Source organism: Janthinobacterium sp. BJB426 (genome assembly GCF_002735705.1).
GTDB lineage: Bacteria > Pseudomonadota > Gammaproteobacteria > Burkholderiales > Burkholderiaceae_D > Janthinobacterium.
This window is the reverse complement of the sequence record NZ_PDZL01000007.1, coordinates 1-112,153: the sequence shown is the minus strand read 5'-3', so window position 1 is coordinate 112,153 and position 112,153 is coordinate 1. Positions and strand designations below refer to the sequence as shown.

At 61.2% G+C, this 112,153-nt stretch carries 113 protein-coding genes, 1 tRNA gene and 1 pseudogene (1 of these 115 cut by a window edge); 18 read left to right on the top strand and 97 right to left on the bottom strand.

Going from position 1 to position 112,153, the window contains the following annotated elements; all coding sequences use genetic code 11:
- The 8 genes from CSQ93_RS13680 to CSQ93_RS13645 form a co-directional block, all read right to left on the bottom strand.
- Positions 1 to 46, bottom strand: partial view of a Tim44 domain-containing protein gene (locus CSQ93_RS13680; protein ID WP_099378500.1) — the start only. It extends 899 nt beyond the left edge of the window; only the first 46 of its 945 coding nucleotides appear in the window; its start codon is at positions 44 to 46; the stop codon falls past the left edge of the window.
- 31 nt (positions 47 to 77) lie between these two features.
- Positions 78 to 812, bottom strand: coding sequence for a bifunctional demethylmenaquinone methyltransferase/2-methoxy-6-polyprenyl-1,4-benzoquinol methylase UbiE (gene ubiE / locus CSQ93_RS13675; protein ID WP_034753359.1), 735 nt, complete (start codon positions 810 to 812; stop codon positions 78 to 80).
- 29 nt (positions 813 to 841) lie between these two features.
- On the bottom strand, positions 842 to 2,083 hold the full coding sequence (locus tag CSQ93_RS13670) for an RNA polymerase sigma factor (protein ID WP_099378499.1): 1,242 nt from the start codon (positions 2,081 to 2,083) through the stop codon (positions 842 to 844).
- A gap of 2 nt (positions 2,084 to 2,085) precedes the next feature.
- Positions 2,086 to 2,430 carry a YciI family protein gene (locus CSQ93_RS13665; RefSeq protein WP_099378498.1) on the bottom strand — a complete coding sequence of 115 codons (345 nt, stop codon included), beginning with the start codon at positions 2,428 to 2,430 and terminating at the stop codon, positions 2,086 to 2,088.
- Positions 2,431 to 2,645: 215 nt separating this feature from the next.
- Positions 2,646 to 3,095, bottom strand: a complete 450-nt coding sequence (locus CSQ93_RS13660; RefSeq protein ID WP_099378497.1) for a gamma-butyrobetaine hydroxylase-like domain-containing protein — start codon at positions 3,093 to 3,095, stop codon at positions 2,646 to 2,648.
- Positions 3,096 to 3,104: 9 nt separating this feature from the next.
- The gene (locus CSQ93_RS13655) at positions 3,105 to 3,548 is read right to left on the bottom strand and encodes an HIT family protein (protein WP_099378496.1); all 444 of its coding nucleotides are present in this window, start codon (positions 3,546 to 3,548) and stop codon (positions 3,105 to 3,107) included.
- Positions 3,545 to 7,585: a DUF3683 domain-containing protein gene (locus CSQ93_RS13650; protein WP_099378495.1), complete on the bottom strand. Its 4,041-nt coding sequence runs from the start codon at positions 7,583 to 7,585 to the stop codon at positions 3,545 to 3,547. The genes CSQ93_RS13655 and CSQ93_RS13650 overlap by 4 nt, the downstream gene beginning before the upstream one ends.
- A gap of 258 nt (positions 7,586 to 7,843) precedes the next feature.
- Positions 7,844 to 8,335: a YqaA family protein gene (locus tag CSQ93_RS13645; RefSeq protein ID WP_099378494.1), complete on the bottom strand. Its 492-nt coding sequence runs from the start codon at positions 8,333 to 8,335 to the stop codon at positions 7,844 to 7,846.
- A gap of 201 nt (positions 8,336 to 8,536) precedes the next feature.
- Here CSQ93_RS13645 and ilvA point away from each other — a divergent pair, with 201 nt between their 5' ends.
- The 5 genes from ilvA to rapZ all read left to right on the top strand — a co-directional run bounded on the left by ilvA (position 8,537) and on the right by rapZ (position 13,910).
- Positions 8,537 to 10,072 carry a threonine ammonia-lyase, biosynthetic gene (ilvA, locus tag CSQ93_RS13640; protein ID WP_034753344.1) on the top strand — a complete coding sequence of 512 codons (1,536 nt, stop codon included), beginning with the start codon at positions 8,537 to 8,539 and terminating at the stop codon, positions 10,070 to 10,072.
- A 78-nt stretch (positions 10,073 to 10,150) separates the two neighbouring features.
- Complete coding sequence (queF, locus tag CSQ93_RS13635; RefSeq protein ID WP_099378493.1) at positions 10,151 to 10,993, top strand: NADPH-dependent 7-cyano-7-deazaguanine reductase QueF; 843 nt, start codon at positions 10,151 to 10,153, stop codon at positions 10,991 to 10,993.
- Positions 10,994 to 11,336: 343 nt separating this feature from the next.
- Positions 11,337 to 11,819: a PTS sugar transporter subunit IIA gene (locus CSQ93_RS13630; RefSeq protein ID WP_034753339.1), complete on the top strand. Its 483-nt coding sequence runs from the start codon at positions 11,337 to 11,339 to the stop codon at positions 11,817 to 11,819.
- Positions 11,820 to 11,855: 36 nt separating this feature from the next.
- Positions 11,856 to 12,791 carry an HPr(Ser) kinase/phosphatase gene (gene hprK, locus CSQ93_RS13625; protein ID WP_034753337.1) on the top strand — a complete coding sequence of 312 codons (936 nt, stop codon included), beginning with the start codon at positions 11,856 to 11,858 and terminating at the stop codon, positions 12,789 to 12,791.
- Positions 12,792 to 13,046: 255 nt separating this feature from the next.
- Complete coding sequence (gene rapZ, locus CSQ93_RS13620) at positions 13,047 to 13,910, top strand: RNase adapter RapZ (protein ID WP_099378492.1); 864 nt, start codon at positions 13,047 to 13,049, stop codon at positions 13,908 to 13,910.
- On the opposite strand, the gene CSQ93_RS13615 is transcribed toward rapZ, so the two are convergent.
- From CSQ93_RS13615 to CSQ93_RS13580, 8 genes are all read right to left on the bottom strand, one after another.
- Positions 13,911 to 14,996, bottom strand: a complete 1,086-nt coding sequence (locus tag CSQ93_RS13615; RefSeq protein ID WP_099378491.1) for a 3-hydroxyisobutyryl-CoA hydrolase — start codon at positions 14,994 to 14,996, stop codon at positions 13,911 to 13,913. It lies immediately after the preceding gene.
- Between the two features lie 135 nt (positions 14,997 to 15,131).
- Entirely contained in the window at positions 15,132 to 15,494 is a 363-nt protein-coding gene (gene hpf, locus CSQ93_RS13610; RefSeq protein WP_034778388.1) for a ribosome hibernation-promoting factor, HPF/YfiA family, read from the bottom strand.
- A 69-nt stretch (positions 15,495 to 15,563) separates the two neighbouring features.
- Entirely contained in the window at positions 15,564 to 17,042 is a 1,479-nt protein-coding gene (locus tag CSQ93_RS13605) for an RNA polymerase factor sigma-54 (RefSeq protein WP_099378490.1), read from the bottom strand.
- 4 nt (positions 17,043 to 17,046) lie between these two features.
- Positions 17,047 to 17,802 carry an LPS export ABC transporter ATP-binding protein gene (gene lptB, locus CSQ93_RS13600; RefSeq protein ID WP_099378489.1) on the bottom strand — a complete coding sequence of 252 codons (756 nt, stop codon included), beginning with the start codon at positions 17,800 to 17,802 and terminating at the stop codon, positions 17,047 to 17,049.
- A complete protein-coding gene (gene lptA, locus CSQ93_RS13595) occupies positions 17,802 to 18,383 on the bottom strand; it encodes a lipopolysaccharide transport periplasmic protein LptA (RefSeq protein ID WP_099378488.1) in 582 nt (193 codons plus the stop codon). Before lptA ends, lptB begins: the two co-directional genes overlap by 1 nt.
- Positions 18,384 to 18,408: 25 nt before the next feature.
- Complete coding sequence (gene lptC, locus CSQ93_RS13590; RefSeq protein WP_233516169.1) at positions 18,409 to 19,020, bottom strand: LPS export ABC transporter periplasmic protein LptC; 612 nt, start codon at positions 19,018 to 19,020, stop codon at positions 18,409 to 18,411.
- A 39-nt stretch (positions 19,021 to 19,059) separates the two neighbouring features.
- Positions 19,060 to 19,593: a KdsC family phosphatase gene (locus tag CSQ93_RS13585; protein ID WP_034778379.1), complete on the bottom strand. Its 534-nt coding sequence runs from the start codon at positions 19,591 to 19,593 to the stop codon at positions 19,060 to 19,062.
- Positions 19,593 to 20,627: a KpsF/GutQ family sugar-phosphate isomerase gene (locus tag CSQ93_RS13580; RefSeq protein WP_442778323.1), complete on the bottom strand. Its 1,035-nt coding sequence runs from the start codon at positions 20,625 to 20,627 to the stop codon at positions 19,593 to 19,595. The genes CSQ93_RS13585 and CSQ93_RS13580 overlap by 1 nt, the downstream gene beginning before the upstream one ends.
- Positions 20,628 to 20,711: 84 nt before the next feature.
- Between CSQ93_RS13580 and CSQ93_RS13575 the strand changes: the two genes are divergently transcribed.
- A complete protein-coding gene (locus tag CSQ93_RS13575; protein WP_099378485.1) occupies positions 20,712 to 22,691 on the top strand; it encodes a monovalent cation:proton antiporter family protein in 1,980 nt (659 codons plus the stop codon).
- On the opposite strand, the gene CSQ93_RS13570 is transcribed toward CSQ93_RS13575, so the two are convergent.
- The 3 genes from CSQ93_RS13570 to CSQ93_RS13560 all read right to left on the bottom strand — a co-directional run bounded on the left by CSQ93_RS13570 (position 22,692) and on the right by CSQ93_RS13560 (position 25,958).
- The gene (locus CSQ93_RS13570) at positions 22,692 to 23,849 is read right to left on the bottom strand and encodes a GGDEF domain-containing protein (RefSeq protein ID WP_099378484.1); all 1,158 of its coding nucleotides are present in this window, start codon (positions 23,847 to 23,849) and stop codon (positions 22,692 to 22,694) included.
- Between the two features lie 34 nt (positions 23,850 to 23,883).
- Positions 23,884 to 24,735 (bottom strand): MOSC domain-containing protein, encoded by an 852-nt coding sequence (locus CSQ93_RS13565; protein WP_099378483.1) that lies wholly within the window; start codon positions 24,733 to 24,735, stop codon positions 23,884 to 23,886.
- A 128-nt stretch (positions 24,736 to 24,863) separates the two neighbouring features.
- A complete protein-coding gene (locus CSQ93_RS13560) occupies positions 24,864 to 25,958 on the bottom strand; it encodes a type II asparaginase (RefSeq protein ID WP_099378482.1) in 1,095 nt (364 codons plus the stop codon).
- Between the two features lie 133 nt (positions 25,959 to 26,091).
- Here CSQ93_RS13560 and CSQ93_RS13555 point away from each other — a divergent pair, with 133 nt between their 5' ends.
- Positions 26,092 to 26,484, top strand: a complete 393-nt coding sequence (locus CSQ93_RS13555) for a hypothetical protein (RefSeq protein ID WP_158301220.1) — start codon at positions 26,092 to 26,094, stop codon at positions 26,482 to 26,484.
- On the top strand, positions 26,481 to 27,317 hold the full coding sequence (locus CSQ93_RS13550) for a MipA/OmpV family protein (protein ID WP_099378480.1): 837 nt from the start codon (positions 26,481 to 26,483) through the stop codon (positions 27,315 to 27,317). Before CSQ93_RS13555 ends, CSQ93_RS13550 begins: the two co-directional genes overlap by 4 nt.
- A 12-nt stretch (positions 27,318 to 27,329) precedes the next feature.
- On the opposite strand, the gene CSQ93_RS13545 is transcribed toward CSQ93_RS13550, so the two are convergent.
- The 20 genes from CSQ93_RS13545 to CSQ93_RS13450 all read right to left on the bottom strand — a co-directional run bounded on the left by CSQ93_RS13545 (position 27,330) and on the right by CSQ93_RS13450 (position 49,261).
- Positions 27,330 to 29,783, bottom strand: coding sequence for a TonB-dependent receptor (locus CSQ93_RS13545; protein WP_099378479.1), 2,454 nt, complete (start codon positions 29,781 to 29,783; stop codon positions 27,330 to 27,332).
- A 104-nt stretch (positions 29,784 to 29,887) separates the two neighbouring features.
- Positions 29,888 to 30,856, bottom strand: coding sequence for a siderophore ABC transporter substrate-binding protein (locus CSQ93_RS13540; protein WP_099378478.1), 969 nt, complete (start codon positions 30,854 to 30,856; stop codon positions 29,888 to 29,890).
- Position 30,857: 1 nt separating this feature from the next.
- A complete protein-coding gene (locus CSQ93_RS13535; RefSeq protein WP_099378477.1) occupies positions 30,858 to 31,628 on the bottom strand; it encodes an iron ABC transporter ATP-binding protein in 771 nt (256 codons plus the stop codon).
- Positions 31,625 to 32,575 (bottom strand): iron chelate uptake ABC transporter family permease subunit, encoded by a 951-nt coding sequence (locus CSQ93_RS13530; RefSeq protein ID WP_099378476.1) that lies wholly within the window; start codon positions 32,573 to 32,575, stop codon positions 31,625 to 31,627. The genes CSQ93_RS13535 and CSQ93_RS13530 overlap by 4 nt, the downstream gene beginning before the upstream one ends.
- A complete protein-coding gene (locus tag CSQ93_RS13525; RefSeq protein WP_099378475.1) occupies positions 32,572 to 33,528 on the bottom strand; it encodes an ABC transporter permease in 957 nt (318 codons plus the stop codon). Before CSQ93_RS13525 ends, CSQ93_RS13530 begins: the two co-directional genes overlap by 4 nt.
- On the bottom strand, positions 33,525 to 35,282 hold the full coding sequence (locus tag CSQ93_RS13520; RefSeq protein ID WP_099378474.1) for an ABC transporter ATP-binding protein: 1,758 nt from the start codon (positions 35,280 to 35,282) through the stop codon (positions 33,525 to 33,527). Before CSQ93_RS13520 ends, CSQ93_RS13525 begins: the two co-directional genes overlap by 4 nt.
- Positions 35,276 to 37,042, bottom strand: coding sequence for an ABC transporter ATP-binding protein (locus tag CSQ93_RS13515; protein WP_099378473.1), 1,767 nt, complete (start codon positions 37,040 to 37,042; stop codon positions 35,276 to 35,278). Before CSQ93_RS13515 ends, CSQ93_RS13520 begins: the two co-directional genes overlap by 7 nt.
- A gap of 115 nt (positions 37,043 to 37,157) precedes the next feature.
- Complete coding sequence (locus tag CSQ93_RS13510; protein ID WP_099378472.1) at positions 37,158 to 38,126, bottom strand: FecR domain-containing protein; 969 nt, start codon at positions 38,124 to 38,126, stop codon at positions 37,158 to 37,160.
- Between the two features lie 3 nt (positions 38,127 to 38,129).
- Positions 38,130 to 38,648, bottom strand: coding sequence for a sigma-70 family RNA polymerase sigma factor (locus tag CSQ93_RS13505; protein ID WP_099378628.1), 519 nt, complete (start codon positions 38,646 to 38,648; stop codon positions 38,130 to 38,132).
- A 121-nt stretch (positions 38,649 to 38,769) separates the two neighbouring features.
- The gene (locus CSQ93_RS13500) at positions 38,770 to 40,182 is read right to left on the bottom strand and encodes a lipopolysaccharide biosynthesis protein (protein ID WP_099378471.1); all 1,413 of its coding nucleotides are present in this window, start codon (positions 40,180 to 40,182) and stop codon (positions 38,770 to 38,772) included.
- Positions 40,183 to 40,203: 21 nt separating this feature from the next.
- Positions 40,204 to 40,752 (bottom strand): dTDP-4-dehydrorhamnose 3,5-epimerase family protein, encoded by a 549-nt coding sequence (locus CSQ93_RS13495; protein WP_099378470.1) that lies wholly within the window; start codon positions 40,750 to 40,752, stop codon positions 40,204 to 40,206.
- A gap of 56 nt (positions 40,753 to 40,808) precedes the next feature.
- On the bottom strand, positions 40,809 to 41,732 hold the full coding sequence (locus tag CSQ93_RS13490; protein WP_099378469.1) for a glycosyltransferase family 2 protein: 924 nt from the start codon (positions 41,730 to 41,732) through the stop codon (positions 40,809 to 40,811).
- 109 nt (positions 41,733 to 41,841) lie between these two features.
- Positions 41,842 to 42,933 (bottom strand): redox-regulated ATPase YchF, encoded by a 1,092-nt coding sequence (gene ychF / locus CSQ93_RS13485; protein ID WP_034778348.1) that lies wholly within the window; start codon positions 42,931 to 42,933, stop codon positions 41,842 to 41,844.
- 215 nt (positions 42,934 to 43,148) lie between these two features.
- Positions 43,149 to 43,733: an aminoacyl-tRNA hydrolase gene (pth, locus tag CSQ93_RS13480; RefSeq protein WP_099378468.1), complete on the bottom strand. Its 585-nt coding sequence runs from the start codon at positions 43,731 to 43,733 to the stop codon at positions 43,149 to 43,151.
- A gap of 115 nt (positions 43,734 to 43,848) precedes the next feature.
- Complete coding sequence (locus CSQ93_RS13475) at positions 43,849 to 44,457, bottom strand: 50S ribosomal protein L25/general stress protein Ctc (RefSeq protein ID WP_099378467.1); 609 nt, start codon at positions 44,455 to 44,457, stop codon at positions 43,849 to 43,851.
- Between the two features lie 167 nt (positions 44,458 to 44,624).
- On the bottom strand, positions 44,625 to 45,575 hold the full coding sequence (locus CSQ93_RS13470) for a ribose-phosphate pyrophosphokinase (RefSeq protein WP_034753270.1): 951 nt from the start codon (positions 45,573 to 45,575) through the stop codon (positions 44,625 to 44,627).
- Positions 45,576 to 45,725: 150 nt separating this feature from the next.
- Positions 45,726 to 45,802 (bottom strand) — tRNA-Gln (locus tag CSQ93_RS13465).
- Positions 45,803 to 45,880: 78 nt separating this feature from the next.
- Entirely contained in the window at positions 45,881 to 46,765 is an 885-nt protein-coding gene (gene ispE, locus CSQ93_RS13460) for a 4-(cytidine 5'-diphospho)-2-C-methyl-D-erythritol kinase (RefSeq protein ID WP_099378466.1), read from the bottom strand.
- Complete coding sequence (locus CSQ93_RS13455; RefSeq protein ID WP_099378465.1) at positions 46,762 to 47,412, bottom strand: outer membrane lipoprotein LolB; 651 nt, start codon at positions 47,410 to 47,412, stop codon at positions 46,762 to 46,764. Before CSQ93_RS13455 ends, ispE begins: the two co-directional genes overlap by 4 nt.
- A 61-nt stretch (positions 47,413 to 47,473) precedes the next feature.
- Positions 47,474 to 49,261: a tetratricopeptide repeat protein gene (locus CSQ93_RS13450; protein WP_099378464.1), complete on the bottom strand. Its 1,788-nt coding sequence runs from the start codon at positions 49,259 to 49,261 to the stop codon at positions 47,474 to 47,476.
- Between the two features lie 167 nt (positions 49,262 to 49,428).
- Between CSQ93_RS13450 and mutM the strand changes: the two genes are divergently transcribed.
- From mutM to CSQ93_RS13425, 5 genes are read left to right on the top strand one after another with little or no spacing between them, the layout of a single operon-like run.
- Positions 49,429 to 50,265 (top strand): bifunctional DNA-formamidopyrimidine glycosylase/DNA-(apurinic or apyrimidinic site) lyase, encoded by an 837-nt coding sequence (mutM, locus tag CSQ93_RS13445; protein WP_099378463.1) that lies wholly within the window; start codon positions 49,429 to 49,431, stop codon positions 50,263 to 50,265.
- A gap of 34 nt (positions 50,266 to 50,299) precedes the next feature.
- Positions 50,300 to 52,201 carry a dynamin family protein gene (locus CSQ93_RS13440; protein WP_099378462.1) on the top strand — a complete coding sequence of 634 codons (1,902 nt, stop codon included), beginning with the start codon at positions 50,300 to 50,302 and terminating at the stop codon, positions 52,199 to 52,201.
- Positions 52,202 to 52,224: 23 nt separating this feature from the next.
- Positions 52,225 to 53,388, top strand: coding sequence for an A/G-specific adenine glycosylase (gene mutY, locus CSQ93_RS13435; RefSeq protein ID WP_099378461.1), 1,164 nt, complete (start codon positions 52,225 to 52,227; stop codon positions 53,386 to 53,388).
- Positions 53,388 to 55,190, top strand: a complete 1,803-nt coding sequence (locus CSQ93_RS13430) for a sensor histidine kinase (protein WP_099378460.1) — start codon at positions 53,388 to 53,390, stop codon at positions 55,188 to 55,190. The genes mutY and CSQ93_RS13430 overlap by 1 nt, the downstream gene beginning before the upstream one ends.
- Positions 55,187 to 55,801, top strand: a complete 615-nt coding sequence (locus tag CSQ93_RS13425) for a response regulator transcription factor (protein ID WP_099378459.1) — start codon at positions 55,187 to 55,189, stop codon at positions 55,799 to 55,801. Before CSQ93_RS13430 ends, CSQ93_RS13425 begins: the two co-directional genes overlap by 4 nt.
- Here the strand turns inward: CSQ93_RS13425 and CSQ93_RS13420 are convergent.
- The 10 genes and pseudogenes from CSQ93_RS13420 to pilM all read right to left on the bottom strand — a co-directional run bounded on the left by CSQ93_RS13420 (position 55,798) and on the right by pilM (position 69,876).
- Positions 55,798 to 59,019 carry a molybdopterin dinucleotide binding domain-containing protein gene (locus CSQ93_RS13420; RefSeq protein WP_099378458.1) on the bottom strand — a complete coding sequence of 1,074 codons (3,222 nt, stop codon included), beginning with the start codon at positions 59,017 to 59,019 and terminating at the stop codon, positions 55,798 to 55,800. The two genes, CSQ93_RS13425 and CSQ93_RS13420, sit on opposite strands and share 4 nt — an antisense overlap.
- A gap of 10 nt (positions 59,020 to 59,029) precedes the next feature.
- Complete coding sequence (nrfD, locus tag CSQ93_RS13415) at positions 59,030 to 60,136, bottom strand: NrfD/PsrC family molybdoenzyme membrane anchor subunit (protein ID WP_099378457.1); 1,107 nt, start codon at positions 60,134 to 60,136, stop codon at positions 59,030 to 59,032.
- Positions 60,137 to 60,139: 3 nt separating this feature from the next.
- The gene (dsrO, locus tag CSQ93_RS13410; protein WP_099378456.1) at positions 60,140 to 60,850 is read right to left on the bottom strand and encodes a sulfate reduction electron transfer complex DsrMKJOP subunit DsrO; all 711 of its coding nucleotides are present in this window, start codon (positions 60,848 to 60,850) and stop codon (positions 60,140 to 60,142) included.
- 145 nt (positions 60,851 to 60,995) lie between these two features.
- Complete coding sequence (locus CSQ93_RS13405) at positions 60,996 to 62,132, bottom strand: deoxyguanosinetriphosphate triphosphohydrolase (RefSeq protein ID WP_099378455.1); 1,137 nt, start codon at positions 62,130 to 62,132, stop codon at positions 60,996 to 60,998.
- Positions 62,133 to 62,134: 2 nt separating this feature from the next.
- Positions 62,135 to 63,754, bottom strand: a complete 1,620-nt coding sequence (aroKB, locus tag CSQ93_RS13400) for a bifunctional shikimate kinase/3-dehydroquinate synthase AroKB (RefSeq protein ID WP_099378627.1) — start codon at positions 63,752 to 63,754, stop codon at positions 62,135 to 62,137.
- Between the two features lie 117 nt (positions 63,755 to 63,871).
- Positions 63,872 to 66,103 carry an Ig-like domain-containing protein gene (locus tag CSQ93_RS13395; RefSeq protein ID WP_158301218.1) on the bottom strand — a complete coding sequence of 744 codons (2,232 nt, stop codon included), beginning with the start codon at positions 66,101 to 66,103 and terminating at the stop codon, positions 63,872 to 63,874.
- 112 nt (positions 66,104 to 66,215) lie between these two features.
- Positions 66,216 to 67,541, bottom strand: a pseudogene (locus tag CSQ93_RS13390) (type IV pilus secretin PilQ); the annotation flags it as partial.
- 92 nt (positions 67,542 to 67,633) lie between these two features.
- Complete coding sequence (locus CSQ93_RS13385) at positions 67,634 to 68,671, bottom strand: pilus assembly protein PilP (RefSeq protein WP_099378452.1); 1,038 nt, start codon at positions 68,669 to 68,671, stop codon at positions 67,634 to 67,636.
- A gap of 15 nt (positions 68,672 to 68,686) precedes the next feature.
- Positions 68,687 to 69,229, bottom strand: a complete 543-nt coding sequence (locus tag CSQ93_RS13380) for a PilN domain-containing protein (protein ID WP_158301217.1) — start codon at positions 69,227 to 69,229, stop codon at positions 68,687 to 68,689.
- Positions 69,230 to 69,243: 14 nt separating this feature from the next.
- Positions 69,244 to 69,876, bottom strand: coding sequence for a pilus assembly protein PilM (gene pilM, locus CSQ93_RS13375; protein WP_158301216.1), 633 nt, complete (start codon positions 69,874 to 69,876; stop codon positions 69,244 to 69,246).
- 329 nt (positions 69,877 to 70,205) lie between these two features.
- Here pilM and CSQ93_RS13370 point away from each other — a divergent pair, with 329 nt between their 5' ends.
- A complete protein-coding gene (locus CSQ93_RS13370; protein ID WP_099378449.1) occupies positions 70,206 to 72,551 on the top strand; it encodes a penicillin-binding protein 1A in 2,346 nt (781 codons plus the stop codon).
- A 66-nt stretch (positions 72,552 to 72,617) separates the two neighbouring features.
- Here the strand turns inward: CSQ93_RS13370 and cyaY are convergent, their stop codons facing one another.
- A complete protein-coding gene (gene cyaY / locus CSQ93_RS13365; protein ID WP_099378448.1) occupies positions 72,618 to 72,947 on the bottom strand; it encodes an iron donor protein CyaY in 330 nt (109 codons plus the stop codon).
- Between the two features lie 40 nt (positions 72,948 to 72,987).
- Here cyaY and lptM point away from each other — a divergent pair, with 40 nt between their 5' ends.
- Positions 72,988 to 73,170, top strand: coding sequence for an LPS translocon maturation chaperone LptM (lptM, locus tag CSQ93_RS13360; protein ID WP_034778304.1), 183 nt, complete (start codon positions 72,988 to 72,990; stop codon positions 73,168 to 73,170).
- Here lptM and CSQ93_RS13355 read toward each other — a convergent pair.
- The 5 genes from CSQ93_RS13355 to CSQ93_RS13335 form a co-directional block, all read right to left on the bottom strand.
- The gene (locus CSQ93_RS13355) at positions 73,167 to 73,820 is read right to left on the bottom strand and encodes a sulfite oxidase heme-binding subunit YedZ (RefSeq protein ID WP_099378446.1); all 654 of its coding nucleotides are present in this window, start codon (positions 73,818 to 73,820) and stop codon (positions 73,167 to 73,169) included. The genes lptM and CSQ93_RS13355 overlap by 4 nt on opposite strands.
- Positions 73,821 to 73,829: 9 nt before the next feature.
- Positions 73,830 to 74,807, bottom strand: coding sequence for a protein-methionine-sulfoxide reductase catalytic subunit MsrP (gene msrP, locus CSQ93_RS13350; protein WP_099378445.1), 978 nt, complete (start codon positions 74,805 to 74,807; stop codon positions 73,830 to 73,832).
- An 84-nt stretch (positions 74,808 to 74,891) separates the two neighbouring features.
- On the bottom strand, positions 74,892 to 76,043 hold the full coding sequence (gene ccsB, locus CSQ93_RS13345; protein WP_034753239.1) for a c-type cytochrome biogenesis protein CcsB: 1,152 nt from the start codon (positions 76,041 to 76,043) through the stop codon (positions 74,892 to 74,894).
- Positions 76,044 to 76,092: 49 nt separating this feature from the next.
- Positions 76,093 to 78,189, bottom strand: a complete 2,097-nt coding sequence (locus tag CSQ93_RS13340) for a cytochrome c biogenesis protein ResB (protein WP_099378444.1) — start codon at positions 78,187 to 78,189, stop codon at positions 76,093 to 76,095.
- Between the two features lie 184 nt (positions 78,190 to 78,373).
- Complete coding sequence (locus CSQ93_RS13335; RefSeq protein ID WP_099378443.1) at positions 78,374 to 79,045, bottom strand: c-type cytochrome; 672 nt, start codon at positions 79,043 to 79,045, stop codon at positions 78,374 to 78,376.
- Between the two features lie 186 nt (positions 79,046 to 79,231).
- Here CSQ93_RS13335 and yihA point away from each other — a divergent pair, with 186 nt between their 5' ends.
- Positions 79,232 to 79,975, top strand: a complete 744-nt coding sequence (gene yihA / locus CSQ93_RS13330; protein WP_034778293.1) for a ribosome biogenesis GTP-binding protein YihA/YsxC — start codon at positions 79,232 to 79,234, stop codon at positions 79,973 to 79,975.
- A 78-nt stretch (positions 79,976 to 80,053) separates the two neighbouring features.
- Here the strand turns inward: yihA and CSQ93_RS13325 are convergent, their stop codons facing one another.
- The 5 genes from CSQ93_RS13325 to CSQ93_RS13305 all read right to left on the bottom strand — a co-directional run bounded on the left by CSQ93_RS13325 (position 80,054) and on the right by CSQ93_RS13305 (position 87,663).
- Positions 80,054 to 80,941 carry a hypothetical protein gene (locus CSQ93_RS13325; protein WP_233516168.1) on the bottom strand — a complete coding sequence of 296 codons (888 nt, stop codon included), beginning with the start codon at positions 80,939 to 80,941 and terminating at the stop codon, positions 80,054 to 80,056.
- A 271-nt stretch (positions 80,942 to 81,212) separates the two neighbouring features.
- The gene (locus tag CSQ93_RS13320) at positions 81,213 to 84,323 is read right to left on the bottom strand and encodes an efflux RND transporter permease subunit (RefSeq protein WP_099378441.1); all 3,111 of its coding nucleotides are present in this window, start codon (positions 84,321 to 84,323) and stop codon (positions 81,213 to 81,215) included.
- Positions 84,320 to 85,492, bottom strand: coding sequence for an efflux RND transporter periplasmic adaptor subunit (locus CSQ93_RS13315; protein WP_099378440.1), 1,173 nt, complete (start codon positions 85,490 to 85,492; stop codon positions 84,320 to 84,322). Before CSQ93_RS13315 ends, CSQ93_RS13320 begins: the two co-directional genes overlap by 4 nt.
- Positions 85,493 to 85,579: 87 nt before the next feature.
- Positions 85,580 to 86,938, bottom strand: a complete 1,359-nt coding sequence (locus CSQ93_RS13310; protein WP_099378439.1) for an ATP-binding protein — start codon at positions 86,936 to 86,938, stop codon at positions 85,580 to 85,582.
- Positions 86,935 to 87,663, bottom strand: coding sequence for a response regulator (locus CSQ93_RS13305; RefSeq protein WP_034753223.1), 729 nt, complete (start codon positions 87,661 to 87,663; stop codon positions 86,935 to 86,937). Before CSQ93_RS13305 ends, CSQ93_RS13310 begins: the two co-directional genes overlap by 4 nt.
- Before the next feature lie 186 nt (positions 87,664 to 87,849).
- Here CSQ93_RS13305 and CSQ93_RS13300 point away from each other — a divergent pair, with 186 nt between their 5' ends.
- Positions 87,850 to 88,386, top strand: coding sequence for a Spy/CpxP family protein refolding chaperone (locus tag CSQ93_RS13300; RefSeq protein WP_158301215.1), 537 nt, complete (start codon positions 87,850 to 87,852; stop codon positions 88,384 to 88,386).
- A gap of 71 nt (positions 88,387 to 88,457) precedes the next feature.
- On the opposite strand, the gene dsbD is transcribed toward CSQ93_RS13300, so the two are convergent.
- The 34 genes from dsbD to creB form a co-directional block, all read right to left on the bottom strand.
- Positions 88,458 to 90,410, bottom strand: coding sequence for a protein-disulfide reductase DsbD (gene dsbD, locus CSQ93_RS13295; RefSeq protein ID WP_099378437.1), 1,953 nt, complete (start codon positions 90,408 to 90,410; stop codon positions 88,458 to 88,460).
- A gap of 173 nt (positions 90,411 to 90,583) precedes the next feature.
- Entirely contained in the window at positions 90,584 to 90,976 is a 393-nt protein-coding gene (gene rplQ, locus CSQ93_RS13290; RefSeq protein ID WP_034753219.1) for a 50S ribosomal protein L17, read from the bottom strand.
- A 139-nt stretch (positions 90,977 to 91,115) separates the two neighbouring features.
- Positions 91,116 to 92,093 (bottom strand): DNA-directed RNA polymerase subunit alpha, encoded by a 978-nt coding sequence (locus CSQ93_RS13285; RefSeq protein ID WP_008444343.1) that lies wholly within the window; start codon positions 92,091 to 92,093, stop codon positions 91,116 to 91,118.
- A 108-nt stretch (positions 92,094 to 92,201) separates the two neighbouring features.
- Positions 92,202 to 92,825 carry a 30S ribosomal protein S4 gene (rpsD, locus tag CSQ93_RS13280; RefSeq protein WP_010394478.1) on the bottom strand — a complete coding sequence of 208 codons (624 nt, stop codon included), beginning with the start codon at positions 92,823 to 92,825 and terminating at the stop codon, positions 92,202 to 92,204.
- 258 nt (positions 92,826 to 93,083) lie between these two features.
- Positions 93,084 to 93,488, bottom strand: coding sequence for a 30S ribosomal protein S11 (rpsK, locus tag CSQ93_RS13275; RefSeq protein WP_010394475.1), 405 nt, complete (start codon positions 93,486 to 93,488; stop codon positions 93,084 to 93,086).
- Between the two features lie 17 nt (positions 93,489 to 93,505).
- A complete protein-coding gene (rpsM, locus tag CSQ93_RS13270; RefSeq protein ID WP_046681666.1) occupies positions 93,506 to 93,871 on the bottom strand; it encodes a 30S ribosomal protein S13 in 366 nt (121 codons plus the stop codon).
- Between the two features lie 14 nt (positions 93,872 to 93,885).
- Entirely contained in the window at positions 93,886 to 93,999 is a 114-nt protein-coding gene (gene rpmJ, locus CSQ93_RS13265; protein WP_010394471.1) for a 50S ribosomal protein L36, read from the bottom strand.
- 42 nt (positions 94,000 to 94,041) lie between these two features.
- Positions 94,042 to 94,260 (bottom strand): translation initiation factor IF-1, encoded by a 219-nt coding sequence (gene infA / locus CSQ93_RS13260; RefSeq protein ID WP_005663428.1) that lies wholly within the window; start codon positions 94,258 to 94,260, stop codon positions 94,042 to 94,044.
- A gap of 18 nt (positions 94,261 to 94,278) precedes the next feature.
- Complete coding sequence (gene secY, locus CSQ93_RS13255) at positions 94,279 to 95,613, bottom strand: preprotein translocase subunit SecY (protein WP_010394438.1); 1,335 nt, start codon at positions 95,611 to 95,613, stop codon at positions 94,279 to 94,281.
- A 32-nt stretch (positions 95,614 to 95,645) separates the two neighbouring features.
- A complete protein-coding gene (gene rplO / locus CSQ93_RS13250; RefSeq protein ID WP_034753211.1) occupies positions 95,646 to 96,077 on the bottom strand; it encodes a 50S ribosomal protein L15 in 432 nt (143 codons plus the stop codon).
- Between the two features lie 30 nt (positions 96,078 to 96,107).
- A complete protein-coding gene (gene rpmD, locus CSQ93_RS13245; RefSeq protein ID WP_010394435.1) occupies positions 96,108 to 96,287 on the bottom strand; it encodes a 50S ribosomal protein L30 in 180 nt (59 codons plus the stop codon).
- A gap of 10 nt (positions 96,288 to 96,297) precedes the next feature.
- Positions 96,298 to 96,816, bottom strand: coding sequence for a 30S ribosomal protein S5 (rpsE, locus tag CSQ93_RS13240; RefSeq protein ID WP_010394433.1), 519 nt, complete (start codon positions 96,814 to 96,816; stop codon positions 96,298 to 96,300).
- 9 nt (positions 96,817 to 96,825) lie between these two features.
- Positions 96,826 to 97,188: a 50S ribosomal protein L18 gene (rplR, locus tag CSQ93_RS13235; RefSeq protein ID WP_010394431.1), complete on the bottom strand. Its 363-nt coding sequence runs from the start codon at positions 97,186 to 97,188 to the stop codon at positions 96,826 to 96,828.
- A gap of 13 nt (positions 97,189 to 97,201) precedes the next feature.
- Positions 97,202 to 97,735 (bottom strand): 50S ribosomal protein L6, encoded by a 534-nt coding sequence (rplF, locus tag CSQ93_RS13230; protein WP_034778281.1) that lies wholly within the window; start codon positions 97,733 to 97,735, stop codon positions 97,202 to 97,204.
- A gap of 10 nt (positions 97,736 to 97,745) precedes the next feature.
- Positions 97,746 to 98,141 (bottom strand): 30S ribosomal protein S8, encoded by a 396-nt coding sequence (gene rpsH / locus CSQ93_RS13225; RefSeq protein ID WP_034753208.1) that lies wholly within the window; start codon positions 98,139 to 98,141, stop codon positions 97,746 to 97,748.
- A 14-nt stretch (positions 98,142 to 98,155) separates the two neighbouring features.
- The gene (gene rpsN / locus CSQ93_RS13220; RefSeq protein ID WP_010394423.1) at positions 98,156 to 98,461 is read right to left on the bottom strand and encodes a 30S ribosomal protein S14; all 306 of its coding nucleotides are present in this window, start codon (positions 98,459 to 98,461) and stop codon (positions 98,156 to 98,158) included.
- Positions 98,462 to 98,463: 2 nt separating this feature from the next.
- Positions 98,464 to 99,003, bottom strand: a complete 540-nt coding sequence (gene rplE, locus CSQ93_RS13215; RefSeq protein ID WP_010394421.1) for a 50S ribosomal protein L5 — start codon at positions 99,001 to 99,003, stop codon at positions 98,464 to 98,466.
- A 6-nt stretch (positions 99,004 to 99,009) separates the two neighbouring features.
- Positions 99,010 to 99,324 (bottom strand): 50S ribosomal protein L24, encoded by a 315-nt coding sequence (gene rplX, locus CSQ93_RS13210; RefSeq protein WP_034753204.1) that lies wholly within the window; start codon positions 99,322 to 99,324, stop codon positions 99,010 to 99,012.
- Between the two features lie 9 nt (positions 99,325 to 99,333).
- The gene (gene rplN / locus CSQ93_RS13205; RefSeq protein ID WP_008444317.1) at positions 99,334 to 99,702 is read right to left on the bottom strand and encodes a 50S ribosomal protein L14; all 369 of its coding nucleotides are present in this window, start codon (positions 99,700 to 99,702) and stop codon (positions 99,334 to 99,336) included.
- A gap of 253 nt (positions 99,703 to 99,955) precedes the next feature.
- Positions 99,956 to 100,228 (bottom strand): 30S ribosomal protein S17, encoded by a 273-nt coding sequence (gene rpsQ, locus CSQ93_RS13200; RefSeq protein WP_010394415.1) that lies wholly within the window; start codon positions 100,226 to 100,228, stop codon positions 99,956 to 99,958.
- Positions 100,225 to 100,416, bottom strand: coding sequence for a 50S ribosomal protein L29 (gene rpmC, locus CSQ93_RS13195; RefSeq protein ID WP_010394412.1), 192 nt, complete (start codon positions 100,414 to 100,416; stop codon positions 100,225 to 100,227). Before rpmC ends, rpsQ begins: the two co-directional genes overlap by 4 nt.
- 12 nt (positions 100,417 to 100,428) lie before the next feature.
- A complete protein-coding gene (gene rplP, locus CSQ93_RS13190) occupies positions 100,429 to 100,848 on the bottom strand; it encodes a 50S ribosomal protein L16 (protein WP_034753201.1) in 420 nt (139 codons plus the stop codon).
- 2 nt (positions 100,849 to 100,850) lie between these two features.
- A complete protein-coding gene (rpsC, locus tag CSQ93_RS13185) occupies positions 100,851 to 101,675 on the bottom strand; it encodes a 30S ribosomal protein S3 (protein ID WP_034753199.1) in 825 nt (274 codons plus the stop codon).
- Positions 101,676 to 101,684: 9 nt separating this feature from the next.
- A complete protein-coding gene (rplV, locus tag CSQ93_RS13180; RefSeq protein WP_170840583.1) occupies positions 101,685 to 102,017 on the bottom strand; it encodes a 50S ribosomal protein L22 in 333 nt (110 codons plus the stop codon).
- The gene (gene rpsS / locus CSQ93_RS13175) at positions 102,014 to 102,289 is read right to left on the bottom strand and encodes a 30S ribosomal protein S19 (RefSeq protein ID WP_008444295.1); all 276 of its coding nucleotides are present in this window, start codon (positions 102,287 to 102,289) and stop codon (positions 102,014 to 102,016) included. The genes rplV and rpsS overlap by 4 nt, the downstream gene beginning before the upstream one ends.
- Before the next feature lie 10 nt (positions 102,290 to 102,299).
- Positions 102,300 to 103,127 carry a 50S ribosomal protein L2 gene (gene rplB / locus CSQ93_RS13170; protein ID WP_034753198.1) on the bottom strand — a complete coding sequence of 276 codons (828 nt, stop codon included), beginning with the start codon at positions 103,125 to 103,127 and terminating at the stop codon, positions 102,300 to 102,302.
- A complete protein-coding gene (rplW, locus tag CSQ93_RS13165) occupies positions 103,127 to 103,444 on the bottom strand; it encodes a 50S ribosomal protein L23 (RefSeq protein ID WP_010394398.1) in 318 nt (105 codons plus the stop codon). Before rplW ends, rplB begins: the two co-directional genes overlap by 1 nt.
- Positions 103,441 to 104,061 (bottom strand): 50S ribosomal protein L4, encoded by a 621-nt coding sequence (gene rplD, locus CSQ93_RS13160; RefSeq protein WP_034753197.1) that lies wholly within the window; start codon positions 104,059 to 104,061, stop codon positions 103,441 to 103,443. Before rplD ends, rplW begins: the two co-directional genes overlap by 4 nt.
- Positions 104,062 to 104,064: 3 nt before the next feature.
- Positions 104,065 to 104,721, bottom strand: coding sequence for a 50S ribosomal protein L3 (gene rplC / locus CSQ93_RS13155; protein ID WP_010394393.1), 657 nt, complete (start codon positions 104,719 to 104,721; stop codon positions 104,065 to 104,067).
- Between the two features lie 379 nt (positions 104,722 to 105,100).
- Entirely contained in the window at positions 105,101 to 105,289 is a 189-nt protein-coding gene (locus CSQ93_RS13150) for a hypothetical protein (protein ID WP_099378436.1), read from the bottom strand.
- A gap of 66 nt (positions 105,290 to 105,355) precedes the next feature.
- Positions 105,356 to 105,544 carry a hypothetical protein gene (locus CSQ93_RS13145; RefSeq protein WP_099378435.1) on the bottom strand — a complete coding sequence of 63 codons (189 nt, stop codon included), beginning with the start codon at positions 105,542 to 105,544 and terminating at the stop codon, positions 105,356 to 105,358.
- Between the two features lie 244 nt (positions 105,545 to 105,788).
- A complete protein-coding gene (gene creD, locus CSQ93_RS13140) occupies positions 105,789 to 107,180 on the bottom strand; it encodes a cell envelope integrity protein CreD (RefSeq protein ID WP_099378434.1) in 1,392 nt (463 codons plus the stop codon).
- An 86-nt stretch (positions 107,181 to 107,266) separates the two neighbouring features.
- Entirely contained in the window at positions 107,267 to 108,688 is a 1,422-nt protein-coding gene (gene creC / locus CSQ93_RS13135) for a two-component system sensor histidine kinase CreC (protein WP_099378433.1), read from the bottom strand.
- Positions 108,685 to 109,410, bottom strand: coding sequence for a two-component system response regulator CreB (gene creB / locus CSQ93_RS13130; protein WP_099378626.1), 726 nt, complete (start codon positions 109,408 to 109,410; stop codon positions 108,685 to 108,687). Before creB ends, creC begins: the two co-directional genes overlap by 4 nt.
- A 175-nt stretch (positions 109,411 to 109,585) precedes the next feature.
- Between creB and CSQ93_RS13125 the strand changes: the two genes are divergently transcribed.
- Positions 109,586 to 110,131 (top strand): tetratricopeptide repeat protein, encoded by a 546-nt coding sequence (locus tag CSQ93_RS13125; RefSeq protein ID WP_099378432.1) that lies wholly within the window; start codon positions 109,586 to 109,588, stop codon positions 110,129 to 110,131.
- A gap of 22 nt (positions 110,132 to 110,153) precedes the next feature.
- On the opposite strand, the gene CSQ93_RS13120 is transcribed toward CSQ93_RS13125, so the two are convergent.
- The 3 genes from CSQ93_RS13120 to CSQ93_RS13110 form a co-directional block, all read right to left on the bottom strand.
- Complete coding sequence (locus CSQ93_RS13120; protein WP_099378431.1) at positions 110,154 to 110,999, bottom strand: DUF817 domain-containing protein; 846 nt, start codon at positions 110,997 to 110,999, stop codon at positions 110,154 to 110,156.
- A gap of 154 nt (positions 111,000 to 111,153) precedes the next feature.
- Positions 111,154 to 111,471, bottom strand: coding sequence for a 30S ribosomal protein S10 (gene rpsJ / locus CSQ93_RS13115; RefSeq protein WP_010394389.1), 318 nt, complete (start codon positions 111,469 to 111,471; stop codon positions 111,154 to 111,156).
- A gap of 179 nt (positions 111,472 to 111,650) precedes the next feature.
- The coding region (locus tag CSQ93_RS13110; protein ID WP_099378430.1) for an EF-Tu/IF-2/RF-3 family GTPase at positions 111,651 to 112,153 on the bottom strand (503 nt) is incomplete at its 5' end.

The window sequence follows — 112,153 nt, the reverse complement described above, 5'->3', positions numbered from 1 at the left end:
TGGTCGCGGCCAGCATCATGCCGACCATAAATTTCTTCAATTTCATTCCATCTCCTAAAATCACCAACGTTGATGCATTACATCTTGATACCGGTGTGCAAAGCGGCAATGCCTGCCGTCAAATTGTAGTACTGCACGCGTTCCAGGCCCGCCGTTTCCATCATGGTCTTCAAGGTTTCCTGGTCCGGATGCATGCGGATCGATTCTGCCAGGTAGCGATAGCTTTCCGCGTCGCCGGCGATTTTCTGTCCGAACCACGGCAAGACCGAGAACGAATACAGGTCGTACGGCTTTTGCAGGGGCGCTGCCACCTTGGAAAACTCCAGCACCAGCAACTTGCCGCCCGGTTTCAGCACGCGGCGCATTTCCGCCAGCGCCACATCCTTGTGCGTCATGTTGCGCAAGCCAAAGGCCACGCTGACACGGTCGAAATAATTATCGGGGAATGGCAGTTTTTCCGCGTCACACAACAAGGTGGGGGTGAGCAAGCCGCGATTCAAGAGGCGGTCGCGGCCCACGCGCAACATCGATTCATTGATATCGGTCAACCAGACTTCACCGGTAGGACCCGCCTGCTTGGCGAAGGCCTTCGACAGGTCGCCCGTGCCGCCGGCGATGTCGAGTACCTTGAAACCGGGGCGCACGCCCGCGTTGGCAATGGTGAACGTCTTCCACAGACGGTGCAGCCCGCCCGACATCAAGTCGTTCATCACGTCGTATTTGGCAGCGACGGAATGGAACACCTTGGCGACTTCGCGCACTTTGTCGTCTTCTGCAACTGTTTTGTATCCGAAATGGGTCGTATTGGTCATGGTAGGCAGTCTGTTTGAACTTGGGAGCATTATACAAGCGGCAGGCGCATTTCCCCGTGACGCCGGAGAAGGTATTGCCTTTCCACTGCATTCGCAGCCAGCATTGCCGCCCGGGCATACGCTGCCAGCGCCCCCGGCCGGTCCCCCTGGCGGCGCAGCAAGTCGGCCCGGGCCGCGTGCAGATAATGCGAATTGGCAAGGCTGGGCACGGCTTCCAGGCGTTCCAGCCACGCCAGGCCATGTGTGGCGCCATGCGCCATCGCGCAGGCGATCACGGCATTGAGCAAGATCAACGGCTCCGGCTTGTGCCGCAGCAAGGCGCCGTACAGGGCGCTGATCTGGCGCCAGTCCGTCTGGCTGGCCGTGGGAGCCTTGGCGTGCAAGGCGGCAATCGCCGCCTGCAATTGATATGGCCCCGGTGCGCGCGCCGGCAAGGCCAGTTCCAGCAGCGCCAGTCCCTCGGCAATCAGGGCGTCATCCCACAGGCGCCGGTCCTGCTCTTCCAGGGTCAGCAAAAAACCCTCGGGCGACAGGCGGGCCGGGCCGCGCGACGCCTGCAGCATCATCAGGGCCAATAAGCCCTGCACTTCCGGCTGGCCGGGCTGCAGGCTGTCAAGCAGCCGTCCCAGGCGCAGCGCCTCCGCGCACAAGTCCGCGCGCAGCAAAGCATCGCCGGCGCTGGCGCAATAGCCTTCGCTGAACACCAGGTAAATCACGTGCAGCACTTGCGCCAGCCGTTGCTGCAACTCTTGCTCCGGCGGCAACTCGAAAGGAATGCGCGCCTCGGCGATCTTGCGCTTGGCGCGCAACAGCCGCTGCGACAGGGCAGCTTCCGCCAGGCCGAAGGCGCGCGCGATCTCGCCCGTGGACAGGCCACACAGGGTGCGCAGGGCCAGCGCCACCTGCGCCTCGGGCGCCAGCGCGGGATGGCAACAAATAAACAGCAGGCGCAGGCGGTCGTCTTCGATGGCGTGCGCTTCTTCAATCACCGGCGCCGGCAGGCGCGACAACACGGCCTCGGCCTCGCCGACGCTCTTGCCTGCCCGGCGCACGTGATCGAGCCCCGCATTGCGCGCCACGGAACTGAGCCAGGCGGCGGGATTATCGGGGATGCCCGTGCGCGGCCACAGTTCCAGCGCCTTGCGGCACGCTTCCTGCAACACATCTTCCACCAGGCCCAGGTCGCCGAAACGCCGCATCAGGCCGGCCAGCACCCTGCCCCTTTCCTGGCGAAAGACGTACTCGACGGCCGACAGGGCGTCGCCGGCCATGTTTATGCTGTGACAGGCCGTACTTCGATGGTGCCCAGGGAAGCGGCCGGACAACGCCCGGCCCAGGCCAGCGCCTCGTCGAGGTTGGCGCAGGCTAGCAGGTAATATCCACCCAGCTGCTCCTTGGTTTCCGCGAACGGCCCATCCGTGACAACGGGCTTGCCGTTTTGCACCCGCACGCTGGTGGCGCTGCGCACGGGCGCCAGCTCGGCCCCGCCGCGCAGCACGCCAGCGGCCTCCAGGTCCTGCGTATAGCTGGCAAAGTCGGCCATCAGGCTGGCCATCTGCTCGTCTGGCATGGCGGCATAGCGTGCCTCGTCGGCGTAGATCAGGATCAGGTATTCCATAGTCTCTTCTCCAAAAGAAAAATGCCCGCAAGCGCGGGCATTCATACGACGAATGGATCTGCGGCAATCCGACAAGATTACCGCATTATTTTTTCTAAACGCCTAAAAAACCGTAGCGAGCGGAAGCAAGTTGTGGCCGAGAAGCGGAACTGTGCTTGAGCACAGTGAGCATCGGCGGCCGCAAATGGCGACGCGCAGTAGGTTTTTCAGGTGTTTTAATGTTTATGCCCGCAACTGGGTCCGTGGACGTGACCGGAAGATTGCTTGATCGTCATGTCGGCCTTGGCGTCGCGGCCACTGTCGCCCGGGTAGCCGGCTGCCGTCAGGCGGTCCAGGTAATCCTGCCACAGGGTCGCTTGCTGCGCGCCCAGCTTGTACAAATAGGCCCAGGTGTACAGGCCGGAATTGTGGCCATCGCTGAAGGTGGGCTGCACGGCGTAGTTGCCGACCGGCTCCAGGCCCGTGATGCCGACCAGGCGCTTGCCTAATTGCAAGGTTTCCTGGCCCTTGCCATGGCCCTGCACTTCGGCCGACGGCGAATACACGCGCAGGTATTCGAACGGCAGCGCAAATTCGCTGCCATCGTCGAACGCCACGTCGAGCACGCGCGACTGGTTGTGCACGGTCAAGCCGGTCGGTTGCGGTGTTGCTGTTTTTTCAGTCATGACGATACTTTATGCGGATAAACGTTGAATGATGGCGTCGCGCAGTGCCGGCAGCAGGGCGCGGCGCGCGGCCAGCACCTCGGGCGCCGTCTCGCGCTGCACGACAGCCCAGCTCGGGTTCGGGAAATGCGCGTCGTCGCGGTAGCGGGGAATCACGTGCCAGTGCACATGCGGCGTCATGTTGCCGAAACTGGCCACGTTGACCTTTTCCGGCTGCATCACTTCACGCACGGCCAGCTCGACTTGCCACACGACTTCCATGACGTAATTGCGCTCGCCGGGCGTCAAATCCGTCATTTCCTTCACGTGTTTGTTCCAGATCACGCGGCAAAAACCGGGATATGCAGGGTCATCAACGGCCACGACGGACAGGCGCTCGCTGCGCCACAGCAAGGTTTCACAACCCTGCTTGCTGGCGAAGCTGTCGAGCAACTGGCATAAATCACAGGTCACACGAGCACCCGTTCGATGCCGCCGTCATTGGCACGTTTCACGTAATCCGGCATCCAGTTCTCTCCCAGCAAGTGTTTGGCGATCTCGACGACGATGTAGTCGGCCGTCGTGCCCGAATCATCATTGTAGCGCGAGAGTCCTTGCAGGCACGACGGGCAGCTGGTGAGGATTTTCACGTCACCTGTAAAACCATCGCCGCGCAGCTTGTCGGCACCCTTAACCATCTCTTCTTCCTTGCGGAAACGCACTTGCGTAGAAATGTCGGGACGCGTGACGGCCAGCGAACCCGATTCGCCGCAGCAACGGTCATTCTTCTCGATCTTCACGTTATCGACCGTGCTGATCAGGGAATTGATGGTCTTGCCCGATTCCTGCAGCTTCATCGGATTGTGGCATGGCTCGTGGTACATATAGCGCGTGCCGTTCACGCCTTCCAGCTTGACGTTTTTCTCCAGCAAATACTCATGGATATCCATGATGCGGCAGCCTGGGAAAATCTTTTCAAACTGATACGTTGCCAGCTGGTCGTAGCAAGTACCGCACGAGACGAGCACAGTCTTGATGTCGAGGTAGTTAAGCGTGTTGGCCATGCGATGGAACAGGACGCGGTTATCCGTCATCATCTTCTCGGCCTTGTCGAACTCGCCCGCGCCCCGCTGCGGATAACCGCAGCACAAGTAGCCCGGCGGCAAGACCGTCTGCACGCCCACTTCCCACAGCATCGCCTGTGTGGCCAGGCCCACTTGCGAGAACAGGCGCTCCGAACCGCAACCGGGGAAGTAGAACACGGCTTCCGTATCGGCCGTCGTCGTCTTCGGGTTGCGGATGATCGGAATGACCTTGTCGTCTTCGATGTCGAGCAGCGCGCGCGCCGATTTCTTCGGCAAGTTGCCCGGCATCTTTTTGTTGATGAAGTGGATAACCTGCGCCTTGACGGGCGGCTTGCCCGTCGATGGCGGCGGCGCCTTGGTTTGCTTCTTGGCAAATTTCTTCAGCAAGTCGTGGCCCAGGCGCTGCGCCTTGTAACCCCAGCCGATCATGACCTTGCGCGTGGCGTTGATGGTCACGGGATCGGTGGCGTTGAGGAACATCATCGTGGCCTTGGTGCCCGGATTAAAGCTCTTCTTGTCCATCTTCCGCAGCAAGTTGCGCATGTTCATCGACACGTCGCCGAAATCGATGTTGACGGGGCAAGGCGTGACGCATTTATGGCACACGGTGCAATGGTCGGCCACGTCCTCGAACTCTTCCCAATGCTTAATGGAAATACCGCGGCGCGTCTGCTCTTCGTACAGGAAGGCTTCGATCAGGGACGAGGTCGCCAAAATCTTATCGCGTGGCGAATACAGCAAGTTGGCGCGCGGCACGTGCGTCGAGCACACGGGCTTGCACTTGCCGCAACGCAAGCAATCCTTGACGCTGTCGGCGATGGCGCCGATATCGCTTTGCTGCATGATCAAGGACTCGTGCCCCATCAGGCCGAACGATGGCGTGTAGGCATTGCGCAAGTCGGCACCCATGCCTGGCAGGTTCAGCAATTTGCCTTTATTAAAACGGCCTTCGGGATCGATGCGCTGCTTGTAGCTGCGGAATTCGCCGATCTCTTCTTCCGTCAGGAATTCCAGCTTGGTAATGCCGATACCATGTTCGCCGGAAATAACGCCGTTCAGCGAGCGGGCCAAAATCATGATGCGGCCCACGGCTTCGTGGGCGTCCTGCAGCATTTCGTAATTGTCCGAGTTGACGGGCAAGTTCGTGTGCACGTTGCCGTCGCCCGCATGCATGTGCAGCGCGACAAACACGCGGCTACGCAAGATGCGCGCGTGGATGGCCGTCGCCTCGTCAAGAATCAGCTTGAAGGCTGCACCGTTGAATATCTGGCGCAGCTGGGCCCGAATCTCTTGCTTCCAGGTAATGCGCACGGTGCGGTCCTGTACCACGTCGAACAGGGTGGCGTCCGGCTGGGTTTCCAGGCGCGCATCGAACACGGGCAGCAAGCGCTCCATGCCCAGTTCGGCCAGTTCGCCCTTCACGTCCGTCAGCGGACGATCGAGCTGGGCCAGCAGATAGGTCCAGCGTGCCGTGACTTGCGCCAGCAGCTGTTGTGCCTGCTCGGCGCGGTCGCCCAGCATTTCCGCATCGTCGACCCGGTCGTCGGACGCATCGTCGCTCTTGCCTACTGGCAAATTACCTTTGCCAAAGAATTCGCTCAGGGCCTCGGCCAGTTGCAGCTTGTTCTTGATCGACAGCTCGATATTGATGCGTTCGATGCCATCCGTGTATTCGCCCATGCGATTGAGCGGAATCACGACGTCTTCATTGATCTTGAACGCGTTGGTATGCTTGGCGATCGCGGCCGTGCGGGCGCGGTCGAGCCAGAATTTCTTGCGCGCTTCCGGGCTGACGGCAACAAAACCTTCGCCCACGCGGGTGTTGGCGATGCGCACCACTTCCGACGCCGCTTGCGCGACGGCATTTTCATCGTCGCCGACGATGTCGCCGAACAAGGCCATCTTCGGCAGCACGCCCCGCTTCGACTTGGTGGCGTAACCGACGGCGCGCAGGTAGCGCTCGTCCAGGTGTTCCAGGCCCGCCAGGCGGATGGTCGTGTATTGCTCGCCCTTGGCCGGCAAACCGTCCAGGTAATCCTTGATTTCCACGATCGACGGAATCGCGTCGCGCGCCTGGCCAAAGAATTCCAGGCAGACGGTACGGGCGAACTTCGGCATCTTGTGCAGAATCCAGCGCGCCGACGTGATCAGGCCGTCGCAACCCTCTTTCTGGATGCCCGGCAATCCGGAGAGGAATTTATCGGTGACGTCCTTGCCCAGGCCTTCCTTGCGGAACTTGCGGCCAGGAATTTCCAGGATTTCCGTCTTGAATGGCGCGTTCGGCTTGGTCGCGTCGCGCGTGCTCGGGTGACGCCATTCCAGCTGGAAACGTGCCAGCGCGATATCATGGATCTTGCCCAGGTTATGGTCGAGGCGCGTGACGTCGAGCCAGTCGCCGTTCGGATCAACCATGCGCCACGAGGCCAGGTTGTCCAGCGCCGTGCCCCACAGCACAGCCTTCTTGCCGCCCGCATTCATGGCGACGTTGCCGCCGATGCAAGAGGCGTGCGCCGAGGTCGGATCGACGGCAAACACGAAACCAGCCTTTTCCGCCGCTTCCGACACTTTATTCGTGATCACGCCCGCGCCCGAATTGATGGTCGCGTATTCGTGGCTCAATCCCGGCAAGACGGTCATTTCCACGGCGCCCAAAGTGATGAGTTTTTCCGTGTTGATGACGGCCGACATCGGCGTCAAGGGAATCGCGCCGCCCGTGTAACCGGTGCCGCCGCCGCGCGGGATGATGGTCAATCCCAGCTCGATACAGCCCTTGACCAGGCCAGCCATTTCCTCTTCCGTGTCGGGAGTGAGCACGACGAACGGGTATTCCACGCGCCAGTCGGTGGCGTCCGTCACGTGCGAGACGCGCGTCATGCCATCGAAGCGCACATTGTGTTTTTCCGTGTAGCGGCCCAGCACCTTGACCGTGCGCTTGCGCAAGTCATAGGTCTTGCGGAATTCGTCGCCGAAATCGGCCACGGCCTTGCTGGCCGCTTTCAGCAGCAGTTCCACGTTGGCGCTGCGCGCTTGCGCCACTTCCGGCGCTTCACCGGCAGCAAGCGCGTCGCCGCCGGCCACATCGATGGACAGGCGGCGCTTGTCGACTTCGGCCAGGCGGTGGTGCAAGGCATCGATCAAACCCTGGCGGCGCTTTGGATTGTCGAGCAAGTCATCCTGCAGGTAGGGATTGCGGCGCACGACCCAGATGTCGCCCAGCACCTCGTACAGCATGCGGGCCGAACGGCCCGTCTGGCGGGCGCCGCGCAGCTCGTCGAGCAGGCGCCACGAGTCCTCCCCCAACAGGCGTATGACGATCTCGCGATCGGAAAACGACGTGTAGTTATACGGGATTTCACGCAGGCGGCTTGCTGCGGGACCATTGGGCGTTTCTGCCAGTAAAGCTTGGATATGTGCGGGAGCGTTCATGGAGTGTGGTGACGATGTGGACTGGACCCTAAAGACCCATTTTATCTTATTGCGCCGCACCATGCGGGAACAGCCTTATGCCGCCCAAGGTTTAAGCACCTCACCCGCCACCATAGCAAATACGGAAAAGCCCTATTTTGCATGAATAAAAAACCAGTCTTGATGATTTTTCGACGCAAAAATGCCAAGAATCAGAGTCTGCTGCAAACTATCGAACTGCCCAAAAATAGGGCAAACGGGCGTTGCAGCCAGTCCCATTCAGACCAGCATCTGGCCGATCCGGTGCCATACGCCATCGGGTACGTAGAGCAGCAAGCCCGTCATGGTCAGGTAGCGCGCGCACTTGCCGACGGCCATGTAGGCCACGCTGGGCCAGAACGGCAGCTTGAGCCAGCCGGCCAAGGTGCACAGCGGGTCGCCCACGATGGGCAGCCAGGCCAGCAGCATGGTCTTGGCGCCATAGCGGGCCAGCCAGCGGAACCAGCGCGTGTCGCGCTCCTTGGCGAACGCCTGCTTGGCCCGGTAGCCCATCCAGTAGTCGACGATGCCGCCCAGAGTGTTGCCCAAGGTGGCGACGCCGATGGCGGCCCAGAACAGCGCGGGATTGGCCTTGATGACGGCAAACACGGCCGGTTCCGAGCCGAGCGGCAACAGGGTGGCGGAAATAAAGCTGATCAGAAAGACCGAGGTCAGCCCGACTTCCGGTGCTGCGATCAGTTGCAGCAGCCAGGCGATTGCGGATTCGATCATGGAACACTTCGCGATGCAGTAAGGCTCTCCATTATAATGAAGAGCAGCTTGCGCGCCGCACAATCCGCGCTGGCAGGCAAAGGCATACCCGCCCGTAGTTCCACAGAGCATTATTGTCGCCAGGCTATCCGCCGCGGCGCCGCCGCTATCGCCCGACACGCTCCAGACCCTTTCTGGCCCAGAATCACTTGCTTGCAGACTATGAACATCGACTACCTCAAGAAAATCCTGACCGCCCGCGTCTATGACGTCGCTACCGAAACGCCGCTGGAACTGGCCCCTGCCCTGTCGCAGCGCCTGAACAACCAGATTTACTTCAAGCGCGAAGACATGCAAAGCGTGTTCAGTTTCAAGATTCGTGGCGCCTACAACAAGATGTCCAAGCTGAGCGAAGCGGAACGCAAGCGCGGCGTGATTTGCGCCTCGGCCGGCAACCATGCCCAGGGCGTGGCTCTGTCGGCCGCGCGCATGGGTTGCCGCGCCGTCATCGTCATGCCGACCACCACGCCGCTGGTGAAAGTCGAGGCGGTCAAGGGACGCGGCGGCGTGAACGTGGAAGTGGTACTGCACGGCGAGTCCTACACGGATGCCTACAACCATGCGCTGACCCTGGAAAAGGAACAGAAGCTGACCTTCGTGCACCCGTTCGACGACCCGGACGTGATCGCCGGCCAGGGCACGATCGGCATGGAAATCCTGCGCCAGCACGCCGGCCCCATCCACGCCATCTTCGCTCCCATCGGCGGCGGCGGCTTGATCGCCGGCATTGCCGCCTATGTGAAACAGATTCGCCCCGACATCAAGATCATCGGCGTGCAAAGCGTCGATTCGAACGCCATGGCCCGCTCGCTGAAAGCGGGCGAGCGCGTGACCCTGAACGACGTGGGCCTGTTTGCAGACGGCACGGCCGTGCGCCTGGCCGGCGAGGAAACCTTCCGCCTGGTGCAGGCGTATGTCGATGAAATCATTACGGTCGACACGGACGCCATCTGCGCCGCCATCAAGGATGTGTTCACGGATACGCGCTCCATCCTGGAACCATCGGGCGCCCTGGCCATCGCCGGCGCCAAAGCCTATGTGGAACGGGCCAGCCTGACCAAGCATCCTGTCAACAATGAAACCCTGGTCACCATCGCCAGCGGCGCGAACATGAATTTCGACCGTTTGCGCTTCGTCGCCGAGCGGGCCGAACTGGGCGAGTTCCGCGAAGCCGTGTTTGCCGTCACCATGCGCGAACAGCGGGGCAGCTTCAAGCGCTTCTGCTCGCTCATCGGCGCGCGCAACGTGACGGAATTTAACTATCGCATCAGCGATGAAAAAGCCGCGCACGTGTTCGTCGGCATTCAAATTGCCGACCGGCATGAGTCGAGCGTCCTGGCCAAGACCTTCGAGGAACACGAATTCAAGACCCTGGACCTGACCCACGACGAACTGGCCAAGTCGCATATCCGCCACCTGGTGGGCGGCAAGAGCCGGCTGGCGCAGGACGAGCTGCTGTACCGCTTTGAATTCCCCGAGCGCCCGGGTGCGCTGATGCGCTTCCTCGACAGCATGGCGCCGAACTGGAATATTTCACTTTGTCATTACCGCAGCCAGGGCGGCGACGTGGGCCGCATCCTGATCGGCTTGCAAGTGCCGCCCGACGAGATGGGAGAATTCGCCCGCTTCCTCGATACCCTGGGCTACCGTTACTGGGATGAGAGCAGCAATCCCGTCTACAAACTGTTCTTGGGCTAAATAGCGAATTCACCCCGGTATTGCACTGGGGTGAAATAGGCTACCATGCGTGCTTGACTGAATTCACGCCACACGACCATGACCACCACCAACGACCTCGCCGAACTGTCTCCCCTGGGCAAAAGCTCCGCCTACCGCACCGATTACGCGCCGGAACTGCTGTTTCCGATTCCACGCCAGGGCAAGCGCGACGAGCTGAAATTGCACGGCACATTGCCGTTTTTCGGCCTCGATATCTGGAATGCGTATGAACTGTCGTGGCTGAACCAGCGCGGCAAGCCGCAGGTGGCCATTGCCAAGGTCAGCGCGCCGGCCGATTCGCCCAACATCATCGAATCGAAATCGTTCAAGCTGTATCTGAACTCGTTCAACCAGACCAAGCTGGACAGCGCAGATGCGCTGCTGGCCCTGCTCAAGCAGGATTTATCGAACGGCTTCGGCGCGCCCGTGCAAGTGGAACTGACCTTGCAGGACGATTTCGGCAAGCTGAAAATGGGCGAATTCGACGGCGTGCTGCTGGACCGCCTGGATCTGGAAATCACGCAATACACGCCCTCGCCGCAGCTCTTGAAGGCGGCGTTCGATGATGCGCCCGTGGAAGAAAAACTCGTTTCGCACCTGCTCAAATCGAATTGCCTGGTGACGGGCCAGCCCGACTGGGGCAGCGTGCAGATCGAATATGCGGGACCGCAGATCGACCAGGAAAGCCTGTTGCGCTACCTGATCGGTTTCCGCGAGCATAACGAATTCCACGAGCAATGCGTGGAGCGCATCTTTGTCGATATCTTGCGTCAGTGCAAGCCGCAAAAACTGTCCGTGTATGCGCGCTATACGCGCCGCGGCGGGCTCGATATCAATCCCTGGCGCAGCAATTTCAGTACGGGTACGATGCCGGGCAATCTGCGCAATGCGCGCCAGTAACATTGGGTAACACCGCGCAACACCACAAAACCATGCCAACAGGAATGTTGGCTGTGTTTTAAAACAACGTTGCAGTAGTGCCGCAGAGCATGTCAAAGACGCTGAAAAATCGGAAAATCGGCATTCGGCGGCGGAAAAACCGGCGCACCGCGTATTTTTAATCAGGAAATAGCCGATACACGCCGATGTTATTTTTTTGCTAAAATGATGGCTACGCGGGCTGTAGCGCCCACTGCGCCCGCAGCGGGCGTATACTGTTGAGAATTGGCGTTACAGGCCGCCGAAACAGGCCTATAATTCGGCTCGCAAGCCCTCTGCGCATTGCACCATTTCATTGAGTGTCATGACTAATCTTAGCAAAATATTATCCCTCGAAAACGTCCTGCTGGACCTGGAAGTCTCCAGTAAAAAGCGCGCCTTCGAGCAAGCCGGCCTGATCTTCGAAAACAATTACGGCATCGCCCGCTCTACCGTCTCGGACAATCTGTTTGCCCGCGAACGCCTGGGCTCGACTGGCCTGGGCCATGGCGTGGCCGTGCCGCATGGCAGAGTCAAGGGCAGCAAAACCTTGAAATCGCCCCTCGGCGCCTTCGTGCGCCTGGCCGAGCCGATTCCGTTCGAGTCGCCCGATGGCAAGCCCGTCAATCTGCTGTTTTTCCTGCTGATTCCCGATCATGTCACCCAGCAACATCTGGAAATCCTGTCGGAAATCGCGGAAATGTTTTCCGACGATGCCTTCCGCACGGCGCTGGCCACGGATCCGGAACCGAAATCCGTGCATTCGCGCATCGTCAATTGGCAACCCAGCCTGCAAGCGGCGGGTTAAACTTCAGGTATTCCTCCACTCCTGAAGAAGACTGCCATGTTGCAAACGCCGCTGACGATACAACGCCTGTACGACGATAATCGTGAAAGTCTGCAACTGGGCTGGTTCGCCGGCTTCCCCGGCGGCGAGCGCCTGATCTCGGGCGACGTCTCGTCGGCCGCCGACCAGGTGGGTCACTTGAACCTGATCCATCCGGGCCGCATCCAGGTCTTTGGCCACCAGGAAATCAATTACTACCAGCGCCTGAAGGTCAACACGCGCACCCACGTGATTGGCGAGCTGATCGCCGGCGGTCCGCCCGCGCTGATCATCGCGCAGGGGCTGGAAACGCCGCCCGACATCCTCGCCATCTGCGACGAGCAAAACATTCCCCTGTTCTCCACCCCGCTGCCGGCCGCGCAAGTGATCGACTTCCTGCGCGTCTACCTGTCGAAAAAACTGGCGCAACGCATCATCATGCATGGCGTGTTCATGGACGTGCTGGGCGTGGGCGTGCTGATCACGGGCGATTCCGGCCTGGGCAAAAGCGAGCTGGGGCTGGAGCTGATCTCGCGCAGCCACGGCCTGGTGGCCGACGACGCCGTCGAGTTCTCGCGCATCGCCCCGAACATGATCGAAGGCCGCTGCCCGCCGCTGCTGCAAAACCTGCTGGAAGTGCGGGGACTGGGTTTACTCGACATCAAGGCCATCTTTGGCGAAACGGCCGTGCGCCGCAAGATGCGCCTGAAACTGATCGTGCACCTCGTGCGCCGCAACGCGCTGGAAGAAGAAGTCGAGCGCCTGCCCTTCCTGTTCCCCACGGAAGACGTGCTGGGCTTGCCCGTGCGCAAGGTCGTCATCCCCGTCGCCGCCGGCCGCAACATCGCCGTGCTGCTGGAAGCGGCCGTGCGCAATACGATTCTGCAGCTGCGCGGCATCGATACCTTGCAGGAGTTCATGGAGCGGCAACGACTCGCCATGAGTGGCGATTAATGTTGCCAAGGAGTTCGCCCTTGCAAGGGCGAACCGTTACGCAGGCACGCAGCTGTGCTGCGTGAATTCCCTGCTGCACCAACGTTTGGCAATGAGCGGCGATTAATTACCGGGGTCCGACCCGACGGGTCTGACCCCCACATTGACGTCAATGGCAACAATTAAATACAAGCAATGCTCGAACAATAATTGCAATAATTTGTAAAGATAATTGCCTTCGGAGCAGAGCGCCGATCTTTATTGTATGATCGGCGTATGCATATCGTCCTTATCACCGGAATATCCGGCTCCGGTAAATCCGTCGCGCTCAATGTGCTGGAAGATACCGGCTACTATTGTGTCGACAACCTGCCACCGGCCTTGCTGCCCAGCCTGGTGCAAACCCTGCTCGACGAAGGTACACCGCAACTGGCCGTCGCCGTCGATGCGCGCAGCGCCGAGTCGCTGACCAGCCTGCCGCACAATGTGGCCCTGCTGCGCGACCAGGGGCACGACGTCAAGGTCATGTTCCTGACGGCCACCACGCATTCGCTGGTGGCGCGCTTCTCGGAAACGCGGCGCAGCCATCCGCTGTCGCATGAATTGCGTCCGAACCAGAATCCGGCCAGCCGCCGCACCCTGATCGAGTGCATCTCGGAAGAACGCGAGCGCCTGTCGGCCATCGAACAGCTGGGCCATGTGATCGACACGTCGGAACTGAGCGCCAATAAATTGCGCGCCTGGATCAAGGATATCGTCGCCTCCGAGCGCGCGCCGCTGACCCTGTTCTTCGAATCGTTCGCCTTCAAGCTGGGCGTGCCGCTGGACGCCGATTTCGTCTTCGACGTGCGGGCCTTGCCGAACCCCTATTACGACCTGGCCCTGCGTCCCCTCGACGGACGCGACGCGCCCGTGATCGCCTTCCTCGATGCGCAGCCGAGCGCGCTGGAACTGCTGGCCGATATCCGCACCTTCATCGAGAAATGGTTGCCGTCATTCAAGTCCGACAACCGCAGCTACCTGACGGTGGCCCTGGGTTGCACGGGCGGCCAGCACCGCTCCGTGTACATGGCGGAACGTCTGGCGCAGTATTTCGGCCCGAACGAAAGAGTCGTGCTGCGCCATCGCGAGCGCGCTTGATTAGTCGAGGTGGCGCAGCGGATGCGCTTGCGCCGGCCAGACGGGGACAAAGAAGCGCGCCACCATGGCCGTGTCGACGTCGTCCAGGCTGGCAGGATTCCAGCGGGGCGCATTGTCCTTGTCGACCACCAGCGCACGCACGCCTTCGAGCACTTCGCCATGCTCGAAATTATGGCGCACCACCGTGCGCTCCAGGCGCAGGCAATCGGCCACGCCCAGGTGAGCGCCCCGCTGCAGCAATTCCAGGGTGACCGACATCATCAAGGGCGAACGCAAACGCATGGCCGCCAGCGCCCTGGCGGCGAACGCACAGTCGTCCTGCGCCAGCGAGGCCATGATGGTCGCCACCGAACCCGCACTGAAATGACGGTCCAGCGCCGCACGCGCCGTGGACAGGGACGATACCCCCGCCTCGGCCTGGAACGGTGCCGCCAGCGCCTTGATGGCTACCGGCAAGGCCTCGCCCGGCGTCGAGTCGAACAGGGCCAGCAGCGCCCCCATCTGCGCCTCGGGCAGGTAGACATCGGCCAGGCCCGTGTACAGGGCATCGGCCGCGTTGATCGTCAGGCCCGTCAAGCCCAGATACAGGCCCAGCTGGCCGGCCAGGCGGGACAGGAAATAACTGCCGCCCACGTCAGGGAACAGGCCGATATTGACTTCCGGCATGGCCATGCGCGTGCGGCCCGTCACGATGCGCAGGCGGTTGCCGGGCCCGGCTTGCGCCACGCCCATGCCGCCGCCCATCACCACGCCATCCATCACGGCAATATACGGTTTCGGATAGAAATGAATCACATGATTTAACGCGTATTCTTCCGTAAAGAAATCTTCCAGCAAGGCGCTGCCGCCTTGCGGCGTGGCCAGTCCCGCATCGTAAAAGAAGCGGATATCGCCGCCGGCGCACAGGGCTTTTTCGCTGCTGGAACGGATCACGACGGCGTCCACGTGCGGATCGTCGCGCCAGGCCAGCAAGGTCGCACTCAGGGCGCGCACCATCTCCAGCGACAGGGAATTCAAGGCTTTCGGACGGTCGAGCACGATGTGTCCGGTGCGGTTGCGGATGGAGGTCTGGACGAAGTCGCTCATGGCAGGCAGGAAAGAAGTGAAAGTGCAAACATTCTAGCGCCTGCGCGGGGAAGATTGCGTTCAACAGGTCCAGGCGCAAAAAAGGGCGCAAGATGTGCGCCCTTAGTTGATCACAACTGCTGGAAGCGGGTGGCCTTAGACGGCGACGACGGCTTCTTCCTCGGAGTTGTCTGGCAGATGCTTGATCGCCTCTTTACCGTGCCCTTGCACTTTGGTTTTGTATTTCATCACTTGCCTATCGAGCTTGTCGATCAGGGTATCGATCGCGGCGTACAGGTCGTGCGCCAAGCTTTCCACATAGACAGTCTTGCCACTCAAACGCAGGTTGACTTCAGCCTTTTGACGTTTTTCTTTCTCTTTGAGGTTATCCACGGTCAGAATCACGGCGATATCGATGACTTGATCGAAATGACGTTTCACGCGCTCCAGCTTCGTTTGTACGTATTCACGGATGGCTGGTGTCACTTCGAGATGATGTCCGCTGATGGTGAGATTCATACACACTCCTAAAGATGATCGGGTTCGTGCGGTCCATCCTATCCGGCCCGCAGAGGAACCGAAAAAAACTTACAAACACTTACGCAGGCTCACTGGCGGAATTTTCAACGCTTCCCGGTATTTGGCAACAGTACGTCGCGCAATCACCATGCCTTGTTCCCCCAGCATGTCCGCAATCTTACTGTCGGATAAAGGATTTTTAGGGTCTTCTGCTCCTGTCAGTTGCACGATCAATGCCCGTATCGCCGTCGATGACGCTTCGCCCCCCGCTTCGGTGGCGACGTGGCTACCAAAGAAATATTTCAACTCGAACATGCCGTGCGGGGTCAGCATGTACTTTTGAGTTGTTACCCGCGAGATAGTACTCTCGTGTAAACCCAGTGTATCAGCTATTTCACGGAGCACAAGGGGGCGCATGGCAACGGCCCCATGCGAGAAAAAGTTCTTTTGTCTTTCTACTATCGCCTGTGCCACGCGCAGGATGGTGTCGAAGCGCTGGCGCATATTCTTGATCAGCCACTTGGCTTCCTGCAACTGTGCGCCCATGGCGCCCTCGCCCTTGCCCTGCTTGAGCAAGTTGGCGTACATGGCGTTGACACGCAGGCGCGGCATGACGTCGTTGTTCAGGGTCACTTGCCAGCCATTGCGCGCGCGCTTGACGACGACGTCGGGCACCACGTAATCGGAGACGTCCGAGGCGAATACGGCACCCGGATGCGGATTGCACTGGCGAATCACCGTCTGCGCCTCGCGCAAGTCTTCATCGTCGCAATCGAGGGCTTTTTTCAGCTTGTTGAAATCGCGCTGGGCAAACCAGGCCAGGTGCTTTTCGACGATGACGAGGGCCATGCGCCGCGTCACCATGGCGATGTGCGGCAAGCGCTTGATTTGCAGCGCCAGGCATTCGGACGCATTGCGCGCGCCCACGCCGGGCGGATCGAAACTTTGCAGCAGCGACAAAGCCGTGCGCATCTCGTCGGCGTCGATTTCCAGCTCTTCCGGCAGGCGCGCCAGGATGTCGTCGAGCGACTCTTCCAGGTAGCCATTGTCGTCGAGCGCGTCGATGATCAGCTCGACCAGCGCGCGGTCGCGCAATTCCAGCACCGTCACGCGCATCTGCTCCATCAAATGCTCGCGCAGGGTGCAGTGATGGGCCTCCAGTTGCGGACGCGAATCTTCATCGTCGGGCGCCTTGCCCCGGCTCGCCTCGCTCCAGTCGCTGTCGCCGCCTTCTACGGCGGCCGGGCTGTCGCCCGCCTCGCCATCAAAGGTTTCCGCTTCGGCCGGCGCGGCGGGCGCGTCCTGGCCTGGCGGCTGGGGTGGCGCTTCGGCCGGCGCTGCCGTGGAACTCAAGGCCCCGTCGGACAACAGGCGCAGCGAACGGTCGAGCGGATCGTCGAGGCGTTCAAGCAAGGGATTATCCGTCAGCAATTGCTCTAATTCCTGGTGCAATTCCAGGGTAGACAATTGCAACAGGCGTATCGATTGCTGCAACTGCGGCGTCAGTGCCAGGTGCTGCGAAGTGCGCAGCTGCAATGATTGTTTCATTGGCTTACATGCGGAAGTGTTCGCCCAGATAGACCCGGCGTACCGACTCGTTCGCGATGATGTCGTCGGGGCGTCCCGACGCCAGCACCGAGCCCTGGTTGATGATGTAGGCACGGTCGCAAATACCCAGCGTCTCGCGCACATTATGATCGGTGATCAGCACGCCGATATTGCGCTCCTTCAAGAAACGCACGATGCGCTGGATCTCGATCACGGCGATCGGATCGACGCCGGCGAACGGCTCGTCGAGCAGCACGAAACGGGGATCGGTGGCCAGCGCACGGGCAATTTCCACGCGGCGGCGTTCGCCACCGGACAGCGACAGCGCCTGGTTCTCGCGCAGCTTTTCAATCTGCAAGTCAGCCAGCAATTTATCCAGCCGCTCCTCGATCTCGGCCTTCGTCAGCGGACGGCCTTCGACGGTCTGGATTTCCAGCACGGCGCGGATATTGTCTTCCACCGTCAGCTTGCGGAAGACGGATGCTTCCTGCGGCAGGTAGGACAGGCCCATCTGCGCGCGGCGGTGGATCGGCAGGCTGGAAATGTCCACGCCGCTGATATCGATGCTGCCGCCATCGGACGGCACCAGGCCGACGATCATGTAGAACGATGTGGTCTTGCCGGCGCCGTTCGGGCCCAGCAAACCCACCACTTCGCCGCATTCGACCTGCAGCGAAACATCATGCACGACTTGCCGCTTGCCATAGGTTTTTTGCAGACCGCGAACGATCAGGGTGCTGCCGCAACGTGTATTGTCCATTATTTCTTTCCTGGCGCGGGCGTGGCCGGCGCTTTCTCCGCTGCCGGCGCCTTGGTCTTCGGCTGGATCACCATGCGCACGCTGCCGCCATCCGCGGTGCTGGTGCCGCTGTTGGAATTTTCCATCGCGAATTCTTCCTTGCGGCTGTCATACGAGATGAAGGCGCCATTCGCCACATCGGTCACTTTCGCGCCTTCCAGGCGCGTCAGCTTGGCTCTGGAAAACAGTTTCACCACTTCCGTCTTGTTGTCGTATTCCACGCGCTCCGCTTCGCCTTCCACCCACAGGTCGCCCGCGCCATCGCGCTTCTGGCGGAAGGTGGCGAGCTTGCCGGGGTCGGCCCAGAAGGTAATGAACTGGTAGCCTTGCGGGTCTTCCGTGATCAGGGCCCGGCCCGCCTTCATGGTCAGGGTACCCTTGACCAGCACGACGTCGCCCGTCAGGGTGCGCACCTGCTTGATGTCATCGACGTGGCCGCTACGTGCCGTGATGACGGCTTCCTTCTCGGAATCGGCCTTCTCGGCATGCGCCCCGCCCATGATGGCCAGGGACAATACGGTCAACAGCAAGATGTTCTTCATAGTATGGTTTCCTTGTTTCATTCTGTCATTTTGCCGCCGCGGCCGGGCGCGGTTTCGGCGGGAGGACCATGCGCAGCGCATTCTGCACTTCCACCACGCCGGTGGCGTTATTCGCCTTCATGCCGACGCCATTGATGCGCGAGGCGCCCGTCAGGATATCGACAGGCACGTCCGTTTCCATTCTTTCCTCATCCGGGAACACCGTCAGCGCTTCCGTCTTGACCGTCAGGTTCTGCGCCTTCGGACTGGCCACGCGGTCGATCACGACCTTGCGGTGCAGTTGCAGCCGGGTATTGTCCTGGTCGATATGCGCCAGTTCCGCATTCATGTTCATTGGCGGCATGCCTGGCGTGAGCTTGCGCACGAAAGGCTGGTCGATATCGGACGAATCGTCCAGCGGATAATGCGTGAGCTTGGTACCCGACACGATATAGCTGGGCTTACCCGTCAAGTCCATGCGCACCAGGCTGAAATTGGTGATGAAATAGTCAGGCTCATCCAGATGCTTGCTGGCCGTGATGTCCTGGCTATTCTTGTTCATCACCTCGAGCAGCCAAAAGCTGGCCAGCGCGACAACAACCGCGCCCAGCACGGTAAAAATCATGCGCCAGCGATGGGCGCCTCCTGGCTTACGCATAGGGCTTCACTCTTTCAAATGTCACTGGCAAGGCGCGCCTCACTCCAGGAACGGCGCCATGACGCGCGCATAGTTGTCCTGGGCGCGCAGCAGGAATTCGCAGATCTCGCGCACCGCGCCGCGGCCGCCGCCGGCCTGCGTCACATGGTGCGCCAGGCCCTGCACTTCCGGACGCCCGCCCGGCACGCTGACGGCAAAGCCGACGCGTTTCAGGATGGGCGCATCGATGACGTCGTCGCCAATATAGCCGCATTGCTCTTCCGTCAAGCCCGTCAGCGCCAGCAGTTCGCGAAACGGCGTCAGCTTGTCGTGGCCGCCCTGATGCACATGGGTAATGCCCAGGTCTTGCGCGCGGCGTGCCGTGATGGCCGAGCGGCGCGCGCTGATGATGGCCGTCTGCACGCCCGATTCCTGCAGCAGCTTGATGCCCAGGCCATCATACACATTAAACGTTTTCATCATCTCGCCGTCCGGGCCGAAATGCAGGCTGCCGTCGGTGAGCACGCCATCGACGTCAAAGATCATCAGTTTGACCTTGGCCGCGCGCGCCAGGTTGTCCGCTACGCTATCCATCAGATCACCTTCGCTTGCGTCAGATCATGGATATGCAGCGCGCCCACCAGCTTGCCGTCGGCATCGACGACCAGCATCTGGTTGATGCGGAACTGCTCCATCACGGCCACGGCGTCGACGGCCAGGCGTTCGGGCGCGATGCTGCGCGGCTGCGCATGCATGACGTCGCGGATCGCCACTTGCGTGAAATCCTGCACGCGCTCGAACATGCGGCGCAAGTCGCCATCCGTAAACACGCCCACGGGGCGGTCGTCGGCATCGACGACGGCCGTCATGCCCATGCCCTTCTTCGTCATTTCTTCCAGCGCCTGCAGCAGGGAAGCCTGCACGGGTACCTTCGGCACCCGTTCGCCGCTGCGCATGACGTCATGCACGTGCGTGAGCAGGCGGCGGCCCAGGGCGCCGCCCGGATGCGAGCGGGCAAAATCTTCTTCCTTGAAGCCGCGCAAGTCGAGCAAGGCCACGGCGAGCGCGTCGCCCAGGGCCAGGGTGACGGTGGTGCTGGCCGTCGGCGCCAGGTTCAGCGGACAGGCTTCTTTCTCAACAGAAACATCCAGGTGCACGTCGGCCAGCTGGGCCAGGCTCGAATTTGGTTTACCCGTCATGGAAATCAGCACGCCACCCATGCGCTTGACGACGGGCATGATGGCCATCAGTTCCGACGATTCGCCGGAGTACGATATGGCAATAAAAGCATCTTCCGAGGTGACCATGCCCAGGTCGCCATGGGCCGCTTCGGCCGGATGCACGAACAGGGCCGGCGTGCCGGTGGAAGCGAGGGTGGCGGCAATCTTGCGCGCGATATGGCCGGATTTGCCGATGCCGGAGACGACAACTCTTCCCTTGCATTGCAGCAACATCGCCACGGCGCGGCCCACGCTGTCGTCCGTGGCCAGGCGCGCGTGCAGCGCAACGATGGCGTCGGACTCGATCTGCAAGGTGGTGCGGGCCAGCGCGACAGCGCGCTCGGTCGTCGCTTGCATGTCAATTCGATCAAAAGCTTTCAGCATTGTTTTTTCATGGGTTACACTCATGCCCAAAGTATAAACGAATTAGGAAAGCAAAAAACTTGCCAGTCACAACAAACAACGATTTCCATTGACCGTACCGGGCAACCCATGTTTTCCTCGCTTGAACTGACCCTGATGTTACTCGGCAGCGCCGTGCTGGGCGTGGTCGCTTTCAGAATGTTGCATTTGCCGCCCATGCTGGGCTACCTGGCCGTTGGCATCGTCATCGGTCCCCACGCGTTGGGCCTGGCAGCGGAAAACGAAGCCAGCCACACCCTGGCCGAGTTCGGCGTCGTCTTCCTGATGTTTTCCATCGGGCTTGAGTTCTCTCTACCCAAATTCCTCGCCATGCGGCGCATCGTCTTCGGCCTTGGCATGGCGCAGGTGGTCACCACCATCATCGCCACCGTCGTCTTCGGCTGGTTCGTCGCGCGCTATCTGTCCGCCTACATCCACCTGAGCTGGCAAGCCGCGTTCGCCCTGGGCGGCGCGCTGGCCATGTCGTCGACGGCCATCGTCTCGAAAATGCTCACGGAGCGGCTGGAACTCGAAAGCGAACACGGCCGCAAGATCATCGGCATCTTGCTGTTCCAGGACCTGGCCGTCGTGCCCCTGCTGATCCTCATTCCCGCCCTCACGCGCGATTCGGACAACCTGGCCGAAACCCTGGCCTGGGCCGGCGGCAAGGCCCTGGTGGTGCTGATCTTGCTGCTGTTCATCGGCCAGAAGATGGTGCGCGGCTGGCTGACCATCGTCGCCAAGCGCCGCTCGCAAGAATTGTTCATGCTCAACCTGCTGCTGATCACCCTGGGCGCGGCCTGGATCACGGAGCGGGCCGGGCTGTCGCTGGCCCTGGGCGCGTTTGTTGCCGGCATGCTCATTTCCGAGACGGAATTCAAGCACCAGGTGGAAGAAGATATCAAGCCCTTCCGGGACGTGCTGCTGGGCCTGTTCTTCATCACCGTCGGCATGCTGCTCAATATCCGCGTGGTGCTCGATAACTGGTGGCTCGTGCTGCTCTTGCTGTGTGGCCCCGTGCTGCTGAAATTCGCCCTGATCGCGGGCCTGGCCCGGCTGTTCGGGTCCAGCAACGGCGTGGCCTTGCGCACGGGGCTGGGACTGGCGCAGGCGGGCGAGTTCGGCTTCGTGCTGCTGAACCTGGCCGGCGGCATCAAGCTGATGGACCCGTTCGTCGTGCAGGTGGTGCTCGCGTCGATGGTGCTGTCGATGCTGGTGGCGCCCTTCCTCATCGCCAAGTCCGACGCCATCGTCATGAAACTGGCGGCCAACGACTGGATGATGCAGTCGCTGGCCCTGACCAAGATCGCCACGCGCACCATGGCCTCGCAAAAGCACGTGCTGATCGCCGGCTTCGGGCGCAGCGGGCAAAGCCTGGCCACCCTGCTGGCGGAAGAAAAAATCGAATACCACGCGCTGGACCTGGACCCGGAGCGGGTGCAGGAAGCGCAGCTGGCCGGCGCGCATGTCTCGTATGGCGACGCGGGACGGCGCGAAAGCCTGGTGGCGGCCGGCATCTACCGGGCCAGCGCCGTGGTGATCACGTATGCGAACACGCCTTCGGCACTGAAGTTATTGCATTTGCTTAACGAAATGGCCCCGACCTTGCCCGTTATCGTGCGCAGCCACGACGATACCGACCTCGACCAATTGAAGAAGGCGGGCGCTGCCGAAGTGGTTCCGGAATTGATGGAAGGCAGCCTGATGCTCGCTTCGCATGCGCTGATCATGATGGGCGTGCCCCTGCGCCGCGTGGTGCACCGGGTGCAGGCGGCGCGCGAGGAGCGCTATGCGTCACTGCGCGGCTATTTCCACGGCTCCAGCGACGCGGGCGACGATGCCGAACTGGAACGCCTGCATACGGTCACCGTCAGCGAAGGCGCGCACTGCGTGGACTTGCCCTTGAGTGCGATCGACGTGGCCGGCTGCGGCGCGTTTGTCACGGCCATCCGCCGCGGCCGAGGCCGCCTCGATGTCACCCCCGAGACGCAACTGGCCAGCGGCGACGTGGTGGTGCTGCGCGGCACGGCCGACGCCGTGGCCAAAGCAGAAACATTACTACTTAAATAATTAACCTGACTGCGCCTGCCAGCTGATGACCTTGTTGCGGCCATCGGCCTTGGCCTGGTACAGGGCCTGGTCGGCGTGCGCCACCAGTTGCTGCGCCACCGTTTCGATGGGGAGTAGCGCCGCGTCCGCTTCCAGGCTGGCCACGCCGATCGACACGCTGACCCACGCTTGCGCGCTGCCCGGCAAGTCGAACATGGTGCCGGCGATGCTGGCGCGGATGCGTTCGGCCACGAACGTGGCACTGTCGAGGTCGGCGTCGATCAGCAGCACGACGAATTCCTCACCGCCGAAGCGGCCCAGCGCATCGGAGCGGCGCAATTCCGTGCGGATGCGCGTGGCCACTTCGCGCAGCACTTCATCGCCGCCCTGGTGGCCATGCGTGTCATTGACCAATTTGAAATGATCGATGTCGATGTACATGCATGAGATGCAATAATTCTGGCGCCGCGCGCGGGCGATTTCTTCCAGCAGGCGGCGGTCGATATAGCGGCGGTTGTAGACGCCCGTCAGGGAATCGGTCAAACCGATGTATTTGAGCATTTCATTGCTGATCACGTTTTCCAGGCAAATGGCGATGATGGACGCCATGTGCTTGATGAAATCCGTACCCAGCGCGGGCGTAAAGCGCGTCACGTCGCTGCTGGCCAGGTTCAGGCTGCCAATCAGGCGCTTGTTGCGCAGCAAGGGCACCAGCGCCACGCTGCGCAGAGCGTCGATCTGCGGAAAACGCGGGCCATGCACGGCCGCATCGAAGGCGCCCAGCAGCGGCAGCGGCGGCAAGGCCGCTTCCCCCTCGGCCACGGGCTTTGGTGCGGCAAAACCCAGCTCCGCCACGGCATGCACGAACAGCAACTGCGGGAAGGCGCTGAAATCGACGCCCAGCTTTTCCATCACCAGCACGATATCGTCATCCTCGTCGAGCAGGCTCAAGGTAACGCCGTCGAGGTCGGAAATCACGGGCAAGGTGCGGAAGATGGTGCCGATCAGTTCGGGAAACGTGGACGCGCTGACGATTTCCAGGTCAAACGCCTGGTGGCGGCACATGATGTCGTGGTTGCGCTCGACCTGTTCCAACAGGAAAGCCATGCGCGCCCGCAAGGCCTGGTTTTCGGCTTCGAGGCTGGCAATGCGCGGGTCCGGCGGTATTGCTTGATTCATAGAAACCTTAAACCCTTCTGTGCGGGCGCCATGCTTAAAATGCCAGTTCGAAACCGATGTCCTGCCCCACCACGATACGCTCATCGCCGCCATCGGTGACGATGGCGTTCATGCCGAAGCAGATGGCGCCGTCGAGCTCGGGCTTGGCGCGATAGCCATGCATGACGTCGAGCGGGTCCGGTCCGGGCACGCCCGTGGCCTGGTCCACCGACGGGATCGGGCAGCGCGAGCACGGCTTGACGGGTTTTAACACGGTCGCGCCGAATTGCAGGAAGTCGGCGTAGTCTTCCTCGAAGGCGCCGATCTCGCCGATGACGAGGTTGGGGCGGAAACGGTTCATCGGCAGCACTTCGCGGCCGGCGGCGCGCAGCTTGTCGTTGACATCATCGAGCGAAGCGGCACCGGCGATCAGCACCGGGTAGCCATCGGCAAACATGGTCTCGGCAGCCACGCCGTCCGTCCATTTGGTGCTGGTGGCGCGCACCACGTCCGGGTGAAAGCGCACCAGGCGGCACGACACGCCGATGGCGTTGGAAAACCAGGTGGCCGTGACGTCGTCGCAATCGTAGGCGCGCACGCTATCGTCCCACACTTGCACGTCCAGCATCGGTGCCAGTTGCGGATGCGGCAAGCCCAGCTCGATTTCCAGCCGCAACATGCCCGGCGCGCGCAATTCCAGCGTGGTGGCCTTGATGGACGGCACGATCAGCGCCATGCGCGGATGTTCGCGCTGGGTCAGGAAGCGGCCTTGCGCGTCCACCACCATCCATTCGCGGTCGAACACGTGCTCGCTCATCAGCCCTGAACGCGTCAGGACGGCCTCGCGCAAATGGATGCCGGCGCACGATTTGATCGGATACAGGATGATGTCGGACAGGATAGCCATGAACCAGTGACAAGGAACAGTGTTGCTGCTTCTGCCAGGAAGTTATTCAGAAGCGAAGTATGGCAGCAAAGCGGGCAAGCGTAAATCGGCCAGGCTCAGCCAATAAGGCTGGCCTGGCATGAGAAGGATCAATACGTGTAGAAAATACGCTGGATTTCTTGCGTGCTATTCGTTTTGGTCAAAGCCAGCATCAGCAGGATACGGGCTTTTTGCGGGTTCAGGGTGTCGGACACGACACTGTCAAGTTCATCGTCGTTGGCTTCGCCATTGCGCGCCACGATGCCCTGGCCGACACGGCTCGAACGCACGATCAGCACGCCCTTCTGGCGCGCTTCCACCAGGGCCGGTTTCATTTGCGCGGCCACGCTGCCATCGCCCACGCCCGCGTGGATGATGCCCTTGGCGCCGGCGGCAATGAAGGCGTCCATGCCGACACGGTTCATGTTGGCATAGCCATACACAATGTCCACTTGCGGCAGGGCATCGAGCTTGCTGATGTCAAATTCCGATTCCAGCGTGTGCTTGCGCGTCGACTGGCGGTAGAAAAAGGCCTTGCTGCCCTGGATATAGCCGAGCATGCCCAGTTCCGGCGACTTGAAGGTGTCGGTGGTCGAAGTGTTGGTTTTAGTCACTTCGCGCGCAGCGTTGATCTGATCGTTCAAGGCCACCAGCACGCCCTTGCCCACGGCTTCCTTGCTGCCTGCCAGCATCACGGCGTTGTACAGGTTGATCGGACCGTCAGCCGAGATGGCCGTCGACGGACGCATGGCGCCCACCACGACGACCGGCTTGTGGCTTTTCACGGTCAGGTTCAGGAAATACGCCGTTTCCTCGATGGTGTCGGTGCCGTGCGTCACGACCACGCCATCGACATCGTTCGAGGCCAGCAGCACGTTGATGCGCTTGGCCAGGGCCAGCCAGTGGCTATTGCCCATGCTTTCGCTGGCGATCTGGAACACTTGCTCGCCTTTCACGTTCGCCACTTTTTTCAATTCCGGCACGGCCGCGATCAGGCGCTCGACGCCCACGGTGGCCGAGGTGTAGCCGACGGTGGTGGTGCTGTCGGCGCCGCTGCCGGCGATGGTGCCGCCCGTGGCCAGAATCACCACATTCGGCAATTTGACGGCCGCCTGCTGCGCGCGCGCGGGGGACGCGGCGATAAAGCCCATCAGCATGGTAGCCAGCATCAGCTGTGCACAAGAATGGAATTTGCGTGAAAACATGGTGCTCCCGTGAGGTGTACTGTCAAAAATAACAAAGTCGTGTGCAAATTATATGTCATCAGTGCCGCACGAATCCCCCAATTCATGCGTCCCGCGCAAACGTGTGCGCCTTCCCATGCGCTACAGTGGCGCCATGTCCACACTACTCCCCCTCCGCGCCCGCCTCGTCCTGCCGCTCATCCTGATGGCGCTGAGCGCCTGCTCCACGCAAATCGAACTGCGCACGGCGGCGCAACAGGAACAGTTCGCGCAAGAGGCGGCCAGCCAGGGCGACTGGGAGCGGGCCATGCGCAGTTACGCGGCCGCGGCCGACAATGCCGAACTGGGTCATGGAGATGGCGCCTGGCAAGCTCACCTGCACCACCAGGCGGGACGCGCCGCCAGCGGGGCCTGCCGCTACGATGCGGCCGAATTTCATTTCCGCCAGGCCATCGCGCTGGCAAAGAAAAGCGGTCAATCAAGCGCGCTCAGCGACAAGGCGCTGGAATCGCTACAGGCCGGCAAACCCTGCGGAGTTCCTCGATGAATATCGCACGCACCTTGCTGGCCGCCGGCGCCCTCTTCGCGGCGATGGCGCAGGCGCGCGCCGTCGAACCACCGCTGCCCTTATGGGAAGCGGGCGTGTTTGGCGGCACGGCCGTCACGCCCGCCTATCCGGGCGCCAGCGAACGCTCGACGCGCAACCTGGCCCTGCCCTATCTGATTTATCGGGGGAAAGTGTTGCGTGCCGACCGCTCCGGCGTGGGTGCGCGCCTGCTCAATACGGATCGCCTCGACTTCGATATCGGTTTTGCCCTGTCCTTGCCGGCCCGCTCCAGCGACGTGCCGGCCCGGCGCGGCATGCCGGACCTGGGCACCCTGGTGGAGTTTGGCCCGCGCCTGAAAATCAAGCTGGCCGAGCCGACGCAGCACAGCCGCCTGGGTCTGGAACTGCCCTTGCGCGCCGTCATCGAAGCGCGCGGCGGCCTGCGCCGCCAGGGCGCCACGTTCGAGCCGCGCCTCGTGTACGGGCTGCAAGGCGAGCAGCAGGCGTGGCACGTCGATGCCAGCCTGGGCGCCGTGCTGGGCAATACCGCCATCAACGATTACTTGTATGGCGTCAGCCCCGCGTTTGCCACCGGTCAGCGCCCCGCGTATGCGGCAAAAAGCGGGCTGATGCTCACACGCGTGGGCCTCGGCGGTTCGTACCGGCTGCAGCGGGACTGGCGTGCCTTTGCCTTTTTGCGCTACGACAACTACTCAGGCGCCGCCAACCGCGCCAGCCCCCTGCTGCGCCAGAACAGCGGCACCTCGGCCGGCATCGGCCTGCTGTGGACGTGGCGCCGCTCGGACAGTCTGGCAAGGGGCCCGGACGAGTAACGGCAAGACGGCTTAAAACTCCGTCGTGGCCGACAACATGACGGTGCGCGGTGCGCCCAGGCCCAGGCTGGTCCATTGCGGCAGCGCCCAGTACGCCCGGTTGCCGACGTTCGTCACGCTGGCGCGCACGGTCAGGGGCCGGCCAGCCGCCTGCATCGCATAGCGGGCGCCCAGGTCAAACACGGTGCGGCCCGGCACGGACATCGAATTGTCGGCATTGATGTATTGCTTCGATGCCGCCGTCGCATTCGCCGTCAGGGTCACGCCGGGGATGGCGGGCGTATCCCACTCGACGCCCAGCTTGGCTTGCAGCTTGGGCACGCCCGTGGCCTGCTTGCCCTGGTTGCTGCCGCCCACGGTCTTGCTCAAGACGGGGTCGACATACGCCACGCCGCCCATCAGGCGCACATCGCGCAGGGGCGAACCGAAGAAGCCCCAGTCGACGCCACGGTTGCGCTGTTCGCCACCGAAGGAAAAGAGATTGCTGACTGGATCGACATAGCTGCTGGGCCGCTTGATTTCATACAAGCTGAGCGTATTCGCGAACTCGCCCAGGTCGACCTTGACGCCAAGCTCCGCCTGCTTCGACTTGTAGGGCGCAAAGACTTCGCCCGAGTTGGCCGCCGTCAGCGGCGCCGTGGCGCCCTGGCTCAAGCCTTCGATGTAGTTGCCGTACAGAGAGATAGTCTTGCTGGCCTTGACCAGCAGGGCGACGGCCGGCGTGGTGGCGCCTTCGTCATAGCGCGAGGTGCGCGCGCCCGTCTTGATATTGAAGTTATCGCTGAGTACTTCCTGGCGGCGCAAGCCCACCGTCAGCTGCACGGTATCTTGCGCAAAAGAAAGCGTGTCGACCAGGCCGACACTGGCCAGGCGCAGTGCCGCCTTGGAAATTTGCGGTGCCTCGAAGCGCGTCGCCGGTCCCCAGACGGGGTTATAGATATTCGTGATCCAGTCTTTCGCCAGGGTATTACGGCGCCCGTACTGCTTGTCCGTGTGGTGATAATACGTGGCGTTGACGGCCCATTGATGGCCGATGTCGCCCGTGCGCAGCTTGCCCCGCAAACCAATTTCCGCCGACTGCTTTTCCACGTCAAAACCCAGGTCGGCAAGATTGGTGCGGTAGTCGCCGGCCGTGTTGAACACCTGGATCAGGTACGCGCCCGTCGACTGGTAATCGGCCCGGCTGGCGCCCACGGCGGCATACGCCATCACCTGCGCGTTCAAGTCCAGCTCGCCACGCAGCATGGCGCCCTTGTCCTTGGTATCGTAAAACGCCCAGCTGGGATTCAACAAGGTTTCCGCTTTCGGCGGACGCGGCACGGGCAAGCCTGGCGCCAGGTTGACGCCCCGGTTCAAGCCATCGGCGCGGTCCTCGCTGTGATACAGGTCGGCGGACAGGCGCGCGCCGTTGCCACGCCAGTCCAGGCCCACGGAAACGAGCCGGGTCTTCTTTTTCTGGTGGTCGATGGCGCCGTCGCCATCGCGGTAGACGCCGTTGACGCGGATGCCGAACTGTTTATGCTCGCCAAAGCGCTGACCCAGATCAATATGCCCACCGAACTGCGAATCCGACATATACGATGCCGTCATGCGCGCCAACGGCACGTCACCCGCGCGCTTGGGCACGAGGTTGATGCTGCCGCCTACCGAGCCGCCCGGTGGCATGCCATTGAGCAATGCTGACGGTCCCTTCAGTACCTCGATGCGCTCGAACATTTCAGGCGAGGTGCGGTAGTAGGGCGAGATGCCGTACAGCCCGCCAAACGCGACATCGCCGATATTCGAGCTGAAGCCCCGTATCGAATAGTTCTCGCCGATGATGCCCGTCATGCCGCTGCTGAAAACGGTAGGGTCGGTGGCGGAAATCACATCGGTGATGTCGCGCGCCTGGCGGTCTTCGATAAATTTATCCGTATAGCTGATGGTGTTGAACGGGGTTTCCATGAAATCCTTGTCGCCCAGGAATCCCACGCGGCCACCGGACGCCACTTGCCCGCCTGCATAGGCATCTGTCACCGTGTTGCCCTTGCCCCACACCGTCACGGCCGGCATGGTCGCGGCGGCCTCGGCGGCGGCGCTGTGCGCCGGTTCGCGGCGCAAGGTATAGCTGCCATTACCCTCGCGCACAGCTTGCAAGCCGTGGCCGCGCAGCAATTCGTAAAAGCCTTCGGGCACGCTGTAACTGCCGGACAAGCCGGCGCTGTTCTTGCCTTGCAGCAGGCTAGCCTCGACCGTCAATTCCACGCCCGCCTCGGCGGCAAAGGTATTGAGCGCCAGACCCAGCGCACCGGCCGGCACGCTAAACGCTTGCCGGGCCTGCCCCGCCCCCGCTTGTGCAAAGACCGGCGGAGCCGCCACGCCCAGCGCCCCCACGGTCAAGCCCGTGATGAGCGCCAGTTGCACGGCGGTGGCGATGCGGCTCAGGTTCAAGGCGGGAAGGTGGCGCGTTGCCATGCGGTGTGTCATACGGTAAATCCTTTCAGATGGGATGATTGCTTGTTCTCACCCTATCTCCCGAACGAAAAGGCAAAACCCTCAATCTAAATACGACTCATTACGAAATATGGCGGTTACTGATAGCCTTTCAGCACATCGTCGATCACCCGCTTCAGCGACGTCACGCTGGCCGCCGTGATGTACCAGGCATCCGCATCGACGAAGACCACGCGGCCGTTCTTCCAGGCATTGGTCTGGCGCAGCAGCGGATTGGCCATCTGCTCGGCCGTCATGACGGGACGGTGTTCCATCACGGCCGTGCGGTCCACCACATAGATGATGTCGGGGTTGGCTTGCTGGATGAACTCGCTGGAAATCGGCTGGCCATGCAAGCCCGCTTCGATGGCCGAACTGGCAGGTTTCACGCCCAGCGCATCGAAGACAAAACCGTAGCGCGACTGCACGCCGAATGAACTGAAGGCGCCATTGTTGTGCAAGACGATCAGCGCCTTCTCGGGACGTTCCTGCGTCACCTTGCGCGCGTCCGCCACCTTCGCGTCAAGCTCCTGCGCTTTCTGGCTGGCGAGGTCTTCCTTGCCGAAGATGCGGCCCAGGGTCAGCAAGTGTTGCTTGACCACCTCGATGTGCTTGCTCTCGCTGTTCTGGTAATCCACGTCGAAATGCAAGGTCGGCGCGATCTGGCTCAGTTCCTTGTAATGGTTGGCCTGGATCGACGTCATCAGTATCAGATCGGGCTGGAGCGCATGGATATGCTCGAGATTGGGCTGCACGATGGCGCCCAGGTCGCGGATGGCCTGGTCATCCTTGTAGCGGGTGAGGAAATGCGGCACGTAATCCTTCACCATGCCGGCCACTGGCACGCCCAGCTGGTCGAGGAAATCGACTTCGTTCATGTCCAGCACGGCCACGCGCTGCGGACGCTGTTTGATCACCGTCGTGCCCAGCTTGTGCTCGATTGTGATCGGAGTAAACGCCGAGGCAGGCGCTGCTGCCGTCGTCGTGCTCTTGTCGGTGCAGCCTTGCAGGGCGGCCATGGCGGCGAGCAGCACGGCGATTGCCAGACGGGGTTTGTTCCAGATCATCTCAAGCTCCTGTGGGGGTAAAGTAATTGCAGACGCAGCCGCGCTCATTGCGCACAATGTGAAAATCGATGTCGTACAGCGCGCGCAAGCGCTCCTCGGTGACGACCTCATGCGCGGGGCCAATGAAGCGCACGGCGCCGCCCTGCATGGCGACGATGTGGTCCGAATAATTGGCTGCGAAATTGATGTCGTGGATCACCAGGATCACGGTGCGGCCCTGCTCGTCGCACAGGCGGCGCAGCGCGCGCATGATCTGCACGGCGTGCTTCATGTCGAGGTTGTTGAGCGGCTCGTCGAGCAGCAAAATATCGGTCTGCTGGGCGATCGTCATGGCCAGGAAGGCCATCTGCCGCTGGCCGCCGCTCAGTTCATCGACGTAGGCGGCGCGCAAATTTTCCAGCGACAAAAAGGCGATGGCGTCATCGATCGCTTGCCCGTCCTGCGTCGTCAGTGCGCCACGGCTGTAGGGGAAGCGGCCGAAGGCGACCAGCTCTTCCACCGTCAGGCGCAAGTGAAAATCGGGCGACTGGCGCAAGGTGGCCACTTGCCGCGCATAGTCCTGGATCTTGATGGCCGCGATGCTGCGCCCACCCACCGTAATGTCGCCGCCATTCGCTTCCTGCAGGCGCGCGATGAGCATCAGCAAGGTGGTCTTGCCGGCGCCATTCGGGCCGATCAGGGAAGTCACTTTTCCCTTGGGAAACTGCGCGCTGACCTTGTCCAGCACGCACCTGGCGCCGTAGCTTTTTTCAATCTGTTTGACGTGGATCATGCGGTGCCTCGGGTGCGGACCATGAGCGCGAGGAAATACGCGCCACACACCAGATTGACGAGGATGCCAACCGTGGTCCGGTAATTGAAAACGTGCTCGACCAGCAACTGGGCGGCCAGGAAGATGGCGATGGCGATGGCGCAGCCCAGTGGCAAGGTGACGCGGTGGCGCGCCGTGCGGGCCAGGGCATACGTTGTGTTCGCCACAAAGATACCCATGAAGGCCGTGGGGCCCAGCAAGCTCGTCGACACGGCGACCAGCACGGCGATCAGCGCCAGCTGCAGCTGCACCATGCGCCGGTAATCGATACCGAGCGATATCGCCTGCTCGCGCCCCAGCGCCAGCACGTCGAGCGCCGGCAAGGTTTTCAGCACAGCCATGCAGGCGGCGCCCGCCAGCACGGCCGAGGTCAGCAATTGTGCGGGCTGCGCCTTGTTGAACGAGGCCTGGCTGAAACCTTGCAAAATGGCGAACTCGCCGGGACTGATGCGCAGCTGGATGAACTGGGTGAACGTGCCGATCACCATCGTCAGCACAAAACCCAGCAGCAACAGGAAATACACGTTGTTCTTGCCATCACGAAACAGCCAATAGTGGATGGCCCAGGAATACGCGAGCATCAGCGAGATCGACACGACAAAATTGCCGTTCTGTCCCAGCAGCACTACGCTGTGCATGCCCATCGCCAGGATCAGCAACGATTGCAGCAGCAGGTAGACGGCTTCGTAACCCATGACGGCCGGCGTCAGTATCCGGTTGCCGGCGATGGTCTGGAACACGATCGAGGACACGGCCACGCAAACGCCGCCGATGGCGATGGCAGCCAGCCGCGACAGGCGCTTCGGGATGACGTAATCGAAGTCAAGATTGGCGCCAATGCAGAGGAAAGCCACGGCCAAAACAAGCACGGCCAGCCACAGCGTCCGCTGCTTGAATAGCCGCCTCATCGCCGCCCCCGGATGATCAATATGAGGAACAGCAGCCCACCCACGCCGCCCGCCGTCAGGCCAATCGGCACTTCGAACGGGTAGATCAGCAAGCGCCCGGCGATGTCGCAAGCCAGCAGCAGCGACGCGCCGCACAGGGCGACGAGGGGCAAGGTGCGGCCCAGATTGTCGCCGTAGCGCAAGGCTACCAGATTGGGGATGGCGAGGCCGACAAACGGAATCGCCCCTACCGTGATCACCGTGGCCGCCACCGTGACGGCCACCAGCAACAGGCCCAGCGCCACCGTTCCCGCATAGTTCAGGCCCAGGCTGGTAGCCATGTCCTCACCCATGCCCAGCACGGTAAAACGCTGCGCGTACACATACGTGAGGACAACGATGGGCAGGATCAGATAAATGATTTCATAGTTGCCCTGCACGATGCGGGAAAAATCGCCGAGCAGCCAGCCCTGCATGCTTTGCAACATATTGTTGCGATAGGCATAAAACTCGGCCACGGCGCCGAGCACGCCGCCATACACGAGACCGATGACAGGCACCAGGATTGTGTTCTTGAAGCGGATGCGGCGGATCAGGGCCACGTACAGTACGCTGGCGGCAAGGCAGAAGGCCAGCGCGAACGCCATCTTGCCGGCCGTGCCCGCCGCGGGCGCCACGGTCAGCGCCACGAGGATGCCCAGCTTGGCCGCGTCGAGGCCGCCCGAGGTGGCCGGCTCGACGAATTTGTTGCGCACGATGTGCTGCAGGATGACGCCGCACACGGACAGGCCGACACCTGTCAGCACCAGCGCCGCCAGGCGGGGCAGCCGGCTGGCCGTCAGGGTCAGCCAGGCATCGGCGGACAGCGCGTCGGACGAGGACAACAGCTGTGCCCACTCCATCTGCCTGGCGCCCACCAGCAGCGAAGCACCGCACAGCAGAAAGAACAGGGAAAACAGCCGCGCGTGTGTCAAATGCCGGACTCCGGCGCGGGCGCGGCGATGCGCCAGCCCTTGGCCGCCTGGCGCTGGGCCAGGAAGTGGGCATACAGGCCACCCTGCTCACGCAAGGTGGCTGGCGCGCCCTGCTCACGGAGCATGCCGCCATCGAGCACGACGATCTGGTCGGCCATGGCCACCGTCGACAGCTGGTGGGCGATGACGATCACCGTGCGCTTGCCGCGCAGCCGCGCCAGCGCTTCGGCGATGGCGGCCTGGTTTTCCGCGTCGAGCGCGGCCGTCGCTTCATCGACCAGCAGAATCGGTGCATCCTTGACCAGCGCGCGGGCAATCGCGATGCGCTGGCGTTCGCCGCCGGACAGGCGCGCGCCGCCCTCGCCGACCAGGGTAGCGAGTCCCTGCGGCAAGCGGGCGATGATCTCGGCCACGCCCGCCTGGCGCGCCGCTTCCAGCACCTCGGCCTCGGTCGCATCCGGCTTGCCGATGCGGATGTTGTCGCCGATGCTGCCCTGGAACAAATAACTGTCCTGGAATATCTGGCTGGTCTGGCCAGCCAATTGCTCGCTGGACATATTCCGTACATCGACGCCGCCCACCAGCACCGTGCCTGCACTGGCGTCAAAGAAGCGCGCCATCAGGCGCACCAGGGTCGTCTTGCCGGAGCCGGAGGCGCCGATCAGCGCCGTCATGCTGCCCGGCGCGATGTACAGGTTGATGTCCGTCAAGACGTCCGGCTGATCCTGTGCATAGCGGAAAGCCACGTCGCGCAACTCAACGGAACCATCGCGCGGCGCTTGCGGCTCGTGTACCTCCGGCAGCGGTTGCACGGCAAAGATATCGCGCGCCGCATCGAGCGGGCCGCGCGCGCCGCGCAGCACTTCGCCATAGCTGGCCACTTCCTGCAGCGGGTCGACAAAGCGCACCACCAGCAGCAAGGCCACGATGATGGCGATGGCGTCTGCCACCGCTACCGTACCGAGCAGGCTCGCGGCGGCGGCCAGCAAGGCGGCGAAGATGGCTTGCACGGTCCAGGCATTGAGCACGGAAGACAGCGCGGAAAGATAGATCAGCCGCGTGCCTGAGTGGCGCTGCGCGTCGATGGCTTGCTTGAGGAAACGCGTGCCACCATCCACATTTTCACCGTTAAATGCACGCAGTACCGACTGGGCTTGCGCAAACTCAACAAGGCGCTGGCTGGTCTGGGCAAAATGGTGGTGATAGGCGTCGTCCGCGCGCTGGCCCAGGTGCGCCGTGAGCCGCAAGGCGCCCGCCAGCAGGGGGAGTGCCAGCAGCGCGATGAGACCCAGCTGCCAGTGCAGCGCAAACAGCGCAGCGGCCATCACGACGGGCGTGACGGCGCCGCAGATGACGGGTGTGAGCACATGGGCAGGCAGTTGCGCCACATTCATCATGCCTTGCGTAATGACGTGACCGAGTTTCGCCGTGTTGTCCGGCGTGAACCAGCCGACGGGCAGGCGCGCCACATGGTCGCCCAGGCGCTGGCGCGCGCCCTGCAAGACCGTCACGCCCACGCGCACGCCCGCCTTTTCCACCTGGCGCCGCCAGGCCCAGCAGGCGACCAGCCCAACCACCAGCACCAGCAGCCACAGGGCCGCGCCGTCCAGGTCGCCAGCCAGCAGCCGGCCCAGGGCCAGCACCAGCGCCGTGATCGTCAGCCCGCTGAGCACGCCATACGCGAGTGCCATGGCAACATAACGGCGGAACACGGGCGCATCGTCGCCCAGCAATTGAATGAATGTTTTCAGCATGGGAGCACCGTTTCTTCCGAGGTGGCTTGGTAGCCGCCCAGCGCCCACAGTTGCGCATAGCGGCCCTGGTGGGCAAGCAAGCCGGCATGGCTGCCCTGCTCGACGATGACGCCGTTCTCGACCACGACGATGTTGTCGGCATGCATGATGGTGTCGAGCCGGTGCGCGATCACCAGCAAGGTGCGGCCTTGCGCAAAGCGCGACAAGGCGTCCTGGATCGCCACTTCGTTTTCCGCATCGGCCGCCGCCGTCGCTTCATCGAGCACCAGCACGTTTGGATCGAGCAGCACGGCGCGGGCAATGCTCACGCGCTGCAACTCGCCGCCGGACAGTTGCGCATCCTCGCCGATGACGGAATCGTAGCCGCGTGGCAAGGCCAGGATGCGCTCGTGGATATTCGCCACGCGCGCCGCCGCTTCGATCTCATGCGTGCTGGCAGATGGCCGGCCCAGCGCGATGTTTTCGCGCACGCTGGCGTGGATCAGCCGCACTTCCTGCAGCACGAAACCGATGCGCCGGTACAACTCGGGCGTGGCGATGTGCCGCAGGTCGACGCCACCCAAGGTGATGCGTCCTTCGGTCGGATCAAAAAAGCGCAGCAGCAGCCGCGCCAGGGTCGACTTGCCGGAACCGGAAGCGCCAACGATGGCCGTCACCGTGCCGGGTTGCAAGGTCAGCGTGATGTCCGACAGCACCTTGTTCTGGCCATCGTAGGCATAGCCCACATTCTCCATGCGGATCTCCGTGCCGATGGGCAACTGCTGCTGCCCGGGCGCCGGCTGCGCCAGCACGGGCGTATCGAGCAAGGCTTGCACGCGCTGGGCCGCGCCCGTGGCGTTGTTGAGGTCATGCGTGAGGTAGTGCAGCAGCAGCATCGGTGCGGAAATGCCGGGCGCCACGAGGGCGAACGGCAGGATATCGACGAGCGCCATCCAGTCCAGGGCCACGAAGGCCGTGCCGGCAAGCACCACCACGCCCAGCACGGCGACGGGCGCGATCAGGGCATTGGCATTCGCCATCGAGCCGACCAGCGGATGCGTAAACGCGGCGAACGCCGTGGCAAACGCATCGACGGCAGTGCGGTAGCTGCCATGCGCGCGTCCCGTGGCGCCAAAGGCCTTGACCACGGGAATGCCGCTGACGAACTCCACCACGGCATTGTTGATGCGCCCCATGCCGGCGACGAATTGTTCCATGTTGCCGCCGCTGGCTTTCATGGCGCGGCCGAAGAACAGGAAAAAGCCGGGAAATGGCAATATCGAAACGATGGCCAGGCGCCAGTCCATGGCGAACAGATAGATGACGGAGATGGCGATGGCGCCCACGGCGCGCCCCGTCGTCGTGTAGAAGTGCGCGGTGAGGCTGTGCAGGGTATTGATATCGTCCTGCATCGCCTGCTTGACCTCGCCCGAAGCGCGGCTGGTGAACCAGCCCAGCGGCACTTGCCCCAGGCGCTGCATGGCTTGCAGGCGCAGTTGATGGGTGAGGCGGTTGTCGGCCAGGTGCGCGGCCAGCTCGCCCAGCGAGATCAGGGCCATGCCGGCAAACAGGCAGGCGACGCTGACGAGGATGATCTGCCACACATCGCCCTGCGCCAGCGCGGGGTTCAGGGCGATGTGCGCGAGCTGCGCGATGCCGGCCAGCGGCACCAGGGTCAGCATGGAACCCGTGCCGGCCAGCACGGCGGCGGCGATCAGGCGTCCGCGGATGGGCTGGAGTATCCGGCTGATCGGGCCGGCCTGGCGGCTTGGGCTACTCATGGGAAAGGCGGGGGAAAACGTGCATAAGGTCAATGATTAAGGGTGGCTCTCACCCTATATCCCGAACGAGAATGCAAAACCCTCAATCAGGCCCGCGAAATTGTCAGGCAGAGGCTTAGGGTATGGCTTGCACGGTCACCCAGTAGCGCGTGCGCGCAACGATTTGCACGGGCAAGGCCAGCGCCAGGTTGTGCAGGGCGCGGTCCGTGTCGCGCAGGGAAAACACGCCGTTGACGCTCAAGCTGGCCACGGCCGGGTCGCAGCGCAGCAGGCCGGGGCGGTAACGGGCCAGTTCCGCAAGCAGCTCGTCCAGGCGCATGTTGTCGGCCACCAGCACGCCCTTCGTCCAGGCCGCCGCGCTGGCAGGCACGGGGGCGGCCGATTGCACGATGTCCGCCGAGAAGATGGCACTGTAGCCCGTGGCGATGCCCACGGCGTGGCCCGGCGCATGCGCGAGGCGTATTTCGACGGCGCCCTCGAAGACGGCCACGCGCGACGTGTATTCGTCTTGCCGCAAGGTAAAACGCGTACCCAGCGCCTGCACCGTGCCGTGGCGGCCCTGCACGCGGAAAGGCCGCTGCGCCGGGTCGGGATCGTGCGCCGTGGTGACGAGGATTTCGCCGCTGCGCAGGATCAGCAAGCGCTCGCTGGCGTCGAAGCGCACATCGATGGCGGAAGCGGAAGCGAGCATCACGCGCGTGCCGTCAGGCAAGGTCATCTCGCGGATCTCGCCCGTGTCGGTGCTATGCCCTGCCGTGGCCACTTGCCAGGCATCCGTGCCGCGCAGCAGGTACGCCATGCCGCCCACGGGCAGCAACACGGCCAGCAGTTTCAGGGCACGGCGGCGGTTCAGGTAGGCGGCCGGCGCCGGTTCGCGCAGCGCGTGCCGGGCCGCGTCGCGCGGCACGCTGTGCAGCTTGCCTTCGAACGCCTGCAAACGCTGCCAGGCGATGGCGTGGTGCGGATGGGCGGCACACCAGCGGGCACAGGCATCCCGGTCCGCGTCGCTGGCGTCATCGGACCACAGGCGCGCCATCCACTGGGCTGCCTGCTGCACGATGGCCGGTGCAATCACCACCTCCATGGCTCAGGCTACCTGGGCGTGCATGGCCTGGTAGCAGGCCAGCAAACCGGCGGCGATGTATTTTTCGACGGACGAGACGGACACCTGCAATTCGGCGGCAATGTCGCGGTAGCTCAGGCCATCAAGTTTGCACAACAGCAAGGCCTTGCGCGCCTTGGCGGGCAGCTGGTGCAGCACCGCGTCGATTTCCGTCAGCGCCTCGATCACCAGCGCGCGCTCCTCCTCGGACGGCGCCAGCGCTTCGGGCACCAGGGCCAGCACTTCCAGGTAGGCCGTTTCGATCTGGCGGCGGCGGTACAGGTCGATGACCATGCCGTTGGCGATCTGCGTCAGGTGGCGGCGCGACTCCCCGGCCGGCGGCACCCTGCCCGTCTTCATCAGGTGCAGGTACACGTCGTGCGCCAGGTCGGCCGCATCGAAGGCATTGCCCAGTTTACGGCGCAGCAAGCCACGCAGCCAGTGATGGTGGTCGGTGTACAGACTGCTGACTTGCTGCTGAAGCGCTAACTCGGCGGTGCTCACGATACCCTTCCTGTCGCCAACGGCCGGCAAGCACAGGCGCATCGGATTATAAATGAGAATTATTCTCATTGTACGCGGAGTAAGCAGGAAAACGCAAGACGGCGACAGGCGGCAAACGCTGTCAGCCCTGCTGGCGGACGGGCTTGAGCAGCCTGAACGCGGCCTGCAGCGAAGGCCGGTAGACGTACAGTACGGCAACGAGCAGCACGCCCCACGCCAGCGGAGCAAGGGCCCCCAGGCGCTGGGCAAAAAACGCGTGGCCCGCCGCCAGCAGCGACAGCAGGAAGGCGCTCAGGTACAGCGAACGGCGCGGCAGCGGACGCCAGACGCGCATGCCCAGCTCCGTCTTGACGACAAAATACACGAGGAAACCCAACAGCTGCGAGACGGCGGCGCCCGTGGCGCCACAACGTGGCACCAGCACGGCGCCCGCCAGCAAGGTGCCCAGCAAGCCTGCCGCAAAGGCGGCGATGGAGCATGCTGGACGGCGGGCCAGATTGATGCCGACACCGCTCACTTCGGCCAGCGCATACAACAGCGGCTGTCCCACGGTGGCCACCGCCAGGTAGGCGACGCCATGATAGTTGGAAGGCAAGACCCAACCGATCAGCCAGGCCAGGGCGCCCGCCAGGCAAAAGCCCACCACCACGACGGCTTGCGCATGACGGCAAATGGCCGCGATATTCGACAGGTCGCCGCCGGCCGCGGCCCATTTGTGTACTTGCGGTATCCACACAATCGTAAAAATCGACTGCACCAGCCAGGCGCCGGCGGCCACGCGCGTGGCCAGCGCATAAATACCGAGTTCGTCAAAGCCGGCAAAGACACGCAGCAAGCCCATGCCGGCCGACAACATGGAAAGGTGGCCAATGGCGCTCACCAGCAGGGGCGCCGCCTCGGAAAGCAGGCGCCGCAGCAGCACCCGGTCCACGGCGGCGCTCCACGCTTGCGCCAGCGATGCGCGCGCATGCCACAACAGCCATAGCGTGACCAGCCAGGTGCTGGCCACGACCAGGCTTGCCAGGTGCACGAAATTGCGCTGCGGATCCCACCACAGGACAGGCAGCAGCAACAGCAGCGACATTTTCGGCAATACCTGCGCCAGGCTGAATACCCAGGCGCGCTCCTGCATGCGGAAGAGCTGCGCGATCAGGCGATTGGCCAGGGCGCTCAGCATGCCGGCAGCGAACAGGACAGCCAGTGCAGGTTGCGCCACATCAAATAACAGTTGTGCTACCGGCGCAGCAAACACGAGTATCACGGCCAGGGCCACGGGCGCGAGCAGCAAGGCCGGCAACAGGCACGCTTTCAGCAAGCCGCTACGCGCGGTGCTGTAATGGTATTCATGCAGGAAAGCCTTATCCAGCCCCAGCGACAGCAGCAAACCGGCCACCGTGCATGCGGTCATGAAGAAATCCAGCTTGCCGAGGTCGACAGGCGGAAACAGCCAGGCCACGGCAGGCACGGTGGCAAGCCCGCACAGCAGCGACAAGATGGGGCCGGCTGAAAAACCCGCGAGACGGATCAGGCGCATCGTTCAGCCGGGCCCGGCATCTCAGCCATGCCTGTCGTTGGAGAAACGATACGGCACCGTGTCCGAATCGGCCGGCACGCGCCAGTGATCCGGCGCATCATAGCGATACGCATGGTCCACCGCATTGACGAGGATGGCCGGCGTGCTGCAGTAATTCTGCACGCCATGCCAGACGCGCGGCGGCACGACGAGCAGGCCGGGGCGCTTGGTGCCCAGCTTGAATTCGTTGAGCATGCCAAAGGTCGGCGAATCCGCGCGCGCGTCGTACAGCACCACGCGCATCTGGCCGGCCGCCACGAACAGGCGGTCCGTCGTGATGGCATGCGCATGCCAGGCGCTCAGTCCGCCCGGCTCCAGGGTCGAGGCAAATATCTGGCCTATCTGCGCCGCACCAGGCACCCATTCAGTACGGAAAATTTCAGTCAGACTGCCGTACGCCGTCAACACAGGCTTGATTTCCTGAAAGATCACGCCATCGATCAAGGCAGGCGCCGTCGGCTTCCATTCCTTGGTAATGCTTTCGCCATCCTGCTTCGCGCCAGCCAACAACCAGTTATCTTTCTCAGCCACCAGATCTACCCCCAGAAATTTTATAAAAATGCTCTTATGTATTGCAATCGCATTATCTATCGCCGCGGCATCTCCTTCAATCCCCGGCGGCGGCGCAATTCACGTAAAAAAGTACCTCTACGCCAATACTTGAGCCAATAGATGGGTTGTGGCGGCCACAGGCCCAATGAATAAAAGATTCGCCGCAGCAAAGCTTTCATGGCAAGCAGTGCACACTGGACCGGAGAAATGTAGCGCTCCCGACTCAGCTTGCCGCATAGCGTTGCGACAGCTTGCAAAACATTCACGGGATTTTGCATATGCTCCCACCAGAACGCATGCTCGCTGTGCTGCCGGTCCAGGTAGGCATTGCTGCGCCTGCCAGACTGGATCAGGATGGCGCCGATACGGGGAAGGGCCAGCATCGGCCGTCCTGCACGATAGGCCCGGTGCAGCCAGGCCTGCGACGGCCAGCAGCGCAACTCCCACGACGGTTGCCATGGACCAATTTGCAAGGCCAGCTCACGCCGCATGACCCACAAGGTAGCCGGCACATTCATCCACGGACAATAAGGACTCAGTGCATCAGTTAGTGCCCCGTCAATGTGATGCCCTGACAAGCCTATGCCCAGTCCTTGAGCAAAGACCAAATCGGCCCCGCTGCGCTCGAGGACATCGATACTGCTTTGCAAATGATCGGGCAACCATAGGTCGTCGTGGTTCAGGAATGCGAGATAGGTGCCGCGCGCCAGGCTGACGCCGAGATTGTTGGGCCCCGTCTGTTCGCCGTAATTGGTTTCCAGATTCACAAAGCGGATGCGCGCGTCGCCGAACGCGGCGACCACCTCGGCGGTATCGTCGGTGCAGCAATCGCCGACAATAATCAGCTCCCAATCCTGCACGGTGCTGGCGAGTACCGATTGAATCGCATACCCGAGGATATTGCTCCGGTTATACGTGGCCATGACAATGGCAACGAGCGGTTGTCTCTCTGACTGCATGGCAAGCCTTTCACATCACAGACAAAAAAATGCCGCGCAGGTCACTGAGCGGCATTTCGCAATGGACGAATGCAGTATGTTGCTGGCGCTCGCCAGCAAGCATCTGTCCTTAGACGTTGAACAGGAAGTTCAGCACGTCGCCATCCTTGACGACATATTCCTTGCCTTCGGCGCGCATCTTGCCCGCTTCCTTGGCGCCCGCTTCGCCCTTGTAGGCGATGAAGTCGTCATAGGCGATGGTTTGCGCACGGATAAAGCCGCGTTCGAAGTCGGTGTGGATCACGCCGGCTGCTTGCGGCGCCGTGTCGCCCACATGGATGGTCCAGGCGCGCACTTCCTTCACGCCAGCCGTGAAGTAGGTTTGCAGACCCAGCAGTTTGTAGGCGCCGCGGATCAGGCGGTCCAGGCCTGGCTCTTCCATGCCCATGTCGGCCAGGAAAGCGCCCTTGTCGGCGTCGTCCAGGTCGGCGATTTCCGCTTCCAGCGCCGCGCAGATGGCGACGATAGGGGCGTTTTGCGATTGCGCATAGGCCGTCAGCTGGTCCAGCAACGGGTTATTCGTGAAGCCCGTGTCGGACACGTTGGCCACGAACATGGCCGGCTTGGCCGTGATCAGGCACAGCGGCTTGATCAGCTCCATTTCGTCGGCGTCCAAGCCCATGGCGCGCACAGGCTTGGCATCGTTCAGGTAAGGCATCATGCGTTCCATGATGGCCAGCAGCTTGGCCGCGTCCTTGTCGCCCGAACGGGCTTTCTTGTTTTCGCGGTGGATGGCTTTTTCCACGGTGCCCATGTCGGCCAGTGCCAGTTCGGTCTGGATGACTTCGATATCGTCGAGCGGATTGATCTTGCCGGCCACGTGGATGACGTTGTCATCTTCGAAGCAGCGCACGACGTTGACGATGGCGTCCGTTTCGCGGATGTGCGACAGGAACTGGTTGCCCAGGCCCTCGCCCTTCGATGCACCAGCCACCAGGCCGGCGATATCGACGAATTCCACGATGGCGTTGACCATGCGTTCCGGCTTGACGATGGCAGCCAGCGCATCCATGCGTGGGTCCGGTACTTCGACGACACCGACGTTCGGCTCGATGGTGCAGAACGGATAGTTTTCAGCCGGGATGCCGGCTTTCGTCAGTGCATTGAACAGGGTGGACTTGCCGACGTTCGGCAAGCCGACGATACCGCATTGGAGACTCATGGAAAACCTTTAATAATCAAAGCACATGGCGCCGTCTATCGGCGTGCTTGCCGTGCTGTTAGGGAAAACGGGACGATGCTTCGCCCTTTTCCGGGGATAGTGCGTGTGCTGCATTTCAAGGGGTCAATTGTACCCGTGTCGCGCGCGCTTCAAAAGCCCGATGATGGGCAAATGACGCCAAAACAGCCGTATCGTGACGCCATCAGGCCCTGTTCTCAGGCCGTATGCAGCTTCATGGTTGCGGCCTCGAACTTGCCTTCGATGATCTGCGGCATGACCTGCAAGGATTTTTCTATCGCTTGCTCGATCAGTTCCTGGTCTTCGCGGCGCGGGCGGTGCAGCACGAAGTCGGCCACCTGCTGCTGCAGGCTCAGGGTGCGCGGGTGGCCGATACCCAGGCGCAAGCGCCAGTAATCCTGCGTGCCCAGCGCGGCCGTGATGTCCTTCAAGCCATTGTGGCCACCGGCCGAGCCGCCCTTTTTCAGGCGCGCGATACCGGGCATCAGATCAAGTTCGTCGTGCACGACCAGCACTTCATCCGCGGCGATCTTGAAGAAACGCGCCAGCGCGCCCACGGACTGGCCCGAGCGGTTCATGAAGGTCAGCGGTTCGAGCAGCCACACTTCGTTGCCGCCAATGGAAGTCTTGGCCAACATGGCGTTATAGCGCGAATCGCGCTGCAAGCGCGTGCCGGGCAAGCTGTTGGCAAGGTTGTCCACCAGCCAGAAGCCGGCATTGTGGCGGGTTTGTTCGTATTCGGGTCCCGGGTTGCCGAGGCCGACGATCAGGCGTATGGGCATGGCTGTGTCTGCAGTGTAAAAACGTATTATCGGTGAAAACGGGCAGAAAAAAACCCGTCCGGAGCGAACCGGACGGGTTTTTCCTTGCGACTACCGCATTGCTGCGGCGGCAGAATTACTTCTTGTCAGCAACAACTTCAGCAGCAGCGGCTTCAGCAGCAACGTGGCCAGCCGGTACCGAAGCGGTAGCGATGGTCAGGTTGGCGCCGTGGGTGACAGCGGTCACGCCAGCTGGCAGGACCAGGTCGCCAACGTGCAGCGAGTGACCGACTTCGATGTTCGACAGGTCAACGTTGATGAATTCTGGCAGTTGGCCTGGCAGGCACGAAACTTCGATTTCGTTGGCTACGTGGCTGATGGTCGCGCCGTGCAGTTTGACTGCTGGGGAAACGTCAGCGTTTACGAAGTGCAGCGCCACTTTCACGTGGATAGCTTGCTTAGCATCAACGCGCTGGAAGTCAGCGTGCAGAACCAGTTGTTTGTATGCGTGGACTTGGAAGTCGCGCAACAGAACTTGCTGGGAAACGCCGTCGATTTCCAGATCCAGGATCGACGAGTGGAACACTTCTTTTTTCAACGCATGGTACAGGGCGTTGTGATCCAGCGAGATCAGCACAGGGGCTTCAGCGCCACCGTAGACGATACCAGGGGTTTGGCCGGAAATGCGCAGGCGGCGGCTCGCTCCGGAACCTTGCAATTCGCGTTTAAATGCGATAACTTTCATGTGAAACTCCAAGAAGAACAAGGCTTGCGCCTTGTGTTATGAAGACTCCCGCGACCAGGAATCCTCGAAAATGGGTGCAAAACACCCCGAAAACTAAAACACTGCGGCGCAACAGGCAAAAAGCCGGTCGCGCCGCAGGCATTACGTCTGTTGCTGCTCTTACCGAATTAATCGATGAACAGCGAGATGACCGAGTCACCCTTGATGATGCGTTTGAACGTCTCGGCCAGCAGCGGCGCGCACGTCAATTGACGGATCTTGCCGCAGGCCAGGGCCGCTTCGGACAGGGGGATCGTATCGGTCACGACCAGCTCATCGAGTGGCGAGGCCGAAATACGGTCGATCGCCGGGCCCGACAGCACTGCGTGCGTGCAATACGCCACGACTTTTTTCGCGCCGCGCTCTTTGAGCACTTCGGCAGCCTTGGTCAAGGTGCCTGCCGTGTCGACCATGTCATCCATGATCACGCAGTTGCGGCCTTCGACTTCACCGATGATGTTCATCACTTCGGACACGTTCGCTTTTGGACGACGCTTGTCGATGATGGCCAGGTCGCAGCCCAGGCGTTTTGCCAGGGCGCGCGCACGTACCACACCGCCGACGTCCGGCGACACCACCAGCAGATCCTGGTAGTTTTTCTTTTGCAGGTCACCCAGCAAAATTGGCGAAGCGTAAATATTGTCGACTGGGATATCGAAGAAACCTTGAATCTGGTCAGCGTGCAAGTCCATGATCAGGACGCGCTCGACACCGGCTTCTTCCAGCATGTTCGCCACCACCTTGGCCGAAATCGCCACACGCGCGGAGCGGGGACGACGGTCTTGGCGGGCATAGCCGAAGTAAGGAATTGCGGCGGTGATACGGCCAGCGGAAGCACGTTTCAAGGCATCAACCATCAGCATGATTTCCATCAGGCTGTCGTTGGTTGGAGCACAGGTGGATTGCAAAACAAAAACATCCTTGCCGCGTACGTTTTCGTTAATCTCGACCATTACTTCGCCGTCGGAGAATTTCGAAACGTTTGCTTTACCGAGAGGGATGCCGAGGTTTTTTGCGACCCCCTCTGCCAACGCTGGATTCGCGTTGCCGGTAAAAACCATCAGGTTTTCGTAAGCCATGGGAGTCCCAAGAGGTGATATAGAAGTCTTGAAAAGCACTAACCGGGCATAGGCCCGGTCAGTCATTGTTTAGAATATGCCGCGTGGCGACACATCTGCTTTTTCCCGTACTGGACGCTAACTTCGCATCGACAGACTACGGTGAAATGGTGGCAGGGGAAGAAGGATTCGAACCTTCGCATGCTGGAATCAAAATCCAGTGCCTTAACCAGCTTGGCGATTCCCCTACGTTACTGACTGCTTGCCGTCATGTTGGCCAGTATTATACCGACTATTTGACGCTAAGCAAAATCTTTTTTTGCTCTCTACAACATGGTGAGCATCGGGTGGCGATTCAGCGCTTTTGCCTTCCAGGCGATCCAGACTGGTGGCACATTGCTGAGCACCGCATCCGCTTCTTCCTGACTATCAAACGCACCAAACACACAAGCACCGGAACCAGTCATCCTGGCCTCACCGTAAGCACCCAGCCATTCTACCGCATCTGCTACCGGCTTGAAAAGACTGCATGCCACTTGCTGTAAATCATTCTTACCAAACCCGCCCGCATCGCTTCCTTCTGCGAGGTGCCTGGAAAAGTCCGCTATTGTGACGGGTTCGGTATTTCTCGTCAAGCCTTCCGCGCAAAAAATTGCGGCGGTAGGCACTTGCACGCCCGGCTCGATCACCACATACCAACATTCGGGCGTGGCGACGGGCTGCAGGGCTTCGCCCACGCCTTCGGCAAAGGCGTTTTCGCCAAAGATGAAAAACGGGATATCGGCGCCCAGCGGCAAGCCCAGCGCCATCAATTCCTCGCGCGTCAAACCCGCCTGCCACAGGCGGTTCAAGGCCATCAGGGCCGTGGCCGCATCGGACGAGCCGCCACCCAGGCCGCCGCCCATGGGCAGCACCTTGTCGATGGCGATATCGACGCCGCGCGGCAAGGCACCCGTGCGGCGCAGCACTTCGGCCTGCAGCAGTTTCGCGGCGCGGATGATCAGGTCTTGCTCCTCCGGCACGCCGGTCAGTGCCGTCACGCGGTGGATCGCCGTGTCGTCGCGCAACGCGAAGTGCAGGGTGTCGCCATGGTCGAGCAACTGGAACACCGTCTGCAGCAGATGGTAGCCATCGGCGCGGCGGCCGTTGACGTGCAGAAAGAGGTTCAGTTTGGCCGGTGCCGGGCAGTTATTCAGGGTCGTCAATGTCATGGTGCAGGTACGGATGGGGCGGGATCGAGCACGATGCGCAGCGAGACGGCATCGGCTTGCGCGCTGGCATTGCGTTCGGCATCGATACGCCGCGGTTGGGGCAAGGCGCCCGGCGTATTGTCGGCCGCATTTTGCCCTACTTCTTGCCACGACACATAGCGCAGGCGCCAGCCGTCTTTGGTCGTCACGCTGTCGTTGGCCGGTGAAGCGACGAAGCGCTTGCCATCGGCGCCCACGGCATAGCCCTGCAGCCAGTCGCGCAAGCCCGACACGGGCAAGGACCAGCCCAGCATCTGCGCGCTCAGGGTATCGACATCGGGCGCGCTGCGCGGCGCCTTGCCGCTTTGCGTCAACACGGCTTGCTGCGGCGTGACGGCGATCGTCGCCAGGGTGCTGCCGACGGGCGAGTACAAGGTCACATCCGTGCGCTGCGCCGTCTGCTGCCAGTTGAAATTGACGGTGGCCGATTCGGGCTTGTCATCTTTCTGGTACACGACGTTTAAACGGCCCGTCAGCTCGACCTGTTCGCGGTAAGCAGCGACGGTTTTACCGGAGGGTGCGGCGCCAGACGAAAAGGGGGCGGTCAGGGTCGAGCAGGCCGAGAGGGCCAGGCAGACCAGTGTGAGGGGGAAGAGTTTTTTTAACATGGGCACAAGGAAAAACCAGCGCCATGGCGCTGGTTTTTTATAGTTGAGTTAATCGGTTCAATCACAAACTGACATTCAAGCGCGCCAGGGTACTTTTCAGCGCATCGTTTTTCGGGTCCTTGCTGCGCGCTTCGCGCCACAGTTTTTGCGCTTCATCCTTGTCGCCCTTCTGCCACAGCACTTCGCCCAGGTGGACGGCGATTTCCGGGTCGCTGCGCACGGCATACGCGCGGCGCAGCGCGTTTTCCGCGGCGGCCAGGTTACCCATGCGGAACTGCACCCAGCCCATGCTATCCATGATGAACGGGTCGCCCGGCGCCATCTGCAACGCTTTTTCGATCAACGCATGGGCCTCCTCAAGGCGGATGCCCCGTTCGGCCAGCGAGTAGCCCAGGGCGTTATACGCATGCTGATTGTCGGGCGCCAGCGCCATCACGCGGCGCAGGCTCGCTTCCATCAGCTCGAGTTTATCCAGGCGCTCGGCCAGCAAGGCGTAGTCGTACAGCAGTTCCGGATTGTCGGGGAAGCGCAGCAAGGCATTTTCCAGCACCGTATAGGCGCTTTGCACGTAGCCGGCATCGCGCAGGAATTGCGCGTCGACCAGCAGCACCTGCGCCTGGCTTGCCGGATCGTCCGTTTCGATTTCCGTCAGCGCCTTGCGCGCCGCATCGAGATTGCCGCCACGGGCGATCAGCTGGGCGCGGCGCAAGCGCGCCTCGACATAACCGGCGGAAGCGCTGTTGTCGACCTTGTCCAGCCAGGCGATGGCGCCGGCCGTGTCGCCGCGCGTCTCGGCGATCTGCGACAGTATCATCAAGGCCTTGAACGGATCGCGCGCGTCGCCAGGATTTTTATCCAGCACGGCCAGGAAGCGCTTGAAGTACTGCTCCGCGCCCTTGGTGTCTTCCAGCTGCAGCGCCACGATGCCCAGCGCATACAGGCCGCCCACGTTATCGGGCTGGCTTTTCAACAGCAGCAGGAACTGGTCGCGCGCCGGCTCCAGCTGTTTTTGCTCGACCAGCAGGCGCGCGTACGCGCCGCGCACTTCGACAGCATCCGGATTCTTTTGCAGGAACGTGGCCAGCACCTTGTTTGCCGCTTCGGGTTCGCCCGTCACCTGCGCCAGGGTCAGTGCGGCCAGCTCGGAGTTCGGCTTGATCGACAGCGCCTTGTTCGCTTCGCCGATGGCGCGTTCACGCTCGCCAAGCGACAAGGCGCCCTGCGCCAGCACCAGGTGCGCTTCGAACATGTCCAGGTAAGGCTGCACCAGGCGCGTGAGCATGGCATACGCAAACAGCTTGTCATTCGAGCGCGACAGGATTTGCTGCATCTGGAACAGGGCCACGCCGCGCGCGCCCCCTGGCGCATTGGCCAGGCGCTCGGCGAAGATCGGCTCCGCTTCCTCGATCTTGTCCGTCAACACGACGAAGCCGAGGAAGAACTGCGTCGCCTCGTCGGAATCGGGCGCCAGCTCGCGCCACAGACGGATGGCCGCCAGCGCTTCGCTTCCCTGCTTGGCGGCCAGCGCCATTTCGGAAGCGCGGCGCGCCAGGCGCGGGTCGCGCGTCTGCTGCGCCGCCACCATCATCGTCACGTACGGCCCTTGCCACTGGCCGCTCTTGAATTCCATTTCAGCCTTGGTCAGCTTGTACAGCAAGTCGCTGCTCAATTCGACCTTCGGCAGCCCGTCGCCGCCGGCCCCCTCCTTGGAGGTGTCCGGCTCCTGCGGCGCGGCGGGCGCGGCCGCAGTGGGGCCGGCCGCGGCATCGGCGGGGGCAACAGGTGTCTGTGCCATGGCATGCGTGGCCATCAGGGCGGACAAGGTTACAATGGCGAAAGCGTTTTTCAAAGGCTGATCCTGGCTAAACGGCAAAGTCTGATTCTACGCCCAACGCGGCTATTGCGTACTTCACGTATGTAACGAAATATATATGTCGTGGCGACGCAGCGTGTCCGGGCCAGCCATCGGCCGGCAACCCGCCTGTTTTTTACCCGGTTTTCCACCATTCGAGCCCTATGCCAGAATTGCCAGAAGTCGAAGTCACACGGCGCGGTGTCGCGCCCCATCTCGAAGGGCGCGCCGTGCGCTCCGTCGTGCTGCGCCGCGACGGCCTGCGCTGGCCCTTCCCCCCTGCCCTGGGCGAACAACTGTCGGGGCAAACCATCGGCCTGACGGGGCGGCGCGGCAAATACCTGCTGATCCACTTCCGCCACGGCACCCTGATCATCCACCTGGGCATGTCGGGTCATTTGCGCGTGCTGCCCACGGGGACGGAAGCGCAAAAACACGACCATTTCGACCTCGTCGTGGAAGACGCGGACGGTGGCAGCGAGGTGCTGCGCATGACGGACCCGCGCCGCTTCGGCGCCGTGCTGTGGCATGACGAGGCCGACGGACCGCTGGACGGCCACGCTCTCCTGCGGGGACTCGGCACGGAACCGCTGGAAGGCGGCTTCACGGGCCAGCTGCTGTTCCAGAAAACGCGTAACAAAGGCACCAACATCAAGCAGGTGCTGATGGCGGGCGACATCGTCGTCGGCGTGGGCAATATCTATTGTTCCGAAAGCCTGTTCCGCGCGGGGATCAACCCAAAGACGCCAGCCCGGCGCATCGGCCTGGCCCGCTATGAGAAACTGGCGCAATCGATCCGCGACGTGCTGGCCGAAGCCATCGTGCAGGGCGGCAGCACCCTGCGCGACTTCATCGGCGTGAATGGCCAGTCCGGCTACTTCCAGCAGACGTACTTCACGTACAACCGCGCGGGCAAGCCATGCCGTGTGTGCGGCGCACCGATCCGCCAGATCGTACAGGGACAGCGTTCCACGTTTTACTGCGTGAATTGTCAGAAATAGCGGTCAAAAGTAAGTCATGGAAAAAGGGAGCCAGATGGTCAGGGACTTGGAACAATACAGCGCGTGGCGCCAGGACGTGCAGGCCGCCTTGCAGGCATACCGGCAAGCCGCCAGCGCGGCGGGCCTGGTCGACGGCGCCTCCGCGCTGCGCCTGGCGCGCTGTGTCTCCCGCCTGACTGACGACCGTTTATCTGTTGCCTTCGTGGCGGAATTCTCGCGCGGCAAATCCGAGCTGATCAACGCCATCTTCTTTGCCGGCTACGGCCAGCGCATCCTGCCCTCGGGCGCGGGCCGCACCACCATGTGCCCCACCGAGCTGCTGTACGACGCGGCCTGGCCGCCATCGATCCGACTGCTACCCATCGAGACGCGCGCGCAAAACCTGTCGACCAGCGACTACCGCGACCTGCCCGCCGCCTGGACCATCCTGCCCCTGAACATCGAGGCGGGCGACGACATGCAGGAAGCCATCCGCCAGGTGAGCCTGACGAAAAAAGTCAGCGTCGAGGAAGCGGCACGCTATGGCCTGTACGACGCCGACGACGCGGATGCCCCCGCCATGCTGGACGAGGACGGCCAGGTGGAAATCTCCATGTGGCGCCACGCCATCATCAACTTCCCCCATCCGCTGCTGAAACAGGGCCTGGTCATCCTCGACACGCCCGGCCTGAACGCCATCGGCACGGAACCGGAATTGACCCTGAACCTGATCCCGAACGCGCACGCGGTGCTGTTCATTTTGGCGGCCGACACGGGCGTCACGCGCAGCGACATCGAGGTATGGCGCAACCATATCGGCGCCGGCGCGGGGCGCCTGGTGGTGCTCAACAAAATCGACAGCATGTGGGACGAATTGCGCGGCGATGCCGAGGTGGCGCAAGCGATCGAACGCCAACAGGCCAGCGTGGCGCATCTGTTGACACTGGACCCTGGCCAGGTATTCCCCGTCTCCGCGCAAAAAGCCCTGGTGGGCAAGATCAACCACGATGCGGAGCTGCTGGAAAAGAGCCGCTTGCAGGCGCTGGAGACGGCCCTGTTCGAGGAGCTGATCCCCGCGCGCAAGGACATCATCCGGCGCCAGTTGGCGTTCGACCTGGACGCCATCGAAGCGGCGCAGCAGGTGCAGGCGGCGGCCCGCGCGCGCGGCATCGCCGAGCAGCTGCACGAGCTGCACAGCCTGCGCGGCAAGAACCAGAGCGTGATCGCGCACATGATGCGGCGCATCGATATCGAGAAGAAGGAATTCGACAGCAGCCTGTTCAAGCTGCAAGCGACGCGCGCCGTATTTACGCGCCTGTCGACGGAGCTGTACACGAGTCTCGGCATGGACATCGTGCGCGACGATATCGATGGCGTGCGCGCGGCCATGCAGCGCAGCCGCTTTTTCACGGGCCTGCGCGAAGCCGTGCGCCAGTATTTCGAGCGCATCGCCAGTAACCTGGACCGCTCGGAAGGCAAGACGTCCGAGATCACGGAAATGATGAACGTGATGTACCGCAAATTCGCTTCCGAGCATGGCCTGGCGCTGGCCTTGCCGATGCCGTTTTCACTGGCCCGCTACCGCCAGGAAATCGCCGACATCGAAGCCGTCTACCATAAGCAATTCGGCACGGCGACCCTGCTCACCACCAGCCGGGTCGTGCTGATGGAAAAATTCTTCGACACCATCGCCTCGCGCGTGCGCCGCAGTTTCACCAACGCCAACGACGACGCCAGCGCCTGGCTGAAAGTCATCATGGCGCCGCTCGAAGCGCAGATCGTCGAATACAAGGAACAGCTGAAACTGCGCTTTGCCTCGATCCAGCGCATCCACGACGCCACGGGCAGCCTGGAACAGAAAATCGCCGGCTTTGAAGCGAGCCTGGCGGCGCTCGAACGCGACAAGGCGCAGCTGGCGCAATTGCTCGCTGCCCTGCGCGCCGCCAGCGCAACATAAACAACAGAACACTGGAACCCTGCATGAAACGTTTGCTGCATCCGCTCTCGCCCGTCACGGGCGCGGCACTTTTTGAAGATTACGTCGACCCGACTTTTTCCGCCACCATCATCGCCTGGCAAAAGCAGCACGGCCGCCACGCGCTGCCATGGCAAAACACGCGCGATGCCTACCTGATCTGGCTGTCCGAAATCATGCTGCAGCAAACGCAGGTCACGGCCGTTCTGGGCTACTACGCGCGCTTCCTCGAACGCTTCCCCACCCTGCGCGACCTCGCTAGCGCGCCCGTCGAAGACGTGATGGCGCAATGGAGCGGCCTTGGTTACTACACGCGGGCGCGCAACCTGCACAAGTGCGCGCAGCGCGTGGTGGCCGAATACGACGGCGTGTTCCCCAGCGACCCGGCCCTGCTGGCCGACCTGCCCGGCATCGGCCGCTCGACTGCGGCCGCCATCTCCGCGTTTTCCAGCGGCACGCGCGCGGCCATCATGGACGGCAACGTCAAGCGCGTGTTCGCGCGCACGTTCGGCATCGATGCCTATCCCGGCGAGAAACGGGTCGAGGAAGCCATGTGGCGCCGCGCAGAAGCGCTGCTGCCTGAAACAGGTATCGAAGCCTACACACAGGGCTTGATGGACTTTGGCGCCACCCTGTGCACGCGCAGCAGTCCCGACTGCGGCCGCTGCCCCTTGCAGCCGCGCTGCGTGGCCTACGCCACCGGCCGCACCAAGGATCTGCCGGTACGCAAACCGAAGAAAACCAGCCCGGAAAAGCACGCCGTCATGCTGGTCATCATCGACGATGGTCAGGTGCTGCTGGAGCAGCGCCCCGGTTCGGGTATCTGGGGCGGCTTGCTGTCCTTGCCCGAACTTGATGGCCACGTGCTGGCCGGAGAGGAGTGTCCGCGAGAAATAAACGAGGATGCTCTCATGCGCGCCGTGGCCCCGTTTGGCGCAATCGAAACGCAGGAACGGCTGCTGCCCATCGTGCACGTGTTTACGCACTACAAACTGCACATCGTCCCCTGCCGCATCACCCTGGCGCGGCGTTTGGCGCTGGCCGGGGAAACCACGCACGTCTGGTATGACGGCGCGAAAATCGCGGACGCGCCGCTGCCCGCCCCCATCAAAAAACTGCTGCTGGATCTGTTCGGCGATGCGCGTTCGGCGCAGCGCAGCATGTTCTAGTGCGCAGGCTTGTCCTACTGGCGCTGGCGCTCCTGCTCGCGCCAGTGCATGCCGACACGGCACTGCCGGAGGTACGCATTGGCGTGCTGGCCTACAAGGGCGGCGACGCCGTGCAGCAAGACTGGTCGTACGTGACGCGCCACCTGCAGGCCAGCATCCCCGGCATCCGTTTCATCCTGGCCGACTATGACCAGGCGGGCCTGACGCGCGCCGTGCAGTCGCAAGCGATTGCCTTTGCCATCACCAGCAGCGGCCACTACGTGGCGCTCGAACACAGCGACGGCGCCAGCCGCATCGCCACCCTGGAATCGCCGTGGACGGAGTCACCGCGCCAGGCCATCGGTTCGGCCATCGTCGTGCGCAGCGCGTCGCCCCTGCATGACCTGGCCGACCTGGCGGGCAAGAACGTGATGGCCGTGGCACCTGACGCCTTTGGCGGCTACCAGATCGCCGCGCGCGAATTGCGCGAAGCGGGCATCGACCCCACGCATGATTTTTCCAGCCTGCGCTACAGCGGTTTTCCCTCGCAGCAGATCATCGACGCCGTGCGTGCGGGGCGCATGGATGCGGGCATCGTGCGCACCTGTTTGCTCGAACAGATGGTGACGCGCGGCGAAGTGCGCGCCGAGGAACTGCGCGTGATCACCACGCGGCCGATTCCCGGTTTTCGCTGCGCCAGCTCGTCGCGGCTGTATCCGGACTGGCCCTTTGTGGCTCTGCGCCAGACGCCGCCCGCGCTGGCGAAAAAAGTGGCGCAGGCCCTGCTGGCCATGCCGCGCACCGAAGAAGGCTATAGCTGGACGGTACCCAGCGATTACCAGATCGTCGATGAACTGTTCCGCGACTTGCACATCGGCCCCTACGCCTATCTGGACAAGCTGACATTCGAGACGGCGCTCCGCCGCTACTGGGGCTGGATGCTGCTGGTGCTGGCCCTGCTCGTGGCCTGGGCCGTGCACACGGTGCGCGTGGAATACCTGGTCAGCCGGCGCACGGAGCAATTGCGCGCGGCCCAGCACCAGCAGCGCGCGCTGGAAGAGCAGGCGCGCCAGCGCCAGGCCACGCTCGATCACACGGCGCGCCTGGCGATTCTGGGCGAGATGGCCAGCGCCATCGCGCACGAATTGAACCAGCCGCTGGCGGCCATCGGCAATTTCGCGCGCGGCATGGCGCGCCGCATCACGGCGGGCAGGCTCGATGCGGCGCCGCTGCTCGACGGCGCGCAGGAAATTGCCACGCAAAGCGAGCGCGCGGGCGCCATCATCCGCCACATCCGCGCCATGGCGCAAAAGCGTCCCGCGCACAGCACGGCCTTCGCCCTGGCCGACGCTGTGGAGCAAGCGGTATCGCTGTTCCGCGCGGCCCATCCGCAAGCGAAGATAGCCTGGAGCCACGACAGCGCCAGCCCTGACGCACGCGTGCTGGCCGACCCGCAGCAAGTGCAGCAGGTACTGCTCAATTTATTGAAAAATGCGCTCGACGCGCAGGTGGAAGGCGACAATCCCGTACACCTCATCGGCGTGCTGCTGCACCGTGAAAACGGCGCCTGCACGGTGGCCGTGCGCGATGCCGGCTGCGGCCTCGATGCGGCGCAGATGGCCCGCCTGTTCGAACCGTTTTTCACCACCAAGGCCGAAGGCCTGGGTCTGGGCATGTCGCTCAGCAAAAGCATCATCGAATCGTTCGGCGGCAGCCTGTCGGCGCACGCCAATGCCGATGCGCCCGGCTTGACGGTCTGGTTCCGCCTGCCCGAAGATAGCGGCATGGACGCGCACAAGGAAAGACAAGAGAAAACACCATGAATGAAAGCGATGCGATCATCTTTGTCGTCGACGACGACGCCGCCATGCGCCGCTCGCTGGCCTATCTGTTCGATTCGGCTGGCTGGAAAGTGGAGACGTTCGAGTCCGCGCGCGACTTCCTGCAGCGCTACGAGGGCCATGCGCCGGGCTGCTTGCTGCTCGACGTGCGCATGCCCTTGATGAGCGGGCTGGAACTGCAACAGGAGCTGTCGCGCCACGCCATCGCGCTGCCCGTGATTTTCCTCAGCGGTCACGGCGACCTGGCCATGGCCGTGCAGACGATGAAGGCAGGCGCCTGCGATTTTCTAGAAAAACCGTGCAAGGACCAGGTACTGCTGGATGCCGTCTCGCGCGCCGTGGCCCGCAGCGTGGCAGAAAGCCGCAGCGCCGCCAGCGCGAATACGGCGCAAGCGGCGCTGGCGACACTGACGGCGCGCGAGCGCGAAGTGGCGTTGCTGATGGCCGAAGGCAAAGCCTCGAAAGTCATCGCCCGCGAACTGGGCATCAGCGACAAGACGGTGCAGGTGCACCGCCATAACACGATGGAAAAACTGGGCCTGCATTCAGCAGCCGAGGTGGCCCGGCTGCTGATGGCCAGCGGAGAGATTTAAGCCCGCACGATGCGCGCCGGCAGTCCCTGCCGCACTGACGTGCCCGAGACGGGATCGACAAACACGTTCTTGTCGCCGCGGCTCGGATCCGTCAAGCCCAGGTCGTTGAGGTTGATGCCGGCGCCGATGGCCGGTTCATCGGGCTGGCGCGACTTGCCGATACGGTGGGCGCGCGCGCCGTGCTCCTTGTGGCCGAAACCGTGTTCGATGGCGATCACGCCCCGCTGCACGCCATGGCGCAGCATTACCGTGGCCCTGGCCCTGCCGCCCGGCGTTTCCAGGTAAATGGTATCGCCATTTTGCAGCTTCAGGCGCGCCGCATCGTCGGGGTGCACAGCGACCGGGTTGTCGGGGTGGATGCCGCGCAAACGCCGCGCGCCGATGCTGTACGAGTTTTGCAGCGCGGATTTAAAACTGATCAGCTCGAACGGCCATTCGCTGGCCGGATAAGTCTTGCGCACGGGCGTGCCGTCGGCAAACGCCGCGACCCGCCACGCGGGCGTACCAGGAAAACGCTTGCCGCTCAGGCTATTCTTGCTCACACCCAGGCCCTCGTTGTACAGCATCATCGGTTTCAGATAGCGGTGCGTGGACCAGTCCTGCGGATATGGCGTCTCGTCGATCACAGGTGCAGGAGCTGCCGGTGCCTTGGCATTCGCCGCTGGCGGCAGGCGCAGGCCGAACATCTCGCCATAGCTCTGGTAGCGGCCTCCCCGCGCCAGCATGAAGGCCACCTTGCGCCACTCTTCCGGCTTCAGGGTGCGCTCCAGTTCGGGGCGGATGCGCGCCACGCCGGACAGGTCGATATCGTCGTCGCTGGCGTCAGGCACGGACGTTTTCCCTTGCCAGGCGATGTTGGCGCCGCCGCGCAGATACCAGTCTTCCGCGCGCTGCAGGGGGAAGCGCTGGCCATCCATGTCTTGCAATGCGTCCGGGCCAAAGCCGGGCAAGGCCATCGTTTTCGCCAGCGCGATGAAGAACGATTCCATGCAGATGGTCTGGCCGTCCGGCGTCTTTTGCACGCGCGGTTCGACCACGGGCCAGCGTGCCGTGCTCATTTTGACGGGCATGCCGCCCCAGGCGCCGGCCCAGCCCCAGCTTTCATACAACAAGGTATCGGGCAGCAGGTAGTCGGCAAACGCCGAGCTTTCATTGATGAAGGGGTCGATGGCGACGATAAGGGGAATCTTCTTCGGATCGGCCAGTTCCTTGCCGATCTGCGCGCGCAAGCCAGTGATGCCGTAGACGGGATTGCAGCTCCACAGGATCAGCGCCTTCAAGGTATACGGATAGCCGTTCATGGCGCTGGTAAGCCATTCGGTCGCCAGCGCGGGCGCATTCGGATACCACGGCGCCTTGGCCGGATACGCCTTGCCCGCTTCTTTCTTCAGCTTGAATTCCGACGTTTTTTCATACGGCACATTGCGCCCTATCGGCATGCCGGCCGCCTTGATCTCGCCGTCGAAACTCTCGAGGTTGTAGCGCGGACCGGGTCCCGCATCCTTGAAGCTGCCGCCATTGACGAGGGTGCCGCCCTTGCGGTTCAAATTGCCGATCAGGGTATTGAGCATGACCAGCGCATACGCGTTATAAAACCCGGCGCCCGACATCATGCCGCCGTGCGCATTGACGGCCGCGCGCTTGCCATGGCTGGTCAGTTCCTGCGCCAAGCCTTCGATGATGTCGCGCCCGATGCCACAGGCAGCCGAGTATTCGTCCATGCTGTGGCGCTGCGCTTCCTCGTTCAGCATCGTCATGGCCGTCTTCAGGTGCAGCGGCGCGCCAAGCACGTCCAGCGGGCCGTCGAAGAACAAACGCCCTTCTCCCTTGGCGGCATTGTGCGGCACGATGGCTTGCGTGGCGGCGTCGATCACGCAGTAGGCGTCGCCATCCTTGTAGCGCTCTTCTTCCGCCAGCTCCACGGCGCCGATGTCCGACGCGCGCAGGTAGCGGCCGTCGCGCGCGTGGCCCTTCTCGTTGATGATCAGGTGCGTGGCGTTGCACCAGGCGGCTTCGCCCGCCGCTTCCGCCACCTTCAGATTCGGCTGGACGAGGAAGTTGCGGTCATAGCGTTCGTGCTCAATGATCCAGCGGATCATTGCCATGGCCAGCGCGCCATCCGTGCCCGGCTTGATCGGCACCCAGCGGCTGCGGTCGCCCGCGGCCAGGCTGTCCGCATTCGTCAGCACGGGGTCGACGACGACGTAGCTGAATTCGCGCTTGCCGGAACGTGCCTTGGCGATCAAGGTGCCCTGGCGTTTGAACGGGTTGCCCGCATTGCCCGGCGCCGTGCCGACGAAAATGCAGAACTCCGTGTTTTCCAGATCCACTTTCGCGTGCGGCATTTTCTTCATGTCGCCGAACATGGCGCCCGAGCCGCTGCGGTAGGCGCCGCCGCAATACGAGCCGTGGTTGACCAGGTTCAGACTGCCGTACGACTGCTTGAAAAAGCGCGTGCCGAACGCCAGGCGGCCATCATCGGTGCTGCACATCAGGCCCACCTGATTGACTTGCGGGCCCAGTTCCGGCTGCGCCGGATCGATCGGCTTTTCCAGCTCGCGCAAGGCGCGCAGTCCCTGCACATGGCCTTCGCCAAACAGGTCGCCGCCTTCCGTCACTTCCTTGACCAACTGGTCAAAAGCGATCGGCTCCCACTGGCCGCCGCCGCGCGGACCCACGCGCTTCATGGGTGCCAGCACGCGGAACGGCGACTCCATCTGTTCCAGCACGCCGTTGCCGCGGCCGCAAGCGGTGGAGCGCCCTTTCAAACCCTTTTCCTGGAAGCGCGACAGCGACACAAAGCTGTCGCGTATCGAGGTTTGATATGGCAGCGCCGGGTCGGCCGACAGGGGGCTGTATGGGTTGCCCGCCACGCGCAAGACCTTGCCGCTTCTTTTATCGAGGCGCACGCGCACGCCGCAAAACGTGGTGCAGCCCATGCACATGGTGTAGCTGACCTGCTGGTCCGGATTGACGGTCAGCTTGCCCGTGGCCGTGTCGACGGAAAACTCGGGCGGCAGGGAATTGCCATGTAGTTTCTGCACAGGCTTGTCCTTGCCCAGCGCGTGGTCGACCATGCGGCCGGCCGTGGTGGAAAAGCTGGCGGCAAACGCGGCCAGGCCGCCGCCGATGGCGCCGTAGCGCAGCAGCTTGCGGCGCTTTTCGTTTTCGTCTTCAGGGCCGTCGTTGCGGTCGTCGTTGTTTGTGCGTTCGTTCATTTTTGACTCCTCAGTGCGTGGCCATGGCGGGACGGTTGCGCAGCATGCGTCCCGCCCATGGCAAAAATTCCAGCATCAGCAACAGCAGCGCGATCCACAGGCCGGCCGTGCCGACAATCCCCATCAAGCCATCGTTCCCCATCGGCAGGTGGTAGTCATACAGGCCGGCGCCCGTTTTCGGGATCGTCTGGCCGCCGATGAAAATCGTCCAGCGCATCATCCAGGCGCTATGCAGCGCGATCAGGCCATTGGCCAGGCCGCTCGTGGCCGGGCGCCAGATGGCCAGCGCCATCGGCACGATGGACGACAGCACGGCCCAGACGGCCGTGAACTGCCATTGCGGCATGCCAGCCACCTGGGTAAAGGCCATGCTGTGGCTGGCGCTCACGCCAGAGAGGCTCACGAACAGCCAGCCGCCGCCCAGGGCCAGCACCAGCGCCAGCGACAGGGCCAACGCCCGGTTCAGCGACACTTCCAGCGCCTTGTCGCGACCCGGCAGGAAGCGGTTGAACAGCAGCGCCAGACCCACCGCTCCCACGAATGCCGTGGCGGCAAATTGCGCCGGCAGGAATGGCGTGAACCACAGGGGCCTGGCACGCACCACCATCACTTCCATGCCCGTGTACAGTCCCACCACGAAGGCGGCCAGCAAGGTGAAAGCGGCGGCGGTGACGATGGCCTTGCGCGATGCGGCGCCACCGCGCCCGGCCAAGCGGTAAAGGAAGGCCAGACGGTCCTGTCCCTGCCCCCGCGTGGCGAAGTCCACGCGCAGCGCCAGCCACGCGTACAGCATCAGACAGCCCAGATACAGGGGAATGAAGAACGAGCCCCACGACATCCACGACTGCGGCTGGAAGTAAATATAGAAATGGTAGAAGCGACCCGGCCCGTGCAGGTCGGCCAGCAGCGCCACGGGCGCCGTCATGCCGCAGACGAGGGAGGCCAGCAGCGCGATGCGCCCCAGGCGTTCATACGCCTTGCGGCCGAAAACGAAGTACGGCAGGGTCAGCATGAAGCTGCCGTAACTGAGGCCGATGAGGAAAAAATACTGCACCGCCCACGGCAGCCATGCCGCCTCGCGCGTGACGTTGAGAATTTCGGTGATGTGGCTGTCCATGGTTTATTTCCCGTGTTTGCTCGGTTGCCAAAGAGTCGCTTCGCCTTCGACGTGGCCGGCGAAGCGCGTGTCCAGTCCCAGGTAGAACACGTGGGGCTGGGTGTCCTGCTCGGGTTTCAGCACCTTCACCTTGTTCTCGGTCAGCAGCTGGTGCACCATGCTTTCCGGGTCATTCAGGTCGCCGAAGATGCGCGCGCCGCCCACGCAGGTTTCCACGCAGGCCGGCAGCAAGCCTTCGTCGACCCGGTGCGCGCAGAACGTGCATTTGTCGGCCTTGCCCGTTTCGTGGTTGATGAAGCGCGCGTCGTACGGGCACGCCTGCACGCAGTAGGCGCAGCCCACGCAGCGGTCGCCATCGACGACGACGACGCCATCCTTGCGCTGAAAGGTGGCGCCCACGGGACAGACGGGAATGCAGGGGGGATTGGCGCAGTGGTTGCACAGCCGTGGCAGCATATAGGTGCCGCAGCGGTTTTCTTCCTTGACTTCATAGGTCGAGACGACGGTGCGGAAGCTGTTTTCCGGCACGGCGTTTTCCATGATGCAAGAGACCGTGCAAGCCTGGCAACCGATGCATTTCTGCACATCGACCACCATCGCCCAGCGCTGGCCGCCTTCGCCCTTCGTTGCGGCCTTGCTGGGCAGCGGCGCGATGGCCGCCCCGATGGTTACGGCTGGCAAGGCGCGCAAGAAACTGCGGCGCGATTCAATCATGACACTCTCCTTGACTATGGGCGGCAAGCCCTTGTTGACTTGCTGCCATGATAGAAAAGAAGGTGCTGCGGGGATATTGGGGTGATCGGGTGGGGACCTAGATGATCATGCCAATTGACAGAGGAGAGGAATGGGGGTAATGCGCTTACAGCTCGTCGAGCGAATACAGCCTGCGGTGCTCGCGAATCGCGTAGCGGTCTGTCATGCCGGCGATGTAGTCGGCGATCTTGCGCGCCTGGTGCGTGACGTCGCCATCCTTGAGTTGATAGTCGGGCGGCAGCAGGGCAGGTTCGGCCATGAAGCTGTCGTACAGTTCGCGCACGATGCGGCTCGCTTTGACGCGCATGCGGTTGACCTGGTAATGGCGGTACAGGTTCGCCCTTAAAAAGCGTTTCAGTTCCGTCGCATCCTTGCGCATGGCATCCGAAAAACGGATCAGTGGGGCACTGGCGCGCACTTCGCTGACGTCGCGCGGCGCCGCGTCGAGGATCAACGCATTCGATGTGACGATCAGATCGTCGGCCAGGGCCGTGATCAGGCGGCGCAGGGTTTCGTAAATGGCGCGCCGGCCGGACAGGCCGGGAAACGCCTGCTGCACCTCGCGCCACAGACGGCCGAAGAATTCCACCTCTTCCAGCTGGGCGATGGTGATCAGGCCGGAACGCAAGCCATCATCGATATCGTGGCTGTTGTAGGCGATTTCGTCGGCCAGGTTGGTCAGCTGCGCTTCCAGGGTCGGTTGCGTGCGGTCGATGAAGCGCTGTGCCACCGGGCCCAGTTCGCGCGCATGCGCCAGCGAGCAGTGTTTTAATATGCCTTCGCGCGTCTCGAACATCAGGTTCAAGCCATCGAAGGCGCCGTAGTGCTCTTCCAGCGTGTCGACCACGCGCAGGCTTTGCAGGTTGTGCTCGAAGCCGCCGTGCGCCTGCATGCATTCATTGAGCACGTCCTGGCCCACGTGGCCGAACGGTGTGTGGCCCAGGTCATGCGCGAGCGCGATGGCTTCGACCAGGTCTTCGTTCAGGCGCAGGTTGCGCGCGATGGAACGCCCCACTTGCGCCACTTCCAGGCTGTGCGTCAGGCGCGTGCGGAACAAATCTCCCTCGTGGTTGAGGAACACCTGCGTCTTGTATTCGAGGCGGCGGAAGGCCGAGGAATGGATGATGCGGTCGCGGTCGCGCTGGAACTGGCTGCGCGAGGCGTGCGGCGCCTCGGCAAAGCGACGTCCCTGCCCCTGTGCCGAATGGGCCGCATACGGAGCGAGGAAGTCTTCGGGCATCATGATCAAGCCACTCCGGCGGCCAGGGTGGCCAGCACCAGTTCGTGCGGCGCGGACGTGATGTTCGGGCTGCCCAAGGGTTTGAGCAAGATGAACTTGATGGCGCCGCCCTCGTTCTTCTTGTCCACTTCCATCAGTTCCAGCCAGCGCTCGACACCGAGGTCCGGCGCCTTGATCGGCAGGCCGGCGGCGGCGACGAGCTTGCGCACGCGCTCCACGGCCGCCTGGTCGATATAGCCCATGCGGCAGGACAGGTCGGCCGCCATCACCATGCCGCAGCCGACGGCTTCGCCGTGCAGCCAGTGGCCGTAGCCCAGGCCCGCCTCAATGGCGTGGCCGAAGGTGTGGCCGAAGTTCAGGATGGCGCGCAAGCCGCCTTCGCGTTCGTCCTGGCGCACCACATCGGCCTTGATTTCGCACGAGCGGGCGATCGCATACGCGAGCGCGCCCTTGTCGCGCGCCATCAGCTTGCCCATGTTTGCCTCGATCCAGTCGAAAAACGCGGCATCGATGATGGCGCCATGCTTGATCACTTCAGCCAGGCCCGCCGACAGCTCGCGCGCCGGCAGGGTTTCCAGGGTCGAGGTGTCGGCGATCACGGCGCGCGGCTGGTAGAAGGCGCCGATCATGTTCTTGCCCAGCGGATGGTTGATGCCCGTCTTGCCGCCGACGGAGGAATCGACCTGCGCCAGCAAGGTGGTCGGCACCTGCACGAAGCCGATGCCGCGCATGTAGCTGGCCGCCGCGTAGCCGGTCAGGTCACCGATCACGCCGCCGCCCAGGGCCACGAGGGTGGTCTTGCGGTCGCATTTATTGGCCAGCAGCGCGTCGAAGATCTGCATCAGGCTGGCCCAGTTTTTATACTCTTCGCCGTCAGGCAGGACGATGCTGATCACTTCGCGGCCATCGCTGGCCAGCGCCGCCTGCAGGCGGCCCAGGTACAGGGGCGCGACGGTAGTATTGGTGACGATGGCCACCTTGTGGCCGCTGATATGGCGCAGCAGCGCATCGGCGTCGGCCAGCAGGCCGGGACCGATGGCGATCGGATAACTGCGTTCGTCGAGGTCTACGCTCAACAACATTTTGGATTGCTCGTTCATCGAAGGCTCTGCATGAATGACGCAGTTGGGCGAAGCCTCGCATTCGAGGCTGGCCAGCTGCATCAGGATGGTCTGAACCATCGATTGTACGTTAGGACGGCCCGTGTCGATCACAATGTCGGCCACTTCCATGTAATGGGGTTCGCGCTGCGACGTCAATTCTTCCAGCTTGCGGCGCGGGTCGGCCGTCTGCAGCAGGGGGCGGTTCTTGTCATGGCTGGTACGCGCCAGGATGTTGCTGACGCTGGCGCGCAGGTAGACGACCGTGCCCCGTTCCTTCAGGTAGGCCCGGCTGTCGGCGTTGAGGATGGCCCCGCCGCCCGTGGCCATGACGATGCCTTCCTGGGCGCTCAGGTCGCGAATGACCTCGGCCTCGCGCCGGCGAAAGCTGGCCTCGCCCTCGATTTCAAAGATCCACGGGATGGTCGCCCCCGTGCGTGCCTCGATTTCGTGGTCGGAATCGACAAAGCGCAAGCCCAGCTTGCGGGCCAGGATTCGCCCGATCGTGGTTTTGCCTGCGCCCATGAGGCCGACAAGAAAGATATTACTGTTGGAAATTTCGGACACTTTTATATCAATCAGAAAATAAACGCACACCACGAGCAGCCTGCCCCCTGCGCAGTACTGCCCGTTCCCCTAGCGTCAAGGACAAGAGAATGCCAGTTTAAACGGATAACTGGTGGTATTGCCCAGCGGCGTGGTCACCGTCAAATTAAACGTGCTGGTCAACGGGATCGTACAGCTGGTCGGCGTCAGGCTGTTAATTGTAACGGCATGCCAGCTTCCCTGGTTACCCTGAATGTTGCTTCCGGTCCTGTCATCGACACCGAAGGCGTTATGCGGGAAGACATTTTGCACGCTGGTGGGCGATATGGTGGCGCTACCGTTGACCATGTTGGCAATCGACACCGTGCTGCCGGAAGGCATGGGATTCTGGCGTGCATCGCTGAGCCGCACACTGAATTGACGCACATCCGCAGCCTTCACGGTGCCCAGATCATAGGCGCTGCCGTCGAGACTGACGCTATGTGCGCCATCGAGCAATGTGACATTCTCGGCGTGACTGCCGCTCAGGAAAATGGCCGTTCTGACAAACAGCGGCTTGCTGCCGTCGGTCGTGCTGGCACAGATCAACGCCAGGCCTGGCCATGGTTTGTCTGCCGTACCGCCATTGCTGACATCATTGCAGGGCGTGACGGGAGGATTGCTTGCCGTGCGCGGCTCCTGGCTGCGGAAGTCGACCGAGCAACCGCCATTGGAGGTGATGCACCCGCCCATGCTGGACGATCCAATGGCGCCCAGGCTGCTCTGGAATGCGACGGGCGTACCGTCAGGAACAGGATTGCCCGCCTGGTCGGCCAGCAACACCGTGACAGTGGTCGCCGGCGTGTTCAAGGTACTGTCATACGACCAGCCTTCCACATTCGACTTGCCCACGCTGATCGAGAATCCCGACTGCACGGGCTTGCCGGTCGTGACGAGGATGGAGTCGGAATACGTATTCATATACGGCGAGGATTTCAGTGCCGCCTTCACGCGGAACGTGGTCGGCGTAGTACCGGAATTGACCGTGGTAATGACCTCGCCATTGGCATCGGTGGTGTCCGTCAACTTATTGAGGGTGACGGCAGCCCCGTCGTCCAGCGAGAACGTCACATCCTGGCCGGCAAGCGGCTTGTTAAAGGTGTCGAACACGCGGAACGTGAGCGTCGCAGTTTCCGTGCGCAGCAGGCCGCCCTGTCCCTTGATCACGATGGACTTGCCTGCCGGGCTGACGGCTGACAGCTGTATCGATGCCGGCGCGGGGGAGCCAACAGGCAGGGACGAGTGCGTGGCGCTGTTACTGCCAACCACGCTGGCATTGATCTTGTCGGTGTTGCTGCAACCGAGATCGCGATACACGACCGTTGCCTTGCCGTTATTGGCAGCAACGTCCGTTGCCACACTGGCCTTTCCTGCCAAAATGCAGGGCGAGCTAAATCGGACCGTCGCGCCAGGCCCCAGGTATGGGGTTCCGCCCGTCATAATATCGCCGGAATAGATATCCACCGACATGGTCGTGGAGCCATACGCAGCGATACTATTCGGCAGGAATGTCAAGTTCAACGCAAACAATTCGGTGGCCCCGAGCACATAGTTGGCCTGGCTATTGGCGGTGGCGCCATTGACGCTGGTGGTGGCCTGCAATGTACTGGCACCACTGACCAGCAGGCTGACTGGCCGCAAGATGACGCTGGCCATGCCATTGTCGTCAGTCAGCGCCGTGCCCGTCGAGGACGACAGCGTGGCCAAAGCGTTGTCGGTAGAAAACAATACCAGCGCACCGCTGATCGGTTTCCCGCTCAGATCGGTGACTACGGCCTTGGCCGTCAGCGGAGTCGCGCTCGACAGCGCGTTACTGGCGCTGCCGCCGTTGAGCAGCGACAGCGTCATTTTTGCACCCGCAGCCTGCTCCGTCTTGATCGCATAGCTCGCGTCGCCGCTTACCGTGGCGGTACCCGCCGCGACAGTCGCCGTCAGCTTGCCCGCGCCGGTGACCGTCGCATTCAAGGCCGAAATGGTGATGCTGGCATAGCCCTTGGCATCGGTCAGTGCCGTGCCGTTGGTCGACGACAACGTTACCAGCGTGGCATCGGCCGAAAACGTGACCACGGCATTGCTGACGGGAACGCCATTTTTATCGTTGACGAGCGCCTTGGCCGTCAGCGGCGTCGTGCTGCTTAGCGTACTGCCAGGCTGGCCAGCAGCGTTAAACAGGCTTACCGTGACCGTCGCGGCCACGCCACCCGTCGTGCCGCCACTGCTGCCGCCATCGATGGTGGGATCACCACCACCGCCGCCACACGCGGCCAGCAAGGTGCCCAGCGCCAGCAAGACCAGCCAATTCGATACCCGACTCCAATAAGTGTTGCCCCAAGATACATTCCGCATAGTCGCCATCAGTCCGCTTTCGTGTGCATTGTTACTTAAACGTAAAGATGTGACATTAACGTGTTGCTGGCCGATCTGCCACTATTTTCGGCGTAATAAACACCATCAGTTCCGTTTTTTCTTGACTGCGGCCCGTGCTGCGGAAAAAAACACCGAGCACGGGGATGTCGCCCAGCAGTGGCACCTTGCTGTCCGTACCCCGCTCGGATTGCTGATAAATGCCGCCCAGCACCACCGTGCCGCCGTCTTCCACCATCACTTGCGTGCGCACATGCTTGGTGTCGATGGCAAAGCCGGAACGGGTTTCCTGGCCCACGCTATCCTTGTTGACGTCCACTTCCAGCACCACGTTGCCGTCCGGCGTAATCTGCGGCGTCACTTCCAGGCGCAGGTTGGCCTTGCGAAACGTGATCGACGTGGCGCCGCTGCTGGTGGCCACCTGGTACGGCAGCTCGATGCCCTGCTCGATCAGCGCCAGCACCTTGTCAGCCGTCACCACGCGGGGACTGGAAATGATCTTGCCCCTGCCATCTGCTTCCAGCGCGGACAGTTCCAGGTTCAGAAAACGGTTGGCGCCCGCCGAAAACAGGCTCAGGGCGAAACTGGCCGGCTGCAAGCCATTGATGCTGGCGGCCGGCAAGTTGACGAATTGCGTGTTCGGCACGAAAGCGCCGGCGCCGGCCACCGTTTGCCCCGTCGCCTCGCCCACGCCCTGGTAACTGCCGCCGATGGCCGCGCGGCGCCCGCTGCCGCCCAAGGAAAAGCCGGGCAGCTGGCCCGCCGCCAGGCGCTGGTCCGTAAAACCCAGGCGCGCGCCCAGGTTACGGCTGAAGCTGTCATTCGCCTCGACGATGCGCGCCTCGATCATCACTTGTCGCGTAGCAATATCTGTCTTCGCGATCAGCTGACGAATCTGCTCCAGGCGGGCCGGTACGTCGGTGACGAACAGCTGGTTCGTGCGCGGCTCGATCAGCACGCTGCCACGGCGCGACAGCAGCCGGCTGCGCCCTTCCCCCGCGTCCAGGCCGAATACGCTGCGAAACGCTTCGGCCTTCTGGTAATTGAGCTGAAAGATGGCCGACTGCAAGGGTTCCAGTTCCGCGATCTGCGCGCGCGTTTCGAGCTCCAGCTTCTCGCGCGCCAGCATTTCCTCGCGCGGTGCGATCCACAGCACGTTACCATTGCGCCGCATGTCCAGCCCTTTCGCCTGCAGCAACACATCGAGCGCCTGATCCCACGGCAAGTCGCGCAGACGCAGGGTCACGTTGCCCGCCACGCTGTCGCTGGCAACGATATTTTGCCCGGACGCATCGGCCAGGATATGCAGGGCCGCGCGCACGCCCACATTCTGAAAGTCGACGGAGATTTTCTCGCCCGCATACAAACGCGGCGCCGTCACCAGCACCACGGCTTCCTGGGCAAGGCTGCTGGCATGCCAACACAGCATGGCGGCCAGGAGCATGCGGCGCGGCCTCATGGCGCCGCCTCGGGCAAGCTGGCCTTCGCACTGGCCCCCGCCACCTGCAAGGCCAGGCTGCCGCGCCGCTCGCGCCAGGGGCCATCGGCCTCGCGCAGCAGTTCACGGTAGTGCACGGCCTGTTCAGTGATGTCCGTCACCACGCCGTGGTCTTGCCCCAGGTACTGGCCCACCGCCACCCGGTACACGCGCTGGCCCGCCAGCAGCAGCGCGTTCAGGCGCCCGTCCTGCTGCACGCTGCCGACCATGCTAATGGCCGGCAAGGCCACGCTTTCCAGCGCTTCGCGCACACGGCGCGCATCAGGCCCCGCCACGCCGCCACGCTGACCGGACTCGGGCGTTGGCGGCAATGCATGAAAAGGATCGGCCAAGGCGGCCGCCGCGTAGGGATGCGGCGCGACAGCGGCAAGCGGGCGCCATGCCGCTGCAGCTGCGGGCGCACCCGTCTTGTTCAACAATGCCGCTTGCGCCGCCCGTTCCCCCGCTTCGGGCAAGCGATACGCGTGCAGCACGGCATCAAGGGTCAGCAAACGATCCTTGCCGAGGCTCAAGGCCAGCTCATGCACCGTGACGATGCGCGGCAGGCGCGCCAGGTCCGCCAGCAGCGCGCCCATGGCGTGGTAGCCGCCGCGCAACTGTATGGCGATCGGCAAGGCGACATACGGCGCTTGCGGCTGGGCCGCACCGGGCTTGAACAGGGAAAATTGCAAGCCGCGCGACTGGCCTGCAGCATTAATCTGCGTCAACAGCAGCGCCATCGCCTGCTGGTCGGGCAGTTGCTGTTCCAGCAGGGCCAGCTCGGCGCCGGCCTGGCGCTGCTGTGCGCGCCAATGCGGCAACTGTTGCGCCCTGGCTTGGGCCGACAGATAAGCGGCGCGCACGCGGGCCTCCTCGCCTTGCCCCGCCTGCACGGCCGCCAACAGTCCATCGAGCCACGCAAGGTGCAGCAGGGCCGTCACCAGCGTACCGACCAGGGTGGCGCAAGCGAGGCGCGCGGGTAGCGGCCACAGCGACGCGGTCTTCAAGCTCAGCATGATCAACCTCCACCACTAAGATTGCCCATCGGGTGCCAAAGCCAGCCGTATCGTCCATTCCACGGCGCCATCGGCCGCGCCGTGCACTTCCAACACTTCCGGGCGGGACCAGGGCGCCGCCTGTTCGAGCGCCAGCAGCAATGCCGCGACCTTGTCCTGCGACGCAGCCTGCCCCTGCAAGCGCACCATCGCCGTTTCCTGGCGCACACTGTGCAAGGTCACGCCAGCCGGCATCGCCCGCGCCAGCGCGTCCAGCATGCGCACCCAGGCATTGCGTTGCTCTTGCAAACTGGCCATGGCTTGCTGGCGCAGCAGCAGCGCCGCCGTCTCGCCCCGCACCCGCTGGCCGGCGACAAGCACGGCATCGACTTGCTGCAGGACACTGCGCCAGCCTTCCTGGCGGCGCGACTGCGCGTCGAGCTGGTAGCGCAGCCAGGCGCCTGCCGCCACGGCCAGCAGCAATCCCAGCAGCGCCCCGCCCGCCAACTGCCACAGCAGCAGCTGAATACGCCTGCGCCGTGCTGCCGGGCGATACGGCAACAGATTGATGCGCTGCATGGGCGCCCGGAGCGTCATCGGGCGTACCGGTGCAAGGCCAGGCCCCAGGCCAGCTGGTAGGCCACGCCACCGTCGGGCAAGGCTTGCCAGCCACCCTGCGCGAGCGCCGCCTGCAAGGCCAGTGCCTCGCTATCCATGACGACGGCCAGCAAGCCCGCAGCCGTGGCCGCATCGAGACGACGCTGCACGCTGGCGCGCCGCGCCGCCACCAGCAGCACGTCGACCTCCTTGGCTGTCGTGCCGGGCAGCGGCGGCGCGGGGCCGAGAATGAAAAAGTCCAGGCTGGCGTCTTCCAGCGCGAACGGCATGTACTGCGCCGCTTCCAGTTCCACGAGGATTTCCAGCTGTTCTTCCGGCAATCCGGCAGGCAGGCGGATCGCATGCGTGATCAGGGCCGTGGCCGGCATGGCCAGCGCCACCCGCGTGCAGGCGCTGCCACTGTCGTGGCGGACCTGGCGCAGGGCATCGGCCAGGCCCTGCATGTCTTCGACATTGCCCTCCAGTATCACGCCGGGCGCCAGCGCGGCGGCAGCGCAATGCCGGCACGACAGTTTTCCACGCCGGCGCCGCAACTCGACCACGCGCACGGCATCGTCCGCGATGTCGACGCCCAGCAAGCCGATGCCAAGCAAACTGCTGATGGACATGTTTTTCATAGAGAAACGTCAGCGTGGGAGGGATTCCTGCCATCCGAAAGCCTAGTCCCGGCAGCGCTGGCTTGTAAACGGATTTCACGCCGGAGTCTGCGGCGTGTGGCGCCTATCTGGCCGGACCGTGATCTGGCGCAGAATAATTGTTACCAAATCCTGGTTGCCAGCGGGCCAATACACGCTTATATAGAATATCGGCAAGTTTCGACTATCCCTCCGGCAAGCGCCACGGCGCGCTGCCACCCCGGCAAGCGCCACGGCGCGCTGCCACCCCGGCAAGCTCGCTTATAATTGGCCGGCATAATTAACCGAAAGACATACGACGCATGACATCTTCAAAATCCGCTGGCCCCGCTGGCTCGAAGCCGCCCACCAAGGGCAGCAAACCCAAACGTTTCCTGCTGATGGCCCTGGTATCGCTGCTGGGCCTGGGCATCGTCGGCGTCTTGCTGGTGGTCTTTGGCCTGGCCATGGCCTATCCGAACCTGCCGGCGCTCGATACCTTGACCGATTACAAGCCCAAGATGCCGCTGCGCGTGTTCACGTCCGACAGTGTGTTGATCGGCGAGTTCGGCGAAGAGCGGCGCAACATGGTGCACATCAAGGATATTCCCGATGTCATGAAGAAAGCCGTGCTGGCCATCGAAGATGACCGCTTCTATGAACATGGCGGCGTCGATTACCTGGGCATCACCCGCGCGGCCCTGCACAACCTGACGGGCGGCGCCAAGCAAGGCGCCTCGACCATCACGCAGCAGGTGGCGCGCAATTTCTTCCTGTCCAGTGAACAGACCCTGAAGCGCAAGGCGTATGAAGTCTTGCTGGCCTGGAAGATCGAGAAAAACCTCAGCAAGGACCAGATCCTCGAAGTGTATATGAACCAGATTTATCTGGGACAGCGCGCCTACGGCTTCGCCTCGGCCGCGCAAATCTATTTCGGCAAGAACATCCAGGACCTGACCGTGGCCGAAGCGGCCATGCTGGCCGGCTTGCCAAAGGCGCCGTCGGCCTACAACCCCGTCGTCAATCCGAAACGCGCGCGCATGCGCCAGCAATACATCCTGCAGCGCATGGCGCAGCTGGGCTACATTACGCCAGAGCAGTATACGGAAGCCAAGAATGAAGAGCTGAAAGTGAAAACCGACAGCAGCGCCTTCGGCGTGCACGCGGAATACGTGTCAGAAATGGCGCGCCAGCTGGTCTACGAGCAATTCAAGGAAGACACCTATACGCGCGGCCTGAACGTCTACACCACCATCACCAAGGCCGACCAGGACGCCGCCTACATCGCCTTGCGCAAGGGCGTGATGGATTACGAGAAACGCCACGGCTACCGCGGCCCGGAAGCGTATATCGAGATTCCGAAAACCAAGGCCGAAGCCGATGACGCGATCGAGACGGAACTGGCCGACCACCCGGACAGCGACGACATCATCGCCGCCATGGTGCTGCAAGCATCGCCCAAATCGTTGCAGGCAGTCACCTCGGCCGGCGAGGAAATCACCATTACCGGCCCCGGCCTGACCTTCGGCGCGGCCTGGCTGTCGGACAAAGCGGCGCCGAACCGCCGCATCAAGCGCGGCGCCGTGATCCGTGTCATGCAGGAAGGCAACACCTGGGTCTTGACGCAGATGCCGGAAGTGCAATCGGCGTTCGTCTCGGCCAGCACCACGGACGGCGCCATCCGCGCCATGGTGGGCGGCTTCGATTACAACCGCAACAAGTTCAACCACGTCACACAGGCGTGGCGCCAGCCCGGTTCGGCCTTCAAGCCCTTCATCTATTCCGCGTCGCTGGAACGGGGCCTGTCGCCGGCCACCATCATCAACGACGCGCCCATCTCGTTCGACGCGGGCCAGACTGGCGGCCAGGCGTGGGAACCGAAGAACTACGACAGCAAATACGATGGTCCGATGACCATGCGCAAGGGTTTGATGAAATCGAAGAACATGATTTCCATCCGCATCCTGCACAAGATCGGCGCCAAGTATGGCCAGGAATACGCGACGCGCTTCGGCTTTGACGCGGACAAGAACCCGCCGTACCTGACCCTGGCCCTGGGCGCCGGCAACGTGACGCCGCTGCAGATGGCGGGCGCGTACGCAGTGTTCGCCAATGGCGGCTACAAGATCAACCCGTACCTGATCGCCAAGGTGACCGATAGCGACGGCAATATCTTGTCGCAAGCCAAGCCGGACCTGGCGGGCGAGGAAGCCAACCGGGTCATCGACGAGCGCAACGCCTTCATGATGAACAGCATGCTCAACGACGTCGTGCGCTTCGGCACGGCGAACAAGGCCATGGCCTTGAAGCGCCCTGACCTGGCCGGCAAGACCGGTACCACCAACGATTCCATCGATGCGTGGTTCGCCGGCTACCAGGCCAAGCTGGTGGGCATCGCGTGGATCGGCTACGACCAGCCGCGCAACCTGGGCAACCGGGAAACGGGCGGCGGCCTGGCCTTGCCGATCTGGATCAGCTACATGGCGAAAGCCCTGAAGAGCATTCCCGTCGAGGAACGCGCCGTGCCGGAAGGGCTGATCCACGTGGGCGACGAGTATTACTATGCGGAAAATCCGCCGGGCACGGGCGTCGGCAGCCTGGAAGGCGCGGCGCGCGGCACGCCGGAGGAAGAGAAAGCCAAGGAAGCCGTGAAGAACGAGCTGTTCTAAGTTCGTTTGACGCAAAAAGGGCAGCCTGAAGAGGCTGCCCTTTTTTATTGCGCGCGGCTAAAACAATTACTTCAGCACAACGGGAGCACCCGCCTGCTCGCTGGCCATGGCCGACAGGGCCGCAAACAGTTCCGAACCGTCGCGCGTGTTGCGCCATTCGTCATCCACGCGCTTGTAGTGGAAACCGCCGGAACGGGCGGCTACCCACATCTCGCGCATGGGGGCCTGGCTGTTGACGATGATTTTCGTGCCGTTATCGATGAATTCGATTTCCAGCACATTGCCGCTGCGGCTGCATTCGACGTCGAGCACGTCTTCATCGTTCAGCCGGTCCAGCGCCGCCTCGATCTGGGTCAGGGTGGCTTCGGCCAGGGCCAGGAATTCCGATTCGCTCATGCTACACTCCAAAGATCTTAATCAAACCGTGATTCTAATCGTGAAGTCATCCTCAGCGTTTTATATCGGCACCGCCATTGTGGTTTCTAGCGTCCTGGCCGGCTGCGGCCAGCCTGGCCCCCTGTACCTGCCCAAGCCGCCAGCGGCCAAGGGTGCGCCAGCCAAAGGCCCCGTAGAACCGGCGCCCGTGCCGCCGCCACCGGTGATCGTGCCGGCAACCTAAGTCGAGCGTACCGGGGTGGCTGCCTTGGCCGCCCTGACGCTCTTCTCCCGCTTGCTCCAGGCGAAAACCACGCGTATTAACAGCAGTAGCGCGACGATACTACCAAAAAGTATCGGTTGCGCGAAATTATGCTTGCCCGCCTTCATCCACCAGAAGTGCAAGATGCCCAGCGGCGCGATGATGTAGATCAACCGGTGCAGCCACTGCCAGCGCTTGCCCCCCAGGCGTTTCACCATGCCGTTCGTGCTCGTCACGGCCAGCGGAATCAGCAAGACGAAGGCGATGAAACCCACGGTGATGAACGGCCGCTTGAGCACATCCTTCCACATTTCCTGCACATCAAAAAAGTGATCGAACCATAAAAAAGTGGTGAAATGCAGGGCCGCGTAGAAAAAGGCGAACAGGCCCAGCATGCGCCGCAACTTGATCAGCCAATTCCATTGCGTGAGGCGCCGCAAGGGTGTCACCGCCAGGCTGATGCACAGGAAATACAGGGTCCAGTCACCCGTACCGCGCGTGATGAATTCCAGCGGCTCCACCAGTTGCCCCGTGTACGTCAGCCACACCATGCGGGCAAACGGCAGCAGTGCCAGCAAAAAAACCAGACTTTTGAATAGCGACAATTGTCTCGGCGTGGGGTTGAAGGCCATGGTCTTTCCTTAAAAGAACTTCTTCAGATCCATGCCCGCGTACAAGGAAGCGACATCGTTGTAGCCATTGAACATCAGGGTCTTGCGCTTGCGCGTGAGAAAACCGTCTTCGCCGATGCGCCGCTCGGAAGCTTGCGACCAGCGCGGATGATCGACGTTGGGGTTCACATTCGAGTAAAAACCGTATTCGGACGGCGCCGACAGGTTCCAGGACGTGCGCGGCTGTTCCTTGACGAAACGGATCTTGACGATGGATTTGGCTGACTTGAAACCATATTTCCACGGCAACACCATGCGCACGGGTGCGCCATTCTGGTTCGGCAAGGTTTCGCCATACATGCCCAGGGTCAGCAGGGCCAGCGGATGGTTCGCCTCGTCGATGCGCAAGCCTTCCGTATACGGCCACTGCAGCACTCTGCTGCCCACGCCCGGCATCTGCTTCTTATCGGCCAGGGTGATGAATTCCACGTACTTGGCATTGCCCGTCGGCTCGACCTTCTTGATGATTTCCGAGAAGGAATAACCGACCCACGGGATAACCATCGACCAGCCTTCCACGCAGCGCAGGCGGTAGACGCGCTCTTCCAGCGGCGCCAGCTTCAGCAGCGCGTCGAGGTCCAGGGTCATCGGTTTCTTGACTTCGCCTTCGATGCTGACCGTCCACGGCCGCGTGCGCAGGGTGCCCGCGTTTTGCGCCGGATCGCTCTTGTCCGTGCCGAATTCGTAGAAATTGTTGTAGCTGGTGGCGTCTTTATAGGCCGTCTGCTTTTCCAGCGCCGAATAGGCGGGATTGAGCCTGGCTGCCAGCTTGGGATTGGTGCCTTGCGCGAACGCTTCGCGGCTGGCCATTTCCAGCAAGGCCGCGCTGGACACCGAGCCCAGCGCCACTTGCTTGATGAAGCTGCGGCGCGATTCAAACACGGCGCGCGGCGTGATTTCGGAAGAATACGGCAACTCAATGCCGTTGGGACTGCGCTTGATCAACATGGCGGCTCCGGGAAAAGGTGATTATTTGTACCTTACACCAGTTTTCCCGAGCCGTTCATGACGCTTCTGTCATGCAAAAAACAATTAAAGCTTGCCGTAAGAATGTAATCCAGAAAGGAACATATTCACGCCCAAAAACGCGAAGGTCGTCACCAGCAAGCCCACCAGCGCCCACCACGAGGCGACGCGGCCGCGCAAGCCTGTCATCAGGCGCATGTGCAGCCAGGCTGCATAGTTGAGCCAGACGATCAGCGCCCACGTTTCTTTCGGATCCCATGACCAGTAGCCGCCCCACGCTTCGGCCGCCCACAGGGCGCCCAGGATGGTCGCTACCGTGAAGAAAGCGAAGCCGACGGAAATGGCCTTGTACATGACGTCGTCGAGCACTTCCAGCGACGGCAGGCGGTCGACCAGGTAGCCGCTCGACTTGAGCAGGTAGGCTGCGGCCACCATGGCCGACAGGGCGAAGGTGCCGTAGCCGATGAAGTTGGCCGGCACGTGGATCTTCATCCACCAGCTTTGCAGGGCCGGCACCAGCGGCTGGATTTCGGCCGCGTCGCGCGTGACCGTGTACCACATCAGGAACACGACGGCCGCCGAAATGACCAGCATGACGAAGGCGCCCAGCTGGCGCGTCGCATAGTGCTGCTCGTAATACAGGTAGAACATGGCCGTGATCAGGGAAAACAGGATGAACACTTCATACAGGTTCGACACGGGGATATGGCCCACGTCGGCGCCGATGAGGTAAGACTCGTACCAGCGCACCAGCATGCCCGTCAGGCCCAGCACGACGCCGGCCCAGCACAGCAGGGAGCCGACGGATGAGCCGAATTCCGAGCGCGCCACCAGGCCGATCCAGTAGAACAGGGTCGACAGCACGAAAAGCGTGCCCATCCACAGGATGGCGGACTGGCTCGACAAGATGTATTTCAGGAAGAATTTCTGGTTCGCCATTTCCAGGTGGCCCGCGTACAACTCGATGGCGAACAGCGACAGCACGGCTGCCACGGGGATCAGCCAGCGCACGGGCTTCCAGTACCAGCCCAGCCAGGCGAACGTGGGCGCCGCGGCCAGCAGGATGGCTTTTTCATAGATATCCATGAAGGCGCCAAAGCGCATCAGGCCGAACAGGGAGGCCGCCAGCAAGCCTGCGCCATACAGCCAATCGATCAGGCTCAGGCGCTTGAAAAATCCTGGTTCCTGCGTATATATTTGCTTGTTTGCCAATTCCATCATTTTCTCCATTCCCGGCGACGCGCAAGCGTCCCAGACACAGCGCAGCTTACGCCGATTGCGGCAGCTTTGCCTTCAAGTTCTCAAATTCTTTTTCAAAATCCAGGGTCTTGCGTTGCGTGCTCATGGCCATCAAGGCTTCGCTGCCGCCCTCGCCATCCTTGATCCACACCCACAAGCGGCGCTCGCGAATATAAAACATGGAAAACACGCCGATCACGAGGAACAGGCAACCGAGGTAGACGACGCTCTTGCCCGGCGAACGCGTCACCTGCAGCACGGACGCCTTGATTTCCGTAAAGTCATCGAGTTGCAGATACACGGGCGCGCCATAGAAGAAGCTGTCGGACAGCGCATTCGTGGCCAGTTGCAGGAAGCGGCCGTGCTTGTCATCGGCCTCGATGGCTTTCAAGCCATCCTGGGCGCGCGCCGCCTGCCACAAGTCCCATAGGCTGCCATTCAGGATTTTCATGAAGATATCGGCCGCTTTTTCTTGCTCAGCGGCAGGAATTTTCTCCAGGAATCGCGAAATGGCGAGGAAACCGCCCTCTTGCCCATTGCCGGCAAAGATGCCCAGGCTTTTCGCCGCCGATTCCTGCAACTGGCCGCGCAGGGCTTCCGCGCCCGCCTGCGGCATGGCGCGCGCCGCATAGCGCGTGGCGGCTTGCTGGCGCAGCGCGGGATCTTGCAGCGCGGCACGCAAACGCATCCATTCATTCACGCTGTAATTGTCATCGGCGGGAATGCGCAAATAGCTGAACGGATCGCTGGGGTTGACGCGCATGCCGGCCAGGAACACCGTCGTGCCATCCACGGTGACGGGCTGCATGTAGTTCTGGTACTCGCGCGCCTGGCCCGTCTTGTCGCGCAATTTGTATTGCACCGAGGGACCGACGTTCTTGAGATCCTTGTTATTCGCGTTCTTCGCGGCCGAGCCGAGGCGTTTATCGAGGCCGACGGCGAATTTATCGTTGAAACTTTCCGCCTTGCTGACGGCGCGCACATCCTGGCCCGCGCTGAGGTTTTCCACGTTAAACGGGCGGAAACCCGACCATTCCACCGTATAGGAATTGCCATCGCTGCGCTCGAGCGGCGTGCTGCCGCCCACTTCGCCGCCGATATCGAAGCGTTTCGTCGTCTTGCCCGTCATGGGAAAACCCGTCAACTTGAGCTTGCTGCCGCCATCCTCAAAGCTGGACTGGTACAGGGCCAGGCCCTTGTACAACAGCGGCTGGTTGACTTTGATGGTTGCAGGGAAACTTTCACCCGTTACATGGTCGGTGATGACGACATCGCTGGCAAACAGCTTCGGCATGCCCGTGCTGTAGAAATCAATGTGGAATTTTTTCAGCAGGATGGTGATGGGCAGATCCTGGATCAGTACGCCATCGGCCTGAGGAATGATGGCCGTATTGCTCGACGAGCCTTCCGGAATCATGGTATTGCCACGGAAAGTGGGGTTCGACAGGCTCAGGCGGTGCTGGGCGGGAATATCGGCGATCACGCCGCTGCCGGAAAACGGCGTCTTGCCAAAGAACCATTGCTGTACGCGAATCGGCATTTCCGAATCGAGCAAACCGCCGACGCAAATGATGACGATGGCGCCGTGGGCAAAAATATAGCCCCATTTATTGGCGGCGCCCCGCTTGGCGGCGACCAGGGTGGCGTTGTCCTTCTCGACTACCTTGGCCGCGTAGCCGGCGTCTTTCAGGCGCATCACCATCTGCTGCGCCAGCACGGCGCGCGGCAGCGGCGCCTGCCATTCCAGCTTGTGGTGGAAATTGCGCAGCGATTGCTCGCGCACGGTTTCGCGCCAGCTGCGCATGTCCTTGAGCATCTTCGGCGCATTGCGTACGATGCACAGCGAGGTCGAGGCGACGAGGAAACCCATGATCACGAGGAACCACCAGGCCGAATACACGGAGTACAGGCTCAGCTTGTCGAAGACGGCAAACCAGAACGGCCCGAACTGGTTCACATAATTGGGCATGGGCTCGTTTTGCTTGAGCACGGTGCCGATGATGGACGCGACGGCGATCAGGGTCAGCAGGCTGATGGCAAAGCGCATCGACGAGACCAGCTCGACGAATTCAGCCAGGCTGCGGCGTTGGGTCTTTAACTCGATTCCGGTCGTGCCTGTGCTCATACGTTGATACTCATACGGGATATGCAATCTTCAAGAAAATGTAGGCATGGAGCAGTAGTTTCTCCGCGCAAGGCGGCAGCATACTCCTGTTTGGCCCTTGCCATAAAAAAGGGCAGCCCGTTGAGACGGCCGCCCTTGTTCATGCGCGCTGGTGCGCCTGGCAATCGCTTGCCACTATGAAAACTTACTTCAGGCCGGCGATGTAATCGGCCACGGCGGCAATCTCGTCATCCGACATGCGGGCGGCGATGGTGTGCATTTGCGCGCTGTTCTTGCGGGCATCAGCCTTGGTGCTGCGGAACATGGCCAGCTGGGCCACCGTGTAGTCCTGGTGCTGGCCGGCGATGCGCGGATACTGGACGGGAATGCCATTGCCCGTCGCGCCATGACAGCTGGCGCAGGCAGCAACTTGCTTCGAAGCAATGCCACCACGGTAGATTTTCTTGCCCAGGTCGATCGTGTCCTTGTTTTTCGCGGCGCCCGGCTTGGACAGCTGCGCACCCAGGTAGGCGGCGATATTTTTCTTGTCGGCGTCGCTGAGCATCTTCGCGTACGTCGTCATGACAGGCTGGTTGCGCTCCGGCGTGGTGAAGTCGACCAGTTGCTTGTAGATATAGCTTTCGTGCTGGCCAGCCAGTTTCGGATTGACCGTGATGGTCGAATTGCCGGCCGCGCCATGGCAGGAGACGCAGGCAGGCAAGCCGCGCGCCGCGTCGCCATCGGCGTACAGGGTAGCACCCTTGGCAGCGTCGGCCTTGACGGCCGGTTTCGGTGCTTCGACCGCGGAGGCAGTTGCCGATACAGCCAGCAAAGCGAGCAGCATGGATTTGAACAACGGTGAAAACGCACGATTCATTCAGGCACCCTGAGACAGTGAGAAATTAGTGGTGGACATTGCCGCGCCCTGTGGATTTTTGCTTTATTTTCAGGGCCGCAAGCCGCATCGCTGCTACGCCGGCAACAATAAACAACCCCTTATTGTACAATAGCTTCTTGGCGTTATCGCTCCCTTATCGCTCCCTTTTGTTGCTTTACTACTCCCATGTCAAAACTCTGGCAAGCCCGCTTCTTTACGACCGTCAACCAATTGCGTGACCTGCCCGATACCACGGTGCCGGAAATCGCCTTTGCCGGCCGCTCCAATGCCGGTAAATCGACCGCCATCAACATCTTGTGTAATCAGAAAGGCTTGGCGTTCGCCTCCAAGACACCTGGCCGTACCCAGCACATCAACTACTTCTCCATCGGCGGCGCCCACGTGGCGCAGCACCGCAAGGATGCCACCATCGTCGAAGAGATCGAATGCCTGCTGGTCGACTTGCCGGGCTACGGCTACGCGGAAGTCTCTGGCTCGGCCAAACTGCACTGGCAGCGCCTGCTGGGCGACTACGTGCAGCGCCGCGAGCAATTGGCCGGTTTGATCCTGATCATGGATTCGCGCCGCCCGTTCACCGACCTGGACATTCAGATGCTGGAATGGTTCGCCCCGACAGGCAAGCCGATCCACTGCATCCTGACCAAGGTCGATAAACTGAACCGTAATGAATCCGTGAATGCCTTGCGCCAGGCGAAAGCCAAGCTCGACAGCTACGTGGATGAAGACGGCGTCGGTTTCCCGTTCACCGTGCAACTGTTCTCGGCCCTGAAGCGCGTCGGCATCGACGAAGCCAACGACAAGATCATGGAACTGGCCGGCATCAGCGAAGATGGCGCGGCCCAGATGGTCGAACTGATCGACATGGAAGACGACGTCGAGCCGGAAGCGGGAACCGACAAACCGGCTTGATCGACATCAACGCTGCGTAAAAGAGGCTGCCCGTTCACACGGTGCAGCCTTTTTTATTGCCGTCAGTTTTCCGAGCGCCTAGCGCCGTCCCGGCCCAGAACGCTTCTCGGAAAAGAATTCCTGGCGCAGGAAGGCCATCAGCTCGGCCGTGTCTTCCACGCGGGCGCTGAGGTTGACGTTGCGCCCCAGGCGCCGCGATTCCCAGACGAAATCACCAGGCTTTTCAGCACGAATCAGCTGGATCATCTTTTTCACGATGGCCGTTTCGATATCGGGCTCATTGCCCAGCTCCACTTTTTCCTGCTTCAGCCAATTGCGCTTGAAGTTGCCGTTCCAGCCCTTGAACTTGACTTCCGCGCTGAACGAAGTCTGGTTGACGATGGAAAACACGCCGCCCGAATCCTCGCGGTCGCTGCCGGAATTGCGCCCCTGGGCGCCGGCGATATTCGCCTTGGCCACGCGCATGGCGCGGTCGTTTTCGCTTTCCTCGGCCGGCGGCGCGGGATTTTGCGCCTGGCGCTGTTTGCGGCGCTGCTCAATCATCGAGCTCATGTCTTCAGCGGGCGGCGGCGGCAACGGCACTTTCGACACCAGCGGCGGCGTGAAGGTTTCCAGTTTCGGCTTGTCGCGCGGCACGTCCTTCGTCACTACGCGCTTGCTCGGTGCCGGCGGCGGTTTCACCTTGGCCACTTTCGTGTCCTTCGGTTTCGGCGTGGGCTTCGGCTGCGGCTTCGGTTGCGGCTTGTCTTTCAGCGGCGCAATGTAGACCATCGCGCTTTCCTTCTTCGGCGGCGGAATCTTTTCGATCTTGTCGCTGTGCAACAGGACATACGCCGCCAGCAGCACGTGCAGCAAGACGGACACGCCGAGCGCCACCTTGCGCATGGTGCTGGTCCTGGACCCGTAGGCCGGTGGTGGCTTGATCACTTGCCCGCAGGTGGGGCAAACATCGGAATCGGCAGCCATCAAATGGGTCGTGTCATGCAAAATGAATCGTGCTTTCTGTGTAGCGACAAAAGTAATCTTACAGGGCAGCCATAGTGCCAGAGTCCCTTGCTTTTGGGAACACTTCCTCGGCATTTCCAACCCGAAGCGTACAGGATAGCGACATTCCTTGCAGCGGTATCAGAGTACCCGAGCCGTGCCTTGACGGTTGTTACCGTATGTATCACGGCCCATACAAAACCGGCGCCGCATTCACGCAGGAACGGGGCGCCGGTGGTGGCCGTGTGGCGGCTCAGGACTTGTTGTCGAGTGCCACCAATTGCTCGTCCGTCAACGGTCCCGTGCCGCTGTACTTATCGAGGAACAAATAAATCACGGGCGTGATGAACAGGGTAATCACTTGCGAAAACAGCAAGCCACCGACCACGGCCAGGCCCAGCGGCTGGCGCAATTCGGCGCCGGCGCCCAGGCCCAGGGCGATCGGCAAGGCGCCCATCAGCGCCGCCGCCGTGGTCATCATGATGGGGCGGAAACGCAAGATGCACGCCTGGCGAATGGCCTCGGCCGGCGCCAGCCCGTCGTTGCGCTGCGCATGCAGGGCAAAGTCGATCATCATGATGGCGTTTTTCTTGACGATACCGATCAGCATCAAAATGCCGATGATGGCGATCATTGTCAGGTCCATGCCGAACAGGCGCAGGGTCAGGAGCGCCCCCACGGCCGCCGACGGCAAGCCGGCCAGGATGGTCAGCGGATGGATGTAGCTCTCATACAGCACGCCGAGCAGCACATAGATCACGGCCAGCGCGGCAATGATGAGGATGATCTGGCTCGATTGCGAGCTCTGGAACACGGCCGCATCACCGCCGTAGCGCGTGATGATGGAAGCCGGCAAGTTCATGTCCTTGGCCATCACATCGATCTTGCCCGTGGCGATACCGAGCGGCACGTCGGGCGCCAGATTGAAGGCGATGGTGACGGCCTGCAACTGCCCCTGGTGATTCACGGACGTGGGACCGATCGTGCGTTCCACATAGGCAATACTCGACAGTTTCACCAGTTCGCCCGTCTTGCTGCGCACGGACACGCGCGTGAGCGCATCGTCATACTGGCGGTCGGCCGTGGCCGCTTCCAGGATCACGTAATAGCTGGCGGCCGACGAATAGATGGTCGACACTTGCCGCTCGCCAAAGGCGCTGTACAGGGCCGTGCGGATGTCGGACATTTGCACGCCCAGCAGGTTGGCCTTGTCGCGGTCGATCCTGAGCGACGCCTGCAAGCCCTTGATCTGCGAATCGCTGGTAACGTCGCGGAAGGCGGGATCCGTGCGCATACCGGCGATAAACTTTTCCGCCCAGTCATTCAAGGCGTCGGGGCTGACGCTTTGCAGGGTGTACTGGTAGCGGCTCTTGCTCTGGCGTCCGCCCAACTGCAAGTTTTGCACGGGACGGAAATACACGGCCATGCCGGGCACGGTGCTCGTCGCGCGGCGCAGGTTTTCCAGCACCACGGGCATTTTCGGCCGCTCGCTGCGCGGTTTCAAGACCATGAACATGCGGCCCGTGTTGCCGCCGCCGACGAACGAGGTCACATCCTGGACGCTGGGGTCCGCCTTGAGCACGGCCGCCACGCGGGCTTGCAAGTCTTGCAGTGCCGCCGAGGAAATATCCTCCGACGCTTCCGTATTCACCTGGATCTGGCCCAGGTCTTCCTCTGGGAAAAAACCTTTCGGTATCGTGGCGTACAACAGCACCGTCAGCGCAAAAGTACACACGGCAACGAACAGCACCACATTGCGGTGCGCCAAGGCCTTGTCGAGCAGATGCACATAACCGTTGCGCAATGCCGTGAAACCCGCTTCGAAATGGCGGCCGATAAAGGTTTTTTCGCCATGACTGGGGTCGCTGTCATTGTGCTCGCGCGAATCGGCCGGCAGGAAGCGGCTGGCCAGCATCGGCACCAGGGTCAGCGACACAATGGCGGATACCAGCACGGCCAGCGAGACGACAACGGCGAACTCATGGAACAGCAAGCCGATCACGCCCGGCATGAAGAAGATGGGGATGAACACGGCCACCAGCGAGACGGAAATCGAGATGATGGTAAAGCCCATCTCTTTCGCCCCTTCCAGGGCCGCGCGTATCGGTTTCTTGCCCATCTCGATATGGCGCACGATGTTTTCCAGCACCACGATGGCATCGTCGACAACCAGGCCCACGGCCAGGGTAATGCCCAGCAGCGAGACGTTGTCGAGGCTGTAGCCGAGCCAGTACAGCAGGGCCAGGGCGCCGAGCAGGGAAATCGGCATGGTGACGGCGGGAATGAAGGTGGCTGCCGCGCGGTGCAGGAACAGGAAGATCACCAGCACCACCAGCACCACCGTCAGCGCCAAGGTCAGATTCACGTCGTGGATGGCTTCACGGATCGACAGCGAACGGTCGTTTACCAGGCTGATCTGTATCGATTGCGGCAATTGCTCCTTGAAGCCTGGCAACAAACGACGCACGCCATCGACCACTTGCACGGTGTTGGCGTCCGGTTGGCGCTGCACCATCAGGCTGATCGAACGCTCGCCATTGAAACTGCCGACGGACTTGATCGACTGAAAACTGTCTTCCACCTCGGCCACGTCTTTCAGCCGCACGGGCTGGCCATTGCGGCTGGCGACGATCAATTCGGCAAAATCGGCCGCTTTCATCATTTGCGGATTGCCCTGGATAGTCAGGGTCTGGCTCGGACCGTCAAGGATGCCCAGCGGGGAATTCGTGTTCGAGGTGCGCAAGGCGGTGGCCAACTCGTCCATCGTCAGGTTGCGCGCATTCATCAGGTCGGCACGGGCGCGCACGCGCACGGCAAAGCGTTTCTGGCCATTCACGATGACCTGGGCGACGCCAGGCAAGGTCGACAGGCTGGGCGCGATCAGGTTTTCCGCATAATCATTGAGGTCCGACAAGTTCAGCGACGGCGACGTCATCTGGATGAACAGCACGGGCGCATCGGCCGGATTGACCTTGCGGTAGGACGGCAAATCCGTCATTTCCGTCGGTAACTGGCGCTGCGCGCGCAGCAGGGCCGCCTGCACGTCGACGGCCGCCTCGTTGACGTTGATGCTGGCGTCAAACTCCAGGGTCAGCGAAGTATTGCCCAAGGTACTCGTGGACGTGATCAGGCTGAGGCCGGAAATGGTGGAAAACTGCTTTTCCAGTGGCAAGGCCACCGACGAGGCCATGGTTTCCGGGCTGGCGCCGGCCAGGTCGGCGCTGACATTGATGACGGGCGTGTTGTAGCTCGGCAAGGCCGCCACGGGAATTTGCAGATAGGCCAGCACGCCGGCCAGGATGATGGAGAGGGACAGCAGCACCACCATGACGGGGCGGCGGATGCTCAGTTCGGACAGGTTCATGCTGGCTTGCCCTGCGGTGCGGCGGCGCCATCGGCAGCCTTGTGTTTTTCCACCAGGCGCACCTTGCTGCCTGGGCGCAAGTTCTGCTTGCCATCGACGATGACTTTTTCATCGCCTGCCAGACCAGTGACGACGGCGCTCGGTCCGAATGCATACACGCGTGTCACCTTGCGCATCTTGGCCGTACTGTCCGCTTCCATCGAGTACACGAAGGTGCCGGAGGTACTCGTGATGATGGCATTCTGCGGGATCACCAGCGCATCCTTGAGGGTGCGCACGGTCAGCTGCGTATTCACGTACTGGCCTGGCCACAAATCGGTGCCGCCATTATTGAAACGCGCCTTGATCCTGATCACACCCGTGGCGGGATCGACGGCATTGTCGATGAAGTTCAGTTTGCCATCGAGCTGCTTGCCGCCCGCATCGGACAACAGCGCCGTGACAGGCACCTCGCCCGCCTTTTGCGCCGCCAGCAAGCCGGACAGGCTGCTTTCCGGCAAGGTGAACGACACGTCGATCGGGTCGAGCTGGGTGATGCTGGTAAGCGACGTGGTCGGCTGCACCAGGCTGCCTGCGTAGACATTGATGGCGCCCACCCTGCCCGCCTGCGGCGCGCGCAGGACGGTGTAGCTGGAATCGACCTGGGCGGCGCGCAAGGCGGCCTGGTCGGCGGCCAGCAAGGCACGAGCCGCGTCGAGCTGGCTTTGCAGGGTATCGACGGCGCCCTGGGCGATGAAATTCTTGCTCAGCAAATCCTGGTTGCGCTTGAGCTGGCGCTCGAAGTCCTGCACCGAAGCGCGGTCGCGCAAGACCTGCGCCTGCGCCTTGTCGACATTCGCGTGCTCGCTGCGCGCGTCCAGCGTGAACATCAGCTCGCCCTGCTTGACGAACTGGCCTTCGCGGATATGCACCTTGGTAATCGTGCTGGTCGTCTGCGGATGCAAATCCACGCTGCTGATGGGCATCACGCTGCCATTGGCTTGCAACACCATCGGCACATCCTCGCGCACGGGCGTGACCACGCTCACCGTCGTCGGCGCCTGTCCACCCTTGCCCCCTTTGCCATCCTGTCCGCCGCTCGCCGCGCCGGACTGATGATTGAAATACCAGATGCCGCCACCGATACACAGGGCCGCACCCACGAGGATTGCCAGACTAGTCTTTTTCATTGTTCTGTCACGCTGTTGCAGCGCAGGGCTGCAGGTTGAAGGTAGTTGCCAGGGGGCATAAAGCACAATATTGTCGCACGGAAATGCTCACTTTCCTGCGTAATACTCTGGCACGATCAGGGTGACTTCCAGTCCACCGTCGACATGATTGAGCAGTGAAACCGTGGCGCCGTGCTGCTCGGCAATATTGCGCGCGATGGTCAGGCCCAGGCCCGTGCCGCCAGATTCGCGCGAACGCGAAGTCTCGATGCGGTAAAACGGTTCGAACACTTTCGCCAGCTGATCTGGCGCAATGCCTGGCCCGCCGTCGCGGATGCGGATGCGCGCGGCACCGGGAATGCGTTCGACGGTGACCTGCGCGTACAGGCCATATTTGACGGCATTGTCGATCAGGTTCACCAGGCAGCGCCGCATCGCGATCGGGCGCGCCATCAGAGCCATGCCTGCCTGTCCACCTAGAGTGACTTTCTGGCCGGCATCTGCCGCATCGGAGCAGACGCTGTCTAACAGGGAATCGAGATCGAGCGCCTGCATCGCTTCCGTGCTGTCCATCGAGCGGGCCAGGTCCAGCCCTTCCTTGACCATGCTTTGCATGGCCGACAGGTCGCCCACCAGGCGGTCATACAATTCCGTATCCGCCACTTTTTCCAGGCGCAGCCGCAAGCGCGTCAGCGGCGTCTGCAAGTCGTGCGTGATGGCTGCCAGCATCTGTGTCCGCTGGGAAATATGCTGGCGGATGCGCGCCTGCATGGCATTGAAAGCGGCGCTGGCCTGGCGGATTTCGCTGGCGCCCGACAGGGTCAGCGGCGGGTGATTGATGTCATTGCCCAGGTCTTTCGCCGCCTGCGCCAGTTGCTTGAGCGGGCGCATGGTCATGCGCGTGACCAGGTAGGCGAGGATGGCGATACTGATCAGGAAAGGCAGCAAGGTCATCCAGTCGTTATGTTCATTGAACGGCGGCTGCTGGCGCGGCGGCAACACCATCAGGCGCAGCACGTGGCCATCCTGCATGCGCACGTCGAGGTTTTCGCACGTGCCGCCCCATGGCTTGGCGGAAAACATGCCCGGCGACTGGCGCGGCTTGACGCAGGCGGCCGGGCGTTCGGCCAGCGCGCTGACCTTGAAACCTTCACCCAGCTTGGCTTGCAGGGCGGTGGAAAACTCCGTCGGCGCGCCGGGCGTATGTGCCGTGTCAGGACGCAATTCCAGCCGCACGCTGCCCTTGTTGGCCACCTTCAGGTAGGCGGCGCGCGAGGCCAGGGGCACCACGTCGGCCGCCATCACCAGCTGCTCGGCCCGCTCGACGGCGTGATAGTCGCGGTATTGCTCGATGGCGCGCTGGCGTTCGCCCACGGCCAGCCACTGCGTCAGCGCGGCCGAGGCGACAATGCCGATCAGCAAGAACATGAAGACGCGGCCCGTCATCGATCCCAGGAAGGCCTTCACGCGTGCGGCTCCACGTTGACCTGGCCGGCCAGCACGTAGCCGCCGTTGCGCACGGTCTTGATGATTTGCGGCAAGCGGGCATCTTCACCGAGTTTTTGCCGCAAGCGGCTGATCTGGATATCGATCGAGCGGTCGAACGGGTCGGCGTCGCGGCCCTGCGTCAGGTTCAGCAACTGGTCGCGGTTGAGCACACGGTTCGGATGCTCGAGGAACACGCGCAGCAAGCGGAATTCCGCGCCCGACAGCATGATCACCAGACCGCTGGGATTGAGCAAATGGCGCGCCGTCAAATCCAGCGTCCAGCCAGAAAAGCGGATTTGCTGCGCCTTGTCCGACGGCACGTTCGACGGCATGGCATGGCTGCGGCGCAACACGCTGCGTATGCGCGCCAGCAATTCACGCGGTTCGAACGGCTTCGGCAAATAATCGTCGGCGCCCATTTCCAGGCCCAGGATGCGGTCCAGCGGTTCATTGCGCGCCGTCAACATGATCACCGGCACCGTCGATTGGGCGCGCAGCTTGCGGCACAGGGTCAAGCCATCGTCGCCAGGCAGGTTCAAATCGAGCACGATCAGATCGGGCCGCGTTTCATCGAGGATTTTCCACATGGCCGTGCCATCTGCCGCGCCCAGGGTGCGGTAGGCGTTCGTTTCCAGGTAGTCCGCCAGCAAGCTGCGGATATCGCGGTCATCGTCGACGATGAGAATTGTAGAAGTGGGTTCCATGGTACGAATTATCCCCACTTCCCCCGGCCTTGCACAGCGCATTTGTATCGTCTTGTATATAGGAGACCCGAAGAAACATATAGATACAAACTGTCTGGCAGCGGACACTTCGGGGAAACATGGCGCGTCCAACATAGATTCATGTGCAGCAACATGTACATCCCTCACTTTTACAAAGGAATCCAGATGAACGCCTCAATGACAACCTTGCGCAAGAATTTGATCATCGCCATGAGTGTACTCGGCATGGGTGCGGCATCGCTGACCGTCCACGCCCAGGAAGCGGCCGCCAGCGCGCCTGCCGCCAGTACCAAGATGCAACATGAAGGCCAGCGCGGCCAGCACCGCGCAAGCAACCCGGCCGAACGCATGGCCAAGTACCAGGCCCGCCTGCACGACAAGCTGAAGCTGACAGCCGCGCAAGAACCGGCCTGGGCCACATTCACGGCCGCCAACGCGCCGAAAAAACCGATGGGTGACTGGAAAGCCAAGCACGAAGCGATGGCCAAGCTGTCGGCGCCGGAGCGCATGGAGCAATGGATCGCCATGTCGAAGGAACGCATCGCCAGCCAGGAAAGTCGCCTGGCCTCGCTGAAAACCTTCTACGCTGTGCTGACGCCCGAACAAAAGAAAGTGTTTGACGACAGCGTGCCTGGCGGCAAGCACGGTGGCCACCACCGCGGCGGGCACCATGGCATGCATCAGCAGCCCAAAGCTGGTTAAGTTTTAACTGGCGCAGAAACAGAAAAAGCCTGCATTGCAGGCTTTTTCTTATTCGCGAGACAAGCGACCGCTTATTGCCCGTCGAGCTTACGCAACGAGGTCAGGAAAGTGGCGGCGTTCTGGAAGCCGATCACGCGCGACTGGGCAATTTCCTGCCCTTGCTGGTTGAACATGATGATGCCCGGCGGGCCGAACAGCTGAAAACGTTTCAGCATGGCCTTGTCGTCCGCATCATTGGCCGTCACGTCCACTTGCAGCAGCACGGCTTGTCCCATTTTCTCGCGCACGGCGGGATCGACGAAGGTCAGTTTTTCCATCTCGATGCACGACACGCACCAGTCCGCATAAAAGTCCAGCAGGGCCGGCTTGCCGTTCAGCTGGGCCAGCGCCGCATCGAGCTGCGCCACGGTCTTTACGCGCGTAAATGGTTGCGCGTGCACCTGGCCACCGCCGAGGTGCGCCAGTGGCGCCAACGGGTCGCGGCCACCGCTGGCCACGCCCACCAACTGCATCGCCCCCAGCACGGCAAACACGAAGCCAAAGGCCTTGGCGATCCAGGCGTTCTGCGCGCCGCTCTTGCCCACCAGCAGATACATGCCATAGCCGACGAACAGCACCGTCCAGCCCAGCATCTGCACGGCGCCAGGCAGCACGGGCGAGACCAGCCACCAGGCCACGCCCAGTTGCAGCACGCCAAAGAAGCGTTTGACGGCATCCATCCAGGCGCCGGCGCGCGGCAGCAAAGTGCCGGCCGACACGCCGACCAGCAACAAGGGCACGCTCATGCCCACGGCCATGGCAAACAGGGCGCTGCCGCCGATGACGACGTCGCGCGTCTGGCTGATGTACAACAAGGCGCCGGCCAGCGGCGCGGCCACGCAGGGTCCCACGATCAGGGCGGAAATGGCGCCCATGACGAACACGCCCGCCAGGCGGCCCGACGATTGCTGGTTCGACACGGACGTCAGCTTGCCTTGCAGGAAAGCCGGCACTTGCAATTCATAAAAACCGAACATCGACAGCGCCAGGGCAGCCATCAGCAAGGCAAAGAAACCCAGCACCCACGGGTTTTGCAGTTGCGCCGCCAGGCCTTCGCCCGCCAGGCCGGCCGCCACGCCCAGCGCCGTGTAGACGATGGCCATGCCCAGGGCGTACGTCAGCGACAGCAGCAAGCCGCGTGAACGGCTGACCTTGGCGCCATCGCCGATGATGATCGACGACAAGATCGGCACCATCGGCAGCACGCACGGCGTAAAGGCCAGGCCCAGGCCCAGCAGCATGAACAGGGGCACGATGACGAGCAATTTTCCGCCCTTCAGTGCCGCTTCGATCTTGCCCATCTCGCTTTGCGCGGGCGCGGCGCTTGCCGCCACGGGGGCCGCCGCCACCGGCTCGGGTGTGCTGGTGATGTTCGCCTGGGGAATGCTCAGCACGGACACGCCAGGCGACGCCTGCGCCTGCGGGCCGTTGACGGCCGCCGTGTCGACTGCGGGCGCGGCCGGCAGGGCGAATTTCGACGGCAGACCTGTGCCCGGCGCGATGCTCTGGCCGCCACCACCGCCCACGAGCTGGGCCGTGGCATCCTGCGGCGCATAGCACAGGCCCTTGTCGGAGCAGCCCTGGCCCGTCGCCTTCAGGGTGAACGCGCCTGCCGCGTCCACGGGTATCGTGATGGTAAGGGTCTTGCGGAAGGTTTCCACGTTCTTCTGGAACGTGTCGTCGAACTTGACCTTGCCAGCCGGATACACGGGTGTGCCCAGCTTGGCGCCCACAGCTTCAAATTTAAAACGTTCGTGGTACATATAGTAGCCATCGGCGATCACATACGTGACGGCGATGGTGGACGGATCCTGCATGCGGGCGGAAAACTTGAAGGCCAGTTCGGGGTCGAGGAATTCATCATCGGCACGGGCCTGGCTTGCGCCAAAGACGGCCATGACCAGCAGCAGACAGGTGGCAAACCAGAGCAGCAGTTGATGCAGGGGAGCGGCGCGCGCGGTGGCGCTGGAGGGGAAACGGGACATGAACGACCTTTTTCTGCGGCAACAGCTGTGCCATTCGACAAGAGTCGCGCGGAGCAGGCAGCGCTTGTGCCGGGCCGGCGCGAAAGAAGAATAGTACACCGCAGCAAGGATAGCTGCAGCAGAAAACAAAAAAGCCAGGCTAGGCCTGGCTTTCTCAGATGCAATTACTAGGATTACTCGCCAGCAACTTCAACTGCTTCGGTCGTATCTGGACGATCCATCAGTTCAACGAACGCCATAGGAGCGTTATCGCCGACGCGGAAACCCATTTTCAGGATACGTACATAACCACCGTTACGGTTGGCGAAACGTGGGCCCAGTTCAGCGAACAGTTTGACGACCATTTCACGGTCGCGCAGGCGGTTGAAGGCCAGACGCTTGTTTGCCAGGGAGTCGGTTTTGCCCAGGGTCAGAATTGGCTCGACAACGCGGCGCAGTTCTTTTGCTTTTGGCAGGGTGGTTTTGATCGCTTCGTGACGCAGCAGCGATACTGTCATGTTGCGCAGCATTGCCAGACGGTGGGACGAGGTACGATTCAGTTTACGGAGGCCGTGACCGTGACGCATGATAAATCCTTTCGGTGAGTGTTTAAATTCCAGTTCTTCGATCAGCTGAGAGAGAAACCCCTTACAGCCGCGGACCGGTTTGGTACTACAAAATAAAAGCCTGGGACACCTGTCCCAGGCAGTTTGCTACAACTACGAATTACTTTTCCAGGCCGGCAGGCGGCCAGTTTTCCAGCTTCATGCCCAAGGTCAAGCCGCGCGATGCCAGCACTTCCTTGATTTCGTTCAGGGACTTGCGGCCCAGATTTGGCGTTTTCAGCAGTTCGTTTTCCGAACGTTGGATCAGGTCGCCGATGTAGTAGATGTTTTCCGCTTTCAGGCAGTTTGCCGAACGCACGGTCAACTCCAGGTCGTCGACTGGACGCAACAGGATAGGATCGACCAGCGGAGCGCGCGATGGCGCTTCGGCGGCGGCTTCCGTGCCTTCCAGGGCTGCGAACACATTCAACTGGTCCACCAGGACGCGGGCCGACTGGCGGATCGCTTCTTCCGGCGAGATCACGCCGTTGGTTTCGATATTGATGATCAGCTTGTCCAGGTCGGTACGCTGTTCAACGCGGGCCGATTCAACGAAGTACGATACACGGCGCACTGGCGAGAACGACGCATCCAAAATGATGCGGCCGATGGTCTTGTTCGTGTCTTCCGACAGGCGACGCACGTTACCAGGAACGTAGCCGCGGCCTTTTTCAACCTTGATCTGCATGTCCAGCTTGCCACCAGCGGTCAGGTGGGCGATCACGTGGTCAGGGTTGATCAGTTCGACGTCATGCGGCAGGTCGATGTCGGAGGCCAGGATCGCGCCTTCGCCTTCTTTTTTCAGGGTCAGGGTTACCGAATCGCGGTTGTGGACTTTGAAAACCACACCCTTCAAGTTCAGCAACAGATCGACGACGTCTTCTTGCACGCCATCGAGGGAGGAATATTCGTGGACGACGCCAGCGATCGTCACTTCGGTCGGCGCGTAGCCTACCATCGACGACAGCAGAACGCGGCGCAACGCGTTACCCAATGTGTGGCCATAGCCGCGCTCGAACGGTTCCATCACGACCTTGGCGTGACCTGCACCGAGAGCTTCAACATCGATAATACGTGGCTTCAACAAACTGTTTTGCATGAAATGTCCTTTTCAATACCCTCGGCTCATTACACCGATAAGGCTGATGGCATTAGTAAAACGCCCACCCGAAAGAAAACGAGTGGGCGGTGATGGTGCTAACTGCTATTAACGCGAGTACAGCTCGACGATCAGCGATTCGTTGACGTCGTTAGCGATTTCGTTACGCTCTGGCAGGGACTTGAAGGTACCTTCCATTTTCTTGGCATCAACCGAAACCCAGCTAGGCATACCAACTTGTTCAGCCAGCGACAGTGCTTCAACGATACGCACTTGCTTTTTCGATTTTTCACGAACAGCAACGATGTCGCCAACTTTGACTGCGTACGAAGCGATGTTCACAACGATACCGTTCACGGTGAACGCTTTGTGGCTGACCAATTGACGCGCTTCAGCGCGGGTCGAGCCAAAGCCCATGCGGTAGCAAACGTTGTCCAGACGCGTTTCCAGCAACTTCAACAGCGTTTCGCCGGTGTTGCCTTTACGACGGTCTGCTTCAGCGAAGTAGCGGCGGAATTGACGTTCCAGCACGCCGTACATGCGCTTGACTTTTTGCTTTTCGCGCAGTTGGTTACCGTAGTCCGAGGTGCGGGCGCCGGATTTGACACCGTGCTGGCCTGGCTTGACGTCCAGTTTGCACTTGCTGTCCAGCGAGCGACGTGCGCTCTTCAGGAACAGGTCTGTACCTTCACGGCGGGAAAGTTTTGCTTTAGGTCCGATATAACGTGCCACGATACTTCCTTTTTTTAAATGATAACGCCCCAGCCACATGCATGATCAAACACACTGATGCGGTTAGGCGCTAGTCTGATTTGGTTTCAATCAGACGGTGGCTGAAAACGAAAAACCCGTCAAACAGGATTTGACAGGCAAGAACAGCCGGGCAGTATAACCGTTTCCGGCTCCCTGCTCCAGCGTTTTCACACAACTGTACTGAGTTACAACAGACAGCAAAGCAGCTGGCGCCGAAGCGCCCTCTGCAACACTATCTTAGATACGACGACGTTTCGGTGGACGGCAACCGTTGTGCGGTACCGGCGTCACGTCCTGGATCTCGGTGATCTTGATGCCCAGGTTGTTCAGCGCGCGAACGGCGGATTCACGACCAGGACCTGGGCCCTTGATACGTACTTCCAGGTTCTTTACGCCACACTCAACAGCCACTTTACCAGCGGCTTCCGCGGCGACCTGCGCTGCGAACGGGGTCGATTTACGCGAACCCTTGAAGCCTGCACCGCCGGAGGTAGCCCACGACAAGGCATTGCCTTGACGATCGGTGATGGTAATGATGGTGTTATTGAACGAAGCGTGGACATGCGCGATGCCTTCAGCGACGTTCTTTTTAACTTTTTTACGCACGCGTGCTGATGCGGCGTTATTTTGCGACTTAGCCATAATTATTCCCTAGCGGATTATTTTTTCAGCGATTGAGCGGCTTTACGCGGTCCCTTGCGGGTACGTGCGTTCGTACGCGTACGCTGGCCACGGCAAGGCAGACCCTTACGATGACGCATGCCGCGGTAGCAACCCAGATCCATCAAACGCTTGATGTTCATGGACAGTTCACGACGCAGATCGCCTTCGACGATGAATTTACCTACTTCATCGCGCAGCTTTTCCAGTTCGCTGTCATCCAGATCTTTGATCTTTTTGTTGGTTGCTACACCGGTCGATGCACAGATTTTCTCTGCGCGTGGACGGCCCACACCGTAGATGGCCGTCAGGCCGATAACGGTATGCTGATGATTTGGGATATTAACCCCTGCAATACGTGCCATTTGTTATTCCTCGATTAACCTTGACGCTGCTTGTGACGTGGTTCCACGCAGATAACGCGGACTACGCCTTTGCGCTTGATGATCTTGCAGTTGCGGCAGATCCGCTTGACTGATGCGAGAACTTTCATTTTTGGGCTCTTTCTTTCGCTTCTTTGGTTTGATTCAGTGTGTTACTTGGTACGGAACACAATGCGGGCTCGGCTCAGGTCGTACGGCGTTAACTCCACCGTCACCTTGTCTCCAGGGAGAATGCGAATATAGTTCATCCGCATTTTACCTGAAATATGCCCGAGCACCACGTGTCCGTTCTCCAGCTTCACTCGAAATGTTGCATTTGGGAGATTCTCAAGAATCTCGCCCTGCATCTGTATGACGTCGTCTTTTGCCATTCGGTATGTTTACCGCGCTTAACGCGTCGGAATTCCGCCCTTGAAATTTGCTTTGCGCAGCAGCGAATCATATTGCTGCGACATCACGTAGTTCTGTACTTGCGCCATGAAATCCATGGTGACAACTACAATAATCAATAAAGAAGTACCGCCGAAATAGAATGGTACTTTCCACTGGGCTTGCATAAATTCCGGCAATAAACACACCAGGGTGATGTAGACTGCGCCGGCAAGTGTCAAGCGTGTCAGGATCTTGTCGATGTAACGGGCTGTCTGTTCGCCTGGACGGATCCCGGGAATGAACGCACCGCTTTTCTTCAAGTTATCCGCTGTTTCCTTGCTGTTAAAGACCAGCGCTGTATAGAAGAAACAGAAAAACACGATCGCCACTGCGTACAACAGCGCATGGATAGGCTCACCAGGCCCCATCGATGCTGCCAAATCTTTCAAGAACCGCACCGCAGGGTTAGCGTTGTCGGCGCCCTTTGAAAACCAGTCCACGATAGTGGCCGGGAACAAGATGATCGAAGAAGCAAAGATCGGCGGGATCACGCCGGCCATGTTCAGCTTCAACGGCAAATGGCTGGTTTGACCGCCATAAATCTTGTTGCCTACCTGGCGCTTCGCGTAGTTGACCAATATTTTGCGCTGACCACGTTCGACGAATACGACGAAGTACGTTACCAGTGCTACCAGGATCACGATGAAAATCGCGCTGAAGCTGCCGATCGAGCCATTCGACACTTGAGTGAACAAGCCACCCAACGCCGACGGCAGACCTGCTGCAATCCCGGCAAAAATGATGATCGAGATGCCATTCCCCAAGCCACGCTCGGTAATTTGCTCACCCAACCACATCAAAAACATTGTTCCGGTCAACAAAGTGACGACCGTCACGAAGCGGAATGCAAGACCAGGTTCCAACACCAGACCAGCTTGCGACTCCAGTGCGACTGCAATGCCTAACGCTTGGAACAGTGCCAGGGCAACCGTGAAATACCGGGTGTACTGGGTGATCTTGCGACGACCTGCTTCGCCTTCTTTTTTCAACGCTTCCATCTGCGGTGACACGATCGACAGCAATTGCATGATGATCGAGGCCGAGATATAAGGCATGATACCCAGCGCAAACACTGTAAAACGAGACAAGGCACCGCCCGAGAACATGTTGAACATGCCCAGGACGCCGCCTTCGTGCTCCTTGAACAGCGAGGCTAATTGTGTCGGGTCAATCCCGGGAACCGGGACGTGAGCACCGATACGATAAACCACCAATGCGCCAAGCAAAAACCAGAGCCGTCCCCAAGGGAAACCGGCCGCTGCACTTTTAGCAAGTTGTGGATTAGTCGCCAATTTTCGCTCCGATCAAGCTGTTAGCGGTCAACTCAGGCTACCGAGCCGCCGGCTGCTTCGATGGCTGCTTTCGCGCCAGCGGACACTTTCAAGCCCTTCAAATTCACCGCTTTGGTGATTTCGCCGGACAAGATCACGCGCACGTCACGGGCCAACACGCCCAGAACGCCAGCTTGCTTCAAGACCAGAATGTCGACATCGCCAACAGCCAGGTTGTTCAGATCGGACAGGCGCACTTCAGCTTTGAAGGTTGCGTGCATCGATTTGAAACCGCGCTTAGGCAGACGGCGTTGCAGAGGCATCTGACCGCCTTCGAAACCGACTTTATGAAAGCCGCCCGAACGCGATTTCTGACCTTTGTGACCACGACCCGAGGTTTTACCCAGGCCGGAGCCGATACCGCGACCGACGCGACGCTTGTAGTGCTTAGCGCCTTCGGCTGGTGCAATAGTATTCAATTCCATGATTTGCTCCGTTCGTGTAAGCCCGAAGGCTTACCCGACAACTTTAACGAGATACGATACTTTATTGATCATGCCGCGTACGGATGGGGTGTCTTGCAATTCGGAAACCGAATTTACACGACGCAGACCCAGACCGCGCACGGTAGCGCGATGCGATTCGCGCGTACCGATCAAGCCCTTGACCAATTGCACTTTGACTGTGTTTGTCATTTTGTCCACCTTAAGCCAGAATGTCTTCGACCGACTTGCCGCGTTTGGCAGCGATATCGGAAGCAGTGCTCATTTTCGACAGGCCGTCCAGCGTAGCGCGTACCAGGTTGTACGGGTTGTTCGAACCGGTGGATTTCGCCACCACGTCCGTCACGCCCATCACTTCGAAGATAGCGCGCATTGCGCCACCAGCGATAACGCCAGTACCAGGCTTAGCTGGGTTCATCAGGACCTTGGAGGCGCCGTGACGACCAACAACCGTGTGATGCAAGGTACCGTTTTTGAGCGGTACTTTGATCAGGTTGCGACGGGCTTCTTCCATTGCCTTCTGCACGCCAACTGGCACTTCTTTCGATTTGCCCTTGCCCATGCCGACGCGGCCATCGCCATCACCAACTACGGTCAGCGCGGCGAAACCCATGATACGACCACCCTTGACCACTTTGGTCACGCGGTTGATCGCGATCATTTTTTCGCGCATGCCATCATCCGGCTTGTCGCTTTGCATTTTTGCTTGCATTTTTGCCATGATTGATCCTTAGAACTTCAGACCGGCTTCGCGTGCGGCTTCTGCCAACGCTTTCACACGGCCGTGGTAACGGAAACCGGAGCGGTCAAACGCAACTTCGGTAATCCCTGCTTTCAACGCTTTTTCAGCGACGCGCTTGCCGATCAAGGCTGCAGCAGCGGCATTGCCGCCTTTGCCGGATTGGCCTGCCAGTTCAGCGCGAACTTCCGCTTCAGCCGTCGAGGCCGAAACCAGGACTTTAGCGTCCGGGCTGATCAGGTTGGCGTAAATGTGCAGGTTGGTGCGATGCACCGACAAGCGATTTACTTTCAATTCCGCAATCTTGATGCGGGTTTGGCGTCCGCGGCGAAGCCGTGATTCTTTCTTATCCATCGTCAGCCCCTAATTACTTCTTCTTGGTTTCTTTAAGCTTAACCACTTCGTCCGCATAGCGAACGCCCTTGCCTTTATAAGGCTCAGGAGCGCGGTAAGCACGAACTTCAGCGGCTACCTGGCCAACCTGTTGACGGTCGATACCTTTAATCAGGATCTCGGTCGGGGTTGGTGTTGCGCAGGTAACGCCAGCTGGCATGTCATGCACTACAGGGTGCGAGAAACCCAGGGACAGATTCAGCTTGTCGCCTTGAGCTTGCGCCTTGTAACCCACGCCTACCAGGTTCAGCTTTTTCTCGAAACCCTTGGTGACGCCAACAACCATGTTGTTGACCAGTGCGCGCAGCGTGCCGGACATGGCATTGGCTTCGCGGCTGTCGTTCGCCACGTCGAAACTCAGGGTTCCTGCATTGTTTTCTACTTTGACCTGGCCGGTGAGGGCCTGGGAAAGTACGCCCAGCGGGCCTTTTACGGTGATCGCTTGTGCGGAGATGGCGACTTCGGCGCCAGCTGGCACTACGATAGGCATTTTAGCTACTCGAGACATGTGTAACTCCTTAAGCCACGTAGCAAATAACTTCGCCGCCGACACCGGTAGCGCGTGCTTTGCGGTCAGTCATGACGCCTTGCGGAGTCGACACGATCGCCACACCCAAGCCATTCATCACAACAGGGATCTCGTCTTTACCCTTGTAGACGCGCAGACCCGGACGGGACACGCGCTCCAAGCGCTCAATGACGGGACGGCCAACATAATACTTCAAACCGATTTTCAGTTCCGCTTTGCCACCAGCTTCGGCAACAGCGAAATCTTCAATGTAACCCTCGTCCTTCAGGACGCTGGCAATCGCAATTTTGACTTTCGACGATGGCATGGCCACGGTCGTCTTTTGCACGCCTTGTGCATTGCGAATGCGGGTCAGCATATCGGCGATAGGATCGCTCATACTCATTGCATATTCTCCTATTACCAGCTTGCTTTTGTCATACCCGGAATTTCACCACGCATGGCGAATTCACGGAGCTTGATACGACCCAGACCGAATTTACGGAATGTGCCGCGCGGACGACCAGTGATGGCGCAACGGTTACGTTGACGCGTCGGGTTCGAGTTACGTGGCAGCGCCTGCAATTTCAGGCGAGCTTCGTAGCGCTCTTCTTCCGATTTCGATTGGTCATCGACGATGGCCTTGAGAGCTTCGCGCTTAGGGGCGAATTTCGCCACCAGGTCAGCACGCTTGATCTCACGATTAATCAGTGACAGTTTGGCCATGATCAGTTCCTGAAAGGGAATTTAAAGGCGGCGAGCAAAGCTTTGGCTTCGTCATCGGTCTTAGCGGTTGTCGTGATGCTGATATTCATACCGCGCAACGCGTCAATCTTGTCGTATTCGATTTCAGGGAAAATGATCTGTTCCTTGACACCGATGTTGTAGTTGCCACGACCATCAAATGCACGGCCGTTCACACCACGGAAATCGCGTACGCGCGGCAGAGCCACGGTAATGAAGCGATCCAGGAACTCGTACATGCGAGCGCCGCGCAGGGTGACCATCGTACCGATCGGGTAACCTTCACGGATTTTGAAGCCTGCGATCGCTTTGCGGGACTTGGTGGTCACTGGCTTCTGGCCGGCGATCTTGGTCAAGTCAGCAACTGCGTGCTCGAGAACTTTTTTATCCGCGATAGCCTCACCAACACCCATGTTCAGGGTGATCTTGGTCAGGCGTGGAACTTCCATTACCGACTTGTAACCAAACTTGCTGGTCAGGTCGGCAACGACTTTTTCTTTATAGAATTCTTGGAGACGTGCCATGATTTCTTAAGCCTTCACTACTTCGCCGGAGGATTTAAAGATGCGAACTTTCTTGCCGTCCACTTCTTTGAAACCCACGCGATCTGCCTTGCCAGTCGCTGCATTAAACAATGCAACGTTGGACACGTGAATTGGCATGGTCTTATCGACGATACCACCAGTTACGCCAGTCATCGGGTTTGGCTTAGTCGCTTTTTTAGCGATGTTAATGCCGTCAACCACGATATGTTCAGCATCGATACGCTGCTGTACCACACCACGTTTGCCCTTGTCTTTCCCGGTCAGAACGATGACTTCGTCGTTTTTACGAATCTTATCCATTACGACTCCTTACAGGACTTCCGGTGCCAGGGACACGATTTTCATGAACTTCTCAGTACGCAGTTCGCGTGTGACAGGTCCAAAAATACGGGTACCGATCGGTTCCAGCTTGGCGTTCAACAGAACGGCGGCATTGCCGTCGAACTTCACCAGGGAACCGTCTTGGCGGCGAACACCTTTAGCGGTGCGCACAACCACGGCGTTATAAATTTCACCTTTTTTGACACGGCCACGTGGCGCAGCAACCTTAACGGTTACCTTGATCACATCGCCAATGCCAGCATAACGGCGCTTGGAGCCGCCCAATACCTTGATGCACATTACTTCTTTGGCACCGGTATTGTCAGCCACTTCGAGCCGGCTTTCAGTTTGAATCATAGTATTCTCTTTCCCAACTTAAGCCGAAGAATCCACACAATGTAGACCCACGGTCAGTCTTGGTCCCGCCAGAGCCGCCCTGCTGGGCTTCACTGTTTGGGTGCATGACCTTCATACATCAACTGACCGCGAATGCTACTGTCTGTGGCCAGACACTTTGCGGCGTTACATGAACGAAGCCCGCAAGTATTACATACAATTTGCGGGCCTGCAAGTACTAATTAAAAGCCACCGCCGAAACGGTGGTTTTTATTTAAACGGTTGGTGCGGCTTGAACCACACGTGTCACCGTCCATGCCTTCGTTTTGGAGATCGGGCGACCTTCCTGGATCTCGACCGTGTCACCGGCCTTGACTTGGTTGGTCTCGTCATGCGCGTGATACTTGTTCGAGCGCATGATGATCTTGCCATACAAAGGATGTTTTACGTGGCGCTCGATCAGAACGGTAACGGTCTTGTCCATCTTGTCCGAAACCACTTTACCGATCAGCGTGCGCTTGAGCGACTGTTTCACTGGTTCGTTCATTTGGCTTCCTTCAGATTCATTACCGTCTTCACACGCGCGATATCGCGGCGTACCTTCTTGAGCTGCGAAGTGTTGCTCAGCTGCTGCGTAGCGATTTGCATGCGCAGGCCGAACTGTGCCTTCAACAGGTCATTCAGCTCTTTTTGCAGAGCTGGCTGGTCCTTGCCGCGGAGTTCAGATGCTTTCATATACAACTCCAATTATTGGCCGACTTGGCGGATGACAAACGTCGTCGCCAGTGGCAGTTTAGCGGCGGCAAGACGGAATGCTTCCCGTGCCAGCGCTTCATCAACGCCATCCATTTCGTACAGTACTTTGCCTGGCTGAATTTCAGCGACGTAGTACTCAGGATTACCTTTACCGTTACCCATACGGACTTCAGCCGGTTTGTTCGAAATCGGTTTGTCCGGGAAAATACGGATCCAGATACGGCCACCGCGCTTGATGTGACGCGTCATTGCACGACGCGCCGCTTCAATTTGACGCGCAGTGATACGACCGCGCGCAACTGCCTTCAGACCGAATTCGCCAAACGACACGGCGGTGCCGCGGCTGTGCGAAATACCGGTATTACGGCCTTTCTGCTCTTTACGATACTTTCTGCGTGCTGGTTGCAGCATGATTATTCTCCTGCTTTCTCAGCTGGTGCTGCTGCGGCGGCCGGTTTAGCGGCGGTACGCACACGTGCACCTGGTGCTGTGGATGGTTTCGCACCGGCACCGGCTGGACGTGGACGGCCAGCTGGCTTGCCATCGTCACGGCGTGGGCCGCGGCTTTTCTTCTCGTCAGCTGGGGTATCGATGACTGGTGCATCGCCGTTAGGCGCGCGGTCACCTTTGTATACCCACACCTTGACACCGATGATGCCGTAGGTGGTCGACGCTTCGCTGGTACCGTAGTCGATATCGGCGCGCAGGGTATGCAGAGGCACGCGGCCTTCGCGGTACCACTCTTTACGCGCGATTTCGATACCGTTCAGACGGCCGGACGACATGATCTTGATACCGAGAGCACCCAGGCGCATTGCATTTTGCATTGCACGCTTCATGGCGCGGCGGAACATGATCCGTTTTTCCAGCTGCTGAGCGATCGAATCGGCGATCAGTTGCGAGTCGATTTCTGGCTTGCGAATTTCTTCGATGTTCACGTGAACAGGTACGCCCATGATCTTGGTCAGCGCCGACTTCAGTACTTCGATGTCTTCGCCTTTTTTACCAATGACCACGCCTGGACGCGAGCTGTAGATCGTGAAGCGCGCGTTCTTGGCTGGGCGCTCGATAACGATGCGGCCAACGGAAGCGTTCTTCAGTTTCTTTTTCAGGTAAGCACGTGCTTTCAAGTCTTCGTTCAGCATGGCAGCGAAATTACCGTTGCCTGCATACCAGCGCGAAGCCCAGTTACGGGTGACCGCCAGACGGAAACCGGTTGGATGAATTTTCTGACCCATCGTGGCTCCTTAGTTACCGACAGTCACGTAAACGTGACAGGATTGTTTCGAAATACGGTCGCCACGGCCTTTTGCACGCGCGGTGAAGCGCTTCAGGACCGGGCCCTTTTCGACGTAGATCGTTTTCACGAACAATTCGTCGATGTCCGCACCATCATTGTGTTCCGCATTGGCGATTGCCGATTCCAGAACACGCTTGATGATCGCAGCACCTTTTTTCGGGCTGAATTGCAAGATGTTGAGTGCAGCGTCAACTTTCTTGCCACGGATCAGGTCAGCAACCAGGCGGCCCTTTTGGTCCGACAGGCGCACACCTTTGAGGATAGCTTTAGTTTCCATTATTTCTTAGCCTTTTTGTCAGCTGCATGGCCCTTGAACGTACGGGTCAGTGCGAATTCGCCGAGCTTGTGACCAACCATGTTTTCGGAAACATAAACCGGCACGTGCAGCTTGCCGTTATGAACCGCGATCGTCAGGCCGATGAAGTCAGGCATGATTGTCGAACGACGCGACCAGGTTTTGATTGGCTTTTTGTCTTTGGCTGCTTGCGCGGCTTCAACTTTTTTCACCAGGTGGGCGTCACAGAACGGCCCTTTTTTCAATGAACGTGTCATGTGCTACCCCTTATTTCTTGCCGCGGCGCGAGACGATCATGGAAGTCGTACGCTTGTTGCTGCGTGTTTTCTTACCCTTGGTCTGTTGGCCCCATGGCGAAACTGGATGACGACCAGCTGCTGTTTTACCTTCACCACCACCGTGCGGGTGATCGACCGGGTTCATGACCACACCGCGAACGGTAGGACGAACACCGCGCCAGCGCATCGCACCAGCTTTACCGATTTTACGCAGGCTGTGCTCGGCATTGCCGACTTCACCAACCGTTGCACGGCACTCGATGTGCACGCGACGTACTTCACCCGAGCGCAGACGCACTTGAGCGTAGGTACCTTCACGTGCCATCAGCACAACGCCAGCGCCGGCGGTACGTGCCATTTGGGCACCTTTACCTGGCAGCATTTCGACGCAATGCATCACGGTACCGACCGGGATGTTACGGATTGGCAAGCAGTTACCCGATTTGATCGGTGCTTCCGAACCGTTCATCACGCTGTCGCCAACGGCCATGCCTTTGGTTGCGATGATGTAGTGACGTTCGCCGTCGGCGTAGCACAACAGAGCGATATTCGCGGTGCGGTTTGGATCGTATTCGATACGTTCCACTTTCGCTGGAATACCATCTTTGGTGCGCTTGAAGTCGATCAAGCGGTAGTGTTGCTTATGACCACCACCGATATGACGGGTGGTGATGTGACCGTTGTTGTTACGACCAGCGGTCTTGGATTTCTTTTCAACCAGGGCAGCGAATGGACGACCTTTGTACAGGTCAGCATTCACCACCTTCACCATGCCGCGACGGCCTGGCGAGGTTGGTTTCATCTTAACGAGTGCCATTATGCAGCCTCCTCGGAGAAGTTGATTTCCTGGCCAGGCTTCAGGCACACGAAAGCACGCTTGGTATGGTTACGACGACCGTTGAACTTGCCGGTGCGCTTTTGCTTACCTTCGCGGTTTGCAGTTTGCACGGACAGAACTTCAACCTTGAACAGCAGTTCGACCGCTGCCTTGATTTCAGGCTTGGTTGCATCCGGCAGTACGCGGAATACAATTTGCTCGTTCTTTTCCGCGACCATGGTGGCCTTTTCGGAAATCACGGGCGCCAACAGCACCTTCATCAAGCGTTCTTCGCTATGTTTCAAAATCGCGCTCATGCCAGCATCTCCTCAATCTTGGCCAATGCAGCTTTGGTGACCAGGATCTTCTTGTAGAACACCAGGGACATCGGGTCTGCGTGACGTGGCTCAACGACGAGTACGTTAGGCAGGTTGCGCGATGCCAGTTCCAGGTTTTCGTTCAGAACGTCGGTGATGATCAGAACCGAATCAAAGCCCAGGCCGTTCAATTTTTGCGACAGCAGCTTGGTTTTTGGCGCGTCGATCGTCAGATCGTCGATGACGATCAGGCGCTCTTCGCGAGCCAGCTGCGACAGGATCGAGCAGATACCTGCGCGATACATCTTTTTGTTCACTTTGTGGGTGAAGTTTTCGTCAGGCGAGTTCGGGAAAATCCGACCACCGCCGCGCCACAGTGGCGACGACGACATACCAGCACGAGCGCGGCCGGTACCTTTTTGGCGCCATGGCTTTTTCGTCGTGTGGTGAACTTCTTCACGGTCTTTTTGCTTGCGGTTACCACTACGTGCATTCGCTTGATAAGCGATGACGACTTGGTGGATCAGCGCTTCATTGTAGTCACGGCCGAAAATCGTATCGGCTGCAGCAACGTTCGAGGCGGCTTGACCTTGCGCATTCAGAAGCTTGAGTTCCATCGTTTAAGCTCCCTTCTTGGCTTTGGTTTTGATGGCTGGCGAGACAACTACCTGGCCATTTTTCGCACCTGGAATCGCGCCTTTGACCAGCAACAGCTGACGGTCGGCATCGATACGGGCGATCACGAGGTTCTGGATCGTACGGTTAACGTCACCCAGATGACCGGTCATGCGCTTACCAGGGAAAACGCGACCTGGATCTTGTGCCATACCGATGGAACCTGGAACGTTGTGCGAACGCGAGTTACCGTGCGTTGCACGGCCAGAAGCGAAGTGGTAACGTTTGATAACGCCTGCATAGCCTTTACCGATGGTAACGCCTTGCACGTCGATCTTTTGACCGACTTCGAACAGGGAAGCAGCGACAACATCGCCAGCTTTCAGTTCAGCGGCTTTGGCAGCGTCGACACGGAACTCTTTCAACAGAGTACCGGCTTCAACACCAGCTTTAGCGTGATGACCAGCAACAGCTTTGGTCACGCGGGAAGCGCGACGTTGACCGAATGCGACCTGAACAGCGGAGTAACCATCTGTTTCAGGGGTTTTGATTTGCGCAACACGGTTGTTCGATACGTCCAACACGGTGACCGGGATCGAATCCCCTTCATCCGTGAAAATGCGCATCATACCAACCTTGCGACCGAGAAGGCCTAGGCTCATTTTTTCTCCATTCCCACCTGCGATTGGGCGGGGCTTGTTTAACTACAAAGTAACGTAGGACTCAAAAAAGACGAATCCATACCGAAGCCGGCTAGTATATAGCACAAAAACCCTTGACGCAACAAGTTAACACGAGGTATGTCAAAGTGTTGCGCGACGCCCCTGCGGGAGTTGTCGGCGCACCGGAAAAAAACTGCAGCGAGGCAATTTAATGGCCGCAAAGCATGGCGGCATGCGGCCTGCCGCACCGGACGCCACCGGCGGCAAGTCAGTGGCAGCCGCAGAAACAACAAGGGCGCGTACACGGCGGACGCGCCCTTGTCCTCTTCGATCTTGCCCTCCCTCATCAGGCCTGGCGCCGGGCGGAGGGCGACTCAGCTCAGACCTTGCACTGCTCGATGCAATGCTGGTAGATCATCTCGCAAATCGGGCTCGAGGCCGAACCGGGCATGCCGCCCGAGCACGTATTGGCCCGGATGGCGCATTCCAGCGTGCAATCATTGCCAGCCCTGGCATACGAGGCGCTGCAGCCGATGGCAAACAGGAATACCGCGATTTTCTTGTACATGCATGTCTCCAATTGTGTTTTTTCAGGAATCAAAGCGCACCCAGGCAAACTGCCGGGAGCAGGTGCTTACTTCTGGCAATTGGCCAGACAATGCTCGTACAAGTCCTCGCAGATGGGGCTGCCACCGAGGTGCGCCCGGCAATTGGCCACCTTCTGCCCGCACTCGCTATAGCACTGCGTGACATCGCCGGCGGCAAATGCATACGAGGCGCTCAGGCCCAGCGCAAACAGGAAAGCCATTGTCTTCTTGATCATATTTCATCTCCGTTTATCAGATGGAACAACAACCAGGACGACACGCCATCCTCGCACCGCCCCGGGCAGGCGCCGCGGCGGCGCCATTACTTAAAAAGCAATGCCAATAGAATACCGTAAACAATACCAACCAACTACCAATTAATAGCATCGTGTTTTTCCCGCGCCAAATAAAAAGCCAGCCCGGACATGTCACTGTCACGGCTGGCTGCAAATGCGGAGGCGCATGGCGCCCGGATGGCCCCTATTCCTGCGGCGCTCCTTTGCCAATCTGATACCAGTCAACCTTGCGCGTCGCCACCATGATGGCGGCCAGCACGGCGAACAGCAGGATGCTGCCCATTACCAGCGCGTTGTTTTCCGAGTTCAGCAGGCCATACAGGGCCCCATACAGCACCGTCAGCGCCACGCCGAAGCCGATGCCGCGCCAGGCGTTGTGCAGCACGTGCACCAGGTAAAAGCTGGTCAGCACGATGCAGGCGGCGCTGGCGATCAGGTAAGCGGCAAGGAAAGCGATATGCTCGGCCAGGCCCACCAGCAGCAGGAAGAAGATCACCAGCGACAGGCCCACCAGCAGATATTGCACGGGATGGATCGGCAGACTCTTCAGGATCTCGAAGATGAAGAAGGCGGCAAACGTCAGCGCCACAAACAGCAAGCCATACTTGGTGGCCCGGTCCGACTGCGAATACACATTGATCGGCTCGATGAAGCCGACGCTGAAACGGTCCACCTGGCCCAGCGGTGCGCTGTCGGGCACCTTGAACTCGCCCTCGATCGTGCTCAGCTGCGTTTGCGCATTGCTGGCCAGCGACGAGATATTCCATTCGACCTGAAAGCCATCTGCATTGATCTGGCGGTGTTTCGGCGACGGCAGGAAGCGCCCGCCAAACTGCGGATGGGGCCAGTTCGACTTGATGCTGATCTGGCTGTTTTTCGCCACCGGCACGAAATGCTGGCGTTCGATGCCGTCCAGTCCCAGGTCAAAACTGAATTTCACCTGCTGCGCTTGCGCCAGCGGCATGGCGCCCAGGGGTGCATGCAGGCCGCTGCGGAAGGCAAACAGGTCGGTGCCCTGTTCGAATTCGATCTGCCGCCCGCCCCAGTCGATTTTCGGGATGTTGCGGATGCCGCGCACGTCCTCGATGGACAAGGCAACAAACGGCTCGCCCAGGGTCACGCGCGCGTCCGGCGTCTTGCGCGGCAACTGCTCAAGACTGGGCACCGTGAAGTCGCCCTTGAACGCATGCTGGCCGCTGTACACCAGCACCTGGTGGATGCCACGGTAGCGGCGGTCGGTCTCGATGGTGCCTTCCTGCAGCAAGAGGTTCGGGTACACCAGCAAGCGGCGCTGCATGACGCGGCGCTGCACCTGTGTCTGCGCCGGCACGCTGCCTTTCTGCTCCTTGTCGACGGCGATCTCGACCCGCTCGTCATACTGCTCCACATACGGGATCACCAGGATGGGGCCGATGATGGTTTGTTCGCGCACCGAATCGGCGGCGATGCTGTTGACGGCTTCCTGGCGGAATTCCATCCTTTCCTTGATCGTTTCCTGGATCATCAGCAACGGCAAGCCGATCAGCAGCATCAGGCCGAACACGATCAACGCTTTGACTAACAGAGTTTTTTGCATGGCGCATCCTTGAAGTAAGGCGGCCAGTGTAAAAAAGCTGTGTGCGCTGACGATGCAGTCTGTGTGAAGCGGGAAAATAAAGTGCGCTAGGCTAGTGGCAGGCACAGGCGCGCGCAGGCGCCGCCCTCCGCATGATTGAGCACTTCGACCGTGCCGCCATGCAGCGAGGCCACCTCGCGCACGAAGGGCAAGCCCAGGCCCGTGCTCTTGCCGGCGCTCGGGCGCGGCAGGGAATAGAAACGCTCGAAGACGCGTTCCAGCGCATACGCGGGGATGCCCGCGCCACGGTCGCGCACGGCAATTTCCACCTGGCCGCCCTGGCGCCGCGCCGTCAGGTCGATGCAACTGCCCGGTGGCGCAAAGCCGGCCGCGTTGTCGAGCAAATTGCCCAGCGCCTGGCGCAGCAACAAGGCGTCCCCGGCCACACTGCCCTCTTCCGCCTGCAACTGCAGGCGCACGCCGCGCGCCGCCAGGGTGGCGGCCGCGTCCTGCGCCACTTGCGCCAGCAGGGGCCCCAGCGCGATGCGCTCGGGATGATCGAGGCGCTGCTGCTTTTCCACGCGCACGAGGGCCAGCAGCTTGTCGATCAGCTGCCGCTGGCGCGCATTCTGTTCCAGGATGCTGGCAAGGAACTGGCGGCGCTCGGCCGGCGGCATGTCTTCCTGCAGCAGCTCGGCCGAGGCCTGGATGGCGGCGATCGGGCTTTTCAATTCGTGCGCCAGGGTGTGCATCAGCTGCTCCACGTATTCCTTGCCTTCCAGGCGCGTGCGCATCGCCTCGAGCGCCCGCCCCAGAGTGCCGATCTCGTTCTTTCCCAGCGCCGGCAGCGCCACCTTGCGCCCCGCTTCCACGTCGCCGATATAGTGCATCAGCTTGCCCAGCGCATGGTGCAGCCACCAGGCGAATGCCAGGCCGATCAGCAGCGACAGCAGCAACAGGATGGCGCCGCGCTGCAATATCTTGCGCTGGCTGCGCTCGACAAACGCTTGCACGCTGGCGTTCGGCTTGGCCACCGTCAGCACGCCGATCACCTCATTGCCGTCGCGAATCGGCGCGGCCACATGCATGACGGTCGACATCTCGTCGTCGGGCCGGCTGCGCGTGCTGCGCGCGCCATACTTGCCCTGCAAGGTGAGGTACACGTCATTCCAGCGCGAATAGTCGCGCCCCACGTCGCGCCCGCTGGAATCGAACAGCACGATGCCGTGCCGGTCCGTGATGGTGATGCGGTAATCGAGCGTGCGCTTGCGCACGCCATTGATATTGACGTCCACGCCATGGCGCGCGTAATCCTGCATGCGCTCGGCCACGGGCGACTGCGCCAGCGTGCCCGCCTTCAGGTCGGGCGCCACCAGGCTGGCCAGCAGCTGCGAAGTGTCGACCAGGGTGTCTTCCAGGGTCGAGCGCACGCCGGGCTTGACCTGCTCCATGAAGACATTCAGCAGGAACCATGCGGCCAGCCCGACGATCAGGAAGTAGCCGAGCAGGATGCGCAGGCCGATCTTCATGCGCCGGCCAGGCTGTAGCCGAGGCCACGGTGGGTGTGGATGGGATCGACCTGCGCATCGACGGCACGCAGCTTGGCGCGCAGCGATTTGACGTGTGCGTCGACTGTGCGCTCAAGCGTATCGGGCGCCCCGCTCCACACGCGCTCCATCAGCTGCGCGCGCGACAGCACGTGGCCCGGATGCTCGAGCAGGGTTTTCAGCAACAGGTATTCATAGCGGGTCAGGTCCAGCGGCTGGCCGTGAAAGAGCACTTTCGCCTCCAGCGCGCGCAACTCGAAGCGCGCCGGCGCGGCGGCAGGCGCGGCTATCGTCATGCCAGTCTCGCGGGGAGCTTGCGCGACACCCGCGCGGCGCAGGATGACGCGGATGCGCGCCACCAGTTCGCGTGGCGAAAACGGCTTCGTGACGTAATCGTCGGCGCCGATTTCCAGGCCGACGATGCGGTCGATCTCATCGCTGCGGGCCGTCAGGAAGATCACCGGCACCTCGGAAAACTGGCGCAGCCGGCGGCACACTTCCAGCCCGCTCATGTCGGGCAAGCCCACGTCAAGCACTACCAGAACGGGCATCTGCGCGGCTTCGCCGGGCGTTGGGCGCAGCGCGGCCAGGGCGTGCTCGCCCAACATCACATGGTGCGGCGTAAAGCCGTCCGTGCGCAAGGCATAGGCGATGCTGTCGGCAATCGCCTGTTCATCTTCCACGATCAGGACAGTCTTGGACATGGCGGCGGCACGCATTAGTGGACAGACCCGGAGTATCCCTGAAGCACGCAAGCGGCGTCAATCGCGCGCCTTGCCACGCGCCGGCAAAAAGCCACCCGCTCGAAAAAACTTATAGTATATTTATCGCAGCATGACTCCACCGATACACCGTGTTTGACACCCGTCCGAGGAGACTATGAAGAACCATACCATCAGCCTGCTATGCGCTGTCAGCCTGCTGGCCGCCTGCGCGGCGCCAGCGACGATCACCACCTCCAATGAACAGCAAGACGCCTGCAACGCGGCCGAGCTCAAAGGCCAGTTTGGCGAAGCGGAACTGGCTTGCGTACAGGCCCTGCACAGCGCCGAGCAGGCCGGGGCCAGCGCGGACATCCTCTCGCAGCGCCAGTACAACCTGGGCCGCATCAAGCGCTTGCAGGGCAAGAATGCCGAAGCGGAGCAGCTGTACCGGCAAGCGCTGGCCACGGAAGAATCGGCGCAGCCACGCAGCGATGCGCGCGTCGGCCGCCGCATGGTGGAACTGGCGTCGGCCCTGGCCGCGCAAGGCAAGTGGCAGGAAGGCACAGGCTATCTGGAACGCGTGCTGCCGTTGCTGCCGAAGCTGTCGCCCGCCTCGCGCACGTATTCGGCGGAAGTGCTGCGCCAGTACGCCAGGCAGCTGCAAGGCGGTCCGCAGGCTGCGCTCGGCAATCGCTTCGACGCGGTGGCGGCCAGCCTGTAATAAGCAACTCCCGGAGCCCGGCCTACGGCTGGGCGACGTGGATGCTGGCCTTGATGTGCTTGAGGTGGGCCACGATGGTGAACGTCATCACCACCAGCAGCGACCAGGAGCTCCATTTGCTGACATGCACGACCGACCAGGCGCCAAGCTGGTTCGGATAGCGCCACACGCCCCAGAAGGTGCTGATGTTTTCAGCCAGCCAGATGAAGAAGCCAACCAGCACGAAACCGAGCAGCAAGGGCATGCTGCGGTCGCGGTCGAGCGGACGAAACACCACCGTGGTGCGCGCGTACAAACCCAGCGCGCAGGCGGCCAGATACCAGCGATAGTCGCCGATGTAGTGATGGGTGAAGAAGTTGGCGTAGATCAACACGGCGATCAGCACCGCCATCCAGTACGGCGGATGATGACGAATCCGCATGTCGAGCAGGCGCCAGGTCTGGATGATGTAGCTGCCGACGGCCGCATACATGAAGCCGGAAAACAGGGGAACGCCGAACACCTTGGTATAGGCAAAGTCGGGATAGCTCCACGACTGGATCGTCCCCGATACCTTGAACACTTCCAGCGCGAAGCCGACCGCATGGAACAGGCAGATGGCCTTCAATTCATCCCACGTTTCCAGTCCGCTCCAGACCATCGCGCCCTGGATCGCCAGCGCCACCAGCAGCAATACGTCATAGCGTGGCAGGCCGAACAGGCCGGCGCGCGGCACCAGGAACACGGCAGCAAAAAACAGTCCCACAAACAGGCACGACCTTGCCTCCTTGATGCCGAAATACAGGAATTCGGTCAGGAAGCGCGGCCAGCCGCGCAAGCGCTGACGGGGAGTGGCATTTAACAGGTGGGTATCGAGGGCATTAAGCATGCAGCAACTTTATCGGCCGGCCGCGGCACTGTAAAGCGATTTTGCAGAGATGCGCAGGCACCAATAGCAATGGGGCCGGGCGCACTCACGATCGTGAGCAGGCCCGGCCCCATCATCAGGCAGCGGGACACCCCGCCGGCCTGCTTAAAAACGATTATTGCAGTTTGATTTCGACATCAACACCAGCTGGCAGGTCCAGCTTCATCAGCGCGTCAACGGTTTTGTCCGTTGGGTCAACGATGTCCATCAGGCGTTGGTGCGTACGGATCTCGAACTGATCGCGCGAAGTTTTGTTGACGTGCGGGGAACGCAGCACGTCGAAACGCTGAATACGGGTAGGCAGTGGTACTGGGCCTTTGACGACAGCGCCGGTGCGCTTCGCGGTTTCAACGATTTCCAGAGCGGACTGGTCGATCAGTTTGTAATCGAAAGCCTTCAGGCGGATACGGATTTTTTGGTTTGGTGCCGACATGATATTTCCTTAAAAGAACGAACCGCGCGGTCTGCACGGCAATGAGGTCATACGGGAATTTCTGACGCAACAACCGTCAGGGTCGACATGATAGCACCAAAATGCTTGCCAACCCCGGCAGTTGAATAAAAAGAAGGGCGCCGGGCGACGACGCGTCTTCTTTTATGCAGGCTTAAGAATTAAGCCAGGATTTTTGCAACAACACCAGCGCCGACGGTACGACCGCCTTCACGGATAGCGAAGCGCAGGCCTTCTTCCATCGCGATCGGGTTGATCAGCTTGACGGTGATCGACACGTTATCGCCTGGCATGACCATTTCTTTGTCTGCTGGCAACTCGATCGAACCGGTTACGTCCGTCGTGCGGAAGTAGAACTGTGGACGATAGTTGTTGAAGAATGGCGTATGACGGCCGCCTTCGTCTTTCGACAGAACATAGATCTCGCCGGTGAAGTGTGCATGCGGCTTGATCGAGCCTGGCTTGGCCAGAACTTGACCACGTTGCACGTCTTCACGCTTGGTGCCGCGCAGCAGCAGACCAACGTTGTCGCCAGCCTGACCTTGATCCAGCAGTTTGCGGAACATTTCCACGCCGGTGCAAGTCGTTTTGACGGTATCGATAATACCGACGATTTCGATCTCTTCGCCGACTTTAACAATGCCGCGCTCGATACGACCGGTTA

What these genes read in the sequence shown, in the direction of transcription:
- ubiE (WP_034753359.1), bottom strand. Translation starts at nt 812, where the DNA reads ATGACCAATACGACCCATTTCGGATACAAAACAGTTGCAGAAGACGAC.
- CSQ93_RS13670 (WP_099378499.1), bottom strand. Translation starts at nt 2,083, where the DNA reads ATGGCCGGCGACGCCCTGTCGGCCGTCGAGTACGTCTTTCGCCAGGAA.
- CSQ93_RS13665 (WP_099378498.1), bottom strand. Translation starts at nt 2,430, where the DNA reads ATGGAATACCTGATCCTGATCTACGCCGACGAGGCACGCTATGCCGCC.
- CSQ93_RS13660 (WP_099378497.1), bottom strand. Translation starts at nt 3,095, where the DNA reads ATGACTGAAAAAACAGCAACACCGCAACCGACCGGCTTGACCGTGCAC.
- CSQ93_RS13650 (WP_099378495.1), bottom strand. Translation starts at nt 7,585, where the DNA reads ATGAACGCTCCCGCACATATCCAAGCTTTACTGGCAGAAACGCCCAAT.
- CSQ93_RS13645 (WP_099378494.1), bottom strand. Translation starts at nt 8,335, where the DNA reads ATGATCGAATCCGCAATCGCCTGGCTGCTGCAACTGATCGCAGCACCG.
- ilvA (WP_034753344.1), top strand. Translation starts at nt 8,537, where the DNA reads ATGAACATCGACTACCTCAAGAAAATCCTGACCGCCCGCGTCTATGAC.
- queF (WP_099378493.1), top strand. Translation starts at nt 10,151, where the DNA reads ATGACCACCACCAACGACCTCGCCGAACTGTCTCCCCTGGGCAAAAGC.
- CSQ93_RS13630 (WP_034753339.1), top strand. Translation starts at nt 11,337, where the DNA reads ATGACTAATCTTAGCAAAATATTATCCCTCGAAAACGTCCTGCTGGAC.
- hprK (WP_034753337.1), top strand. Translation starts at nt 11,856, where the DNA reads ATGTTGCAAACGCCGCTGACGATACAACGCCTGTACGACGATAATCGT.
- rapZ (WP_099378492.1), top strand. Translation starts at nt 13,047, where the DNA reads ATGCATATCGTCCTTATCACCGGAATATCCGGCTCCGGTAAATCCGTC.
- CSQ93_RS13615 (WP_099378491.1), bottom strand. Translation starts at nt 14,996, where the DNA reads ATGAGCGACTTCGTCCAGACCTCCATCCGCAACCGCACCGGACACATC.
- hpf (WP_034778388.1), bottom strand. Translation starts at nt 15,494, where the DNA reads ATGAATCTCACCATCAGCGGACATCATCTCGAAGTGACACCAGCCATC.
- CSQ93_RS13605 (WP_099378490.1), bottom strand. Translation starts at nt 17,042, where the DNA reads ATGAAACAATCATTGCAGCTGCGCACTTCGCAGCACCTGGCACTGACG.
- lptB (WP_099378489.1), bottom strand. Translation starts at nt 17,802, where the DNA reads ATGGACAATACACGTTGCGGCAGCACCCTGATCGTTCGCGGTCTGCAA.
- lptA (WP_099378488.1), bottom strand. Translation starts at nt 18,383, where the DNA reads ATGAAGAACATCTTGCTGTTGACCGTATTGTCCCTGGCCATCATGGGC.
- lptC (WP_233516169.1), bottom strand. Translation starts at nt 19,020, where the DNA reads ATGCGTAAGCCAGGAGGCGCCCATCGCTGGCGCATGATTTTTACCGTG.
- CSQ93_RS13585 (WP_034778379.1), bottom strand. Translation starts at nt 19,593, where the DNA reads ATGGATAGCGTAGCGGACAACCTGGCGCGCGCGGCCAAGGTCAAACTG.
- CSQ93_RS13580 (WP_442778323.1), bottom strand. Translation starts at nt 20,627, where the DNA reads ATGAGTGTAACCCATGAAAAAACAATGCTGAAAGCTTTTGATCGAATT.
- CSQ93_RS13575 (WP_099378485.1), top strand. Translation starts at nt 20,712, where the DNA reads ATGTTTTCCTCGCTTGAACTGACCCTGATGTTACTCGGCAGCGCCGTG.
- CSQ93_RS13570 (WP_099378484.1), bottom strand. Translation starts at nt 23,849, where the DNA reads ATGAATCAAGCAATACCGCCGGACCCGCGCATTGCCAGCCTCGAAGCC.
- CSQ93_RS13565 (WP_099378483.1), bottom strand. Translation starts at nt 24,735, where the DNA reads ATGGCTATCCTGTCCGACATCATCCTGTATCCGATCAAATCGTGCGCC.
- CSQ93_RS13560 (WP_099378482.1), bottom strand. Translation starts at nt 25,958, where the DNA reads ATGTTTTCACGCAAATTCCATTCTTGTGCACAGCTGATGCTGGCTACC.
- CSQ93_RS13555 (WP_158301220.1), top strand. Translation starts at nt 26,092, where the DNA reads ATGTCCACACTACTCCCCCTCCGCGCCCGCCTCGTCCTGCCGCTCATC.
- CSQ93_RS13550 (WP_099378480.1), top strand. Translation starts at nt 26,481, where the DNA reads ATGAATATCGCACGCACCTTGCTGGCCGCCGGCGCCCTCTTCGCGGCG.
- CSQ93_RS13545 (WP_099378479.1), bottom strand. Translation starts at nt 29,783, where the DNA reads ATGACACACCGCATGGCAACGCGCCACCTTCCCGCCTTGAACCTGAGC.
- CSQ93_RS13540 (WP_099378478.1), bottom strand. Translation starts at nt 30,856, where the DNA reads ATGATCTGGAACAAACCCCGTCTGGCAATCGCCGTGCTGCTCGCCGCC.
- CSQ93_RS13535 (WP_099378477.1), bottom strand. Translation starts at nt 31,628, where the DNA reads ATGATCCACGTCAAACAGATTGAAAAAAGCTACGGCGCCAGGTGCGTG.
- CSQ93_RS13530 (WP_099378476.1), bottom strand. Translation starts at nt 32,575, where the DNA reads ATGAGGCGGCTATTCAAGCAGCGGACGCTGTGGCTGGCCGTGCTTGTT.
- CSQ93_RS13520 (WP_099378474.1), bottom strand. Translation starts at nt 35,282, where the DNA reads ATGCTGAAAACATTCATTCAATTGCTGGGCGACGATGCGCCCGTGTTC.
- CSQ93_RS13515 (WP_099378473.1), bottom strand. Translation starts at nt 37,042, where the DNA reads ATGAGTAGCCCAAGCCGCCAGGCCGGCCCGATCAGCCGGATACTCCAG.
- CSQ93_RS13510 (WP_099378472.1), bottom strand. Translation starts at nt 38,126, where the DNA reads ATGGAGGTGGTGATTGCACCGGCCATCGTGCAGCAGGCAGCCCAGTGG.
- CSQ93_RS13500 (WP_099378471.1), bottom strand. Translation starts at nt 40,182, where the DNA reads ATGCGCCTGATCCGTCTCGCGGGTTTTTCAGCCGGCCCCATCTTGTCG.
- CSQ93_RS13490 (WP_099378469.1), bottom strand. Translation starts at nt 41,732, where the DNA reads ATGCAGTCAGAGAGACAACCGCTCGTTGCCATTGTCATGGCCACGTAT.
- ychF (WP_034778348.1), bottom strand. Translation starts at nt 42,933, where the DNA reads ATGAGTCTCCAATGCGGTATCGTCGGCTTGCCGAACGTCGGCAAGTCC.
- pth (WP_099378468.1), bottom strand. Translation starts at nt 43,733, where the DNA reads ATGCCCATACGCCTGATCGTCGGCCTCGGCAACCCGGGACCCGAATAC.
- CSQ93_RS13475 (WP_099378467.1), bottom strand. Translation starts at nt 44,457, where the DNA reads ATGAAAGTTATCGCATTTAAACGCGAATTGCAAGGTTCCGGAGCGAGC.
- CSQ93_RS13470 (WP_034753270.1), bottom strand. Translation starts at nt 45,575, where the DNA reads ATGGCTTACGAAAACCTGATGGTTTTTACCGGCAACGCGAATCCAGCG.
- ispE (WP_099378466.1), bottom strand. Translation starts at nt 46,765, where the DNA reads ATGACATTGACGACCCTGAATAACTGCCCGGCACCGGCCAAACTGAAC.
- CSQ93_RS13455 (WP_099378465.1), bottom strand. Translation starts at nt 47,412, where the DNA reads ATGTTAAAAAAACTCTTCCCCCTCACACTGGTCTGCCTGGCCCTCTCG.
- mutM (WP_099378463.1), top strand. Translation starts at nt 49,429, where the DNA reads ATGCCAGAATTGCCAGAAGTCGAAGTCACACGGCGCGGTGTCGCGCCC.
- CSQ93_RS13440 (WP_099378462.1), top strand. Translation starts at nt 50,300, where the DNA reads ATGGTCAGGGACTTGGAACAATACAGCGCGTGGCGCCAGGACGTGCAG.
- mutY (WP_099378461.1), top strand. Translation starts at nt 52,225, where the DNA reads ATGAAACGTTTGCTGCATCCGCTCTCGCCCGTCACGGGCGCGGCACTT.
- CSQ93_RS13425 (WP_099378459.1), top strand. Translation starts at nt 55,187, where the DNA reads ATGAATGAAAGCGATGCGATCATCTTTGTCGTCGACGACGACGCCGCC.
- CSQ93_RS13420 (WP_099378458.1), bottom strand. Translation starts at nt 59,019, where the DNA reads ATGAACGAACGCACAAACAACGACGACCGCAACGACGGCCCTGAAGAC.
- nrfD (WP_099378457.1), bottom strand. Translation starts at nt 60,136, where the DNA reads ATGGACAGCCACATCACCGAAATTCTCAACGTCACGCGCGAGGCGGCA.
- dsrO (WP_099378456.1), bottom strand. Translation starts at nt 60,850, where the DNA reads ATGATTGAATCGCGCCGCAGTTTCTTGCGCGCCTTGCCAGCCGTAACC.
- CSQ93_RS13405 (WP_099378455.1), bottom strand. Translation starts at nt 62,132, where the DNA reads ATGATGCCCGAAGACTTCCTCGCTCCGTATGCGGCCCATTCGGCACAG.
- aroKB (WP_099378627.1), bottom strand. Translation starts at nt 63,754, where the DNA reads ATGGGCGCAGGCAAAACCACGATCGGGCGAATCCTGGCCCGCAAGCTG.
- CSQ93_RS13385 (WP_099378452.1), bottom strand. Translation starts at nt 68,671, where the DNA reads ATGCTGAGCTTGAAGACCGCGTCGCTGTGGCCGCTACCCGCGCGCCTC.
- CSQ93_RS13380 (WP_158301217.1), bottom strand. Translation starts at nt 69,229, where the DNA reads ATGCAGCGCATCAATCTGTTGCCGTATCGCCCGGCAGCACGGCGCAGG.
- pilM (WP_158301216.1), bottom strand. Translation starts at nt 69,876, where the DNA reads ATGTCCATCAGCAGTTTGCTTGGCATCGGCTTGCTGGGCGTCGACATC.
- CSQ93_RS13370 (WP_099378449.1), top strand. Translation starts at nt 70,206, where the DNA reads ATGACATCTTCAAAATCCGCTGGCCCCGCTGGCTCGAAGCCGCCCACC.
- cyaY (WP_099378448.1), bottom strand. Translation starts at nt 72,947, where the DNA reads ATGAGCGAATCGGAATTCCTGGCCCTGGCCGAAGCCACCCTGACCCAG.
- CSQ93_RS13355 (WP_099378446.1), bottom strand. Translation starts at nt 73,820, where the DNA reads ATGGCCTTCAACCCCACGCCGAGACAATTGTCGCTATTCAAAAGTCTG.
- msrP (WP_099378445.1), bottom strand. Translation starts at nt 74,807, where the DNA reads ATGTTGATCAAGCGCAGTCCCAACGGCATTGAGTTGCCGTATTCTTCC.
- ccsB (WP_034753239.1), bottom strand. Translation starts at nt 76,043, where the DNA reads ATGGAATTGGCAAACAAGCAAATATATACGCAGGAACCAGGATTTTTC.
- CSQ93_RS13340 (WP_099378444.1), bottom strand. Translation starts at nt 78,189, where the DNA reads ATGAGCACAGGCACGACCGGAATCGAGTTAAAGACCCAACGCCGCAGC.
- CSQ93_RS13335 (WP_099378443.1), bottom strand. Translation starts at nt 79,045, where the DNA reads ATGAATCGTGCGTTTTCACCGTTGTTCAAATCCATGCTGCTCGCTTTG.
- yihA (WP_034778293.1), top strand. Translation starts at nt 79,232, where the DNA reads ATGTCAAAACTCTGGCAAGCCCGCTTCTTTACGACCGTCAACCAATTG.
- CSQ93_RS13325 (WP_233516168.1), bottom strand. Translation starts at nt 80,941, where the DNA reads ATGGCTGCCGATTCCGATGTTTGCCCCACCTGCGGGCAAGTGATCAAG.
- CSQ93_RS13320 (WP_099378441.1), bottom strand. Translation starts at nt 84,323, where the DNA reads ATGAACCTGTCCGAACTGAGCATCCGCCGCCCCGTCATGGTGGTGCTG.
- CSQ93_RS13315 (WP_099378440.1), bottom strand. Translation starts at nt 85,492, where the DNA reads ATGAAAAAGACTAGTCTGGCAATCCTCGTGGGTGCGGCCCTGTGTATC.
- CSQ93_RS13305 (WP_034753223.1), bottom strand. Translation starts at nt 87,663, where the DNA reads ATGGAACCCACTTCTACAATTCTCATCGTCGACGATGACCGCGATATC.
- CSQ93_RS13300 (WP_158301215.1), top strand. Translation starts at nt 87,850, where the DNA reads ATGAACGCCTCAATGACAACCTTGCGCAAGAATTTGATCATCGCCATG.
- dsbD (WP_099378437.1), bottom strand. Translation starts at nt 90,410, where the DNA reads ATGTCCCGTTTCCCCTCCAGCGCCACCGCGCGCGCCGCTCCCCTGCAT.
- rplQ (WP_034753219.1), bottom strand. Translation starts at nt 90,976, where the DNA reads ATGCGTCACGGTCACGGCCTCCGTAAACTGAATCGTACCTCGTCCCAC.
- CSQ93_RS13285 (WP_008444343.1), bottom strand. Translation starts at nt 92,093, where the DNA reads ATGCAAAACAGTTTGTTGAAGCCACGTATTATCGATGTTGAAGCTCTC.
- rpsK (WP_010394475.1), bottom strand. Translation starts at nt 93,488, where the DNA reads ATGGCTAAGTCGCAAAATAACGCCGCATCAGCACGCGTGCGTAAAAAA.
- rpsM (WP_046681666.1), bottom strand. Translation starts at nt 93,871, where the DNA reads ATGGCACGTATTGCAGGGGTTAATATCCCAAATCATCAGCATACCGTT.
- rpmJ (WP_010394471.1), bottom strand. Translation starts at nt 93,999, where the DNA reads ATGAAAGTTCTCGCATCAGTCAAGCGGATCTGCCGCAACTGCAAGATC.
- infA (WP_005663428.1), bottom strand. Translation starts at nt 94,260, where the DNA reads ATGGCAAAAGACGACGTCATACAGATGCAGGGCGAGATTCTTGAGAAT.
- rplO (WP_034753211.1), bottom strand. Translation starts at nt 96,077, where the DNA reads ATGGAATTGAATACTATTGCACCAGCCGAAGGCGCTAAGCACTACAAG.
- rpmD (WP_010394435.1), bottom strand. Translation starts at nt 96,287, where the DNA reads ATGACAAACACAGTCAAAGTGCAATTGGTCAAGGGCTTGATCGGTACG.
- rpsE (WP_010394433.1), bottom strand. Translation starts at nt 96,816, where the DNA reads ATGGCAAAAATGCAAGCAAAAATGCAAAGCGACAAGCCGGATGATGGC.
- rplR (WP_010394431.1), bottom strand. Translation starts at nt 97,188, where the DNA reads ATGGATAAGAAAGAATCACGGCTTCGCCGCGGACGCCAAACCCGCATC.
- rplF (WP_034778281.1), bottom strand. Translation starts at nt 97,735, where the DNA reads ATGTCTCGAGTAGCTAAAATGCCTATCGTAGTGCCAGCTGGCGCCGAA.
- rpsH (WP_034753208.1), bottom strand. Translation starts at nt 98,141, where the DNA reads ATGAGTATGAGCGATCCTATCGCCGATATGCTGACCCGCATTCGCAAT.
- rpsN (WP_010394423.1), bottom strand. Translation starts at nt 98,461, where the DNA reads ATGGCCAAACTGTCACTGATTAATCGTGAGATCAAGCGTGCTGACCTG.
- rplE (WP_010394421.1), bottom strand. Translation starts at nt 99,003, where the DNA reads ATGGCACGTCTCCAAGAATTCTATAAAGAAAAAGTCGTTGCCGACCTG.
- rplX (WP_034753204.1), bottom strand. Translation starts at nt 99,324, where the DNA reads ATGGATAAGATTCGTAAAAACGACGAAGTCATCGTTCTGACCGGGAAA.
- rplN (WP_008444317.1), bottom strand. Translation starts at nt 99,702, where the DNA reads ATGATTCAAACTGAAAGCCGGCTCGAAGTGGCTGACAATACCGGTGCC.
- rpsQ (WP_010394415.1), bottom strand. Translation starts at nt 100,228, where the DNA reads ATGAACGAACCAGTGAAACAGTCGCTCAAGCGCACGCTGATCGGTAAA.
- rpmC (WP_010394412.1), bottom strand. Translation starts at nt 100,416, where the DNA reads ATGAAAGCATCTGAACTCCGCGGCAAGGACCAGCCAGCTCTGCAAAAA.
- rplP (WP_034753201.1), bottom strand. Translation starts at nt 100,848, where the DNA reads ATGCTGCAACCAGCACGCAGAAAGTATCGTAAAGAGCAGAAAGGCCGT.
- rpsC (WP_034753199.1), bottom strand. Translation starts at nt 101,675, where the DNA reads ATGGGTCAGAAAATTCATCCAACCGGTTTCCGTCTGGCGGTCACCCGT.
- rpsS (WP_008444295.1), bottom strand. Translation starts at nt 102,289, where the DNA reads ATGACACGTTCATTGAAAAAAGGGCCGTTCTGTGACGCCCACCTGGTG.
- rplB (WP_034753198.1), bottom strand. Translation starts at nt 103,127, where the DNA reads ATGGCACTCGTTAAGATGAAACCAACCTCGCCAGGCCGTCGCGGCATG.
- rplW (WP_010394398.1), bottom strand. Translation starts at nt 103,444, where the DNA reads ATGAGCGCGATTTTGAAACATAGCGAAGAACGCTTGATGAAGGTGCTG.
- rplD (WP_034753197.1), bottom strand. Translation starts at nt 104,061, where the DNA reads ATGGAACTCAAGCTTCTGAATGCGCAAGGTCAAGCCGCCTCGAACGTT.
- rplC (WP_010394393.1), bottom strand. Translation starts at nt 104,721, where the DNA reads ATGAGCCTAGGCCTTCTCGGTCGCAAGGTTGGTATGATGCGCATTTTC.
- CSQ93_RS13150 (WP_099378436.1), bottom strand. Translation starts at nt 105,289, where the DNA reads ATGTACAAGAAAATCGCGGTATTCCTGTTTGCCATCGGCTGCAGCGCC.
- CSQ93_RS13145 (WP_099378435.1), bottom strand. Translation starts at nt 105,544, where the DNA reads ATGATCAAGAAGACAATGGCTTTCCTGTTTGCGCTGGGCCTGAGCGCC.
- creD (WP_099378434.1), bottom strand. Translation starts at nt 107,180, where the DNA reads ATGCAAAAAACTCTGTTAGTCAAAGCGTTGATCGTGTTCGGCCTGATG.
- creC (WP_099378433.1), bottom strand. Translation starts at nt 108,688, where the DNA reads ATGAAGATCGGCCTGCGCATCCTGCTCGGCTACTTCCTGATCGTCGGG.
- creB (WP_099378626.1), bottom strand. Translation starts at nt 109,410, where the DNA reads ATGTCCAAGACTGTCCTGATCGTGGAAGATGAACAGGCGATTGCCGAC.
- CSQ93_RS13125 (WP_099378432.1), top strand. Translation starts at nt 109,586, where the DNA reads ATGAAGAACCATACCATCAGCCTGCTATGCGCTGTCAGCCTGCTGGCC.
- CSQ93_RS13120 (WP_099378431.1), bottom strand. Translation starts at nt 110,999, where the DNA reads ATGCTTAATGCCCTCGATACCCACCTGTTAAATGCCACTCCCCGTCAG.
- rpsJ (WP_010394389.1), bottom strand. Translation starts at nt 111,471, where the DNA reads ATGTCGGCACCAAACCAAAAAATCCGTATCCGCCTGAAGGCTTTCGAT.